The 115,343-nt window shown below is 47.0% G+C and carries 102 protein-coding genes, 1 tRNA gene and 1 riboswitch (2 of these 104 running past the window's edge); of the genes, 58 read left to right on the top strand and 45 right to left on the bottom strand.

What is annotated here, in order from left to right:
• Window positions 1–838, top strand: partial view of a TRAP transporter large permease gene (locus tag EOPP23_RS11510; RefSeq protein ID WP_153766135.1) — the 3' portion only. The gene continues 467 nt to the left of window position 1, outside the view; only the last 838 of its 1,305 coding nucleotides appear in the window; its start codon lies off the left edge, out of view; the stop codon is at window positions 836–838.
• Window positions 839–1,006: 168 nt separating this feature from the next.
• Here EOPP23_RS11510 and paaK read toward each other — a convergent pair whose 3' ends face one another.
• On the bottom strand, window positions 1,007–2,311 hold the full coding sequence (gene paaK / locus EOPP23_RS11505) for a phenylacetate--CoA ligase PaaK (protein ID WP_153766134.1): 1,305 nt from the start codon (window positions 2,309–2,311) through the stop codon (window positions 1,007–1,009).
• 188 nt (window positions 2,312–2,499) lie between these two features.
• On the opposite strand from paaK, the gene paaZ reads away from it, so the two are divergent.
• Window positions 2,500–4,548 (top strand): phenylacetic acid degradation bifunctional protein PaaZ, encoded by a 2,049-nt coding sequence (gene paaZ, locus EOPP23_RS11500; protein WP_153766133.1) that lies wholly within the window; start codon window positions 2,500–2,502, stop codon window positions 4,546–4,548.
• A gap of 61 nt (window positions 4,549–4,609) precedes the next feature.
• Here the strand turns inward: paaZ and EOPP23_RS11495 are convergent, their stop codons facing one another.
• Entirely contained in the window at window positions 4,610–5,200 is a 591-nt protein-coding gene (locus EOPP23_RS11495) for a phenylacetic acid degradation protein PaaY (protein ID WP_153766132.1), read from the bottom strand.
• A gap of 104 nt (window positions 5,201–5,304) precedes the next feature.
• Here EOPP23_RS11495 and paaG point away from each other — a divergent pair, with 104 nt between their 5' ends.
• The 10 genes from paaG to EOPP23_RS11445 all read left to right on the top strand — a co-directional run bounded on the left by paaG (window position 5,305) and on the right by EOPP23_RS11445 (window position 14,724).
• The gene (gene paaG / locus EOPP23_RS11490) at window positions 5,305–6,096 is read left to right on the top strand and encodes a 2-(1,2-epoxy-1,2-dihydrophenyl)acetyl-CoA isomerase PaaG (protein WP_153766131.1); all 792 of its coding nucleotides are present in this window, start codon (window positions 5,305–5,307) and stop codon (window positions 6,094–6,096) included.
• Complete coding sequence (gene paaI / locus EOPP23_RS11485) at window positions 6,096–6,542, top strand: hydroxyphenylacetyl-CoA thioesterase PaaI (protein ID WP_153766130.1); 447 nt, start codon at window positions 6,096–6,098, stop codon at window positions 6,540–6,542. Before paaG ends, paaI begins: the two co-directional genes overlap by 1 nt.
• Window positions 6,543–6,569: 27 nt before the next feature.
• Window positions 6,570–7,772, top strand: a complete 1,203-nt coding sequence (gene pcaF, locus EOPP23_RS11480) for a 3-oxoadipyl-CoA thiolase (protein WP_153766129.1) — start codon at window positions 6,570–6,572, stop codon at window positions 7,770–7,772.
• A 124-nt stretch (window positions 7,773–7,896) separates the two neighbouring features.
• Window positions 7,897–8,844: a 1,2-phenylacetyl-CoA epoxidase subunit PaaA gene (gene paaA, locus EOPP23_RS11475; RefSeq protein ID WP_153766128.1), complete on the top strand. Its 948-nt coding sequence runs from the start codon at window positions 7,897–7,899 to the stop codon at window positions 8,842–8,844.
• A gap of 10 nt (window positions 8,845–8,854) precedes the next feature.
• Window positions 8,855–9,142, top strand: a complete 288-nt coding sequence (gene paaB, locus EOPP23_RS11470) for a 1,2-phenylacetyl-CoA epoxidase subunit PaaB (protein WP_153766127.1) — start codon at window positions 8,855–8,857, stop codon at window positions 9,140–9,142.
• 12 nt (window positions 9,143–9,154) lie between these two features.
• A complete protein-coding gene (paaC, locus tag EOPP23_RS11465; RefSeq protein WP_153766126.1) occupies window positions 9,155–9,922 on the top strand; it encodes a 1,2-phenylacetyl-CoA epoxidase subunit PaaC in 768 nt (255 codons plus the stop codon).
• A 5-nt stretch (window positions 9,923–9,927) separates the two neighbouring features.
• Window positions 9,928–10,488: a 1,2-phenylacetyl-CoA epoxidase subunit PaaD gene (gene paaD, locus EOPP23_RS11460; protein ID WP_153766125.1), complete on the top strand. Its 561-nt coding sequence runs from the start codon at window positions 9,928–9,930 to the stop codon at window positions 10,486–10,488.
• A 15-nt stretch (window positions 10,489–10,503) separates the two neighbouring features.
• Window positions 10,504–11,595, top strand: a complete 1,092-nt coding sequence (locus EOPP23_RS11455) for a 2Fe-2S iron-sulfur cluster-binding protein (protein WP_153766124.1) — start codon at window positions 10,504–10,506, stop codon at window positions 11,593–11,595.
• A 48-nt stretch (window positions 11,596–11,643) separates the two neighbouring features.
• Window positions 11,644–12,612 (top strand): phenylacetic acid degradation operon negative regulatory protein PaaX, encoded by a 969-nt coding sequence (gene paaX, locus EOPP23_RS11450; protein ID WP_153766123.1) that lies wholly within the window; start codon window positions 11,644–11,646, stop codon window positions 12,610–12,612.
• Between the two features lie 30 nt (window positions 12,613–12,642).
• A complete protein-coding gene (locus EOPP23_RS11445; protein ID WP_153766122.1) occupies window positions 12,643–14,724 on the top strand; it encodes a 3-hydroxyacyl-CoA dehydrogenase NAD-binding domain-containing protein in 2,082 nt (693 codons plus the stop codon).
• A gap of 218 nt (window positions 14,725–14,942) precedes the next feature.
• On the opposite strand, the gene EOPP23_RS11440 is transcribed toward EOPP23_RS11445, so the two are convergent.
• From EOPP23_RS11440 to ilvA, 4 genes are all read right to left on the bottom strand, one after another.
• Window positions 14,943–17,339 carry a DEAD/DEAH box helicase family protein gene (locus EOPP23_RS11440; RefSeq protein WP_153766121.1) on the bottom strand — a complete coding sequence of 799 codons (2,397 nt, stop codon included), beginning with the start codon at window positions 17,337–17,339 and terminating at the stop codon, window positions 14,943–14,945.
• Window positions 17,340–17,341: 2 nt separating this feature from the next.
• Window positions 17,342–17,926 carry a bifunctional 2-polyprenyl-6-hydroxyphenol methylase/3-demethylubiquinol 3-O-methyltransferase UbiG gene (locus EOPP23_RS11435; protein ID WP_153766120.1) on the bottom strand — a complete coding sequence of 195 codons (585 nt, stop codon included), beginning with the start codon at window positions 17,924–17,926 and terminating at the stop codon, window positions 17,342–17,344.
• A gap of 160 nt (window positions 17,927–18,086) precedes the next feature.
• Window positions 18,087–18,163: transfer RNA gene (locus tag EOPP23_RS11430), tRNA-Pro, on the bottom strand.
• 99 nt (window positions 18,164–18,262) lie between these two features.
• Complete coding sequence (ilvA, locus tag EOPP23_RS11425; protein WP_153766119.1) at window positions 18,263–19,777, bottom strand: threonine ammonia-lyase, biosynthetic; 1,515 nt, start codon at window positions 19,775–19,777, stop codon at window positions 18,263–18,265.
• A 191-nt stretch (window positions 19,778–19,968) separates the two neighbouring features.
• Between ilvA and rpiA the strand changes: the two genes are divergently transcribed.
• Complete coding sequence (gene rpiA / locus EOPP23_RS11420; RefSeq protein WP_153766118.1) at window positions 19,969–20,649, top strand: ribose-5-phosphate isomerase RpiA; 681 nt, start codon at window positions 19,969–19,971, stop codon at window positions 20,647–20,649.
• Window positions 20,650–20,723: 74 nt separating this feature from the next.
• Here rpiA and EOPP23_RS21625 read toward each other — a convergent pair whose 3' ends face one another.
• Window positions 20,724–20,846 (bottom strand): hypothetical protein, encoded by a 123-nt coding sequence (locus EOPP23_RS21625; RefSeq protein WP_255471663.1) that lies wholly within the window; start codon window positions 20,844–20,846, stop codon window positions 20,724–20,726.
• 227 nt (window positions 20,847–21,073) lie between these two features.
• Between EOPP23_RS21625 and EOPP23_RS11415 the strand changes: the two genes are divergently transcribed.
• The 4 genes from EOPP23_RS11415 (at window position 21,074) to livG (ending at window position 25,437) form a co-directional block, all read left to right on the top strand.
• On the top strand, window positions 21,074–22,201 hold the full coding sequence (locus EOPP23_RS11415; RefSeq protein WP_153766117.1) for a branched-chain amino acid ABC transporter substrate-binding protein: 1,128 nt from the start codon (window positions 21,074–21,076) through the stop codon (window positions 22,199–22,201).
• Between the two features lie 207 nt (window positions 22,202–22,408).
• Window positions 22,409–23,335, top strand: a complete 927-nt coding sequence (gene livH, locus EOPP23_RS11410) for a high-affinity branched-chain amino acid ABC transporter permease LivH (RefSeq protein WP_153766116.1) — start codon at window positions 22,409–22,411, stop codon at window positions 23,333–23,335.
• A complete protein-coding gene (locus tag EOPP23_RS11405) occupies window positions 23,332–24,654 on the top strand; it encodes a high-affinity branched-chain amino acid ABC transporter permease LivM (protein ID WP_153766115.1) in 1,323 nt (440 codons plus the stop codon). The genes livH and EOPP23_RS11405 overlap by 4 nt, the downstream gene beginning before the upstream one ends.
• Before the next feature lie 15 nt (window positions 24,655–24,669).
• Window positions 24,670–25,437, top strand: coding sequence for a high-affinity branched-chain amino acid ABC transporter ATP-binding protein LivG (gene livG, locus EOPP23_RS11400; protein ID WP_153766114.1), 768 nt, complete (start codon window positions 24,670–24,672; stop codon window positions 25,435–25,437).
• Here livG and EOPP23_RS11395 read toward each other — a convergent pair.
• On the bottom strand, window positions 25,419–26,528 hold the full coding sequence (locus EOPP23_RS11395) for a hypothetical protein (protein ID WP_153766113.1): 1,110 nt from the start codon (window positions 26,526–26,528) through the stop codon (window positions 25,419–25,421). The genes livG and EOPP23_RS11395 overlap by 19 nt on opposite strands.
• Window positions 26,529–26,860: 332 nt before the next feature.
• Between EOPP23_RS11395 and EOPP23_RS11390 the strand changes: the two genes are divergently transcribed.
• From EOPP23_RS11390 to EOPP23_RS11375, 4 genes are all read left to right on the top strand, one after another.
• On the top strand, window positions 26,861–27,562 hold the full coding sequence (locus EOPP23_RS11390) for an ABC transporter ATP-binding protein (RefSeq protein WP_153766179.1): 702 nt from the start codon (window positions 26,861–26,863) through the stop codon (window positions 27,560–27,562).
• Between the two features lie 306 nt (window positions 27,563–27,868).
• Window positions 27,869–31,561 (top strand): diguanylate cyclase domain-containing protein, encoded by a 3,693-nt coding sequence (locus tag EOPP23_RS11385; RefSeq protein ID WP_153766112.1) that lies wholly within the window; start codon window positions 27,869–27,871, stop codon window positions 31,559–31,561.
• A 126-nt stretch (window positions 31,562–31,687) separates the two neighbouring features.
• Window positions 31,688–32,230 carry a hypothetical protein gene (locus EOPP23_RS11380; RefSeq protein WP_153766111.1) on the top strand — a complete coding sequence of 181 codons (543 nt, stop codon included), beginning with the start codon at window positions 31,688–31,690 and terminating at the stop codon, window positions 32,228–32,230.
• Between the two features lie 49 nt (window positions 32,231–32,279).
• A complete protein-coding gene (locus EOPP23_RS11375) occupies window positions 32,280–32,540 on the top strand; it encodes a DUF6482 family protein (RefSeq protein ID WP_153766110.1) in 261 nt (86 codons plus the stop codon).
• A 76-nt stretch (window positions 32,541–32,616) separates the two neighbouring features.
• On the opposite strand, the gene EOPP23_RS11370 is transcribed toward EOPP23_RS11375, so the two are convergent.
• Window positions 32,617–33,882 carry a 6-phosphofructokinase gene (locus EOPP23_RS11370; RefSeq protein WP_153766109.1) on the bottom strand — a complete coding sequence of 422 codons (1,266 nt, stop codon included), beginning with the start codon at window positions 33,880–33,882 and terminating at the stop codon, window positions 32,617–32,619.
• 223 nt (window positions 33,883–34,105) lie between these two features.
• On the opposite strand from EOPP23_RS11370, the gene mpl reads away from it, so the two are divergent.
• Complete coding sequence (gene mpl, locus EOPP23_RS11365) at window positions 34,106–35,479, top strand: UDP-N-acetylmuramate:L-alanyl-gamma-D-glutamyl-meso-diaminopimelate ligase (protein WP_153766108.1); 1,374 nt, start codon at window positions 34,106–34,108, stop codon at window positions 35,477–35,479.
• Complete coding sequence (locus tag EOPP23_RS11360; protein ID WP_153766107.1) at window positions 35,472–36,089, top strand: flavin prenyltransferase UbiX; 618 nt, start codon at window positions 35,472–35,474, stop codon at window positions 36,087–36,089. The genes mpl and EOPP23_RS11360 overlap by 8 nt, the downstream gene beginning before the upstream one ends.
• Before the next feature lie 2 nt (window positions 36,090–36,091).
• On the opposite strand, the gene EOPP23_RS11355 is transcribed toward EOPP23_RS11360, so the two are convergent.
• The 7 genes from EOPP23_RS11355 to trmH form a co-directional block, all read right to left on the bottom strand.
• The gene (locus EOPP23_RS11355) at window positions 36,092–36,892 is read right to left on the bottom strand and encodes a hypothetical protein (protein ID WP_153766106.1); all 801 of its coding nucleotides are present in this window, start codon (window positions 36,890–36,892) and stop codon (window positions 36,092–36,094) included.
• 40 nt (window positions 36,893–36,932) lie between these two features.
• Complete coding sequence (locus EOPP23_RS11350) at window positions 36,933–37,883, bottom strand: hypothetical protein (RefSeq protein ID WP_153766105.1); 951 nt, start codon at window positions 37,881–37,883, stop codon at window positions 36,933–36,935.
• Window positions 37,884–37,942: 59 nt separating this feature from the next.
• Window positions 37,943–38,251 (bottom strand): hypothetical protein, encoded by a 309-nt coding sequence (locus EOPP23_RS11345; protein WP_153766104.1) that lies wholly within the window; start codon window positions 38,249–38,251, stop codon window positions 37,943–37,945.
• Between the two features lie 120 nt (window positions 38,252–38,371).
• Window positions 38,372–39,169, bottom strand: a complete 798-nt coding sequence (locus EOPP23_RS11340; protein WP_153766103.1) for a hypothetical protein — start codon at window positions 39,167–39,169, stop codon at window positions 38,372–38,374.
• Window positions 39,170–39,270: 101 nt separating this feature from the next.
• Window positions 39,271–39,648, bottom strand: coding sequence for a c-type cytochrome (locus EOPP23_RS11335; RefSeq protein WP_153766102.1), 378 nt, complete (start codon window positions 39,646–39,648; stop codon window positions 39,271–39,273).
• 13 nt (window positions 39,649–39,661) lie between these two features.
• The gene (locus EOPP23_RS11330; protein WP_153766101.1) at window positions 39,662–40,726 is read right to left on the bottom strand and encodes a polysaccharide deacetylase family protein; all 1,065 of its coding nucleotides are present in this window, start codon (window positions 40,724–40,726) and stop codon (window positions 39,662–39,664) included.
• Between the two features lie 39 nt (window positions 40,727–40,765).
• The gene (gene trmH, locus EOPP23_RS11325; RefSeq protein ID WP_153766100.1) at window positions 40,766–41,455 is read right to left on the bottom strand and encodes a tRNA (guanosine(18)-2'-O)-methyltransferase TrmH; all 690 of its coding nucleotides are present in this window, start codon (window positions 41,453–41,455) and stop codon (window positions 40,766–40,768) included.
• Window positions 41,456–41,603: 148 nt separating this feature from the next.
• Between trmH and EOPP23_RS11320 the strand changes: the two genes are divergently transcribed.
• Window positions 41,604–42,827 (top strand): VTT domain-containing protein, encoded by a 1,224-nt coding sequence (locus EOPP23_RS11320; protein WP_153766099.1) that lies wholly within the window; start codon window positions 41,604–41,606, stop codon window positions 42,825–42,827.
• 9 nt (window positions 42,828–42,836) lie between these two features.
• Here the strand turns inward: EOPP23_RS11320 and EOPP23_RS11315 are convergent, their stop codons facing one another.
• The 3 genes from EOPP23_RS11315 to EOPP23_RS11305 are packed head-to-tail and all read right to left on the bottom strand — an operon-like array spanning window position 42,837 to window position 47,041.
• A complete protein-coding gene (locus tag EOPP23_RS11315) occupies window positions 42,837–43,571 on the bottom strand; it encodes an FAD-binding oxidoreductase (protein ID WP_153766098.1) in 735 nt (244 codons plus the stop codon).
• A gap of 53 nt (window positions 43,572–43,624) precedes the next feature.
• Window positions 43,625–46,144 (bottom strand): ATP-dependent helicase HrpB, encoded by a 2,520-nt coding sequence (hrpB, locus tag EOPP23_RS11310; RefSeq protein WP_153766097.1) that lies wholly within the window; start codon window positions 46,142–46,144, stop codon window positions 43,625–43,627.
• The gene (locus tag EOPP23_RS11305) at window positions 46,145–47,041 is read right to left on the bottom strand and encodes a sugar nucleotide-binding protein (RefSeq protein WP_194842584.1); all 897 of its coding nucleotides are present in this window, start codon (window positions 47,039–47,041) and stop codon (window positions 46,145–46,147) included. It lies immediately after the preceding gene.
• A gap of 243 nt (window positions 47,042–47,284) precedes the next feature.
• Between EOPP23_RS11305 and EOPP23_RS11300 the strand changes: the two genes are divergently transcribed.
• The 12 genes from EOPP23_RS11300 to lipA all read left to right on the top strand — a co-directional run bounded on the left by EOPP23_RS11300 (window position 47,285) and on the right by lipA (window position 60,242).
• Entirely contained in the window at window positions 47,285–48,859 is a 1,575-nt protein-coding gene (locus EOPP23_RS11300) for a response regulator (protein WP_153766095.1), read from the top strand.
• Between the two features lie 186 nt (window positions 48,860–49,045).
• On the top strand, window positions 49,046–50,284 hold the full coding sequence (locus EOPP23_RS11295) for a glutamate-5-semialdehyde dehydrogenase (RefSeq protein WP_153766178.1): 1,239 nt from the start codon (window positions 49,046–49,048) through the stop codon (window positions 50,282–50,284).
• Between the two features lie 280 nt (window positions 50,285–50,564).
• Window positions 50,565–50,918 carry a ribosome silencing factor gene (gene rsfS / locus EOPP23_RS11290; RefSeq protein WP_153766094.1) on the top strand — a complete coding sequence of 118 codons (354 nt, stop codon included), beginning with the start codon at window positions 50,565–50,567 and terminating at the stop codon, window positions 50,916–50,918.
• Window positions 50,918–51,385 (top strand): 23S rRNA (pseudouridine(1915)-N(3))-methyltransferase RlmH, encoded by a 468-nt coding sequence (rlmH, locus tag EOPP23_RS11285; RefSeq protein WP_153766093.1) that lies wholly within the window; start codon window positions 50,918–50,920, stop codon window positions 51,383–51,385. Before rsfS ends, rlmH begins: the two co-directional genes overlap by 1 nt.
• 70 nt (window positions 51,386–51,455) lie before the next feature.
• Window positions 51,456–53,297, top strand: a complete 1,842-nt coding sequence (gene mrdA, locus EOPP23_RS11280; protein ID WP_153766092.1) for a penicillin-binding protein 2 — start codon at window positions 51,456–51,458, stop codon at window positions 53,295–53,297.
• Entirely contained in the window at window positions 53,297–54,445 is a 1,149-nt protein-coding gene (gene rodA, locus EOPP23_RS11275; protein WP_153766091.1) for a rod shape-determining protein RodA, read from the top strand. Before mrdA ends, rodA begins: the two co-directional genes overlap by 1 nt.
• A gap of 286 nt (window positions 54,446–54,731) precedes the next feature.
• Window positions 54,732–55,781, top strand: a complete 1,050-nt coding sequence (gene mltB, locus EOPP23_RS11270; RefSeq protein ID WP_228550686.1) for a lytic murein transglycosylase B — start codon at window positions 54,732–54,734, stop codon at window positions 55,779–55,781.
• Between the two features lie 63 nt (window positions 55,782–55,844).
• A complete protein-coding gene (locus tag EOPP23_RS21620) occupies window positions 55,845–56,663 on the top strand; it encodes a septal ring lytic transglycosylase RlpA family protein (RefSeq protein WP_153766089.1) in 819 nt (272 codons plus the stop codon).
• 98 nt (window positions 56,664–56,761) lie between these two features.
• Complete coding sequence (locus EOPP23_RS11260) at window positions 56,762–57,961, top strand: D-alanyl-D-alanine carboxypeptidase family protein (protein WP_228550685.1); 1,200 nt, start codon at window positions 56,762–56,764, stop codon at window positions 57,959–57,961.
• A 176-nt stretch (window positions 57,962–58,137) separates the two neighbouring features.
• The gene (locus EOPP23_RS11255; RefSeq protein WP_153766088.1) at window positions 58,138–58,404 is read left to right on the top strand and encodes a YbeD family protein; all 267 of its coding nucleotides are present in this window, start codon (window positions 58,138–58,140) and stop codon (window positions 58,402–58,404) included.
• On the top strand, window positions 58,404–59,063 hold the full coding sequence (lipB, locus tag EOPP23_RS11250; protein ID WP_153766087.1) for a lipoyl(octanoyl) transferase LipB: 660 nt from the start codon (window positions 58,404–58,406) through the stop codon (window positions 59,061–59,063). Before EOPP23_RS11255 ends, lipB begins: the two co-directional genes overlap by 1 nt.
• Window positions 59,064–59,222: 159 nt before the next feature.
• Window positions 59,223–60,242: a lipoyl synthase gene (lipA, locus tag EOPP23_RS11245; protein WP_153766086.1), complete on the top strand. Its 1,020-nt coding sequence runs from the start codon at window positions 59,223–59,225 to the stop codon at window positions 60,240–60,242.
• A gap of 67 nt (window positions 60,243–60,309) precedes the next feature.
• Here lipA and EOPP23_RS11240 read toward each other — a convergent pair whose 3' ends face one another.
• The 3 genes from EOPP23_RS11240 to phrB are packed head-to-tail and all read right to left on the bottom strand — an operon-like array spanning window position 60,310 to window position 63,741.
• A complete protein-coding gene (locus EOPP23_RS11240) occupies window positions 60,310–61,266 on the bottom strand; it encodes a hypothetical protein (RefSeq protein ID WP_153766085.1) in 957 nt (318 codons plus the stop codon).
• A gap of 19 nt (window positions 61,267–61,285) precedes the next feature.
• Window positions 61,286–62,266: a DUF523 and DUF1722 domain-containing protein gene (locus tag EOPP23_RS11235; protein WP_153766084.1), complete on the bottom strand. Its 981-nt coding sequence runs from the start codon at window positions 62,264–62,266 to the stop codon at window positions 61,286–61,288.
• A 59-nt stretch (window positions 62,267–62,325) separates the two neighbouring features.
• The gene (phrB, locus tag EOPP23_RS11230; RefSeq protein ID WP_153766083.1) at window positions 62,326–63,741 is read right to left on the bottom strand and encodes a deoxyribodipyrimidine photo-lyase; all 1,416 of its coding nucleotides are present in this window, start codon (window positions 63,739–63,741) and stop codon (window positions 62,326–62,328) included.
• Between the two features lie 112 nt (window positions 63,742–63,853).
• Here phrB and EOPP23_RS11225 point away from each other — a divergent pair, with 112 nt between their 5' ends.
• The 6 genes from EOPP23_RS11225 to EOPP23_RS11200 all read left to right on the top strand — a co-directional run bounded on the left by EOPP23_RS11225 (window position 63,854) and on the right by EOPP23_RS11200 (window position 71,987).
• Complete coding sequence (locus EOPP23_RS11225; protein WP_153766082.1) at window positions 63,854–65,185, top strand: aminotransferase class III-fold pyridoxal phosphate-dependent enzyme; 1,332 nt, start codon at window positions 63,854–63,856, stop codon at window positions 65,183–65,185.
• 50 nt (window positions 65,186–65,235) lie between these two features.
• Entirely contained in the window at window positions 65,236–66,729 is a 1,494-nt protein-coding gene (locus EOPP23_RS11220; protein ID WP_194842583.1) for a CoA-acylating methylmalonate-semialdehyde dehydrogenase, read from the top strand.
• Between the two features lie 9 nt (window positions 66,730–66,738).
• Window positions 66,739–68,262: a sodium/proline symporter gene (locus EOPP23_RS11215; protein ID WP_153766081.1), complete on the top strand. Its 1,524-nt coding sequence runs from the start codon at window positions 66,739–66,741 to the stop codon at window positions 68,260–68,262.
• Window positions 68,263–68,468: 206 nt separating this feature from the next.
• On the top strand, window positions 68,469–69,182 hold the full coding sequence (locus EOPP23_RS11210) for a DUF3581 family protein (protein WP_153766080.1): 714 nt from the start codon (window positions 68,469–68,471) through the stop codon (window positions 69,180–69,182).
• A gap of 242 nt (window positions 69,183–69,424) precedes the next feature.
• Window positions 69,425–71,266 (top strand): dihydroxy-acid dehydratase, encoded by a 1,842-nt coding sequence (gene ilvD / locus EOPP23_RS11205; protein WP_153766079.1) that lies wholly within the window; start codon window positions 69,425–69,427, stop codon window positions 71,264–71,266.
• A 97-nt stretch (window positions 71,267–71,363) separates the two neighbouring features.
• Entirely contained in the window at window positions 71,364–71,987 is a 624-nt protein-coding gene (locus EOPP23_RS11200) for a LysE family translocator (protein WP_370514757.1), read from the top strand.
• A gap of 157 nt (window positions 71,988–72,144) precedes the next feature.
• Here the strand turns inward: EOPP23_RS11200 and EOPP23_RS11195 are convergent, their stop codons facing one another.
• From EOPP23_RS11195 to EOPP23_RS11185, 3 genes are all read right to left on the bottom strand, one after another.
• Entirely contained in the window at window positions 72,145–72,759 is a 615-nt protein-coding gene (locus tag EOPP23_RS11195) for a LysE family translocator (protein ID WP_153766078.1), read from the bottom strand.
• A gap of 120 nt (window positions 72,760–72,879) precedes the next feature.
• The gene (locus EOPP23_RS11190) at window positions 72,880–74,256 is read right to left on the bottom strand and encodes a sodium-dependent transporter (protein WP_153766077.1); all 1,377 of its coding nucleotides are present in this window, start codon (window positions 74,254–74,256) and stop codon (window positions 72,880–72,882) included.
• A gap of 132 nt (window positions 74,257–74,388) precedes the next feature.
• Window positions 74,389–75,285 carry a hypothetical protein gene (locus EOPP23_RS11185; protein WP_153766076.1) on the bottom strand — a complete coding sequence of 299 codons (897 nt, stop codon included), beginning with the start codon at window positions 75,283–75,285 and terminating at the stop codon, window positions 74,389–74,391.
• A 356-nt stretch (window positions 75,286–75,641) separates the two neighbouring features.
• Between EOPP23_RS11185 and EOPP23_RS11180 the strand changes: the two genes are divergently transcribed.
• The gene (locus EOPP23_RS11180; RefSeq protein ID WP_153766075.1) at window positions 75,642–76,181 is read left to right on the top strand and encodes a hypothetical protein; all 540 of its coding nucleotides are present in this window, start codon (window positions 75,642–75,644) and stop codon (window positions 76,179–76,181) included.
• A gap of 2 nt (window positions 76,182–76,183) precedes the next feature.
• On the opposite strand, the gene holA is transcribed toward EOPP23_RS11180, so the two are convergent.
• From holA to EOPP23_RS11165, 3 genes are all read right to left on the bottom strand, one after another.
• Window positions 76,184–77,236, bottom strand: a complete 1,053-nt coding sequence (gene holA / locus EOPP23_RS11175) for a DNA polymerase III subunit delta (RefSeq protein ID WP_153766074.1) — start codon at window positions 77,234–77,236, stop codon at window positions 76,184–76,186.
• Window positions 77,236–77,796 (bottom strand): hypothetical protein, encoded by a 561-nt coding sequence (locus tag EOPP23_RS11170; protein WP_153766073.1) that lies wholly within the window; start codon window positions 77,794–77,796, stop codon window positions 77,236–77,238. The genes holA and EOPP23_RS11170 overlap by 1 nt, the downstream gene beginning before the upstream one ends.
• A gap of 121 nt (window positions 77,797–77,917) precedes the next feature.
• Window positions 77,918–80,368 carry a pyridoxal-dependent decarboxylase gene (locus EOPP23_RS11165; RefSeq protein WP_153766072.1) on the bottom strand — a complete coding sequence of 817 codons (2,451 nt, stop codon included), beginning with the start codon at window positions 80,366–80,368 and terminating at the stop codon, window positions 77,918–77,920.
• Window positions 80,369–80,598: 230 nt separating this feature from the next.
• On the opposite strand from EOPP23_RS11165, the gene EOPP23_RS11160 reads away from it, so the two are divergent.
• Entirely contained in the window at window positions 80,599–81,834 is a 1,236-nt protein-coding gene (locus EOPP23_RS11160) for a Bcr/CflA family multidrug efflux MFS transporter (RefSeq protein ID WP_153766071.1), read from the top strand.
• 49 nt (window positions 81,835–81,883) lie between these two features.
• Entirely contained in the window at window positions 81,884–82,687 is an 804-nt protein-coding gene (locus tag EOPP23_RS11155) for a class I SAM-dependent methyltransferase (protein ID WP_153766070.1), read from the top strand.
• A gap of 24 nt (window positions 82,688–82,711) precedes the next feature.
• Here the strand turns inward: EOPP23_RS11155 and EOPP23_RS11150 are convergent, their stop codons facing one another.
• Window positions 82,712–83,992: a 3-phenylpropionate MFS transporter gene (locus EOPP23_RS11150; RefSeq protein WP_153766069.1), complete on the bottom strand. Its 1,281-nt coding sequence runs from the start codon at window positions 83,990–83,992 to the stop codon at window positions 82,712–82,714.
• A gap of 54 nt (window positions 83,993–84,046) precedes the next feature.
• The gene (locus tag EOPP23_RS11145) at window positions 84,047–85,216 is read right to left on the bottom strand and encodes an alanine--glyoxylate aminotransferase family protein (protein ID WP_153766068.1); all 1,170 of its coding nucleotides are present in this window, start codon (window positions 85,214–85,216) and stop codon (window positions 84,047–84,049) included.
• Window positions 85,217–85,456: 240 nt separating this feature from the next.
• Between EOPP23_RS11145 and EOPP23_RS11140 the strand changes: the two genes are divergently transcribed.
• Window positions 85,457–86,143 (top strand): DNA-3-methyladenine glycosylase I, encoded by a 687-nt coding sequence (locus EOPP23_RS11140; RefSeq protein WP_153766067.1) that lies wholly within the window; start codon window positions 85,457–85,459, stop codon window positions 86,141–86,143.
• Between the two features lie 25 nt (window positions 86,144–86,168).
• On the opposite strand, the gene EOPP23_RS11135 is transcribed toward EOPP23_RS11140, so the two are convergent.
• The 5 genes from EOPP23_RS11135 to trxC all read right to left on the bottom strand — a co-directional run bounded on the left by EOPP23_RS11135 (window position 86,169) and on the right by trxC (window position 91,396).
• A complete protein-coding gene (locus tag EOPP23_RS11135; protein WP_153766066.1) occupies window positions 86,169–87,158 on the bottom strand; it encodes a hypothetical protein in 990 nt (329 codons plus the stop codon).
• Window positions 87,159–87,329: 171 nt separating this feature from the next.
• On the bottom strand, window positions 87,330–87,983 hold the full coding sequence (gene ribB / locus EOPP23_RS11130) for a 3,4-dihydroxy-2-butanone-4-phosphate synthase (protein WP_153766065.1): 654 nt from the start codon (window positions 87,981–87,983) through the stop codon (window positions 87,330–87,332).
• A 140-nt stretch (window positions 87,984–88,123) separates the two neighbouring features.
• A riboswitch (FMN riboswitch) is annotated at window positions 88,124–88,292 on the bottom strand.
• Window positions 88,293–88,396: 104 nt separating this feature from the next.
• Entirely contained in the window at window positions 88,397–89,275 is an 879-nt protein-coding gene (locus EOPP23_RS11125) for a hypothetical protein (RefSeq protein WP_153766064.1), read from the bottom strand.
• A gap of 146 nt (window positions 89,276–89,421) precedes the next feature.
• The gene (locus tag EOPP23_RS11120; protein WP_194842582.1) at window positions 89,422–90,900 is read right to left on the bottom strand and encodes a hypothetical protein; all 1,479 of its coding nucleotides are present in this window, start codon (window positions 90,898–90,900) and stop codon (window positions 89,422–89,424) included.
• Between the two features lie 58 nt (window positions 90,901–90,958).
• Window positions 90,959–91,396, bottom strand: coding sequence for a thioredoxin TrxC (trxC, locus tag EOPP23_RS11115; protein ID WP_153766062.1), 438 nt, complete (start codon window positions 91,394–91,396; stop codon window positions 90,959–90,961).
• 144 nt (window positions 91,397–91,540) lie between these two features.
• Between trxC and EOPP23_RS11110 the strand changes: the two genes are divergently transcribed.
• On the top strand, window positions 91,541–91,717 hold the full coding sequence (locus EOPP23_RS11110) for a hypothetical protein (RefSeq protein WP_153766061.1): 177 nt from the start codon (window positions 91,541–91,543) through the stop codon (window positions 91,715–91,717).
• A 405-nt stretch (window positions 91,718–92,122) separates the two neighbouring features.
• Window positions 92,123–94,144 carry a hypothetical protein gene (locus EOPP23_RS11105; protein ID WP_153766060.1) on the top strand — a complete coding sequence of 674 codons (2,022 nt, stop codon included), beginning with the start codon at window positions 92,123–92,125 and terminating at the stop codon, window positions 94,142–94,144.
• 66 nt (window positions 94,145–94,210) lie between these two features.
• Here the strand turns inward: EOPP23_RS11105 and leuS are convergent, their stop codons facing one another.
• On the bottom strand, window positions 94,211–96,808 hold the full coding sequence (gene leuS / locus EOPP23_RS11100) for a leucine--tRNA ligase (protein WP_153766174.1): 2,598 nt from the start codon (window positions 96,806–96,808) through the stop codon (window positions 94,211–94,213).
• Between the two features lie 180 nt (window positions 96,809–96,988).
• Between leuS and EOPP23_RS11095 the strand changes: the two genes are divergently transcribed.
• A complete protein-coding gene (locus EOPP23_RS11095; RefSeq protein ID WP_153766059.1) occupies window positions 96,989–97,831 on the top strand; it encodes an SDR family NAD(P)-dependent oxidoreductase in 843 nt (280 codons plus the stop codon).
• A 35-nt stretch (window positions 97,832–97,866) separates the two neighbouring features.
• Here the strand turns inward: EOPP23_RS11095 and EOPP23_RS11090 are convergent, their stop codons facing one another.
• The 5 genes from EOPP23_RS11090 to EOPP23_RS11070 form a co-directional block, all read right to left on the bottom strand.
• On the bottom strand, window positions 97,867–98,367 hold the full coding sequence (locus EOPP23_RS11090) for a protein disulfide oxidoreductase (RefSeq protein WP_153766058.1): 501 nt from the start codon (window positions 98,365–98,367) through the stop codon (window positions 97,867–97,869).
• A 217-nt stretch (window positions 98,368–98,584) separates the two neighbouring features.
• Window positions 98,585–99,163 carry a hypothetical protein gene (locus tag EOPP23_RS11085; protein ID WP_153766057.1) on the bottom strand — a complete coding sequence of 193 codons (579 nt, stop codon included), beginning with the start codon at window positions 99,161–99,163 and terminating at the stop codon, window positions 98,585–98,587.
• An 84-nt stretch (window positions 99,164–99,247) separates the two neighbouring features.
• On the bottom strand, window positions 99,248–100,681 hold the full coding sequence (locus EOPP23_RS11080; RefSeq protein WP_153766056.1) for a hypothetical protein: 1,434 nt from the start codon (window positions 100,679–100,681) through the stop codon (window positions 99,248–99,250).
• A gap of 112 nt (window positions 100,682–100,793) precedes the next feature.
• On the bottom strand, window positions 100,794–101,360 hold the full coding sequence (locus EOPP23_RS11075) for a DUF4202 domain-containing protein (protein ID WP_153766055.1): 567 nt from the start codon (window positions 101,358–101,360) through the stop codon (window positions 100,794–100,796).
• Window positions 101,361–101,387: 27 nt separating this feature from the next.
• Complete coding sequence (locus EOPP23_RS11070; protein ID WP_153766054.1) at window positions 101,388–101,906, bottom strand: flavin reductase family protein; 519 nt, start codon at window positions 101,904–101,906, stop codon at window positions 101,388–101,390.
• A 173-nt stretch (window positions 101,907–102,079) separates the two neighbouring features.
• On the opposite strand from EOPP23_RS11070, the gene EOPP23_RS11065 reads away from it, so the two are divergent.
• Together EOPP23_RS11065 and EOPP23_RS11060 are read left to right on the top strand one after the other, a co-directional pair.
• Complete coding sequence (locus EOPP23_RS11065; RefSeq protein WP_153766053.1) at window positions 102,080–102,625, top strand: heme NO-binding domain-containing protein; 546 nt, start codon at window positions 102,080–102,082, stop codon at window positions 102,623–102,625.
• Window positions 102,626–102,631: 6 nt separating this feature from the next.
• Window positions 102,632–104,329 (top strand): response regulator, encoded by a 1,698-nt coding sequence (locus tag EOPP23_RS11060; RefSeq protein ID WP_153766052.1) that lies wholly within the window; start codon window positions 102,632–102,634, stop codon window positions 104,327–104,329.
• On the opposite strand, the gene EOPP23_RS11055 is transcribed toward EOPP23_RS11060, so the two are convergent.
• Together EOPP23_RS11055 and EOPP23_RS11050 are read right to left on the bottom strand one after the other, a co-directional pair.
• Complete coding sequence (locus tag EOPP23_RS11055) at window positions 104,316–104,738, bottom strand: MAPEG family protein (RefSeq protein WP_153766051.1); 423 nt, start codon at window positions 104,736–104,738, stop codon at window positions 104,316–104,318. The two genes, EOPP23_RS11060 and EOPP23_RS11055, sit on opposite strands and share 14 nt — an antisense overlap.
• Window positions 104,739–104,767: 29 nt before the next feature.
• Window positions 104,768–105,691 carry a LysR family transcriptional regulator gene (locus EOPP23_RS11050; RefSeq protein WP_153766050.1) on the bottom strand — a complete coding sequence of 308 codons (924 nt, stop codon included), beginning with the start codon at window positions 105,689–105,691 and terminating at the stop codon, window positions 104,768–104,770.
• 147 nt (window positions 105,692–105,838) lie between these two features.
• Between EOPP23_RS11050 and EOPP23_RS11045 the strand changes: the two genes are divergently transcribed.
• The 5 genes from EOPP23_RS11045 to EOPP23_RS11025 all read left to right on the top strand — a co-directional run bounded on the left by EOPP23_RS11045 (window position 105,839) and on the right by EOPP23_RS11025 (window position 110,504).
• On the top strand, window positions 105,839–106,216 hold the full coding sequence (locus EOPP23_RS11045) for a nuclear transport factor 2 family protein (protein WP_370514756.1): 378 nt from the start codon (window positions 105,839–105,841) through the stop codon (window positions 106,214–106,216).
• Between the two features lie 108 nt (window positions 106,217–106,324).
• On the top strand, window positions 106,325–107,221 hold the full coding sequence (locus tag EOPP23_RS11040; protein ID WP_153766049.1) for a 1,4-dihydroxy-2-naphthoyl-CoA synthase: 897 nt from the start codon (window positions 106,325–106,327) through the stop codon (window positions 107,219–107,221).
• Between the two features lie 76 nt (window positions 107,222–107,297).
• Window positions 107,298–108,284 (top strand): 2-dehydropantoate 2-reductase, encoded by a 987-nt coding sequence (locus EOPP23_RS11035; RefSeq protein WP_153766048.1) that lies wholly within the window; start codon window positions 107,298–107,300, stop codon window positions 108,282–108,284.
• 543 nt (window positions 108,285–108,827) lie between these two features.
• Window positions 108,828–109,574 carry an enoyl-CoA hydratase gene (locus tag EOPP23_RS11030; protein ID WP_370514755.1) on the top strand — a complete coding sequence of 249 codons (747 nt, stop codon included), beginning with the start codon at window positions 108,828–108,830 and terminating at the stop codon, window positions 109,572–109,574.
• A gap of 42 nt (window positions 109,575–109,616) precedes the next feature.
• Entirely contained in the window at window positions 109,617–110,504 is an 888-nt protein-coding gene (locus EOPP23_RS11025) for a DMT family transporter (protein WP_153766047.1), read from the top strand.
• A gap of 52 nt (window positions 110,505–110,556) precedes the next feature.
• Here the strand turns inward: EOPP23_RS11025 and EOPP23_RS11020 are convergent, their stop codons facing one another.
• Together EOPP23_RS11020 and EOPP23_RS11015 are read right to left on the bottom strand one after the other, a co-directional pair.
• The gene (locus tag EOPP23_RS11020; protein WP_153766046.1) at window positions 110,557–111,015 is read right to left on the bottom strand and encodes a YcgN family cysteine cluster protein; all 459 of its coding nucleotides are present in this window, start codon (window positions 111,013–111,015) and stop codon (window positions 110,557–110,559) included.
• Between the two features lie 96 nt (window positions 111,016–111,111).
• Window positions 111,112–114,345, bottom strand: a complete 3,234-nt coding sequence (locus tag EOPP23_RS11015; protein WP_153766045.1) for a hypothetical protein — start codon at window positions 114,343–114,345, stop codon at window positions 111,112–111,114.
• Window positions 114,346–114,609: 264 nt separating this feature from the next.
• Here EOPP23_RS11015 and EOPP23_RS11010 point away from each other — a divergent pair, with 264 nt between their 5' ends.
• On the top strand, window positions 114,610–115,293 hold the full coding sequence (locus EOPP23_RS11010; RefSeq protein ID WP_153766044.1) for a molybdenum cofactor guanylyltransferase: 684 nt from the start codon (window positions 114,610–114,612) through the stop codon (window positions 115,291–115,293).
• Between the two features lie 41 nt (window positions 115,294–115,334).
• On the top strand, window positions 115,335–115,343 hold the 5' end (the start) of the coding sequence (gene moaB, locus EOPP23_RS11005) for a molybdenum cofactor biosynthesis protein B (protein ID WP_153766043.1). Its footprint extends 516 nt past the window's final position; the window shows 9 of its 525 coding nt (coding positions 1–9); its start codon is at window positions 115,335–115,337; its stop codon lies beyond the right edge, outside the window.

The raw sequence follows: 115,343 nt of genomic DNA, 5'->3' as shown, positions 1-115,343 counted from the left end.
TCCCAGTGTCATTCTGATAATCTACGGTGTTCTGACCGAGCAGAGTATTCGTGATCTGTTTGCCGCAGGCTTCCTGCCAGGTTTACTGGGCATTGTTTTTTATATGCTGGCGACCCGTTATGTCGTATGGCGCAATCCGAAGGCGGGCCCTGCAGGAGAGAAGTTATCCAGTAAGGAAAAGTGGCATGCCTTACGGTCAGTGTCGTCAATACTGGGTCTGTTTGCGCTGGTAATGGGGGGGATCTATGGCGGTATATTTACACCTACAGAAGCCGCTGGTATTGGCGCAGCCGGAGCCTTCTTTATTGCTCTGTTTCGGGGAACCCTAACGCTTGCTGTTTTAAAGGAAATCCTTATCGAAACAGCACGAACTTCGACTATGCTGTTCGGGGTGATAATAGGTGCACTGATCTATTCCAACTTCGTTAACAGGGCTGGCTTGCCTCAGGAACTGGTGGGTCTGATTCAATCGGTGGGCGCTGAACCTTTTCTCGTGATGCTGGCCATTATTGCCATTTACATCATATTGGGAACGGTGTTCGAAAGCCTGTCTATGTTGTTGTTGACGGTGCCCGTGTTCTTTCCCTTGGTGCAGAGTATGGGGTTTGACCTGGTCTGGTTTGGAATAATCGTTGTGGTTGTAACCGAGATCAGTCTGATTACGCCACCGGTAGGATTGAATATCTTTGTGTTGAGCAGTGTTATCAAAGACATCAAGACCAGTACTATTTTTCGTGGTGTTACACCCTTCTGGTGTGCTGATATAGTGCGATTAGTGCTGCTACTTCTGGTACCGGCTATTTCTCTTTGGTTACCGGGGTTGCTTTACAGTCACTAGTGCAGGAAAGCCCTGATATACGTGCAGTCGTTATCCCCGCTTGCGCGGGGATAACCTGCGTATTATTAGTATGAGGTCAAGCGTTTGGCTGCACTAGAGCCAGGTTTCTATCGTCGACCATTAAAAAAGCCAGCGTGATGCTGGCTTTTCCATCTCTAATGAGCAGCTTTAACGATTATCTATAACTCTTTTCGCCTTACCCTCAGAGCGTGGCAGCTCTCCAGGTTCAACGATATCAATACTGGCGGATATGCCTATGTAGGATTTGATCTTGTGGCGCAGGGATGAGGCCAGCTGCTGATTCAGTTCAGTCGAGTTGCTAAGCCCGCTTTCAACACTGACTCTAACTGTGTCCATGTTGCCAGTCTTGTTTACTTCGATCATATAGTGCGGTGTCAGTTCTTCAATATTACAGATTTGTTCCTCAATCTGGGTCGGGAATACGTTTACACCACGAATAATCAGCATGTCATCACTGCGCCCGGTGATTTTATCCATACGGCGCATGCTTCTGGATGTGCCTGGCAAGAGGCGGGTAAGGTCACGGGTACGATAACGAATTACAGGCATGGCTTCCTTGGTCAGGCTGGTGAAAACCAGCTCTCCCTCTTCACCGTCGGGCAATACTTCACCGGTTTTCGGGTCAATGATTTCCGGGTAGAAATGATCTTCCCAGATAATTGGACCATCTTTAGCTTCGACACACTCTTGAGCAACGCCTGGCCCCATGACTTCGGATAGACCATAAATATCAACAGCATCAATATTCAGTCGCTGTTCAATATCCTGACGCATCGCATTGGTCCAGGGTTCTGCACCGAAAATACCAACTCTCAGTGAACACTTGTGTGGATCAATGTCTTCACGCTCCATTTCATCTGCAATATTCAGCATATAAGACGGCGTTACCATAATAATGTCAGGGTCGAAATCTTTGATCAGCTGCACCTGCTTTTCTGTCTGACCGCCACTCATAGGGATGACAGTGCAGCCCAAGCGTTCAGCACCATAGTGAGCGCCCAGTCCGCCAGTGAACAATCCATAGCCATAGGAAATATGCACTTTATCTTCCGGACGGCCACCTGCTGCATAAATTGAACGGGCAACAACGTCCGACCAAATGCTTATATCATTTTTTGAGTAACCCACTACAGTAGGTTTACCTGTTGTGCCACTGGAAGCATGGATGCGAACGATATCCTTCTGCGGCAGGGCAAACATACCAAATGGATAGTTGTCTCTGAGGTCAGCCTTACTGGTGAAAGGAAATTTTGCGAGATCACTCAAATCTTTCAGGTCGTCCGGGTGGACGCCAGCCTGATCAAACTTGTTTCGATATACCGGTGAGTTGTTATAGGCGTGTTCAAGAGTTTTGCGCAAACGACTCAGTTGAAGGCTGCGAATCTCATCGATACTGGCAGTCTCAATGGCTTCAAGTCCCGGTAGTAACTTTTTATTAGAGTTATTCGACATTCCGTGCCCGTGATTTCTGGTTATTTTTGTTTTTCTCTTTCTGTCGGTGAATATAATACATAAATTTGATCCATATCAATTAATGTGTATCATAACTTTCAAAATAAAAACGACAAAAGCCTGAAGTAAGTGCCCGGATTTACAGGTATGGGTGAGTACCAGGCAACAGGATAAGAAAGGAAGACTGTATGAAAACACAAAGTTATGTATATGGTGAGTGGTTCGCAGGCACTGGCCAGGGCATAGATGTTAAACATGCAGTTACAGGAGAAACAGTCAGTATCGTCGACAGTACCGGTATCGATTTTGGCCAAGTTGTTGAACATGGTCGGAATTTGGGCGGTAAAGCTCTGCGGGCAATGACCATTCATGAACGTGCCAATGCCTTGAAAGAACTTGGCAAGGTACTGATGTCCCGAAAGAAAGAACTTTATGAAGTGTCTTCTCGTACGGGTGCCACAAAGACAGACAGCTGGATTGATATAGAGGGTGGTATAGGAACCATGTTTTCCTATTCATCCATCGCCCGTCGTGAATTTGCTAATGAAACGTTCATTGTTGAAGGTGCTCCGGAGCGGCTGTCTGCTGAAGGCACCTTCGTTGGTCAGCACATTCTTACCGCCAAGCCGGGCGTGTCGTTACATATCAACGCCTTTAACTTTCCCTGCTGGGGCATGCTGGAAAAAATTGCACCAAGCCTGATTGCCGGTATGCCCGTGATTGTTAAGCCGGGAACTGCATCTGCTTATCTTACGGAAGCCATGGTCCAGATGATTATTGAATCAGGTCTGTTGCCTGAAGGTTCGTTGCAGCTGATTTGTGGCAGTACCGGAGATCTTCTGGATCAGCTTAATGAGCAGGATGTAGTGACATTTACCGGTTCAGCCTCAACCGGACAAATGCTTAAAAGCCACCCCAATATTGTTGCCAACAGCATTCCATTCAATATGGAAGCCGACTCACTGAACTGCTCTATTCTGGGCGAAAATGTTCAGAAAGATGATCCCGAGTTTTCATTGTTTATCAAAGAAATCTGTAAAGAGATGACTGTAAAGGCGGGGCAGAAGTGTACAGCTATTCGCCGAATCTTTGTGCCAAGAAATAAAGTGGATGACGTGGCAGAAGCGCTTAAGAAGCGCCTCAGTCAGACGACTGTAGGTGATCCGTCTGCCGAAGGTGTACGAATGGGGCCACTGGTTGGCATTTCTCAGCGGGAAGATGTTCAGAACAAGGTAGCGCAGTTACAGGAACATTGTGATCTGCTGCTGGGTGGAAACAGTTCTGACCTGAAAGTAACTGCCGCAGATGCGGAAGTTGGTGCTTTTTATCCGCCAACACTGCTCTACTGCGATAAACCTTTTGAAACTGATGCACCTCACAGCATAGAGGCCTTTGGCCCGGTCAGTACCCTGATGCCTTACAACAATATCGATGAAGCTATTGAGCTGGCTCAACTGGGTAAAGGCAGCCTGGCAGGGTCAATCGTGACTTATGATAATAATGAAGCCAGAAAGCTGGTGATGGGAGCAGCCGCCTATCATGGTCGTATGCTCATTCTGAACAGGGATTGTGCCAAAGAATCAACTGGTCACGGCTCACCTCTGGCTGCTTTGGTTCACGGTGGACCCGGACGTGCTGGTGGTGGTGAAGAGCTGGGTGGCAGTCGAGCCATCAAGCACTACATGCAGAGAACTGCGTTGCAGGGCTCTCCAACCACTCTGATGGCTATCTCCCGCGAATATATTGCCGGTGCTGATACCGTTTCTACCGACCTTCATCCGTTCAAAAAATACTTCGAAGACTTGCAGGTCGGCGAGAGCTTGCTAACCCATCGTCGTACAGTAACTGAGGCGGATATTGTTAACTTCGGCTGTCTCTCGGGCGATCACTTCTACGCTCATTTTGATGAGCAGGCTGCAAAGGATTCACTGTTTGGTAAGCGGGTTGCCCATGGTTATTTCGTGATTTCTGCCGCTGCGGGAATGTTTGTGGAGCCCGCTCCAGGCCCGGTTCTGGCTAACTATGGTCTAGAAAATCTGCGTTTTATTGAGCCGGTCGGTATTGGTGACACCATTCAGGTAAAAATTACCGTTAAAAAGAAGATCAAGAAAACTCGTAGGCCTGATGAAGACCGATCAACCGGTGTGGTGGTCTGGGATGTGGAAGTGATTAACCAGAATCAGGAAATGGTGGCCCTGTACGACATTATGACTCTTGTGGAGCGAAGGGGAGAGTAACGGCCTGAATTTGGCAGACAGTCTTCTCGGGAAGACTGTCTGAACTCAAAGCGGTTTTGAGTCATGACTGTTTAGGTTTATGACTGCTGTCAATGAATCTGGGTCTGTTCTGCTGCACTTCTATCAGAGCAGACACTTCCCGCAGTGATTCATGGCTTCTTCTGGTCAGGTGCTGGTATTCCTCTGTTCCCGATGACTTCCAGGCGACTTCTTTATCGCTGAGTTGTCGTTTAACAGTAGCAGGGCTGCCAGCCAGAAGACTTCTAGGTGGACAGCTGAAGCCTGATTTTACGAAGGCTGAAGCTGCTACAAGTGACTCTGCTCCTATCACGGCATCGTCCATGACAACAGCATTCATACCCACCAGAGCATTGCGGCCGACCCTGCAGCCATGGAGAACGGCACCATGACCGATATGACCATCCTGTTCAATGATGCAATCTTTATTGGGAAAACTATGGGCGACACAGGTGTCCTGAATATTACTGCCAGCTTCCATAACAATACGGCCGAAGTCGCCTCTGAGGACAGCGTTAGGACCGACGTAACAGTGGGCGCCAATAATAACATCACCAATCAGAACCGCTGTTGGATGGATATAGGCTGATGGATCGACAACGGGAATCAGGTCTTCAATAGCGTAAACAGGCATGGTTCTTGTTCTTTTTATAAATGATGGTGCTCGTACATTAACACAAGCCTGTCGTCTGAAAATAACTCTAATAACAGCTCTAGCAGGAGCGAGGAATCTTGAATATGGCATTTGAAACCATCGTATACGAAGTAACCAGAGGCGTAGCCCTGCTGACCCTGAACCGTCCCGAAACCCTGAACAGTTTTAATACCCTGATGCATGAGGAAGTGCGTCGGGCTCTGAGCGATGCCCGCGATAATACTGAGGTCAGGTGTCTGGTCATTACCGGGACTGGTCGTGGTTTCAGTGCCGGTCAGGATCTTAACGATCGATCAGTCAAGGCAGCGGATGAAGTGCCGGATCTAGGAGAGTCCGTAGAGAAAAACTATAACCCGCTGATTCGCAACATCATGACACTGGAAAAACCGGTGATTGCTGCTGTCAACGGTGTTGCAGCAGGTGCGGGAGCCAGTATTGCCCTGGCCTGCGATATTGTGATTGCGGCGGAGAGTGCCAGTTTTGTGCAGGCCTTCTGCAAAATAGGTCTGGTGCCTGACTCTGCTGGAACCTGGAATTTGCCGAGAATGCTTGGACTGCCAAGGGCCAAAGCATTGGCCATGCTGGGCAATAAGCTGAGTGCGGAGCAAGCAGAGCAGTGGGGCATGATCTGGCAGTGTGTGGGCGATGACGAGTTGATGCCAGAAACCATTCATATGGCCGAGCACCTGGCAAATCAGCCAACACTGGGCCTTGGAATGACCAAAAAGCTGCTCAATGAATCCTTCTCGAACTCACTGCATCACCAGCTGGAACTGGAAAAGGATGCTATGAGAAAGCTTGGGCAGAGCCATGATTACCGGGAAGGGGTTGCGGCCTTTATGGAAAAACGCAAGCCAGTTTTCAGAGGCGAATAATGGTGAACAGTAACTCGACAGAAGATGCCCGGAGACTGGCTGAGCAATGTGCTGAAACCATGTTTGCTGAGGATTTGGTTTCGCAGAATCTCGGAATGAAGATCGAGCAAGTTTCTCCAGGCTGTTCGGTAGTGGTCATGGAAGTACGACAGGACATGGTCAATGGTCACGATACCTGCCATGGCGGCATGATTTTTTCTTTAGCCGATTCGGCTTTTGCCTTTGCCTGTAACTCCTTCAATGAAGTGGCAGTAGCGGCTCACTGTTCCATCGATTTTATTCGCCCGGCTTTTCGTGGTGATCTACTGACGGCAAAAGCCAGCGTTGTCTATCAAGGCAAGCGCACCGGTATCTACGAGATAAGTGTCTTCAATCAGGACGACAAGTTGATAGCCAGGTTTCAGGGTAACTCAGCCCGCCTGAACAAGCCGGTAGTGTCTCAGTAACTGAGGTAGAACAAGGGAATAATAACAATGACCAATGCCTATATTTGTGATGCTGTCAGAACACCTTTTGGCCGGTATGGAGGCAGTCTGTCCTCGATCAGAGCCGATGACCTGGGAGCCATACCTCTTAAAGCACTGATGGAGAGAAATCCTGCACTGGACTGGCAGGCGATTGAAGACGTCTATTATGGCTGTGCCAACCAGGCCGGTGAAGACAACCGTAATGTTGCCAGAATGAGCGCGCTGCTGGCGGGACTGCCGGAGACTGTACCGGGTATGACCATCAATCGTTTATGCGCCTCCGGTATGGATGCTATCGGCACTGGTTCCAGAGCCATTCGCAGTGGTGAGCAGGACCTGGTGATTGCCGGTGGTGTCGAATCCATGTCCCGGGCCCCTTTTGTCATGGCCAAGGCAGAAACGGCTTTTAGTCGCAGTGCTGAGATATTTGATACCACCATTGGCTGGCGCTTTGTCAATAAGCTGCTGAAGCAGCAGTACGGCACTGACTCAATGCCGGAGACGGCGGAAAATGTTGCCGAACGCTTTAATATCAGTCGGGAAGATCAGGACCTGTTTGCCTTCAACAGTCAAAGAAAGGCAGCGGCTGCCAGAGAGGCAGGGGTCTTTGATGTGGAAACCGTAACGGTATCCATTCCGCGCAGAAAGCAGGAGCCTCTGGTCTTTTCCAGGGACGAGCACATACGGGAAACATCTCTCGACACTCTGGCCGGGCTACGAACTCCCTTTCGAGAGAATGGTTCAGTCACTGCTGGTAATGCCTCGGGTGTAAACGACGGTGCCTGTGCACTGCTGCTGGCCTCGGAGTCAGCACTGGAAACCCACAAGTTAACGGCAAAAGCTCGGATTGTCTGTATGGCAACGGTAGGACTGGAGCCATCGATCATGGGCTTTGGTCCTGCACCGGCTATTCGCAGGGTACTGGAGAAGTCGGGCCTTTCTCTGGAGCAGATGGATGTTATCGAAATAAACGAGGCCTTTGCCTCCCAGAGTCTGGCAGTGCTTCGTGATCTTGGTCTGAACGATGATGAAGTAAGAGTGAATCCTAACGGTGGGGCTATTGCTCTCGGGCATCCACTGGGAGCCAGTGGTGCACGACTAGTGACTACAGCGATGCACCAGCTGCACAGAACAGGGGGGCGTTATGGACTCTGTAGTATGTGTATTGGTGTTGGTCAGGGAACTGCCTTGATCATAGAGAAGGTTTAAAACGCTGTAATCAATAGGTCTCAAGTGATTGAGACTTATATTTTTAACCTTATATGATACAAGTATATAAATAATCAAATAAATATGTATCATAAGTAAAAAATAATAATGACGGGAAGGTACGATGACGGAATACCGATTTGCTGCCGAAGAGTTGGGTTTCAGATTTCAACAGCGTGTTGATGATGAACAGAAAGTAGAACCGAAAGACTGGATGCCCGAAGGTTATCGCAAGAACCTGATACGCCAGATTTCACAACATGCGCACTCTGAAGTTATTGGTGAACAGCCTGAAGGTAACTGGATTACCAGAGCTCCGTCACTAAGACGAAAAGCCGTGTTAATGGCCAAGGTTCAGGATGAAGCCGGACATGGTCTGTATCTATACAGTGCTGCTGAATCACTGGGTATTTCTCGTTCTGAAATGATTGAAGCTCTGCAAAGTGGCAAGGCTAAATATGCATCGATTTTTAACTATCCAACTCAGACCTGGGGCGATGTAGGCGCTATTGGCTGGCTAGTGGATGGTGCTGCAATCGTTAATCAGGTTTCCCTGCAGCGCACTTCTTACGGTCCTTATTCACGGGCAATGATCAAAATATGTAAGGAAGAGAGTTTCCATCAGCGTCAGGGCTACCAGGCCATATTGGCTCTGGCTAAGGGGTCAGCTGAGCAGAAGCAGATGGCACAAGACTCCCTGAACCGCTTTTATTGGCCAGCGTTAATGATGTTTGGTCCTCATGATACTGAATCGGCTCATTCAGCACAGTCCATGAAATGGAAAATCAAGCGGGAAACTAATGATGATCTTCGTCAGAAGTTTATCGATCAAACGGTTCCCCAGATTGAGTACCTGGGTCTGGAGCATCCCGATAAAGAAATTCGCTGGAATGAAGAGCGAGGTCATTACGACAGTGGTGAGATAAATTGGGATGAATTCTACAAAGTGATTAATGGTGATGGGTACTGCAACCGCCAAAGAATTCAACACCATATCAAGGCCCATGAAGAAGGAGCCTGGGTTCGAGACGCTCAACTGGCTTATAACGCAAAAAAGAATAAAAACAACTGAGGATAGGCAAATGACTCTCGAGAACCTTGAGCTTTTTGAAGTATTTATTCGCTCCAAACGTGGTCTGGATCACAAACATATTGGCAGTCTGCATGCCGAAGATCATGAGCAGGCTATGGACTACGCCCGAGATGTTTATACCCGTCGCAATGAAGGCGTCAGTATCTGGGTAGTGAAATCCAGAGACATCTGTGCTTCCCAGGAAGACGACAGCAGTAGTTTTTTCGATCCGTCTGATGACAAGCCATATCGTCATGCCACCTATTATCCGCTGCCCAAAGAAGTGGGCAACATGTAAGGAGTGCGTGACATGAGCGATAACAATGAACTGCAAAATATTATCACCTATGCATCGCGACTGGGTGATGACTCAATGGTGCTTGGCCACCGGGTATCCGAGTGGATTAGCTATGGACCGTTTCTTGAAGAAGACATTGCTCTGGGCAATGTAGCGCTGGACTATATTGGCCGGGCTCGCATGCTGTACAGCTATGCAGCGGAACTGATGGGTGACGGTAAAACTGAAGATGACCTAGCTTTTATGCGCAGTGAAAGAGAGTTTCAGAATTACCTGATTAATGAGCTGCCTAGAGGAGATTTTGCCAATACCACCATTCGACAACTATTGATTGATGCTTTCAACCTGCATTACTTGACCAGACTCTGTGATTCCAGGGATCAAACACTGGCTGCTATTGCAGAAAAAGGTTTGAAAGAAACCCGTTACCACCTGCGTCGCAGTCGTCACTGGACGCTGAGATTAGGTGATGGCACCGAAGAAAGCCATCTGAAAATGCAGCAGGCTCTGGACGACCTCTGGGGGTTCACCCATGAACTATTTGAACAGGATCAGCTTGAGCTGGAACTGGCTGAAAAAGGTATTGCTGTTAATACCAAGGAATTCAAACAACAGTGGTTGAACGATGTCAGTGAAGTGTTGACAGAAGCCACACTGAAGTTGCCTGAAGAAGAGTGGGCTGTGAGAGGTGGACGACAGGGTTATCACACTGAACATCTGGGGCAGATGCTGTCAGTGATGCAAAGTGTTCATCGTGCTCATCCTGATTGTCAGTGGTAACGGTGATGAACGCTACCGACGATTGCCAGAAAATCCCCCTGATGTCGGAAAGCCGATATCAGCGTGAAAGAGTGCGTATAGAGTCCTCCTGCCAGCAACTTTGGGACATTCTTGATGAAGTCAGTGATCCCGAAATTCCAGTTCTGTCTCTCTGGGATATGGGTGTATTGCAGGATATTGGTCTTGAGGGCAACAGGGTGCAGGTGACCATCACACCGACATACTCGGGCTGCCCCGCTATGGATCAGATGCGCGACGATATCACTGAAGCTCTGAACCAAAAGGGATTTGACCAGGTAAAGGTTAAAACCCGACTTGCGCCAGCCTGGACCTCGGAATGGATGACAGAAAAAGGTCGAACCGGGTTACGAGCTTACGGTATTGCTGCGCCTGATGATGCACCTGAAACTGGTGAAGATAGTGAGACGCCGGAAACAGGGGTCAGCTGTCCAAGATGTAGCTCTGCAGATACTCGCAGAGTCAGTGAGTTCGGATCAACGGCCTGCAAGGCTCTGTTTCAATGCCAGAGTTGTGACGAGCCTTTTGACTACTTCAAAAAAATATAATTATAAGGTGAGGCTATGGATACCCAATTTTATCCGCTGAGCATAGCCAGTGTTCAGCCGGAAACAGAAACCGCTGTATCGGTGATTTTCGAGGTGCCGGAGCATCTTAAGGAAAGATTTCGATTTACACCGGGGCAGTTTCTGACTTTGAGAACGGCCATTGATCACAAAGAAGTACGACGTTCTTACTCTATCTGCTCGGAAGCAGGTGGTTCATTGCGTGTCGCTATCAAGCGGATCAGGGGAGGGCTGTTTTCCAACCATGCCAACGACCATTTCAAACCGGGCATGGTTGTCGATGTTATGCCGCCACAGGGCAGCTTCTCTGTAGCTACCTGTCCTGAACACCGTAAAAGCTATATGTTTCTGGCGGTTGGCAGTGGTATTACACCGATACTATCCAATATAAGAACTGTGCTGACTGCTGAACCGAACAGTGATGTGACTCTTGTTTATGGCAACAAAAGTACTCATGGAAGCATGTTCAGGGAAGAACTCAGTTTTTTGAAAAATGCTTATCTGAATCGCTTTAAGTGGATCAACATCATGTCACAGGAGGATCAGGGAACTGACCTTCTTAATGGCCGAATTGATAACAAAAAAGGTTACCAGCTTCAGAAAATGAAACTGATTGACATCAGAAATACTGATGAAGCCTTTATTTGTGGCCCTGAATCCATGATGTCGGAAGTATCCAGAGGCTTTCGTCTGGAAGGTCTCGGGAAAGAACAGATTCACTATGAATTGTTTGCCATTTCTGCTGAAGATGCTCAGGAACGACTAAGGAAAGCCCAACAAAGGATTCATGAGTATGGCGAAGAGAAAACCAGCAAGGTGACTGTCCGAGCTGATGGCAGGGCAATTTCATTTGATCTGGCGACAGTGGGGGAGAATATTCTGGATGCTGGAATCAATAAAGGTATGGAGCTGCCTTATGCCTGCAAGGCTGGAGTCTGCTCTACCTGTAAGTGCAAACTGGTTAAGGGACAGGTGGATATGGATATCAGCCATGGCCTGGAACTTCATGAGGTGGAAGCTGGTTTTGTGCTGAGCTGTCAGGCCCACCCGGTATCCGATGAAGTCGAGCTGGATTTTGATCAGCGCTAAGAGGGCTTATGCTCGTACGTTTGCAGCCGGAAACATGAGGCGATTACAATGCTGTCATCACTAAATGATGGATTGACGTCAGTGCCAAAAAAACAAGCGGCTGCAATAAAAAGCAAAGAGCAGCAGGTTCAGCAGCGTATTGCTGCCAGCAGTATCAGTTGTACGTCTATGGTTGTTACTGTGTTTGGTGATGTGGTGTCCCAGCATGGTGGCTGGATCTGGCTGGGAAGTCTGATTAATGCCATGAAACCCTTTGGTTTCAGCGAACGACTGGTTAGAACCGCCGTTTACCGGCTGGTGCAGAGTGAATGGCTGATGACCAAAAAGGTCGGTCGCTGTAGTTATTACTGTTTTACTGAAACAGCGAAGAATCACTACGAAAAAGCGGCAAGGCGTATCTACCATTCCAGTCAGCAGGAGTGGAATGGCTGCTGGACTCTGGTTATTCCCGTGTCAGTTTCGGAAGAACAGCGAGATGAATTTCGCAAGAGTCTTGGTTGGCAGGGCTTCAATGTCTTGAGTAATGGCATTCTTGCCCATCCGTCACCGGATCGCCGTTCACTGGACGAAACACTGTTGGAATTGGGGCTGGTCAACAGTGTGATAGTGATGTCGGCCAGTACTGATGATGCCCATTCGACTCAAGCTATCAGGGAGCTGTCCAGAGAGCGCTGGAATATCGACGAGCTGCAACGTTCGTACAGTGAATTTCTAGAGTTCTACCGGCCCTGGCATCAGGATGCCAGCAGTAAACTGCCATCAGGCAAAGACTGTTTTTTAATGCGTTCCATGCTGATTCACGACTTCCGGCGTATTTTGCTGCGTGATCCCAACTTTCCAGATGCCATGTTGCCCCATGGCTGGATTGGCTATGAAGCCCATGATTTGCTGCACCGTTTGTATCGAAGGCTGACAGACCGTTCGGTCAGCTACATCACCAGTAACCTTGAAAGTGTTAATGGACACCTGCCAGACCCCAGAGCTGACTTTTATCATCGATTCGGTGGTTTGAAATAGCTTGGAAGACTGGTGGGCACAGGAAAGTGAATGAATAAAACAATAACCTTTACCATCAATCCTGAATCCATAGCCGTGATTACGGTTAATAACCCGCCAGTCAATGCTCTTTCCCATAGTGTCAGGGAAGGGTTGGTAAATGTACTGGCTGAGATTGCAAAAAATCAGCAGATTAAGGCTGTTGTTATAGCCTGTGCAGGCAGAACCTTTATTGCCGGAGCTGATATTTCCGAGTTCGGTAAACCTCAGCAAGAACCTTTGTTGCCAGAGGTAATAGCAAAGCTTCAAACGTTTCCTAAACCTATAGTGGCAGCTCTTCATGGCAGTGTTCTGGGCGGAGGTTTTGAACTGGCCTTGTCCTGTCATTTTCGAGTAGCTATTGCAGGAACAAAAGTTGGCCTGCCAGAAGTTAGTCTTGGCCTTATTCCGGGTTCAAATGGCACTCAGTTGCTCCCCAGAATTGTGCCTGTCGAACAGGCGTTGACTATGATGACCAGTGGCAAACCTGTAGCGCTCAAAAGTGACGACAAGAGTGGACTGGTTGATGAGGTGGTGAGCGATAATGTTTTGCAAGCAGCTATTAATTTTGCCCAACGTGTTATTGCTGAAAAGCGAACAGTCACTCCTATACCCGAGAGGACAGTTTTAGCTTCAAACCTTTCAACGGATTACTTTGACGGCTGGCGAAAGAAACTTCTGAAAAGGGCCAGAGGCCAACAAGCACAACAATGTATTGTTACTGCTGTTGAAAATGCGACACAGCTTTCATTCAATGAGGGCATCAGCAAAGAGCGGGAGATGTTTGTTAATTGTCGTGAATCTGCACAGTCCAGAGCCATGCGCCATGCCTTTTTTGCCGAGAAAAAAGCGTCTTTATTACCAGACATAGATAAGTCCATTGAGCCTGAAAAAATCATCAGAATTGGAGTGATTGGTGCTGGAACCATGGGGCAGGGCATTGCCATGTGCTTTGCTTCAGCCGACTTTTCTGTTCACATGCTGGAAATGACCGAAGCATCGCTGCAGACTGGTTTGCAGGCCATTGCAGATCGCTATCAACAGTCTGTGAGTCGTGGTCGTCTATCAACAGAACAGCGACAGACGAATATCAGTCTGATCACTGGCAGTTGTTCCTACCCTGATCTTTCAGACTGTGATCTGGTCATTGAAGCTGCTTTCGAGAGTATGGCGGTCAAGGAAGAGATCTTCAGTCAGCTGGATCAGATCTGTAAGCCTGACGCTATTCTGGCATCCAATACTTCTTACCTGGATATAAACCGGATAGCTGCAGCGACTCAACGGCCAGAGAAAGTACTGGGTATGCATTTTTTCAGCCCGGCCAATATCATGAAGCTTCTTGAAGTGGTTAAAGCCGATCAAACCAGTGATCAAACTCTGGTTACAGCCATGGCTGTTGGTAAGAATATTGGCAAGATCAGTGTTGCGGTAGGACATTGTTATGGCTTTGTCGGTAATCGTATGTATGCCTGCTATGGCCGTGAAGCCAATATGCTGTTACTCGAAGGAGCCACCCCGGAGCAGATAGATCATGCCATGGAATCCTGGGGAATGGCTATGGGGCCGCTGGCAGTTAACGATATGTCCGGTATTGATATTGCCTACAAGGCGCGCCGTGAGAACCCGAACCTGCCCGATGATCCCCGCTATTTCAGAGCAGCTGACCTGATGGTTGAAAATGGTCGTCTGGGGCGAAAAACCTCTGCCGGTTTTTATAAGTACGTCGATGGTAAATCACTGAATGATCCGGATGTTGAAGATATTTTGACTCGGGAATCTGTCAGACTGAATATCATACAGCGGGCTATAAGTAATACGGAGATTCAGAATCGACTGATTTTTGCTCTGATCAATGAAGGTGCCCGTATTCTTGAAGAGGGTGTTGTTAACAAGGCCAGTGATATAGATGTTATCTGGCTGAATGGGTATGGCTTTCCACGGTTTAGAGGGGGACCAATGCAATACGCTAAAGAGCTTGGCTTAGGTAAGGTTAAACAAACTTTGCAGGGTTTTGAAGAAACGATGGGAGCTAAGTATTGGAAACCTGCTGAGTATTTTTTAACTTGCGGCACTGAAAAAGACTTTTTTAACTGAATACTTTTGCTTTTTGTTAAGTGTTAAAGATGTTCAGATACCTAAAATCAGAAGTCCTTTGTCCTGTTGGGTGAAGGACTGGCGGGTTGCTTTAAAGAATGGTTCAAAGGTTTCTTCTACGGAAGTATTTTTTAGCTTGTACGAAACTCATTAGCAGCATGTGGGAATCAGTTTTACCTATCTCTGAATGCTGACTTTAAATGATACCAAACTGGCCATTATCGCTTTTTATACTGCTCTAATCTCATTTGTACCAACTCTCGCGTCATTTGCGTGAGATAAATAGCCTGATCAGGTTCAATAGTCTGAGTCAGTGAGAATGAACCGGATTCTACAGAAAACCATGGTTTTTCACCGCTGATAAAGGCTTTTATAGGATTACTGCGCCAGTATTTCAGCCATTCTTTGCTATCAGCTGTAACGCCCTCTAAACGCTCTGGCAGATCTTTTGCGAGCAGGTCAGGACGGCGACTCAGGATGTACCAGCTTCTTTCCGCCAGCTCCTGCTCGGTTGGCGGAGTAACAAAACCATCTAATTCTATAAATGCTTCCAGAAGAATCATTTTGAAGCATTTAGTCATTGGTGCTTTTTCTACGGCATCTAATAAGAAGGTTTTAAAAGCAGCGACTGCAGTATCTTCGTCGGTTTTTAGTTCTTGCTGTTCAGACAGCATTTCGAACCAACTACCATACCGCTGCCGTACTTTATTGAAGGGAATCCCTGCCTGATTCAGGTAGTGATAGAACTCGGTTGCGGTTGGGCGATAACCAAGTATGGATTTCAGGCTTTGATATTCATCGTCAATATTCGCTTTCTGCTTTCGTATCATTCTCCCCAGAAGATCTATAACGATGGGTTCGTAGTTGACGTGGCAGCTATCAGGCAGGGTTAACATTGGCTCTTTGATAGTCTGTGCCAGCTGAGCCGGGGTACTGCAATTATGGAGTGCCAGTGGTTTAAGAAGAAAGGATTGGTGGTTACCGATAAAGTCGATAACAACCAGATGGTCTTTTCTGTCATAAAGACGAAGGCCACGGCCAAGCTGTTGAAGAAAAACGATTTTTGATTCTGTTGGGCGCAACATTAGAAGCGTATCAATAGCAGGCAGGTCAGTACCTTCATTGAAAAGGTCTATGGAGAAGATAATATCAAGAGTGCCGCTGCTCAGCTCTGATAGAGCCTGGTTACGAGGCGTCTGAGAACCACTATAAACGGCTGCAGACTTGTAGCCAGCCTTTCTGAAAAAATGAGCCATAAACTCCGCATGACTTTTCGATATACAGAAAGCCAATGTACGACTCTGTTTTCTCTGTTCCCAGTGTCCAAGAATATGCTTAGCTCTTCTCCTGCTGGCGAAGGCAGTCGCTAAAGTCTCTGTATCAAATCGACCGCTGCGCCAGGGGATTTCTTCATAATCAACATGCTGATCTTGTATGCCGTAATAATGAAAAGGTGAGAGCAATTTGGCATTAATACCAAAAGACAGATTACGTTCAAAAACCAGATTATTGTCGCACAGGCTGAGGATGTCGGCCTGATCGGTTCGCTCTGGTGTGGCTGTTAAACCCAGCAAAAATTTGGGTTTAAAGTAGCTGAGCAATCGTTGGTAGGTTTGTGCACTGGCATGATGAAATTCATCAACCACGATGTAATCAAAGTGGTCGGGAGAGAACTTCTCAAGGTGGTTCGTTTTCCCCAGAGTCTGGATAGATGCAAACAGCAGATCAGCATCGGTTGTCTGTTCACTGCCGTTATAAAAACCGGTTTTATCCTCGGGGCGAAGACGAACAAAGGTTTCTTCTGCCTGAAGCAGAATTTCTTCCCTGTGGGCAACGAAGAGAACTGTTTCGGCCTTGCTTTGAATGCTGTCAAACGCAGACAACCAGGTTTTGCCTAATCCTGTTGCCAACACAACAAGCCCTCTCTGGTATCCCTCTTTTCTACTGCTATACAAAGCAGCCAGTGCATCCTGTTGCACAGATGAAGGCGATATTTCCAGCGATTCAACGTCTTCTGCTGTTAATGCCTCGACAGCTATCAGTTTTTTTTGCTGGTATCGTGTTATGTACTCAGCGATCCATTCATGACTCAACGTATAGGATTGTGAGTGCTGGAATATCTGCTCAAACTGATGACGAACATGCTGGAATTGCTGAACATAAGGGTCATGGCTACTGCCATTGCACTCCAGCCGAAGGTTCCATTCGTGCCCGGTTGTCAGTGCTGCTTTACTGATATTACTGGAACCGATATAGGCGCAGCCTTCAATATTTTCACCTTTCCGGGAACGCAGAAAAATGTACGACTTCATATGAAAGCTCTGACCATCTGCATATTGATGTGCGCGAATATCAGCGCCACGTTCTTTCAGTAGCATCAGGCTGCGTAGAGCAGCTGGTTCTGTAACACCAAGATAGTCAGACGTTAGGAAGCTGATTTTTGCTCCCCGCTCAAGAGCGTCTATTAATGCACCTGATAGCAGGGCATAGCCGCTCATTCGTACAAACGAAACTGCAACTTCTATTTCCTGAGCCTGATTAATGGCAGCAATCAGTTTTGGAAGAAGAGGGTCATCATAGCCACCAACCGTTAAGAGAGCCTGTGATTGAATCACGGTCACATTTCCTTACGTTGCAAAATGGCATTTAGCCATTGTTCCTTTTCCCTGCCTGGTCTCAGATCATTGGAGAGCCAGCTCTTTTTTATCGCCAGAGGAGTACCAATCAGAACAGAGGCTAAAGAGTCTTCGGTCAGGTTGGTAAAATGTCGTCCGTCTCTTTCCACTTCCTCATCACCGAATTTAAATGAACAGTAAAAAACACCATCAGCCTTTAAAAATTGAGCGAGATGAGTAATGTTGTTCGACAGGTTGAAAAGTGGAATGTGAAGAAGGGAAGCACAGGCCCAGATGCCATCGTATTGATTGCTGGATATGAACTCATCAAACCGGCAGGTTTGAATGGTTAACCCTGTGGCAACTTGTGCAAGAGCCGACATCGCATGGCTGGCATCAAATGCAGTAACCTGAAAGTTCTTCAGCTTAAAGGCAAGGGAGTCTCTGCCCGAACCACAACCCGCATCAAGAATTAGACCGTTTTTCGGTATATACGGAAGAAACTGGTCGTATAAATCAGAAGCATCGATCTGTGCTGTTGAACTAAAAAAGTCGCCAGCATTTTTATCGTAGAAAGAGTTTGTCATCAAGATTGCTGATCAGAGTATCAAAACATCCGGATGACAGAGAATGCCACTGATTTTAAGAAATGTCTTCAGAGGACTTATATGAAGAGTAATACGTAGAGTTAATATAAGACTGAGAGACATAAAAAAAGCAGCTATGAAAAGCTGCTTTTTTTATGTCTGGTCGGAACGAGAGGATTCGAACCTCCGACCCCTTCACCCCCAGTGAAGTGCGCTACCATGCTGCGCTACGCTCCGACATGCTTGGTAGTATGAGCCACCAAGTGCTGCAGTATATTACCGTGGAATAAGGAATTTGCAAGCCTTCTATAGCTGTGAGAAGGCTTGCGAGAAGCCTTAGCCAAGGAAAGCCTGATAAGCCAGATTAGTGGTCTCTTCGCAGTAGTGATAACCCAGCTCTTCAAGGAAACCGGCTATGTGCTGACGGTCTTCAGGTGGAACGTCCAGACCAACAGCAACACGGCCATAAGCAGCACCATGGTTGCGGTAATGGAACATGCTGATGTTCCAGCGCTTGCCGAGTTTCATCAGGAAGTTCAAGAGAGCGCCGGGTCTTTCCGGAAACTCAAAGCGATAAACCACTTCATTCTCGACCTCTTTGCTGTGCCCGCCCACCATGTGGCGAACATGCAGTTTGGCCATTTCGTTATCAGTGAAATTGGCAACAGGATAACCATGTTCTCTTAGCTCACCGACAAGGTTCTCAACAGGCATCTGGTCAGGATGAACTTGAACGCCAACAAAAATTCTGGCACTTCTCGCGTCATGATAGCGATAGTTGAATTCGGTGATATTGCGCTTGCCCAACGTTTCACAGAACTGTTTAAAGCTACCAGGTTCTTCTGGAATGGTGACAGCAATAATAGCTTCACGCTTTTCACCGAGTTCGGCACGCTCAGAAACATAGCGAAGACGGTCGAAGTTGATATTGGCGCCACTGGCAATAGCCATCAGGCTTTGACCAGAAAGCTGGTTCTCAGTTGAGTATTTTTTCAACCCCGCAAGGCCAACTGCCCCGGCAGGCTCACATACCGAACGGGTGTCGTCGAAAATATCTTTTATGGCAGCACAGATTTCGTCGGCTGAAACGGTGATAACCTCATCAAGGTATTCACGACAGAGTTTGAATGTTTCTTCGCCGATCTGGGCAACAGCGACACCATCAGCAAACAAACCTACATGTGGAAGCACGACTCTTTCATCAGCTTCCAGTGCTGCTTTCAAACAGGCTGATTCTTCATACTCAACACCGACGACTTTGATGTCCGGACGAAGGTATTTGATGTAGGTAGCAACACCAGCTGCCAGACCACCGCCACCAACAGGAATAAAGACAACGTCCAGCTGGCCAGTATGCTGGCGCAGGATTTCCATACCAATCGTGCCCTGACCGGCAATGGTGTATGGATCATCGTATGGGTGAATAAAAGTCAGACCTTTCTCTTCAACCAGTGACTGGGCGTAGGTCAAAGCCTGATCAAAGGTGTCTCCGTGGAGTACAACCTCTGCACCTCTGGCCTGACAGGCTTTGTACTTGATCTCTGGTGTTGTACCGGGCATGACAATAACGGCATGTATCCCCAGGTGTTGAGAAGCCAGAGCTACCCCCTGAGCATGGTTGCCCGCAGAGGCACAGACAACGCCTTTGGCTCTTTCTTCTTCAGTAAGCTGAATAATCTTGTTGTAAGCACCACGAATCTTGAATGAAAAGACAGGCTGAAGATCTTCCCGCTTGAGCAGCACGGTATTGTTCAGGCGTTTACTTAGAAAGGGAGCAGGGTGAATAGGCGTTTCAACCGCCACATCGTAAACCTTGGCTTCCAGTATCTTTCTTATGTATTGATGAGGCATGATCTTCGCTTTTTGTACTGTCTTAGTCGAGATTGACTGCCATTCTAATGGAAAAGCAGGGGCTTGGTGAAACTCATTCCAGCTATTCCTCTAATCAGTGACTGCCACAGCAGAAAAAAGTTTCAGCGTTTAGCGGGTTCTGGCGGTATAATTTTCGGCTTTACTCAACAACCTCCTTGCAAGGTAGTGTGATGACACAGGACGAGCTGAAGAAAGCGGTAGCCGATGCAGCTGTGCAGTATATTCTGCCCAGACTGGAAGAAGATATGATCGTTGGTGTTGGTACAGGTTCAACTGCCAATTTCTTTATTGATGCGCTGGCTGTGCATAAAACAAAGTTTGATGGCTGTGTAGCCAGTTCAGAAGAAACCGCTCGACGCCTGAAGGAACATGGTATTGAGGTTTACGACCTGAATACCATCAGCGAGATGGAGTTCTACATTGATGGTGCTGATGAGTCCAACGAACATCTGCATCTGATCAAGGGCGGTGGTGCGGCTCTGACCCGTGAAAAGATTGTTGCAGCAGTAGCCAAAGAGTTTGTCTGCATTGCTGACGAGAGCAAGAAGGTTGATGTCCTGGGTAACTTCCCGCTGCCAGTGGAAGTGATTCCAATGGCTCGCAGCCATGTAGCCCGTGAGCTGGTTAAGCTGGGCGGTGACCCTGCTTATCGTGAAGGTGTTGTAACGGATAACGGCAATATTATTCTGGATGTCTGGAATATGAGCATCGTTGACCCGATCACCACCGAAGCGAAGATCAATCAAATTGCCGGTGTTGTTACTAACGGTCTGTTTGCAGATCGTCCTGCCAATGTATTGATGCTGGGAACCAAAGACGGTGTGAAAACTGTTAAGGCTAAGAATCAGTAGGCTGAAACGACGACAGGCTGCGAATGCAGCCTGTGGTTTAGCTCGTAGCGATAGTAGCGGTTAAGTAAGGTTCTTCAGAAAACAGAACCAAGAAAGAAATGTACCGCTGCCAAAATACTGCCCATCGACAGGGCCAGCAGAACTATTTCCCCGAACTCCAGCTTTTGATTTCCATCTGGCTGCTCTCTCATATCCATACTGCGCCTCCCTACTACATAAAGGGTTTCCTTACTGGATTCCATAAATTTAGGTCGAAATCTGAGCAGACGCTCTACTACGTTAGTCTCGGTTGTCAATTGGTCTGGAAAAAAGTACCAAAAAAGACTGTTATGGAAGAAAAAAATCCTTAATATAGCCAATTGTGAGCAATATGGATTGAATTGATAATTAAACGGAATTAGCTCCTTCAAGAGAGATCAACAAAATGATAAGAAAAATAAACAAGACTCTGGCCGCGATGGCTATTTCTGCTGCAGTAGCAAGTGCTGCTGGAGTGGCTCAGGCTGCTGACACAATCAAGATTGCCCTGGCGGGCCCGGTTACAGGTCCTGTTGCCCAGTACGGTGACATGCAGTTTACCGGTGCCAAAATGGCGATTGATCAAATCAACAAAAAAGGCGGTGTTAACGGCAAGCAATTAGAAGCTGTCGTATACGATGACGCTTGCGATCCTAAACAGGCCGTTGCTGTTGCTAACAAAATTGTTAACGATGAAATCAGCTTTGTTGTCGGTCACCTTTGTTCTTCTTCCACACAGCCAGCTTCCGACATCTATGAAGATGAAGGCATCATGATGGTGACTGCAGCTTCTACCAGCCCGGACATCACCAGTCGTGGTTATGAAATGATTTTCCGTACCATTGGTCTAGACAGTCTGCAGGGCCCAACCGCTGGTAAGTTCATTGTTGAGCAGGTTAAGCCAAAGCGCATGGCGGTTATTCACGACAAACAGCAGTATGGCGAAGGTATTGCTACTGCAGTTAAGAATACTGTTGAGAAAGCCGGTATTGATGTTGCTCTGTTTGAAGGTGTAACACCGGGCGACAAGGATTTTTCTGCTCTGATTGCCAAGCTCAAGAAAGAAAAGGTTGAGTTCATTTATTACGGTGGTTATCACCCTGAGCTGGGTCTGATTTTGCGTCAGAGTGCAGAAAAAGGTCTGAAGGCTAAGTTCATGGGGCCGGAAGGTGTTGGTAACAAGGACATCTCTGCTATCGCAGGTAAGGCTTCTGAAGGTCTACTGGTGACTCTGCCAAAGAGCTTTGACAAGGACCCGGCCAATGCTGAGCTGGTTGCTGCATTCAAGGCTAAAGGTGAAGATGCAACAGGTCCATTCGTATTCCCATCATACTCTGCAGTACAGGTTATGGCTGAAGGTATGAAGGTAACCAAGAGCGAAAGCCCTGATAAGGTTGCTGACACTCTGCGTAGCCAAAGCTTCAAAACGCCAACGGGTAACCTGGCATTTGATGCCAAGGGCGACCTGAAGGATTTCAGTTTTGTTGTTTACAGCTGGCACGCTGACGGCACCAAGACTGCAGTATCCGAGTAAAAATCGCCGGGCACTTTGATTGAGTGCTTTTATGTGCTCAATCAAATCCTGTCGTTTATTTGCTCGTTTCTGGCGAGCAAATAATACCTGAATTCGAATGATTGGTTCTTCATTACCGGTGAAGTGATCAACTCAATAAAAAGAATAAGAACGATGTACGTAGCCTCATAGACGACACAGTCTATAGGGTGGCGGAGAATATATAACATGCCTGAGTCCGTCTTATATTTTATTCAGCAGCTGCTGAACGGCTTGACAGTGGGCAGCACCTACGCCCTCATCGCAATCGGCTACACCATGGTGTACGGCATTATTGGCATGATCAATTTTGCTCATGGTGAAATTTACATGATTGGTAGCTATATCGCCTTTGCCGTTATGGCAGGGCTAGCCATGATGGGAGTTGATAGTGTTTCCCTGATGCTGATAGCTGCCTTTGTTATCAGTGTGATTATTACCAGTTCCTATGGCTTCGCAATAGAGCGGGTAGCTTACCGGCCTCTGCGCAACAGCAACCGCCTGATTGCCCTTATTTCTGCCATAGGTATGTCTATCTTCCTGCAGAACTACGTACGACTGGCTCAGGGTTCTCGTGACATTGCCATGCCGAGCCTTATTACTGGCGGCTGGTCGTTTGGTCCTGAAGATGGCTTTCAGACCACTGTGTCATACATGCAGTTGATTATCTTTGTTGTCACCTTTATTTCGATGACAGCCCTGACTCTGTTTATTTCCAAATCAAAAATGGGGCGTGCCTGTCGTGCCTGTGCTGAAGATCTGGGAATGACCAACCTGCTGGGTATCAATACCAACCATATTATTTCTCTAACCTTTGTTATTGGTGCTGCTCTTGCTGCAGTAGCAGGTGTATTACTTGGCATGTATTACGGCGTTATTAATCCTTACATCGGCTTTATGGCAGGTCTTAAGGCATTTACGGCGGCAGTGCTAGGTGGCATCGGAAGTATTCCTGGTGCGGTATTGGGTGGCTTGATTCTTGGTGTGACCGAAGCATTTACCGCTGGTTATTTCAGTACCGAGTATAAAGACGTTGTTGCGTTTGGTTTGTTGATCCTGATTCTTCTGTTCAAACCAACCGGCATTCTGGGTAAACCGGAGGTAGAAAAAGTATGAAGTCGCTGCGTTTTGCCCCTGCCATTCTTTCAGCAGTAGTACTGCTGGTATTGACCAGCCTGATGCTGGGTATACGTCTTGAACCGGAAGGTACACGACTAATCGTCACTACAGCAGACAGTGAATCTTTAACACTGATTGCTATTGGTGCGCTGGTTGTCTTCTTCTTCCAGTTGTTCCGTTCAACGGTTGATAAAAGCCTGACCGGTGTTAAAAGTGCTTTGCCTTCTATCAGTGCAGACAGGATGCTGGCCGCTACTGAAAACAAAAGTATTAAAACAACCCTGATCTGTTTTGCGGTTGCTGGCCTGATGATTTGGCCATTTATGGTGTCTCGCGGTGCTGTCGATCTGGCAACACTGGCGCTGATTTACGTGATGTTGGGACTGGGACTTAACATCGTTGTAGGTCTGGCAGGTCTGCTGGACCTTGGTTATGTGGGTTTCTATGCCGTTGGTGCTTACAGCTATGCCTTGCTGAATCAGTATCTTGGGCTGGATTTCTGGAGCAGTCTGGTCATGGGTGGCCTGCTGGCTGCTTTCTTTGGCTTTGTGCTTGGTTTCCCGGTGCTCCGTTTACGCGGTGATTACCTTGCTATCGTGACGCTGGGTTTTGGTGAGATCATTCGGATCCTGCTGAATAACTGGACGGCTCTGACCGGTGGCCCAAACGGTATCAGTCAGATTCCGAAGCCAACCCTGTTTGGTCTGGAGTTTGGTCGTCGTGCAAAGGAAGAGGGTAATGTACCTTTTCATGAGTATTTTGGTATTGCCTACAGCAGTGAGTACAAGGTTATCTTCCTTTATATACTTGCCGTGTTGCTGGTTATTGCCACTCTGTTTGTGATTAACCGCTTGCTTAGAATGCCTATTGGTAGAGCCTGGGAAGCACTGCGTGAAGATGATATTGCCTGCCGTTCACTGGGTCTGAATCCAACCGCTATCAAGCTGTCTGCATTTACCATTGGTGCTGCGTTTGCAGGATTTGCGGGAACCTTTTTTGCGGCTCGTCAGGGTTTTATCAGTCCTGAGTCGTTCACTTTCATAGAGTCAGCGATCATTCTCGCGATTGTAGTGCTGGGCGGAATGGGTTCTCAGATGGGGGTGATTTTGGCTGCAGTAATCATGACTGTGTTGCCTGAGTTTGCCCGTGAGTTCCAGGAATACCGAATGCTGATGTTTGGTTTGATGATGGTCTGCATGATGATTTGGCGCCCTGAAGGTTTGCTGCCAATGAAGCGTCCCCATATCGAAACCAAAAAAGGCCGTTCTGAATCTGATGAAAAAACGATGGCAACCCCTGTTGCTGAAGGCGTGTAAGGAAGGAGTACAGAAATGAGCGAATGTTTGCTAGAAGCTTCTGACCTGAGTATGCGCTTTGGTGGTTTGCTGGCCGTAGATCAGATGGCTTTAAAAATTAATCAGGGCGAAATTGTTTCCATGATTGGGCCAAACGGTGCCGGGAAAACGACAGTATTTAACTGTCTGACCGGTTTCTATAAAGCCACTGGCGGCGACATCCGGTTTAAAGGCCAGGCTATTGAAGGTATGCCCGGATTCAAGATCGCTCGTCTTGGTGTGGTTCGTACTTTCCAGAATGTACGACTGTTTAAAGCTATGACGGTGTTGGAAAACCTGCTGGTGGCTCAGCACAGGCATCTGAATACAGGCTTGCTTGCTGGATTGTTTAAAACACCAGGGTTTAAAAAGAGTGAAACTGAAGCTATCGCAAAATCTGAGTTCTGGCTGGATAAAGTGGGCCTGACCGAATTTGCTAATCGTGAAGCAGGAAATCTAGCTTACGGTCAGCAGCGCAGGCTGGAGATTGCCCGCTGTATGGTGACCAATCCTGAGCTGTTAATGCTAGATGAACCTGCAGCAGGTTTGAATCCGAATGAAACGGCTGAGCTGGATGAGTTGATCTCGGATTTACGTCGTGATCACGGTGTCACGGTTCTCCTGATTGAGCACGATATGAAACTGGTGATGGAAATTTCTGACCGGATTTACGTGATCAATCAGGGCCGTCCACTGGCTTCTGGTACGCCTGACGAAATCAGGAATAATCCGGAGGTTATCAAGGCTTATTTGGGAGAATCCTGATACCAGCCTTCCGGTGCAACGTCCGAGTTTTTGAGGCACTGGAAGACCCCTGCTTCACTGTTACCATAAAGGTCAACCTTGGTACTGGCAGGCTTGGTTAAATGAATCGAGCTTGTCAGCCAGAGAAAACTCCCTGCATATCTCAGGCTGCTGGTTTTTGCCTTGATCATACGTAGGCAGGCAAGTGAGTAGTTATTATTTACGAACTTTGTTAGAACCTCTTCACTGGCTAGAGGTTCTTCGCCTATCTCGGACAGTAAAAGATTTATATCTGATAGTGCCCAGTCAGGGTATGGTTCGTGTTCGCGATAGAGAGAATTATTGTAACCCTTATATCCCCAGAGTAATTCAATCAAAGCTTCTCTTATACTCATCAACTTATTGAAGTGTGCTTTCATTTCATCCTGTGCTCTGCCGCTTAACCCCCAGATAACTGTGGAAGCTTGATCATGCCAGTCATAGGCTTGCTGACCATTAACTTCATAAAGAGGCTGGGCCAGATCATTAAGTCTGAGTATCAGCTCGCCGTTTTGATTGTCGACCTCCCAGTTACTCAGAGCAGTATCCAGTGCTATACGATCATCAGGGTGCAGTTGGTTGTGTGAATGAAGTTTTATAACGATTCCCAGTTGCTTTTCGAAGATCTCTTTTCTTGTTTCTTCGCTGGCTGTTTCAATAAGCTTGTGAGCCAGTTGAGGCTCATTGAGATAAGGTTGAATGACATAGACAATACCCTGCCATTCAGAAAAAACTCCCCACCCTGAAAATTGATTTGATTCTATAGCAGCCAGCTGAGTATCTGTTGTCTCTATACCCAGTTGATGTAATTTTTTTCTGTAAGTATGTATATGCTGAATATGTTGACTGGCTTTGTCCACGTTGCAGAAGCCGGCAAGTCTTCTGACGTGCTTGTTTTGAAGGCTTTCTATGCTGCTGATATGAAGACCCAGAGTCATTGAGCCAGAGCCTTTTATTTCGAAACCATAGGTGCTGGATGCAGGGTTGTATTTATTGAGTCCACGCTCAAACTTTAGCAGATCAATTATTTGTAATGGCGGTTCGACAAATATGCTCTTATCAACTCTATCCAAAGTAGTTTTCGTACAGTCGTTACAAAACAGATAACTGTACTTTGGTGGATGCAGTTTATGTGTTCCTGCTGGATTATCAGGAAGGGAAACAGAGCTGCAATTATTGTTGGAAAGTACTACGCACGAAAAAAAAATGCTCCAAAGAGTGCAAGTTTTTCTGCGGACAGCCCTGTTCATGATAAGAAACCTGTTGTTTTTTTTCATTCAATCCAATATAGATGGCTTTTAGCTGGATGCTGCGAAAACTCTTTTTTGGTACTCTAGCCTCTGAAGAAACGAACAATAACGATAAGAAAATAAAGGACAGTTGTACTATGTCAGCTCCTGACCAATTGCTTGCTGTTGAAAACGTATCAACGTTTTATGGAAAGATTCAGGCACTGGACTCTGTCAGTGTAAATATTTCCGAGGGTGAAATAGTCACTCTCATTGGCGCTAATGGCGCGGGTAAGTCTTCGCTTCTGATGACTATTTGTGGGGAGCCAAGGGCTCATTCAGGTCACATTTATTACGAAGGCCAGGAAATCACCCAGAATCATACCTCTGACATTATGCGTACAGGTATTGCTGTGGTGCCTGAAGGCCGAAGGGTATTCTCCCGTCTGACAGTAGAAGAGAATCTCACCATGGGTGGTTTCTTTGTTGAAGGTGAAGAATTTCAGAAGAATTATGACCATGTTCTTGAGCTTTTCCCGCGTTTGAAAGAGCGCCTGTATCAGCGCAGTGGCACAATGTCGGGCGGTGAGCAGCAGATGCTGGCCATTGGCCGTGCCCTGATGAGCAGTCCGAAGCTTTTGCTGCTGGACGAACCGTCACTGGGACTTGCCCCTATTGTTATTCAGCAGATTTTCGAAATAATCGAGCGTCTTAGAGAAGAGGGTATGACAATCTTCCTGGTCGAGCAGAATGCCAACCAGGCATTGAAGCTTGCTGATCGTGGATATGTTCTGGAAAATGGCCAAATTGTCCTGCAGGGATCCGGTGATGACCTGCTGGCCGATGAAGCTGTTCGAAAAGCTTATCTGGGGGCTTAATCCCCCTTATGAAGGATTCGTAGTCGTACTGCCTCGGGCTTAATGGAGTAAAGGGTGTTGGCCGGATGCCAAAGCCTGTTGTAGAGGAAATATTGTTTGTGAAGACGTCAAATGATCGTTTGTCGGGCAAGGAGATGGCCCTGTTAGCTTGCTCTTTTTACTCAATAGGAGCTGCGCTGGTCTGGTTGATGAAAGCTATTTCCTGATCAGATCTGTGATGGGCTGCAAGCTAAAAAAAGCAGCCTTATTGGCGATGCACTATTAGATACCCGCTTTGTTGGCGGGTTTTTAATAGGGTAAGCCATAATGCCTTCAGGCAAGTATCCAGAATTACAGTTCAGAAGCATTTTTGGTGGCCTTGCTACTACCCTGTCACTTTGGTTCTTTATTCTCTCTCTTGGGCCAGTCATTTTAATTGGTTTGAATGAATACCATGAAGGTCGGGAGGCAATAGAAGCGTCTCGTTATGAGCAACTAACAACAATTAATGAGTTATTGAGCCAGCAAATTAATGATCACTTTGATCAACTGGTTCGGAGCTTGTATGACACGGCTGATTCTGCCAGCGCTTTTATTAAAGCATTCAAAGACTCACCTTCTACTCAGGTAATGGATAGCGAAAAACCTTCTAAATCAGCCGAGTATCAACAGCTGGTTGATGATTACTCCAGCAGTTTTATTAGTTTTATTCGGCTTCATGATTTTTCCAACCTTCTTCTGCTAGATGTTAATGGCAATATACTTTATACCGCCAACTCCTATGGTGAGCTTGGTCTGAATTTGTTTGAGGATAAGCTTGCTGACACGGCTTTTTCGCAAGCCGCCAGACATGCTCTCGAACTGGGGTTACCAGCTTATGCTGATGTAAGTAACTATCCGCATACAGGTAGAGAGAAAGTGAGCTTCTTTATTCTTCCTCTGCAGGACGACAGGGGAAATAATGAAGGGCTACTGGCTGCTCAGCTACCCGCTTTAACGGTCCAAGGCTTTTTTGATGATCTCAGTACCGGTGTTAAAGGTATTAATTCATATCTTTTGGGCAGAGATCAGAAAATCAGATATGGGACCGACTTTGATCACCGCCAGATAATGAAAAGACGACTGGAAGGGAGTCTGGTTGAAGAGTGGTTGGGGCATCTTCATGAAGGATCAGACTTTAGCGACCATCATGATCATGAAGAACATCACTCTGATTACAGCTCAATGGCCAGTCATGAGCGAAAGCATATAAAAAGCTATCTGGGTATCAATGGTGAGAAAGTGCTGGGAACTTATCACCCTATTGAAATAGCAGGAACTGAATTGGTGTTAATCTCTGAGGTGCCAATAGCGGTTGCATTCAGCAGTATTCATCATTTTAGAAACCGGATTTTGCTTCTCTCAGGGATTATTGTTCTGGTGGTGCTTTTATTGAGCATCCTGGTATCGAGGTGGCTGGTAAAGCCGATCATCAAAGTAACTCGCTCAGTTAACAGGGTCGCTGCCGGAGATTATGAAGCCACGAGAATTATCAGGAATAAAAATGAAATTGGTTGGCTCAGCGTCTGTGTGCATGAAATGACAGAACAATTGCGAGAGCAGCAGTCAGCTTTAAAAAAAGCTAATAAGAAGCTGCAACTGTCCAATTCAGAACTGGCAGAGAAAAGTGAGCAGTTACTTTTCAGAAAAGAAGAGATTGAACATAAGAATAAAGAGATTGAAGAATCCAGTAGCAGGCTCATAGAGAAAGTAGCAGAGCTGGAAAAAGCCAGCCGTTATAAATCAGAGTTTCTCGCCAACATCTCCCATGAACTTCGCACTCCGCTTAACTCAATGATCATTCTTGCGCAGATGATGAGGGACAATTCTGAAGGGAATTTGACCAACGATCAGCTGGAATCTATCGAGGTTATTCATCATGGCAGTGAAGAATTGCTTGAACTGATTAATGACATTCTGGATTTATCTAAAGTTGAAGCAGGCAAGATGAATGTCGAGTTTAGTCGAGTTCATATAGAAGAGTTGTGCCAAAATCTGATGAGTCTGTTTAAGCCTCAGGCTGAGCAGAAAAAACTGTCATTGAGCCTTTCTATTGATTCCGGTGTTAATACAGCCCTGATTTCTGATGCGCAAAGATTACAACAAGTACTTAAAAACTTTCTATCCAATGCATTCAAGTTTACGCAATCAGGTTCAGTCGAGCTTTCAGTTGTACAAGAAGCAAGAAGTATTGGTGCAGAGTTTAAGAGCAGTATCGTTTTTACGGTAAAGGATACCGGGGTCGGTATCCCAGCAGACAAAAAAGAAATTATTTTTGAAGCGTTTCAGCAGGCAGATGGTTCAACCAGCAGGAAGTTTGGTGGTACTGGTTTGGGGTTGGCTATTTCCAGAGAACTGTCGGGATTGCTTGAAGGTTGGATAGAGCTTGAAAGCGAAGAAAATAAAGGCTCCAGTTTTAGCCTGATTCTTCCTGCTGATGGGCCGTCCAGATTGGCGGGTAAAGAAGAGGCCGGTCTTTCTATACAGAGTTCGATAACTACCCAAGGGCTTTTGGATACAGGCTTATGGCAACAGCCAGAGATAGTAGAAGTAAATAAAAAGCAGCAGGAAACAGAAATTCAATTAGTAGATAAAAATAAAAACGGGCTAGGTTCATCAATAAGTGTTCTGGTGGTTGATGATCGCTCTGAAAACCTACTGGTTTTGGATAAGTTGTTGTCAGGCTTTGATATTGAAGTTTGTAAAGCTATAAGTGGTGAAGAGGCGGTGGAGCAAGCTTCAGCCAAAAGCTTTGCGGTTATATTGATGGATGTCCAAATGCCTGAAATGGATGGCTTTGAGGCGGCATCGATTATTCACAGCAAACCTGAAACAGCGAATGTTCCCATTATTTTTGTAACTGCTCTGCATCGAGATAAATTTTATATCAAGAAAGGGTATCAGGCCGGAGCAGTTGACTATCTTTCCAAGCCTTTGGATCCGGTAATACTGAAAGGCAAGATCAAAGTGTTTATTGACCTGGAGCGACAACGACTTCAGCTGGAAAAAATGGCAGAAAAGCTTGAATTGTCGAGTCGTAAGAACAAACACTTGCTAGACAGTGCTGGTGAGGGGATTTTAGGGATTGATGAGTACGGAGTTATTAGTTTTGCTAATCCTTTGGCGGAAGAACTTCTGGAAGCTTCGGGTCAGAGTTTGATTGGCCAGAACATACAATCATTTATTTTTGGCGAAAACAGCCAAGGTAAGAGCAGTGAAGATAAAAGTGGTGAAACAAGCGGTGATATGAGCTGGACTGATTCAGCCATGAAAAAAATCTGTTTTGATCGAGGTGAAAAATATTCGACCGATGACCATCGGTTGTGGACCAGCAACAAAGGTTCTTTTCCCGCAGAGTACAGTCTGACGCCAGTGTTGGATGAGCAGGATAAAGTTGAAGGCGCCGTATTACTTTTCCAGAACATCACCAAACGTAAGGAAAGTGAACAGCAGTTAAATCGTATGGCTCGGTATGATGAGCTTACAGGTCTGGCAAACAGAGCACTGTTTCAGGAATATCTTGAAGCATCCCTTGGCCGCAGCAAAAGGCGCTCAAGGTGTACTGGTGTTTTATTCCTTGATCTCGATGGTTTCAAGGAAGTGAATGATTCTCTTGGGCATGATGCGGGGGACGAGCTGCTGAAAAGTGTTGCTGGTCGATTGAAATCAGTGGTTCGTCAGGGGGATTTGTTGGCTCGGCTGGGTGGCGATGAGTTTGCAGTGATTCTTGATGATGTTGCCAACGCAGCTGATGTGGGCCTGGTGGCCGGTAAATTTTTGGAGTCAATGAAACCCACTCATGAGTTGGCGGACGGGGAGAAAAATATCGGTGTCAGTATTGGTGTCGCTACCACTGAAGATGTCGGCCTGAATGGGGAAAAATTGCTGAAGGCTGCTGATATTGCTATGTATCAGGCAAAAAAAGAAGGCAAAAACAGTTATCGTCTATATTCAGTTATCAAGGGAAGCGAAAGGCATTGAGAACAATACTGTCTAGATATCATGCTCTTTATTCCTGAAAGTTCTGTGCTGTAACCTCGGCCACTGCACACGGAATTACTCGCTGATTGCAATATCAGCATCACTCGGATGAAAGGAGTCTTCCGGATGATACAACTGCTCTATAAATTCCCTGACCTAAAAGCTGCTCAGAAATTCAATGATGTGGCTGAGGCTGCGGGTATAACCCACGACCATCTTCACATAGCTCACAAGGATCATCTGGGAACACAGAAACGACATTTAAACGATCTCAGCTTCCTTGAGGAGTTTGATACTCTGCATTCCAGCGAGAGAGGTTTTCTCATAGGCATCATTCTGTCGGTCATGACAGGCTTTGCTATCTATGAGTTCCTTGAAGGGCACCCGGTTGCATCTATGATCACTCTATTTGCCTGCCTTATCGTTCTGGGCTATTCGACCTGGCTCGGAGGCCTGATTGGCAGTTCCAGCGATAACTACCGTTTACAGCCATTTCATGATCACCTGGAACAAGGTGGAGCTTTGGTCATTGTTGATCTTGATGTGGAAAGTGAACAGCTGCTAAAAAAGGCTCTGGTCAGAGAAATGCCATCGGTTGTTCCAGCAGGTCGATCCAGCACTATTGATAACCCGTTTGCAGGACAATTGATGTTGCGAAAGCACTTCTAGCCAATGTTTAGTCCAACGTTCTCTTTAAAAATTACTTCATGGAGGAAGTATGAACCTGAAAGAATTACACCGAGAATTTCGTGATCATCCAGCACCTATAGAACTGGTTTCAACGGAGGGCGATATTTACCTCTGCAGGATTAATGGCGATACCTGGCTGACCAGCCAGACAGATAAAAGGCCTATGCAATTTCACAGTATCTTTCAGGCAAGGGAGCATTTAGGGAAAGAGATATCAGCCAATATGGAGCTGGTGATGCCAACAGCTTATGATGAAATGATTGGTGAGCAGGATCGACTTCATCATTAAACATATGTGTCTTTATTAAAAAGAGAAAAGGGCTGATGATCAGCCCTTTTTATGCTTCAGCTATTACGCTTTAACATTAGATTTCGAACTTTGTTGTCAGTTTCTTCTCAACCATAACCTTCTTAAGTTTGGCAAATCTTGGCAGACCGTTCAGGTATGCAGGGTACTCTTCGCCCTCGATCAATGGTTCAAGGTATTCACGGCAAGTAGACGTGATACCAAAGCCCTCACTGTTGATAAAGTCCAGGGGCATTTTCTTTTCGAAGTTAGCCACTTCTACCAGCGGTATTTCACCAATGGACCAGCGATATGGAGCGTTGGATTCACGAATAATACCTGGCATTACGGCGTTCTTGCCGGTCACAGCCAGCTCAACAGCCGCTTTACCAACAGCATAAGCCTGCTCAACATCGACTCTTGAAGCAACGTGACGGGCAGAACGCTGAAGGTAGTCTGGCACTGCATAGTGATACTTGTAGCCATGTTCACGCTTGATCATGGTACAGAGTGCCGGAGCAACACCACCGAGCTGCTGGTGACCAAAGGAGTCAACAACCGTCGAAGAAGCTGACACGAATGTACCGTCAGAATATTTGGCACCTTCGGAAGCGATAATTACACAGTAACCTTCACTATCAACGGTCTTTTTCACCTTGGCCAGAAACTTCTCTTTGTTCAGAGGCAGTTCGGGGAAGATGATGATATGAGGTGGATCGCCGTCCTGACGAGCCGCTAGACCCGCTGCGGCAGCCAGCCATCCAGCATGACGCCCCATTACCTCAACAACGAATACCTTGGTTGACGTGTCGCACATGGACGCGATGTCGTGACTGGCTTCCTTGGTGGAAACCGCCAGATACTTAGCCGCAGAACCAAAGCCCGGGCAGTTATCGGTTACGGCAAGATCGTTATCAATCGTTTTGGGAACACCGATACAGGTGATCGGATAGCCCATTTTTTCGCTTAGTTGGGACACCTTTAGAGCGGTATCCATAGAGTCATTGCCGCCGTTATAGAAGAAGTAGCCAATGTTGTGAGCCTGAAAAACCTCGATCAGGCGTTCATATTCAGCTCTGCTTTCCTCAAAGGATTTAAGTTTGTAACGACAGGAACCAAATGCGCCACCAGGAGTTCTGTGAAGGGCGCCAATGGTTTCGTGGGATTCCTGACTGGTATCAATCAGCTCTTCTCGCAGTGCTCCCAGAATGCCGTTATGACCGGCGTAGACTTTCCCTATCTTGTCCGGGTAACGGCGGGCTGTTTCAATAACAGCGCAGGCGCTGGCGTTGATAACAGGTGTAACACCCCCGGACTGAGCATAAAACGCATGCTTGACTGACATTTCTGGGCAGCTCTTTTGTTTGTTAGCTTGTGTGACTTTATGGTAAGCAAAGTTCAGGCTCGGATCATACTCAAATATGAGTTGAAAGTCCTGCAAATATAAAGCTTTTTACAGTGTATTTTGTAACTCAACTGCGCTCAAGCGAAGACTCTGATATGGTCATTCAACAGAATCGTTATTCGCCTTATAAAAGCAGAGAGTCATCGCCAAGAGTTAAATTTAGATGCATATACATATATTGGGTATCTGCGGCACGTTCATGGGGAGCCTGGCTTTACTGGCCAGAGACCTTGGGTTGCAGATATCAGGCTCCGATCAGAACGTTTATCCACCTATGAGCACCCAGCTAGAAGCTCAGGGTATTGAGTTGATGCAGGGTTATAAAGTGGAGCATCTACAGCCAGCTCCTGACCTGGTGGTCATCGGTAATGCCATGAGCCGGGGTAATGAAGCCGTTGAATATGTTCTCGAAAAAGGATTGCCCTATACATCAGGGCCTCAATTTTTTGCAGACTACATATTGAAAGACAAGTGGGTACTTGCAGCCGCAGGGACTCATGGCAAAACCACAACCAGCAGTATGTTGGCATGGGTTCTTGAAGATGCAGGCATGTCTCCGGGTTTCCTGATAGGCGGTATTCCAGCGAACTTCGGTATTTCCGCCCGAATGGGCGAAACCCCGTTCTTTGTTGTCGAAGCAGATGAATATGACACTGCGTTTTTTGACAAGCGTTCCAAGTTTGTTCATTACAGACCTCGTACAGCTATCCTGAATAACCTTGAATACGATCATGCAGACATCTTTGAAGATCTGGCCGCTATTCAAAAACAGTTTCATCACCTTGTCAGAACCATTCCCGGTTCTGGGCGAGTCATTATCCCTGATGATTCGACGGCAATGAATGAAGTGATTGATAAAGGTTGCTGGTCAGAGCTGGAGACAATCGGTCTTGGTAAAGACTCGGACTGGCAATACAAGGTTCTGAAAGAGGATGGCAGCCTGTTTGATGTTCTTTATAAAGGTCAGAAGGCAGGGACGGTCGATTGGCAGCATACCGGTCAGCACAACATTGCCAACGCTATGGCGGCAATAGCAGCAGCTCGTCATGTTGGAGTAACGGCTGAACAGTCTTGTAAATCGTTGTGTCAGTTTAAAGGCGTTAAACGTCGTATGGAGCTGGTGGCAGAGATTGATGGTGTCAGTATCTATGATGACTTTGCCCATCACCCGACAGCGATTGCCACCACGTTGCAAGGGTTGAGAGCCAAGTATCCTGAGCAGAATATTGTGGCGGTTATAGAACCCAGATCAAATACCATGACTATGGGTATTCACAAAGATACGTTGATGGCGTCCACCAGTGATGCTTCCAGTGTTATCTGGTATCAGGCTGACAATATCGATTGGAAACTGGAATCGCTGCTTGTGAAAAGCCCTGTTCCTGCAAAAGTGATGAACTCAACGCAAAGTATTATTGATAAATTGGTCGAGAACGCTAAAGCAGGTGATCACCTTGTGATCATGAGTAACGGTGGTTTTGAAGGTATTCACCAGCGACTGATTGATGCATTAAAGAAGGAAAAACAGCTTGGCTGAAGAACGTATTACCTTAGCAATTACTGGTGCGTCCGGTGCTCAGTATGGTCTCAGGCTTCTCCAGTGTCTGGTGGGGTCAGGTGTTCAGGTATTTTGTCTGGTTTCCAGAGCTGCGAAGGTTGTTATTAATACTGAAACTTCCCTGACGCTTCCGGAAGCGGATCAGGAACTTCAGAGCTTTCTGCAGAACTTTGCTGCTGCAAAAGAGGGGCAGCTAACAGTACTGAGCCATGAAGACTGGATGTCGCCAGTAGCTTCAGGCAGTGGCGCACCTTCGAAGATGGTGATTTGTCCCTGCAGCTCGGGAACGCTTTCAGCGATAGCTTGTGGTGCCAGTAATAACCTGATTGAAAGAGCGGCAGATGTCGTTTTGAAAGAGCGTCGCCAACTTATCCTCGTGCATCGTGAGTCGCCTTTGTCAGAGATTCATCTGGAAAATATGCTGAAGCTGACACGAATGGGGGCAGTGATTCTTCCCGCTTCACCAGGCTTTTATCATCAGCCGAAAAGCGTGGAAGATATGGTGGACTTTATGGCGGCCAGAATCATGCAAACGCTGGATATAAAGCAGGAACTGATGCCGCGCTGGGGCGAAAGCTACATTAACTGATTTTATTTTTGAAGATTATGTAGCCACAGAGCGAGAGCATCAAGATATAAGACAGCAGGTACAGAGTCACTGGCTTTGCCTGCAGTCAGTTCAATCGTAAAATCATCAGGCAGTTCCTGTCTGACGACTTCAAATTGATAGAGGGAATTGGGCTGGTCGGAAATGACTAAGGCTTTACCACTATCAGGATTTTGCTTTAACCAAGCTTTTAAAGTGTCTCTGGTATTGGCTCTTCGCCAGTAGCTGCCATTCCATGTTTCGGGCGTGTCGATATATTCCGCAGGAACCTGTTTCATCGCTTCCGGAAGGTTTTGGTTTTTATACAGCCAGAGTGCACCTTCTGTTTCAGTCTCAGGCATAGATTCGTTCTGCTCAGGCTTCATTAGATCACCCCGACTGTTCAGTGTGCGATTACTGACCAGAAACACAAGGCGGTTATAGCGTAACCCTTGCTGCCATAGATTGATCAGATGGTTTAGACGATCTTTCATTCTGGGAACGGTTGCTCCCAATAGTAGAGCGTAATCAAAATGGTTAGTCCGGGGTTTTATTTCTTTAGCAAAGCCAAGATCCTGCACTTTACTCAATAGCTGATTTTTCTGTTGAGTATCAAGTGGTAGATCTTTCAGTTCCCATCGTTCCTGGTCCGGTTTCCTGCGCCATATTTGACTGGCTTTGATGATGCCTGCCGGAGTTTGTGTATGGGGTATATGCAGCAGATCCAGAATGTCTGCCACTGGCTGTAGCGATTCAGACAAAGCTGAATGGGAGTGAAACCAGGATTGAAAAGAGCTGTTTTTCATAGGTTACTAAACTGCCTGAGACACTTTGACTATGTCTCGGCTATTTATCAGTTGAATGAATATGGGATTTATTTGTCAGTCTCGGTTCAAGGTTATGAAGCCATAAAGCGAGAGCATCAAGATAATTAATCAGGTTCTGGTTATCCGGTGTAGCAACACCTCCGGTCATCTCGATGGAAAAACCGGGGGGGAACTCCTGGTAGGCAACTTCCCCCTGATAGAGAACATGGGGCTGGTTGGAAACAATCAAGGTGCTTCCTTTCGTTGGCTTTGTTGATAGCCATTCCTGCATACCCTGTCGAGTATTCTTACGTTGCCAGCGACTGCCGAGCCAGTCTCTGGGTGTGGATGTGTAGTGAACCTTCAGTTTTCTCATTTCATCCGGCATTGGGGTCGAAAAGTAAACCAATTGTGCTGCTTCAAACTCGGTGGCAGGAGTCGCTTTTGATCGTTCTTCGACGGTTTTATCAGCTCCAATTGAAGAAGCGACAAGTTCATCAATTTTGTCGATTGCAGGATTAAGGATTCGTTGGCTGGTTAGAAATATGACCTGATTAAACCTAACACCGGCTTCCCAGTTTTTAACCAGTTGTTGGAGTCTGGCTCGCATTCTGGGAGCGGTTCCGGAGAGCATAATGGCGTAATGAAATTTTTTGGATTTCGGCATGACCCCACCTGTCAGCCCAAGTTTGGAAAGCAGTTCCATTACTTGCCTCTGTTTCTCCGCAGGGAGCTGCAGGTCCGCGACTTCCCAGCGTTCCTGATCAGGTTTTCTTCGCCACCTTTGGCTCGCTTTAATCAAGGAATGCAGGTTGTTATGGTGTGGAATGTCCAGAGCAGACATGAGTTCTGACAGAGTAGAAATCAGTTCTGGCTCAGGTAGAGGAAGATTTTTAATGGTTGCGTCAGGCTTTGCTGTGGCCTGACAAGCAAAGGTAAAACCTAGAATGACTAAAAACAGTGCAAGCCGGTTAGCAGCAACTTGAATCATGATGTTTGAATCTGCCTGATTGTTATGATCATCAGGATAGCCGCTGTATCAGAGATTGCTCAGTGAGCTGTAGGTGGCTGTGCCGACGGTTGATTAATAACGTGCATAAAACTCTGGTCCAGATCAGGCATTCCCCAGTTCTCAGGGAAGTGCTTTGAAAGCTCACTCATCATCACGGAATATTCGTCTGCGGGCTTGTTCAGCAGGTAAGTCAGGAACGTATATAGGCGATCAGACATTTGCTTATTGAAAGCGTCAAGGTCTTTCTGGGCAAGAGATCCGTTCTTAAGGTTTTCTTCGAGAACAGATTCTCTGGTGCAGTTGGCAGCGATAATCAGGGCCAGTTTTTTGACAGTATCTTCATTCATGGCAGGCTTCACTCATTCCCGAATTTTGTTATTAATCCCTCTATAAATTAAAGCTAGTTCCATCCTAGAGCTTGGCAAGTCATGACAAAAAGAAAAGGGGCCGAAGCCCCATGATTTTGCTCAGCCTTGTCTCTGTCTAAGCAGTCGTTCTACTTCTGCCTGTAGACTTACAAGTTTCAGTTCTTGTTCCTTAAGCCGCTCTTGCAGTTTATGCTCAAGCTTTACTTTGTGTTTCTGAGAGGCTTTGTCCAGCTTCTGCTTGGTTTTCTGAACCATCTCACCTTGATCCTGTGCAGCCAGGCTTTTACGTTTCAGTAGATAGCCTTCAACAAACTTCTCGAAAGAAATCGGCTTTCCTATCTCGCCTAACGACTCTTTAACGGAAACGTTACGTTTGGCGTCCAGCGCTCCAACCCCTGCTCCTAAAAAGGTACCGGCAGTAGCGGCGCAGAACGTGATAGGTACATTACCCCCTGAGCCGATCAGACCTGCGATACCGGCAACACCGCAACCAGCGGTAGCGCCAATCATGATTGAGGCGGTGTAGATAGTTGCAATTTTACACCAGTCTTTTAAAGGCCTGCCTGCATAAGGACGCTCCTGGCAGTAGTAACTGACAGTCCTTCTTATGCTTTTTGCAGGTCTTGTGTTATAGAGCTCTCGCCCCATCCAGCCCACAACTTTGGCTCCGAATTTCGCAGCTTTGGCTGCTTTTCCGGCGCATTTTGAAAGAATACCGCCCCCGGATTCACCAAGCTGAACAGCATATGGCTGATCATAATAAAATGTGTCATAACCTGCAGAGCTCGCAGGAGCTCCTTCTGTACGTCCAGCTTCCTGGGCAGTAACAGAGCCTCCTGTGCATCTGCCTGCAAAGCTGTTAACAGCTGCAAACCCCAAATCCATTCCAATGCTCATAGTTCACCTCCTGTGTGTTGCTGATTGGTTTTTCAGCGAATGAGAGTATGTCACTTGTACAAGAGGATATGACTGACGGAGCTGTTAGGTATACTTAATACTTATATATCAATGACTTGGCAGTTTTGTAGGGAGTACCAGAGACTGATATCTTCCACTTCCTGTGGGCTCAGCATTCTGGATATAGCGGTCATGGGGGGGTGATTAGTGCGTTTTCCTTCACGGTAGTCGTTGAGCTGTTTGACCATATAAACCTGCTTCTGGCAGGCTAGATTGGGGTTAAAGCTGGCTGTACCTATCCCTTGAGGGCCATGGCAGCCAGCACAGAGCTGTAAGGCCCTGTTCTGAGCGGCGGTCAGCTGAGGTGTCATCTTTATGGCCGGGCGGTCAGGACTCTGTTCTGAGCAGGCTGTCATCAACAGCAGTGCAGCTATCAACAGTGTAACGATCTGTGCCGAGTTCCGTAATCGCCCAGTCATTTATCACCTCAATCTAGTCAATGGCTTTGCCATTAGCTGTGAATTGCAGCCACTGGTGTGAGTACCAGTAGTATTGCCTGCCGCTGTTGGAAGGAGCGGTGCAATTATAGCGACTTCTGCCCACTGGCAAGGGAGCCTTAGCCTGAGTGCTGAAACGGGTTTTCGCTTCATCCAGCCAATCGACTTCCAGTTCACCTTGCCCGGTTGCATAGCAACGTAACAGTTTCTTCTGATAATCACCGTTTTCCAGAACAACTTCCATGGTTGGCTTCAAGTTATCTCTGGTGATAATGGCCGTGCCAGGAAGGCGCTCCTTAACAGGCAGCGGCAACGTTTTGATTTTGGTTTTAAAGCCGCTGAGAGAGGTGTAATTGCCAGACATTGGGTATCTGGGCAGGCGTGTGAAGTCTGACAGAGGCCCAACCGCACCAGACTGCTGGCCAAAACCGATATAGCCCATCTCTGTTATCAGATTTCGAATCTCTGGTGAGGTTTCACCAAAAGGCCAGGCCAGCATTTTAACGCTCTGCCCGGTTTTGTCCTTGATTCGAGCTTCAGAGGCTTCAACGTCTTTTCTGACTCTGGTCAGCCATTGTTTGTCGGTTTCCTTATCGAGCTTCTCTGGCAGGTGATCGTGACTGACCGTATGGTTGGCAATAGTGGCACCAGATTTTGCCATTTCACGAAGCTGATCCCAGTTCAGAAATTTTCCGAAATTACGGTCAACCGGTTCAGTACTGACAAATACTGTAAAGGGCCAGCCTTTCTCTTTCAGTAGGGGGAAAGCATTCTGATAAATGTTCAGGTAAGCATCATCAAAGGTAATGACAATGGTTTTATCCGGTAAGCTTTTGCCACTTTGAATGGCGTTGGTGACTTCTACGATGTCCTTTACCTGATAGCCATTGGCATCAAGGTAATCAAGATGCTCCTTGAATCGATCCGGCCTGATACTGGTTACTGCCGGAGTTTTATCACTGACGTGGTGGTATTGTAGATAAACCGCACTGTCGGCGGCATAAGATGATGCTGCGGTTAGCAGCAAGGCGCTACAGAGGCCTTTGAGTGTTTTTTTCATAATAGCTTCTTCAAAATTGCTTGTTCATAGATTGTATTTCTAATATTTACTTTGATTTCTAATCACTGAATACCAGTGAGCAGGCTCAATCAGTTGGCCTTCATCGTCTATTTCCGGATAGTCCAGATTTCTTTCATCGCAATACCGAGCCAGCTCGGGATAGCCGAGCTTGAAAAGAGTGGGTTGGTATATCTGTGAATCAAGGCGTGGCTGGTCGTACATACCTTTAGCCAGTCGTTGTCGCTGAGCTTCAACCAATATCACTGCTGCAGCTACCGACACGTTAAACGATGCCACCATACCCTGCATGGGTATAATCACATGCTGATCAGCCAGAGCCTCTGCTTCAGGGCTGATGCCTCGTTTTTCTGCGCCCAGAATCAGTGCGGTAGGCCGGGTGTAATCAACGTCATAGAAAGGTACAGCTGTTTCGGAAAAATGAGCAGCAAGAATTTGAAAGCCTTTTTCCTTCAGACTGGCGATACCACCTCGAATATCCTGATGATGGTGTACATTCACATATCTGTGACTGCCCATGGCTCGCCCTCTGAGGTCTCGATAACCTTCCTTAGGCTGAGTGAGGTGAATATCGTGAATACCTACAGCATCGCAGGTGCGAATGACTGCAGAAAGGTTGTGGGGTTTGTGAACCTGATCGGTCAGGACAGTCAGATCCGGCTGGCGGCGATCCAGCAATGCTTTGAATTTTCGGTAACGTTCCGGTGTCATATGGGGGCGTTATCTGGAAAAATGTTGGGCTATTGTACGAAATTTTTTTGTTAAGTACTTATTTGTCTCAGATAGCAGGCTGGATGAAAACGGCTATAGACATACCTTTACAGGTTAATAGATGTACCTGACTGACAGGACTGAATGAGTGGTATTAGAAAGTTTTCAGGCAGCACACGCATGGCTGGCTACTCACAATGACTGGTTGGGACCTGCGATTGCCATTGTGGCAATGGTGGAATCTTTGCTGGCTATTGGTTTGCTGGTGCCAGGTGTTGCCATGCTGTTTGCACTGGCGGCATTGGCAGGCAGTGGTCTTATGGATATGGAAACCATGCTGGTCTGGGCCTTCGTCGGAGCCGTGCTGGGTGATGGTATTAGCTTTCAGGTAGGAGCAAAACTTCAGACTCAGGTAAGGGGCAGCTGGCCTTTTGATAAGCATCCGGACTGGCTTGAGAAGGGGGAGCGCTTTTTCTCTGATTATGGTGGCCTTTCTATAGCTCTTGGACGATTTGTGGGCCCGATACGCCCCATTATTCCCGCTGTCGCTGGTATGATGGAGATGAGTCCCTGGCGTTTTTACAGCATCAATATTGTGTCTGCCGTGCCCTGGGCTTTTCTCTATATGGTTCCAGGTTTTCTCACAGGCGCGGCGTTAAACAGTAATCTGCCTGACAGTTTTTACTGGCTACTGACATCACTAATCTTTGCTGCTTTTACTATTGCTGTTATCACCAAGCAAATTGACCTCGTTTGCCAGAAAAAAGACCTGCTGCTGGCTGCACCTCTGGGCATGATATTGTTGATCAATATTACCCTGGGTTTGTTTACGGTAATGGATTTCAGTGGCCAGATGGATGAGGTTAATCTCCATACGCAACAGTTTCTGTCCCGGTTCAATCAAACGCTCGTCGTGTATTCATTCAGTCTGGTAACCTGGTTAGGGAGTTTGGGGCTGCTATGGGCACCTTTGCTGACCTGTTACTTTGCACTGATCTGGCAGAAAGACATTTCCGGAATTAAAACAGTGTCCCTTGGGTTATTAGGAATGGAAGCCATGCTGTGGGCCATGAAATGGTTGATTGATAAACCAAGACCGGGCAATTTTGATGGCTTTGATCAGTTTTCCTACCCTTCAGGCCATACGACGCAAGCGACCTTTGTCTGGTTATTGGCGGTCTTTCTGTTTACCAGAGGGCGAAAGTGGCTGGTGAAAGTAAGCGGTTACTCTTTAGCGATGCTTTTGATTTTGCTGGTGGCTCTTTCCAGACTGATGCTGGAAGTTCACTGGTTGGGCGATGTTATTGCTGGTCTGCTGGTTGGTAGCCTGTGGTTTTATATTGTTGTCGTACTGGAACGGAGTCGAACCTAGGCAGAACGCCTAGCTCGAAAAAACATACTTCTCGCGTTTGATTTGTCTGACGCCAAGGCCCATCTCTTTTAGCAGTTCTGTAGCATCATCAATCATTTTTGGGTTACCGCAGAGGTAAACGATATCTGACTCAGGGTTGATATTCAGGCCATCAAACTGGTTCTGAATATAGCCCTTGTTTTCACAGTCAGAGATGTCAACATCTGGTTCCCGACTGAAGCAGGTTTTGTAGGAGATATTCGGATGACTATCAGCGACAGCTTTCAGGTCTTCGGCATAAATCAGCTCACCTCTGGAGCGTACACCCATCAGTAGAGTGATGTTCGTGCCTTTTTCTGCCAGAGCCAGAAGTTCTTCAGACATGGCCCGGTAAGGGGCAATACCGGTTCCTGTGCCTGCCAGAACCACCTGACCAGCAGGATTTTCTGGCGCAGTCAGGATTCCGAATGGGCCGCCCAGTGATAGCTCGGAGCCTGCTTCAAGAGTAGAGAAAAACCCTGAAGCCACACCACCTTCCACATAGCTCAGGGCGACTTCCAGAATTCCAGTCGTTTCAAAAGAGGCCGGACTGTTGGCAATGCTGTAACTGCGCTTGAAGTCCTCACCGTTATGGTGGAAGTGCAGCTGGATGAACTGCCCGGCTTCGTAAGAGAAACTGCCATCGACATTGAAGTCCAGTTGAATGGTATTACTGCTCAACTGATGTCTTTCGATAAGAGTGACCGGATAAGTAGGGCGTGGCATGGCTCTCTCCTGTTGTTCTTACCAATGGGCTTCAGTATCAATACTTTCTAAGTCTAGCTCTTTCTTGGCCTGACAAACCGTGTAGCCTCTGCCTCCATAGGGTCTTCTGGCCAATAGTGCTTGGGATAGCGACCTTTAAGGTCCTTCCTGACTTCAGAGTAAGTGTTGTTCCAGAAGCTTTTCAGATCTTTGGTAATCTGTACCGGGCGTTGGGCAGGGGAGAGTAACTCAATGGTAACAGGCTGTTTACCAAAGCCTATCAGCGGTGTCTCCAGCATGCCAAACAGCTCCTGCAATCGAGCTGAAACTTTGGGTTCTTCCAGATTTTCATAATTAATAAGAATGCGCGAACCACTTGGTACTTTCAGACGCTCAGGCGCTTGCTCATTCAACAATTGCTGTTGTGGCCAGCTGAGCATGCTTAACAGTATCTCTTTCAGGTTCAGCTTTTTCAGATGCTCATAACGGGTACAGCCATCCAGATAAGGGGCAAGCCAGTTTTCGATGCTGTTACATAAAGCGGTATCTGAAACATCGGGAAAGCCCTCATCGTCAGAACCATTGAAGCGAGCCAAAAAACCGATACGGGTTCTCAGTTGTTGTGACTCTTTAGTCCATGGCAGTACATTTAGGCCAGCCTCTATAATACCGGCTTGCATGGCAACAGAAACGGCTTCCGAAGGAGGCTGTTGTAAAGGTTTCTGCTCCAGAATCAGTGCTCCAAGTCTGTCTTCCCTGTTGGAGATAACCCGCTGCAGACGACTGTCCCAGCGAGTGCTGGTGCAATCAATGATCTGGTGTTCAAAACCGTCATAAATCTCACTGAGATCCGTTGCACAGGCCAGGAAGGCTTTGGCATTAGAGCGTTGGCTGGCACCTCCCATAGCAGGAACGACAAGGTATTCTGAACCGCAAAGTGGGTCATCCATATTCAACTCAATGCCCTGACCGGAATTCATCAGGTATTGATGGGTCTGACCACGTCGTTGAGCAACTCTGTCTGGATAAGCAGCCATTAACAATCTTGCGTAGGAAGTATGGCCACTTTGTTGCTTCTGTTGTCTGGTTAACTGTTTTTGCCAGCGATTAGCCAGCTGATGAACCCTTGCAAAGCCTCTGGACTTTCCTGTTGATTCTAGCAAATGAATACGGTCAAGAATATCTGCCGACTGTTTGTTACCGCCTTTAATAATATCTCGTTCCGTCAAAATAGCCGCAAGCAGGCTGCCTTGTTTCAAAGTGCCAAGCTTTGCAGATTCCAGCAACAGATGAGCGATACGAGGGTGTGCGCCAAGGCCAGTCATTTTCTGACCGTGCTCTGTGATTTTATAACTGTTGGTTGTCGTAGGTTCTATTGCTGACAGTTGTTTGAGCAATGAAAGGGCTTCCTGAAAACGCCGCTCTGGCGGTTTGTCCAGCCAGAACAACTCTTCGGGCGTCGCTCCCCAGTTACAGAGGTCGAGTGCCAGAGAGGAAAGGTCTGCTTCCATGATTTCAGGGGCATCAGCTTTTTCCAGACGCTGATGTTCTGACTCTGTCCACAGACGATAACAGGTACCTGGCTCCAGTCGTCCGGCACGACCTTTTCGTTGGTCAGCACTGCTTAAACTGGTTCGTCGGGTTTCCAACTTGGTCATACCCGAGCTGGTATCAAATACAGCTTTACGAGTGAGGCCGGAATCAATGACGACGGTAACTCCGTCTATGGTCAGCGAGGTTTCGGCGATATTAGTGGCGATAACCAGCTTTCTTCTGCCAGCTTTTGAAGGGGCAATGGCTTCTCTTTGTTGGGCGAGAGACATATCTCCATAGAGAGGGTAGACATCAGTATTTTCTGGCAGGTTTTTCTCGTTGAGTGATTTTGCCAGCTGGCGAATCTCACCGGCTCCCGGCAGAAAGATAAGGATTGAACCCTGCTGCTCTTTAAGGGCACGCAGAGCCAGCTGGCAGACGTGATCGCAGACAGTAAAAAAATGACGATCGGGTAAGGGCCTATCAAGATAGATTTCTTCAACCGGATGCAGAAAACCTTTACTGGTAATAACAGGTGCATTAATGGTTTGGCTGAGTTGTTCAGTCTGCAGTGTTGCCGACATGATCAATAATTTCAGGGGTTCTTCCCGAAGGTATTCCTGACACTGAAGGCTGAGTGCCAGACCAAGATCAGCCTGGACAGATCGTTCGTGAAACTCATCAAATATTAGAATGGAGACGCTGCTGAGTTCAGGGTCGTCCTGAAGCATTCGAGTTAGAATGCCTTCCGTTACCACTTCAATTTTTGTGTTTTTGCTGACCCTGTTCTCCAGCTGCATACGATAGCCAACGGTTTCCCCTACAGGTTCGCCAATGAGTGACGCCATTCTGGTGGCTGCAGCGGATGCTGCCAGACGACGAGGTTCCAGCATCAGAATTTTGTCGTCAGGCTTCATGCTTTGCAGAAGATGCAAAGGAACCAGTGTTGTTTTACCTGCACCGGTAGCCGCTTGAAGAATAACCCGGTCATATTGGGTCAGGGTGTCTGCCAACTCCGTAAGAATTTCACAGACTGGCAGGTTGGGAAGAGTAAACGACATCTAACTACTTAATGACGGTTCGGTAGGGTTAAAGTGCTCACGGACAATTCGAGCGACAACGCTGCGCCATGGTTTGGCGTGAATACCAAAGGTGTTCAGCAACTTACTGGAATCCAGCGTTGCATTGGCAGGAGGTTTGATGCCTTCACGGGAATCAATCTTGGCCATAATCAGCTTTTTAACCGCTAGCTCCTGATGATCCGAAGCCTCTGAAATCAAAAGCTCGGCAAAATTGCTTTCAGACACTGATTCGGTGGTTGAGTAGTGATAAGTGCCCCACGGAGCTGCGCCACAATCAAGCTGCTGAAGCACTGCGACAATAACTCGGGCAGCATCATCAGCCGAAGTTGGGCAACCGAGCTGATCCGGTGTTACGAATATCTCGTCTTCAACCATCATCGGGTCAATCAGTCTGCGTAGCATGTTGGGACGACGTTCACTGACAATCCAGGACAGGCGCAGAATAATATGTTTGTCACAGCGTTCACGGATTTGCTGCTCAGCCTGCAGACGACTGTTGCCGAGCACACCAATAGGGTTGGTTGGGTCTTTCTCGGTATAGGCGTCCTGCTTGGTGCCATCAAAGACACGATAGCTGGAAGTATGAATCAGAGTGATACCGGAGCGCTGGCAGCATTCAGCCAGAGTGGCGGTAGCATCCCTGTTAATAGCGAAGCACTTGGAAGGTTCATTTTCAGCGCGTACCGGATTGTTATAGGCTGCAGTATTTACTACAAAATCAGGCTTATACTGATCGATACAACGTTGGATCTGGTTGTCGTCAGAAAGGTCCAGTTCATTGCGATCCGGGGCGCAAAAGGTGATGTTTTTCTGTTCCAGCAGTTTGCAGACTTCATGTCCAACCTGTCCCGTGCGACCTATGACCAGCACTTTCATACGTGAAAATTCCATCCGGATAAAGGGTGATATTGAATCATGAATGCTGCCTGAAAAAACAGCTCAGTACTAATATCCATGGCTATTATATCCTTTGTCCCAAAGACTCCATGCCCTGCAGCGGAATTTCTGGCAGAATGCCGAACCCTGTTTCACTGACTATTCTGTTGTCACCCAATTGATTATCCAGGCCTGAACAGAAGGATTCAGGCTGAAACTCAGATCACCAGACTGGCGAGCAAGATGTACGTAGCTGAAAATACTGTTGAATCCAGCGAGGATGTAGAACGCATTCTGCTGGTAGATGACAACCCTACCAACCTGCAGGTCTTGCTGCAGACCCTCAGTGGTCGTGGCTATAAGCTGCTGATTGCCAAAAATGGTGAGAGTGCCCTGCGTATTGCCCATAAGGCCAAACCGGCACTGGTGCTGCTGGATATTATGATGCCGGGTATGGATGGCTATGAGGTCTGCCGTCAGCTGAAGGAAGACCCGCAGAGCAGCAATATAACCGTTATCTTTCTGTCTGCACTGGATGACACCAAGGATAAGGTTCGAGGTCTGGAAACCGGTGCTGTCGATTTTATCTCCAAGCCTTTTCAGTCTGAAGAAGTTATTGCCCGGGTAGAAACCCAACTGAAGATTCACCGTCTGGAACAGGCGTTATCTGCGCGTAACCGGCAGCTGGAAGCGGACAAGGCCCGTATTCTGGAAAGCATGAATGAAGGTATTTTTGGGCTCGACAGTCGTGGGCATATCACCTTTGCCAACGCCGCTGCGTCACAAATGACAGGCTGGACCTTAGACCATCTTACCAATCGAGGCTTGATCAGTCTTATGCTGGGCGAAGCGGGTGACGAAGCGCGCAGCCAGCACCTGGCTCCTATTCAGGATACGCTGAATCAGGGGGTGAGTAAGTCGGTCTCTGATGCCTTGTTCTGGACCAAAGATGGAACATCATTTCCTGTCAGCTACTCCTGTACGCCGATTATGGAAGACGAGAACCCGAATGGCGCCGTTGTTGTTTTTACTGATATTACCAGTAAGAGGCGCGGTCAGGCGGCGCTGAAGAAGGCACTGGATGAGCTGGATACTCAGAAAGAAAAGCTCACCCACGTATCACGGCTGAGTACCATGGGTGAAATGGCAGCCGGCTTTGCCCATGAGGTTAACCAGCCACTGACGGCTATTTCCAACTACGCTCAGGTCGCCAAACGAATGATTGGCCGTGTTGAAGATAAAGAGAATGATGTGTACGAATCTCTTTATGAAGCCATGGATAAGATTAATACTCAGGCTCGACGTGCCGGTGACATCATCGCCCGTATCCGCTCCTTCGTTAAAAAACCCGACCATGTACTGGGTCGTGTTGATCCGGTGAAACTGCTGAACGATACCGTGAAGCTGGCAGAAGTCGATGCCAGAAATAACAGCATGGAAATTCATATGGAACTGGCACCGGAACTGCCAGAGGTTAAGGTCGATCCGGTACAGATACAGCAGGTGGCACTGAACCTGATTCGCAACGGTATGGAAGCCATGCGGGACCAGGAAACCCGTAACATTGGTGTTTGGGTCAAAGCGGAAGTATTTGAGGACCGTTTTGTTAAGGTCTCGGTTATTGATCGTGGTTATGGTCTGGCGGAAGACGCAGAAGAAAAACTGTTCACCCCTTTCTATACGACAAAGTCCGATGGCATGGGCATTGGCCTGACGGTCTGCCATTCCATTATCCAGTCTCACGGTGGTCGTATGAGTTTTCAGCGCCACTCTGAAGGCGGTACTGTGTTTGAATTTACCATGCCAATAGCGGTCTGATTTAAAGGTAAGTTTAATGGTAAGGCGTGCCGCGTTATAATGAGCGGTTATTGGTGATGCGTATTGCTGGAATCCGGCTTTTAAAAGACCGTGTTTATCGGCAGAGCACATCGCCATAGCTCGCCACAAAAGTTGAAGGAGCATGCAGTGACAGAACAGGCGACGGTAGTACAGGTCCAAGAATACATGCACGAACTGGGGCAAAAAGCCCGCGAAGCCAGTGCATTAGTGGCAAAAGCAGATACTGGTATCAAAAACCAGGCGTTGATGGCGATTGCCCGTGAGCTGAAGTCTGCCCGACCGGCACTGCGTGAAGCTAATGCCCTTGATCTGGACAATGGCCGTAACAAAGGTCTGGACTCAGCGCTGCTGGATCGTCTGGAGCTGACCGATGCCGGTATTGATACCATGGTTGAAAACCTGACTCAGGTGGCGACACTGCCTGATCCGGTGGGCACTATTGATAATATGAAATACGTGCCCAGTGGTATCCAGATTGGTCAGATGCGGGTGCCATTAGGTGTGATTGGTATCATTTACGAGTCTCGCCCGAATGTAACTATTGAAGCGGCAAGCCTTTGTCTTAAGTCTGGCAATGCAGTCATTCTGCGTGGTGGCAGTGAGTCCATTCACTCCAATAAAGCCATTTCTGGCTGCATCCAGAAAGGTCTGGCTGCGGTTGGTCTGCCTGAGGCGGCTGTTCAGGTTGTTGAAACTACCGACCGTGAAGCGGTAGGTACTTTGATCAGCATGCCTGAATATGTCGATGTCATTGTTCCCCGTGGCGGCAAGGGGTTGATTGAGCGAATCAGCCGTGATGCTCGTGTGCCAGTGATTAAGCATCTGGATGGCATCTGCCATGTCTATATTGATGATCAGGCTGATCTCGACAAGGCTTTTAATATTGCCGTTAATGCCAAGACTCACCGTTATGGTGTCTGCAATGCCATGGAAACCCTGCTGGTGAACCGTACGGTGGCCGAGCTGGTGTTGCCTAGTCTGGCTGAACGTTATCAGGAAATTGGTGTGGAACTTCGTGGTTGTTCGGCAGTCTGTGAACTGTTGTCCTCTGCGATAGCCGCCACAGAAGAAGACTGGGAAACCGAGTACCTTGGTCCAGTTTTATCCATTAAGCTGGTGACTGATATGGATGAAGCTATTGCCCATATTAATAAATATGGCTCTCACCATACGGATTCTATCGTCACTGAAAGCTATACCAAAGGTCGCCGTTTCTTGAGGGAAGTGGATTCCAGCTCGGTGATGATTAACGCTTCAACTCGCTTTGCAGACGGCTTTGAATATGGGCTGGGTGCCGAGATCGGCATTTCCACCGACAAGATTCATGCCCGTGGCCCGGTAGGCCTCGAAGGCCTGACATCGGTCAAGTATGTGGTGTTGGGTGACGGACATATCCGGAAATAACGGATTGCAGTCATTCATCCACTGTAAGATGATTTAATAAGTGTGTAGACACACGTAATTGAATATTTTATCACTCGTTGCCCGCCGAAGGCGGGCAACGAGTGTATGAGTTCAACGGTCTGTGTACTTAGAAAGAGCTTCGATAGTATTTCGGAGCGGTACGAAAAGCCTGCTGGACCTTTTATGAAAAAGTCTTCCAATGCAGGCTTTTTCCGCTTTCAAGGCAGCTGGAATATCTGCCGATTGAAAGCGAATTGAAAACAGGTAACTAAGAGATTATATGCAATCTGAACAACTGAAAGATCTGGTAATTAACGCCATCGAAGAAATTAAAGGCAACGACATTAACTGCCTGGATGTTTCTGAACTGACCAGTGTCACTGACTACATGATCATTGCCAGCGGTACTTCCAACCGTCATGTAAAGTCTGTTGCTGACAGCGTGATGGATGCCTGCAAAAAGAATGGTATTCGCCCACTGGGTACGGAAGGTCAGGGTAATTCTGAATGGGTGCTGGTGGACCTGGGCGACGTTGTCGTTCACGTTATGCTGCCTGCTACCCGTGCTTTCTACGACCTGGAACGCCTGTGGGAATCTTCTCCTCAGGAAGAGCAGGTTACCGAGCAGGTCTGATGAGAGTAAAACTGATCTCGGTAGGCTCAAAAATGCCGGGTTGGGTCGATGAGGGCTATAAAGAATACAGCCGTCGTCTGGGTGCTGATATCAAGCTCGATCTGATTGAAATTCCTCTGAACCGAAGAGGAAAAGGCGCCGACGTTAACCGACTGCAGGAAAAGGAAGCCGGGCAGATGCTCGCTGCAGTCGGTCAGGGTGACCTGATTGTTACCATGGAGATTAAGGGTAAGGCCTGGTCCACGGAAAAACTGGCAGACAATATGGGCGAGTGGATGCACTCTGGCCGTAATGTCAGTCTGATGGTGGGTGGCCCTGAAGGGCTTCATCCCAGTGTTATGACGAAGTCGGATTTGAAATGGTCACTGTCACCGCTGACTCTGCCACATCCGTTGGTACGTGTTGTTGTTGCAGAGCAGGTATACAGAGCCTGGAGTATTCTTAAAAATCACCCTTATCACAAGTAGTTATGATTAATAAAAAGGTTGCCTGCAGGCATTTCATCGCTTGCAGGTGATTTTTACGGTAAATAAATACATGCCGGTGAATACCTTAAAAGACCATAAGTCAGAACAAAGGATTGTCAGTATTAGGGTCTGGCTGGCACTGGTTTTCATTCTTCTGCTGGCCATGGTGCTGGTGTCCCGACTCTTTTATCTTCAGGTCATCAAATACGATGAACTGTCGACCCGGTCGGAAGAAAACCGGATTCTGGTTCAGACTGTCCCGCCTGTACGCGGTCTTATCTACGATCGTAACGGCAATTTGCTGGCAACCAATCGCTCCAGTAAAACCCTTTCTATTGTCAGGGAACGTGTCGATGATATGGATCAGCTGCTGTCAGATATTGGCAATTTGGTTCCTCTTTCTGACAATGAACAGACTCGTTTTAAAAAACAGGTGCGCCGTCGTCGTCCTTTCGAAGCAGTTCCTCTTAAATTCAAACTGAATGATGAGCAAGTTGCTCTTATCTCTGTAAATCAGTTTCGCCTGCCAGGTGTTGAAGTCAATGCCGAACTGGTGCGTGAATACACGGAAGGCAGCTCCTTTGCTCACAGTGTCGGTTATGTTGGTCGTATCAATGACCGGGAATTGAAAAAGCTTGATCCCGCGCTCTACAGTGGCACTTACACCATCGGTAAGATCGGTCTGGAACGGTTTTATGAAAAACTGTTGCTGGGCAAGCCGGGCTACCAAGAAGTCGAAGTCAACGTTCGAGGTCGTGTGAGTCGGGTTCTTAAACGGGTTGACCCGGTTCCGGGGCAGGACCTTCATCTCTATATAGATACCGGTTTGCAGGATGCAGCCATCAAGGCAATGGACGGCAGACGTGGTTCAGTGGCTGTTCTTGATCCAAAGACGGGTGGCGTGATGGCAATGGTTAGCAACCCGGCTTTTGACCCCAACCTGTTTGTAACCGGTATTGCCTACTCCACCTTTGATGACCTGAATACTGATATCGAAAGACCGCTCTACAACCGTGCCACTTTGGGTGAATATCCACCTGCTTCAACGGTGAAGCCTGTTGTTGCATTGGGGCTGTTGTCCAGTGGCACCGTTAAGGCAGAAGATAAAATATTCGATAAAGGCTGGTTTCAGCTGCCGGGCAGTGAACATAAATTCAGAAACTGGAAGCGCGGTGGTGATGGCTGGATTAATCTGGATAAAGCCATTTATCGCTCCAACGACACCTACTTTTACAACTTCGCCGGGAAATACGGCATTGACCGTATGCATGATTTCCTAAGTGAATTTGGCTATGGCCGCAAGACGGGTATCGACATTTATGAAGAGCGATCCGGTTTACTGCCATCTACTGAATGGAAACGCGGCGCCTATGGCCAGCCCTGGTATCCGGGTGAAACGATTATCGCCATTATCGGTCAGGGCTATATGCTGGCGACGCCGATGCAGATGGCCGAGGCTGTGACTCTGGTTGCTAACCGGGGTAAGCATGTGCAACCAAGGCTGGTTCGGGAAGACCTTCCAGACGTTCAACGACCACAGTGGGGCGAAGACATTGAACTGAAGGAAGTCGACTGGGATGCAGTTATCAAGAGTATGGAAAATGTTGTCAGCCATAAAAGGGGAACCGCTCATTGGCGCATTGGTCGTAACCTTCCCTATCGAATGGCTGGTAAAACAGGCACGGCCCAGGTCGTGAGTATCGCCCAGGGCGAAGACTATGATGCTGAAAAGTTGAAAGAGTTTCAGCGTGACCACAGTCTGTTTGTTGCCTTTGCCCCGATTGAAGACCCTCAGATTGCACTGTCTGTTATCGTGGAGAATGATAAGGGGGCGGCTAACGTTGCCAGGGAAATCATGGATTACTACCTGATTCCCAAGCTGAAAGAGAATGCTGAAAAGGAGGGCAAGTGATGGCCAGTCAGGATTTTGTCCGTCAGCTTGATGAACCCTATGGTTTCTCCAAAGAGCCTCACTGGTCCGAGAAGTTTCATGTAGACATTGTGTTGCTGGGCTTTCTGCTGATCCTGTGCGGTGCAGGGCTGTTTATTCTGTACAGCGCCAGTGGCCAGAACACCAGCATGGTTATACGTCAGGCATTGTATATGGTGGTGGGGGTTGTCGGCATGATTGTGATTGCCCAGATACCACCCCGAATGCTGATGAGGCTATCGCCCTGGATATATGCCGGAGGCGTGGCTTTGTTGCTAGGCGTCCTTTTTGTGGGGATTCAGTCGAAGGGAGCCCAGCGCTGGATTCAGCTGCCGGGCTTTCGCTTTCAGCCGTCGGAAATCATCAAGCTGATTATGCCGATTGTGGCGGCGACCTACCTTTCCAAGCGACCTCTGCCACCCTCGCTCAAAGACATCATTGTTGTTCTGGCGATTATCGGTATTCCTGTGGTGCTGATTGCCAAGCAGCCTGACCTGGGAACCTCACTGCTTATTGGTGCTTCGGGACTGTTTGTATTGCTCTTGGCAGGTTTGAGGAAACGGATTATTTTCTCAGCCGTTGCTTTGGCTGTGCCTGCTGTCTGGGGTATGTGGCATTTCATTATGCGGGAATACCAGAAACAGCGGGTGCTGACCTTTCTGAATCCGGAGAGTGACCCCTGGGGTTCGGGCTGGAATATCATCCAGTCAAAGATCGCTATTGGCTCAGGCGGCCTTTATGGCAAAGGTTATTTGATGGGTACGCAATCCCAGCTGAACTTTTTGCCGGAAAGCCATACCGATTTTATTATTGCGGTTCTGGCGGAAGAGTTTGGCCTGATGGGCTGTCTGGTTCTGCTGGGGCTTTATGCCCTGATTATCGGTCGTGGACTGATGATTACTTTTCAGGCTTCCTCCCTCTTTGGTCGCCTGCTGGCGGGCAGTATTACCCTGACTTTCTTTGTTTATTTGTTTGTGAACATTGGCATGGTGAGCGGCATTCTTCCTGTAGTGGGTGTTCCTCTGCCACTGGTCAGTCGTGGTGGTACATCACTGGTTACCTTGATGGCAGGCTTTGGCATGTTGATGTCAATTCATACCCACAAAACATTTCTCGATATACGGCGATAAACCTTTCAGGTGACAACCGCAGAGTTGCAGTAGTTCTGGCTATTCCTGCTACTGTAACTCTGCGCAGTTACTCTGTGTTATGGTGGATATTAAGGCTGCCGGTATCCTGACAAACACATTACAGTTGCACTGTAGTTGTCCATGGACGACTGCTGTAGAGTAAGAAAATACTCAGGATACATCAGGGTGTAAAAGTGAATTGAGACACTTATGTTTACACGCACCCTTGTTGGAATAGATTGTGGAAAAGGATGTCCAAAGTAGTGACTGAGGGGAAATGAGAAAAATGGCCTTACGCGCATCAATTATCAGTGCTGTATTAAGCAGTTGCCTGTTGGCAGGGCCAGTTTTTGCCGAAGCCAGCAAGCAGGAACAACAACCGGACTATGCCAGCCAGGAAGTGGTTCAGGCGTTTATCGATGATCTGGTTGAAAACGAAGAGTTTAAACGCTCGGAGCTGGAATCCATTATTGGTCAGGCCAATAAGATTGATAGAGTTCTGGAGCTGATCAGCCGTCCGGCAGAGAAACGTCTGACCTGGAAGGGCTATCGCAAAATTTTCATGACCGAAGAGCGTATCCAGAAGGGTGTTAAGTTCTGGAAAGATCATGCTGAAACACTGAAAGAAGTAGAAAAGAAATACGGTGTGCCAGCTCATATCATTGTTGCCATTATTGGAGTTGAAACCTACTACGGTCGTCAAACCGGTGGTTTCAAGGTGCTGGATGCTCTTTCAACTCTGAGTTTTGATTACCCACCACGCAGTAAATTCTTTACCAAGGAATTGAAGAACTTCCTGATTCTGGCCAGAGAACAGAAACTGGAAGCCTCTGAGTTGACCGGCTCCTATGCTGGAGCCATGGGTATTCCACAGTTTATGCCGTCCAGCTACAGAGTCTTTGCTGTTGACCATACCGGTGATGGGCAGGCCAATATCTGGCAGCAGGAAGAAGATGCTATTGCCAGTGTTGCCAACTATCTGAAGGAAAATGGCTGGAAAGAAGGACGACCTATTGTCAGCCGAGCGAAAGTGCATGGTGCTAAATACCAGAAGGTAGTCAGCAAGTCGGTAAGACCGAAGAAAACTCTGAAGCAGGTTGAAGATGCAGGTTGGACTCCAGTTTCAGTTGTCCCTGATGCTGCAAAAGTTGCCGCGATGACGCTGGAAGGCGCCAAAGGCACTGAGTACTGGCTGGGGTTGCATAACTTCTACGTGATCACTACCTATAATCGCAGCAAGCTCTATGCGATGGCGGTGTATCAGCTGGCAAGAGATGTTAAGTCAGGCTATAAAACAGCTGTTCCTAAATTGAATAAAACCATTGCTGATAACTAACATTGAACTCTAGCACTGAGCATAAGCCCTGATAATCAGGGCAAGTATAAAGAACAAACTTAAATGACAGCACGAGAAACATACCAGCAGATGACCAGAGTTTTTCTGGCATCTGCTCTTTTGGCTCTGGGAGGTTGCGTCACTGTTCAGGACGGACCGCCCAAAGAAAAAAGGGATATCAGCCAGATACCTGATGCTGTGCCACGGGTGCATAATGGTGAGTTAAAAGACTCCCCTTATACGCTCAATGGTATTACTTACACGCCTATGCCTTCAGCCAATGGTTATGAAGAGGTGGGAGTTGCGTCTTGGTATGGCACCAAGTTCCATGGCAAGCGAACAGCCAATGGTGAAGTTTATGATCTGTACGGTATGACCGCAGCTCATAAAACCCTGCCACTGCCTTCTTATGTTCGTGTAATGAACCGGGATAATGGCCGGTCGGTTGTGCTGAGGGTTAATGACCGAGGTCCCTTCCATAGTAACCGGGTTATTGACCTCTCTTACGCTGCGGCGAAAAGACTGGGCTTTGCCAATGTCGGTGTTGCCAATGTTAAAGTTGAAGGCATTGATGTTGAAGCCTTTGCTGCCCGTCAGGAGCAAGAAGCACGAAGTAAGCAACAGTTGTTTGTGCAGATGGCAGCCTTGAAGAATTACCACAATGCCCAGATGTTACGACGAGCAATTTCAGAAACCATTGCCGGAGAAATTCAGGTGATGAAAGGGGATGAAAAGCCGGATCCATTGTACAGGATAAGAATTGGGCCTGTGCAGACACCGGAACATCTCGAGAGCCTGTTGGAAAAACTGGAAGAGGGAGCGTTTGATGCACCTTTTCTGGTTTACGAAGACCGCAAAGTACCGAAAAAAGCGGTACAGTAAGTAGTAACTTACTCAGTAATCGCACAGCAGCCTCTTAAACTCATCAAGCCGGAACATTATAATACCGGTCAATAACCGTTTTCAGAGCAACATTTTTAATGATGAAGCAGACAAACCCCCTTCGCCGGATGGCTGGATGGGCGGCCATGGCACTGATGGTGGCGGCAGGTTCCGTTCATGCTAAAAGCAGTGCCCTGATTCCGGCAGCACCGAAAATCGCAGCCAAAAGTTATGTCCTGATGGATGCCGACAGTGGTGAAATACTGGCATCGGTCAACCCTGACGAAACCATGCACCCGGCCAGTCTGACCAAGATGATGACGGCTTACATTGGTGAAATCGAACTGGACTCAGGCAATATCGGTCGTGATGATCAGGTACTGGTCAGTGAAAAAGCCTGGCGTATGGGCGGCTCCACCATGTTTATCGAGGTGGGCGACAAGGTTCCTGTATCTGAACTGTTGAAAGGCATCATCATTGTTTCCGGCAATGATGCCAGTGTGGCACTGGCCGAGCATGTTGCTGGCAGTGAAGACTCCTTTGCCCAGCTGATGAACAATACGGCTCGTAAACTGGGCATGATCAACACCCATTTTGCCAATGCTTCCGGTTGGCCGGCAGATGATCACTATTCCACAGCCAGAGATTTGGGAATCCTCTCCCTGCATATTGTTAAGGACTACCCTGAGTACTACAAAATCTACTCGCAGAAGTACTATCAATATGGCGTCAACAAAAGAACCGGCAAGGCACTGCGTCGTCAAGCCAATCGTAACCGACTGCTTTGGACCAACCCATACGTAGATGGTCTGAAAACCGGTCATATCAAGGCCAGCGGTTATGGACTTGCTGCTTCTGCGATAAAAGATGGTCGTCGTTTGATTACCGTAGTCCTTGGTACCAGAAGTGAGAAACAGCGTGCGGAAGAAGCTCAGAAACTGCTCACTTACGGTTTCCGATTCTTTGAAAATGTTGATATCAAGAAAGGTGGCGAGCCTCTTAAGTCTGTAGAAATATGGAAAGGTCAGAAGGATGAGATCAGTCTCGGTATCGAGAAAGATCTGATTGTTACCGTTCCCCGTGGAGCAGGCAAAGACCTGAAAGCGATCATGGATGTTAATCCTATGATTGAGGCACCTGTTGAAGCAGGCCAGCAACTGGGCACCCTGAAGGTGATGCTGGACGATGAGGTAGTGAAAGAAGTACCACTATTGGCTCAACAATCTGTTGAACGTGGCAGTATTTTCAAGCGCATCTGGGACAGTATTCGTCTGTTTGTAATGAGTTTCTTTAACTAAACATTATAATCCGGTTTTAGCTTTTACTGATGCCTTCAAGCTTCACGGCTTGAAGGCATTTTTATCAGTGCAAGCACCTAGACATACGAAATTTACAACCATTTCCCACCGGAGGTGAGGAATGGTTGGTTCACTATTTTATTGTGTGCGACTGCGCACCAGAATTACATAAAGCTATGAGCAATCCTGAAGCACCAAAGATTGAATTCCCCTGTGATTATGAAATCCGTATCGTTGGCAAGGCCGCGCCGGATTATCAGCAGGTGGTCTGTGACATTATTAAACAGCATGCACCGGATTATGATGGTAACTTCCGTGAGAAAGACAGCCGTACTGGCAAGTTTTCCTCAGTGATGGTGACAATCTTTGCTACCGGCGAGCCGCAACTGAAAGCAATTTATGATGACCTGATGGCAACAGGTCGAGTACAGATGGTAATTTGATGGATCTGAACGTCCGACATCTGGGCAGGCAGCCCTATGAGCCGGTATGGCGAGCCATGCAGGCCTTTACAGAACAGCGTGATGACAGCACGGTTGATGAACTCTGGTTTGTAGAACACGACCCGGTATTTACCCAGGGGCAGGCTGGTAAGGCAGAGCATGTGCTGGCACCGGGTGATATTCCGGTGATCAAGATCGATCGTGGTGGTCAGGTGACCTATCACGGGCCAGGTCAGCTGGTTGTTTATCTGATGCTGGATGTTCGACGTTCCGACAGTGGTCCGCGAAAGATTGTTTCCGCTATTGAACAGGCCATTATTAAAGTGCTGGCAGGTTATGGTATTGAGTCTCATGCCAAACCGGAAGCGCCTGGTGTCTATATCGACGATGCCAAGATTGCAGCTCTGGGACTTAGGTTCAGAAAGATGAAGAGCTATCATGGCCTCAGTTTTAACCTGGACATGGATACCGAGCCGTTCAATCGTATCAACCCTTGTGGTTATGAAGGGCTGCAGGTCGCTCAGCTCAGGGACCTGATTGATACGGTCAGCTGGGATGAAGTGAGCAGTCGCTTACTTGAGTGCCTTATGACTGAACTTGGGTATAATGATGCCCATACCAAGAATGACGGGATTCCTTTTCTTGAAAACTCTGTTTAAAAGAGCAAAGGAAAGAAATTCGAAAAACAGAGGCTGAGTCAGCAGGGAAGGCTGACCAGTACGGAGTGAATACGGCGAAAAACCAACTGCCGAATGCACTGAAGCTATAGATGAGGACTCGCAGTAACGACTGAGTCCTGAAAAAATGGCCCTGACTTTATGACCGAAAACAACCTGATTCCAACTGTTCAGATTCAATCTGCTCAGGTATCCAGTGGAGAGAAGTTCGTCAACGAAAAAGGCATTACTGCCATCAAGAATGGTATTAAGGCCTCAAACCGTGATGGGGAAGCGGTTCAACCTTTCATGCGTAAGCCGGAATGGCTGCGTATCAAGGCTTCGTCTGGCACCAAGTACAAAGCGGTTAAAAGCACCGTTCATGAACACAAACTGAGTACCGTTTGTGAAGAGGCCATGTGCCCGAACATTAATGAGTGCTGGAGTTCCGGTACAGCTACCATCATGTTGATGGGCGACACCTGTACCCGCGCCTGTAAGTTCTGTGCAGTCAACACCGGTAACCCGAAAGGCTGGCTGGATGCAAACGAACCAGATCATACTGCTGAAAGTGTTCGTCTGATGAACCTTAAGTATCTGGTTCTGACTTCTGTGAACCGTGATGACATCGAAGATGGCGGTGCAGGGCATTATGCTGCTGTCGTAAAGCGTGTAAAAGAAGTTAACCCTGAAACCGACGTTGAAACACTGACGCCTGATTTTCAGGGCATCATGAAAGATGTTGAAAAGGTAGTAGACAGTGGCATCTCTGTCTTTGCCCAGAACGTAGAAACAGTTCGTCGACTGACCCATCCGGTACGTGACCCACGCTCCGGTTATCAGCAGACGCTGGATGTGCTGGCTCACGCCAAGAAGCATAAGCCGGAAGTATTGACCAAAACCAGTTTGATGCTGGGACTGGGTGAGACTGAAGATGAGATCGTTGCGACTATGGATGATCTGCGTGCACACAATGTTGATATCCTGACTCTGGGTCAGTATCTGCAGCCAACCAAGAACCACCTGCCTATTGATCGCTACGTAACTCCGGAAGAGTTTGAAAAGTATCGTCAATGGGGGCTGGATCGTGGCTTTGTAGAAGTTGTATCTGGCGCGCTGGTTCGTTCCAGTTACCGTGCTGAACAGGTTCTGCAGAAGAACAATGTTGGTTTGAGCGAGTAAGTTCTAAGAAATGCGAGGCCGCATAGTTGCTGCTTCGTATTTTTTGTTAAAGCCCAGTTGTTGTCACTCAGGAACGTGTAAAAGCGTTTTTCACAGCTTCAAGTTGCTCTTCTTTAAGCCCAAGTCCTTTCGCATCGGATATGCTTAATTCCTTAAACCACCTGAAAAGACTCTGGTTGAGAGAGCTTACATCTTTCCAATGACTTTTACTCATTAGTTGAGCAATGGAAACTGCATCAGACTTTTTATAGGCGTGATCAGCAATAAGACGTGTGACTCTGATAACTGCTTCCATGCGAACTGTTGCTGTTCGAAGATTGAGTAAAGTTTTTGATGGGTTTTGAGGTATGGGTAATTCATTAAAAGCAATATCAGCCAGCTTCATACTTTCTGTTATTTCTTCTGGTAGTTGATCAAGTAAATCCAGAGCAGATAAATTTGGCACTTTTCTGGCACCTATTTCGTCTGGCTCAGGTGAGGAACTGTGGATATCTTGCCTTTCACGCTGGTTCATATCATGGTCTGCATCTCGTTTTTTTCGTGTCCTGGTCGAGCTGCAGTCGAGCCTGTCTCTGACAAACTCAATACCTAGGATATGATTATACTTTTCTTTTTTGATCAATCTTTTTAGCACTACTTCATCATCGGACTCGCCCTGCATGCTTTTCAAACTTTGCAGGCGCTCTAAAAGGTCCAGACTTACGCCATCAGCATGATTGAATCGACAAACCTGTTTGAACTGAGCGATATAGCCCGTAATAGATGCTTTTGGTTCTCTGTTTTCATCGTCAAAGAATACATGATGTACAAACTTCGCAACCAACTGATCATCCAGTGCATCATGAGTATGACTTATCTGAGCCTCGCTCAGTTTTCGAGATTTTGGCTTTGAATATAAGAGCTCGTCATCCGTGAATTGCTTACTTAAGTCAACAGAGCTGACAGAACTGGATGATGGACTCTCACTCTTTCTTTTCCGAGAGGGTTCTGGTGATGTAGAGGGCGAGGGTGTAATACCGTCCATGGTAAATACCTGCGTTAGTTTATAACTGGTTTCTCAAACCCAGCTGATTCGGATGAGGCTCCAGATAGGTCTGCTGTTTTATATAGTCACTGCCATGGTTTTCAATAAAGTGTCTGAGCATGGTGATAGGCGCTACCAGAGGAACAATGCCCTGGCGGTATTCTTCTACCAGCTTTAGAAACTGATTACGCTCGGCACTGTCGACACTCTTTTTCACATAGCCAAGAATGTGCATCATGGTGTTGGTATGTGACTTATGGTTTGCCCGTTGTTTCAGGGTTTCCATAAAGCCGGTGAAATATTCACTCATCAGCTCGTCCAGCGGTTTCTTACCGCCTTCGGCGACTATTCGCCCCAGTGATGTGTAGTCCTTAGGGTCATGAGCCATGATCGTGTATTTCTGAATGCTGTGGAAATCAACCACCGCCTTATAGCTCGGGTTGGCCAGTACATCGGTCTGCCAGCGGTGATAGGCGTACACACGGGTAAAGAAGTTATCCCTGAGAACCGGGTCGTGAAGTCGGCCTTCTTCTTCAATCGGTAGCAATGGTTTGGTTTCCATCAGCGCTTTGGCATAAGCACCCGGTGCGCTGGCACCCAGTGGCGAACCATTTTTATGGTAAACCTTTACCCGCTCCATACCGCAGCTGGGTGATTTCTGCATCAGGATATAACCACAGATATCCGTCAATTCCATGGCTTTTTCTTTGCCGTAATTTTCCAGCTGCTCTGTGACGTCAAGCTCTGGTGAGTCAGTACCGACGACTCGAACCTGCTCGTTGCCCATTTCTCCGACCAGTCGAATGGGTTCTCTGGGAATCCCAAGGCCTATGGCGACTTCAGGGCAGACAGGCTGAAAATGAAAGAAATTAGATAACTGGTTCATACAGAAGGAAGAACGTTTATGTCCGCCGTTATACCGGACTTTTTCACCCATCAGGCATGCGCTGATGCCGAGAGTGATGTCTTTGCTGGGCTCTGGAATGGAAACAATGGCCATGGTGTTACGTCCTTTTTAAACCTGTAGCTTTAAATCTATCAGCATTTTCGCAGACTGGTTTATTTCAATGCCTTGAAAGCAGCAAGAACCTCTTTTCTGGATTCGGCATGATCGACTACGGGCTCGGGATAGTTGATATCAAAATTATGCTGCCAGGGAGCATGAATCTGCTTGTCGTTCAAACTCACCAGCTCTGGTAACCATTTACGGATAAAGCTGCCTTTTGGATCAAACTTCTCTGACTGATTGACCGGATTAAACATTCGAAAATAAGGCGCTGCATCAGTCCCTGTACTTGCTGACCATTGCCAGCCGCCATTATTGGAGGCGAAATCACCATCAATCAGGTGCTGCATGAAAAAGGCTTCGCCTTTACGCCAGTCGATCATCAGGTTTTTGGTGAGGAACATAGCACTGACCATTCTCAGGCGGTTGTGCATCCACCCTGTTGCCAGCAGCTGTTTCATGGCGGCATCAACTAATGGATAGCCGGTTCGGCCTTCACACCATGCTTGGAAGTTAGATTCATTGTTACTCCATGGAAGTTTTTCAGTGTGTTCGACAAATGCCCTGTGTTTGGACAGTCTTGGGAAACCGTGAAGAATATGACGATAGAACTCACGCCAGATCAGTTCACTCATCCAGCATTGCAGGCCGTCGTTGCCTGTATCCAGTTCACCCTGGTTGGCCATACAGGCAGCATGAAAACACTGGCGAACAGAAAGTACACCTGTTGCCAGATAGGGAGAGATAGTACTGGTATAAGGACGGTCAGGAAAATCTCGGAAGTTTTTATAATCTTCTGATTTCTCTTCTATGAAATCTGTCAATCGCTCATGGGCAGCATCTTCGCCAACAGACCATAGCTCTTTGACCTGCTCGGATAGAGGTTGATATAGATCGATATAGTTTACGGATTTCGGCAGCTTTTCAGTTACAACCTCCTGTTTATCAGGAGCAGGACTGCAGTTTAACTGTTCTATCTGCAACTGGCGGTAGAGTGCTTTTTTGAAGGGAGTAAAAACCTTGAAGTATTCGCCTTTACCATTGCGTACGGTGCCAGGACGAAACAGGGTCTGGTCATTATGCCTGCGGCAATTCAGACCTGAATCAGCGAATGCCCTTTCAACTTCAGTGTCCCGTAACTCTTCATTCAGACCGTACTTATCATTCCAGCTGATGCCGGTGCAGCTGAGTTGCTTAGCCAGTTTCAGCAGCATGCCCGAAGCTTTGTCGAAGGAGTCAGCCTTTAAAACGATCAGGGGAATGTTCAGTGCTTTTAGGTTTTGCTCTAATTCCTGAAGATTTTGCATCGCAAACCAGAGCTTATTATTACTCTCATTATGAGTTTGCCACTGTTCACTGAAGGTCAGATAAACAGCGATCACCTGACTTTCCTGGCAAGCAGAATAAAGAGCCGGGTTATCGTGAACTCTGAGGTCGTTACGAAACCAGACCAGTGTTTGTTGTGTCATATATGCTCCCTGATTCATCTTCTTATCTAATACTATGAAATGTGAGTATTCACTCCAACAAATAAAATGAGGTCTATACTCTGCCTTTCTCAAATCGGGTTGGAGAGCAAGAATGCCAGAGGCTCAACCGTCTACAGAATCAAACCGGCTTGATTCTTTCTGGATGCCATTTTCAGCAAACCGTAATTTCAAACAATCACCAAAATTACTAACTGAAGGGCAAGGGCTTTTCTACACACTGGATGATGGCAGTAAAGTACTTGATGCCATCAGTGGCCTCTGGTGTTCCAGTCTCGGTCATGGCAATAAAGAAATTGCTCAGGCGGTATACGAACAGATTGGCAAACTGGATTACTCTCCCAGCTATCAAATTACCCATGAGCTGCCTTTTAAATTATCAGAAAGGCTGCTGAATTATCTGCCAGATTCTTTTGGGCAGACCTTCTTTGTGAATTCCGGTTCAGAAGCCGCAGAAACAGCCATGAAAATGGCTCTGGCCTATCAGCAGTTAAGAGGTAAGAAGAATAAGGTTCGCTTGATCGGTCGCGAAATGGGTTATCACGGTGCTGGTTTTGGTGCTATATCCGTGGGCGGAATTCCCAATAATACTCGCTACTGTCCTAACCTTTTGCAGCACACCGATAAGCTGCCAGCGGCACTAAGTGACCTGAAATTTAATAAAGGCGAACCACCGGAAGATCATCGTCAGGCAGATGCGCTTCTCGGTTTAATTGATAAATACTCGGCGGATAATATTGCTGCAGTGATTGTTGAACCTCTCTGCTGTTCCGGTGGTGTGCTCGTTCCTCCTGCCGGGTATCTGAAAAGGCTGAGAAGTATCTGTGATCAGCACGATATTCTGTTGATTGTCGATGAAGTCATCACCGCTATGGGTAGGCTGGGACATCCATTTTCCAGTCAGGAGCGGTTCGGTATTGTTCCGGACATTATCATCACCGCCAAATCGCTGGCCAACGGTGTGATTCCCATGGGTGCTGTTTTTTCCCAGCGCAAGATATACGACACGCTTACAGCTAATAGCGAAACGCTGGTCGACTTTTTCCACGGTTACACCTTTTCTGCAAATCCCGCTGCTTGTGCTGCCTTGGGCGCTGTTCTGGATATTTATGAACGGGATGGTCTGTTCTATCGGGTGCAGGAGCTGGAAGGCTATTGGCAGGAGGCTATTCACTCCCTGAAAGGGCTGCCTTTTGTTGATGATATTCGCAATCTCGGGCTGACAGGTGCCATTCAGATAACGCCTGACCCAGCTGCAGTGGCTGGAACCAGAACGCTGAGGCTGTTCAGAGCCTGCCTCGAAGCGGGCGTGATGACCAGAGCAAACGGTGAAGTGCTTGCTCTTTGTCCTCCTTTGATTATCGAAAAAGAAGGCATAGATCGCATCATCAGCGTGTTGGCAGAGCAGCTTCAGAAACTTTGTTAAAGCAACAGTAGTTTGAGTACACATTAATAACTCACCGAAGAGACGACTGTATGTCATTGGAGAGAATGAACTTTATTGGAGGTCAGTACAGGGAAAGTCATGCAAAAGGCCGAATTCAGGTATTTAATCCGGCCAGTGATCAATTGGTTTGCAGCGTGCCCGATTCAAATAAAAATGATGTCGATATTGCTGTTAGCTCTGCACTGAAGGCTTTACCTGAATGGAAAGCGACACCTGCTATTTCCAGAGCTCGCATACTGTTTAGATTCAGGGAGTTGCTGGAAAAACACAGTCTGGAAATCACCACGCGACTGTCGAATGAGCATGGGAAGACTCGTGAAGATTCAGCCGCAGAATTAGCCCGGGCGATAGATGTCGTTGAATTTGCCTGCGGGGTTCCCGAGTTATTGAAAGGAGAGCACTCACGCAATGCGGCTAAGGGCATTGATTGCTGGAGTATTATGCAACCTGTGGGCGTATGCGTTGGTATCACCCCTTTTAATTTTCCTGCCATGGTGCCTCTGTGGATGATTCCCATAGCGTTGGCCTGTGGCAACACCTTTGTCTTGAAACCGTCAGAGAAAGACCCTTCTGCGCCAGCGCTTTACCCTGAGCTGCTTAAAGAAGCGGGTTTGCCTGATGGTGTACTGAACCTTGTTCATGGTTCAGCGGATACGGTTAATCACCTGCTTGAGCATCCTGATGTACACGCAGTGAGTTTTGTCGGTTCATCGTCAGTTGCAGAATCTATTTATCAGAAAGCTTCGGCTCATGGAAAAAGGGTTCAGGCTTTGGGTGGTGCCAAAAACCATGCTCTGGTGCTGGAGGATGCAGATCTTGATCTGGCCGCAGAACAGTTGACCGGAGCGGCCTATGGCAGTGCCGGTGAACGCTGTATGGCTATATCTGTTGTCGTGGCGATTGGTAAAAAGACTGGTGATCAGCTGGTGGAAAAGCTGGCCAGAAAAATTGAAAACCTGACGGTAGGCAGCTGGCAGTCGTCCCCTGACTTTGGTCCGCTGATCACCCAGCAACATTACAGCAACGTTGTTTCCCTGATTGAAAAAGGTATTGAAGAAGGCGCTGATCTTTGTGTCGACGGTCGCAACAAAGAATTCCCCTGCGGATCATTTATAGGGCCATCGTTGTTTGATTCAGTGACAGAAACCATGTCTATCTATCAGCAGGAAATTTTTGGTCCTGTGCTTTGCGTTGTACGGGTAGAAAGTTACGAAGAAGCCCTGCGACTGGTTAATCAGCACTCCTATGGTAATGGTGCCGCTATTTACACGCGCTCAGGTGCCATAGCCAACCATTTCTGTGAACAGTGCGAAGCAGGTATGGTCGGCGTCAATGTACCTATTCCGGTTCCGGTAGCGTGGCACTGCTTCGGTGGTTGGAAGAACTCCATGTTCGGGCCTTTGAATATGCACGGTCCTGATGGTGTGCGCTTCTTTACTAAAATGAAAACAGTCACTTCCCGCTGGCCTGAGTCATTATCAGGGCAGCTTCAGGAAACACTTAATATCCCGGTAACACGATAGGTAAGTCTGATGTCTGGCTATCTGGCTATTAGTCTCTACTTTGTGTTGCTGGGGTGGCTGGGCTATCGGGCTTCCAGAAAAACCGAAGGTGTTGCTGACTTCTTTACCGGAGGTCGGCAGCTCGGTTATTTCGTGACGGCACTCTCCACTCAGGCGACAGGAGAGTCAGCCTGGTTGCTGTTAGGGCTTACTGGCCTTGGTGCTATTGCAGGGTTGAGTGCTTTCTGGGTGGTTGTAGGAGAGCTTATAGGTGTTTCCATTGCATGGTTTGTGATGGCAGAACCTTTTCGCAGAGAGATTGATCAGTCCAGAGCTTTAACCACTACCGATTACTTCCTGCATCGCTTTCCCTCGCTGCATAAAATGATCAGATATACCTCTGTCGTATGTTTGACGATTTTCTGTACGCTCTATGCCGCTGCAGAAATTGATGCGACAGGTGCCTTGCTTGAACACTCTCTGAACTGGAATTACGCAGTGGGTGCGATAGTGGGCTTTCTGGTGGTCACCCTTTACAGTTCTGCAGGTGGCTTTCTGGCCGTTGCCTGGACGGACTGTATTCAAGGCAGCATGATGCTGGTGGCTCTGCTTCTGGTTCCAGTTGCTGCTGCTTTTTTCTGGCCCTGGGAGCAAGGGTTGTTCACAGTTCTGGCAGACATTGATCCTGCCCTGTTGACGGTGATTGGTCCTGATGAAGGCTGGCTAAGATATTTCGAAATTCTGGGGTTGTTTACTATTGGTCTGGGGTTTCTGGGCACGCCTCATATATTCTCCCGTTTTATTGCTATTCGAGACTCGGGTGAAATTCGTTGCGGACGCTGGGTCGCTCTGATCTATACACTACTGACAGATTCAGCCGCCGTGTTTATTGGCATGATTGGCCGGTGCTTTTATACGTCTGCTGATGTGAATCCAGAGACGGTGTTGGGGAATGGCGGTCAGAATGTGCTGACGATGCTGACGCAGTCCTTCTTTCCTCAAGTTGTGGTTGGCTTTTATGTCGCGGCTATTCTTGCGGCCATTATGTCTACTTTCTCATCCCTGTTGATGCAGGCAACCAGTGCTGTAACCTGTGATGCGTTGCTGTATGGACAAGAAAGCCTGCTGACCAGTAATAAAAATACGACTTACTCTCGAAAAATCACCTGGGGGCTGGCGACTGTAGCTCTGCTGCTGGCCCTGGCTGTAGCGAAGCTTTTGCCGGGGCATACGGTCTTCTGGTTTGCGGTGTTTGGTATGTCGGGCATCACAGCCACTTTTTCACCTGCTATGATTCTTGGGCTGTTCTGGTCAGGCTATTCATCAGTTGGTGCTTTGGTTTCAATGATTACAGGGGCGACAATGATCCTTGTGGGAAAGCTCTGGTTGCAGCAGTTGGATGCAGTTGGTCCTTATTTTCAGGCAATGGAATCTCTGCCTCTGGCATTTCTGTTATCTATGATGGCAGGATGGGGAGCATCACTGCTCTGGCCGGACATAAAAAGAAACAGCAGTCCTGAACGAAAAAAGACGTTATTTGTTACTCACCGTTGATAAGGACATTCGCGGGTAAGGCTTCAATAAACAAAAAGCTACGATTTCGTAACAGTTGTAATGGTGGCCTGTCGGTATGATGGAACAGTCATACTATTTTATTGGATCACCCTGTTGGTGATCTGTATTCCCCGGATTGAGGAAAGAATAAATCCAGCGGTTTTGTTTACTTTTTATGTAGGCGGGCTGCTGAATAAATTACCGTTATGCTTTTAAATCAATATTGTACAGAACTGGAAGATAACCTTTTCTCTTTCACCCGAGAGCAATCCAGTGCCTTCGCCAAAGATGTTGCCAACGATTTTAATCCTCTCCACGATGTTGATACCAAGAAATTCTGTGTACCAGGAGACCTGCTGTTCGCACGTATTCTGATGTCAGAAGGCCTCTACAGCGACATGCGGGTTAACTTCAGTGGTATGGTCAGTGAAGGTGTTGGCCTACATATCGTTACCGGTGATAACGATGACAAGATTATCTGTGACGCAAAAGAAAAAGAGTACCTGCGCATAGAGCATAGCGGTGACAAGAACCACGATGGTCAGTTGATTGAACAGTTGATTAAGGCTTACGTTGCCTTTTCCGGTGAAAATTTCCCCCATGTTCTCGTGCCATTGATGAAGGAAAAGAACGTCATGATCAATGTCGCCAGACCGCTGGTGATTTATGAAAGCATGTCCGTTCATCTTAATTCTGTTGACCTGAAAAAGCCTGAAATTGAAGCCAGTCATGCCTATCTGGATGTGAACGGCAAGCGCGGTAATGTAACCCTTGGCTTTGTTTTCAAAGATAACGGTGTTGTCGTTGGCGAAGGTAAAAAGACCATGATTCTGGCTAACCTGAGAGAGTTTGATCAGGAAGTGATGGATGATCTGGTGGCGCAGTATATTGAGCGCAAAGCGCAATACCATAATCGTTGATCTGCTTTACTCATTGCCTGGTCACTCGTGATTGGGCAGTGTCATACCTGTTGATATATCCCTTCTTAAGTACCCGAAAAGTCTAATAATCGATGACGTGTGTCTACACACTTAATACCAAACTATGTGTTTACACCGGATTTGGTATACTCCCCCAGTCGCCAAGGACAGGGTCGGCTGAATAGAGGCCTTCTGCCCATCGTACGGACAAGAGTCAGAGAACAGTAATAAAGGACATTGTCATGCCCGCATATCGCTCCAGAACTTCAACCCATGGCCGTAATATGGCCGGCGCACGCTCTTTGTGGCGCGCTACAGGCATGACGGATGATGATTTCAAAAAACCGATTATCGCCATTGCCAACTCCTTCACCCAGTTTGTGCCGGGTCATGTTCACCTGAAGGACATGGGCCAGCTGGTCGCCAGAGAAATTGAAAAACACGGTGGTGTAGCCAAGGAATTCAATACCATTGCTGTGGACGATGGCATCGCCATGGGCCATGACGGCATGCTTTATTCCCTGCCAAGCCGCGACATTATTGCCGACTCCGTTGAATACATGGTGAATGCCCATTGCGCGGATGCTCTGGTCTGCATTTCCAACTGTGACAAAATCACCCCGGGAATGCTGAACGCAGCGATGCGCCTGAACATTCCGGTTATCTTCGTTTCCGGTGGACCAATGGAAGCCGGTAAAACCAAATTGGCTTCGCACGGACTGGATCTGGTTGATGCCATGGTTATTGCTGCCTCTGATGCAGACGATGAGACTGTTGCCGAGTACGAGCGTTCTGCCTGCCCAACCTGTGGCTCCTGCTCCGGTATGTTTACTGCCAACTCCATGAACTGTCTGACTGAAGCTTTGGGTCTTTCCCTGCCGGGCAATGGTTCCATGCTGGCGACTCACGCTGATCGTAAGCAGTTGTTCCTGGAAGCCGGTCGCAAGATTGTTGATATCACCAAGCGTTATTATGAGCAGGACGATGAATCTGTATTGCCTCGTAATGTCGCCAGCTTCAAGGCGTTTGAAAATGCCATGATGCTGGATATCGCCATGGGCGGTTCTACCAACACCATTCTCCACCTGCTGGCAGCCGCTCAGGAAGCCGGTGTTGATTTTAATATGTCGCACATCGATGCGCTTTCCAGAAAAATACCTCAGTTCTGTAAGGTTGCGCCAAACATTCAGAAATACCATATGGAAGACGTTCACCGTGCTGGTGGTGTGTTCGGTATTCTGGGTGAGATTGACCGTGCCGGTTTATTGCACAGTGACATTCCGGTGGTTCATGCCGAATCCATGAAAGCGGCTCTGGCCAAGTGGGATATCAAGCAGACTGACAGTGAAGAAGTTCATACCTTCTTTAAAGCAGGGCCTGCTGGCATTCGTACGACAGAAGCATTCAGTCAGGACACTCGCTGGCCAACTCTGGATGATGACCGTGAAGAAGGCTGTATCCGTTCCCTTGAAAATGCCTACAGTTCTGAAGGTGGCCTGGCGGTTCTGACCGGTAATATCGCACTGGATGGCTGTGTGGTTAAAACCTCCGGTGTTGACGAAAGTATTCTGGTGTTTGAAGGCCCTGCTCATATCTGTGAAAGCCAGGAAGGTGCCGTAAGCGATATTCTGGAAGACAAAGTGAAATCTGGCGATGTGGTGATTATTCGCTACGAAGGGCCGAAAGGTGGCCCAGGTATGCAGGAAATGCTTTACCCAACCAGCTACCTGAAATCCAAAGGCCTGGGCAAAGAGTGTGCGTTGCTGACTGATGGTCGTTTCTCGGGTGGTACTTCAGGCTTGTCTATTGGTCACGCTTCGCCAGAAGCAGCTGCGGGTGGCAACATTGGTCTGGTTGAGCAAGGCGATATCATTCGTATCGATATCCCTAACCGCACCATCAATGTTCAGCTGACCGATGAAGAGCTGTCTGAACGTCGTCGTGTGATGGATGCCAAAGGTAAGGATGGCTGGAAACCGTTGAAAGAACGTCCGCGAAAAGTATCAGCAGCGCTGAAAGCGTATGCGGCTATGGTGACCAGTGCGGATAAAGGTGCGATCAGGGATGTATCTTTGCTCGACTGATTAAGAAATAGCACATCTATGTCTGAACAAGGGGAGCTTTTGCTCCCCTTGTTCGTTTATTCTATTGTTAACTTTCAATCGACAAGGAGAGTAGATTGTGAATGTTGAGACATGGATAGCGTTTATAACCACCGTATCAATCTTTTGCATTATCCCTGGGCCAACGGTCATATTAGCTATGAGCCAGGCAATGGTGCATGGTAAAAAGTCGGTATTACCATTAGTAGCCGGTGTGCTTGCTGGTGACTTAACGGCCATGTCATTATCTTTGCTAGGTCTCGGTGCTATATTAGCGGCTTCATCGACATTGTTTTTGGTATTGAAATGGTTTGGTGTTGGTTATCTCATTTACCTCGGAATAAAAACTTTTTTTGCAGAAGTTGAACTCACTTCTTCTAACAAAAGCACGAGCAACTCTTCGGCTTTCTCCCTGTTTCGAGGAGCCTTTTTAGTGACTGCACTAAACCCAAAAGACATTGTGTTTTTTGTTGCATTCTTACCCCAGTTTATCGAGCCTGCTGAAGCCTTTTTGCCACAGATTTTAATATTGGTTGTTAGCTTTCTTTCGATCGTTGCGTTAAATATTACGTTTTATACGTTATTTGCGGGCAAACTGAGGGAGCAAGTTCAATCCTATAATGCTAGAAAATGGTTCAATCGCTTCAGTGGGACAGCTTTGTTCGGCGCTGGTGCCATAACGGCATCGATAAAAAATGGCTGATAAATGTTTTTGTCGGGACAGTACTGGCTGGAATCTATCAATAACACTATTAATTCTGTTCGCAGGATATACCGCTTACACCCTGTCGATTACAGAGTAATTATTACTGGCTTTGAAATCAGATTCAAAGCCAGATATTTAGCTAAAACTAATTCTGCTAAAGCGCCAGAATTCTCAGTGCCACAAAAATCAGTAAAGCACCGCAGATTCTATTAACCATCGTCGCATTCCTTCTCAACATTGGCAGTACTTTTGCGTGCCCTGCTACGCCGGCAATCATGCAGTACCAGATACCATCACAGAGTGTTGCCATCAGCGCCATAAGCAGCTGAGTGATCAATGTCGTTTCTGGTGTTACAAACTGGCTGAACAGAGCCAGAAAGAAGACAGCGATCTTTGGGTTAAGAAAGGAAATCAGAAAACCATCGAGAGCAGACTGTTTGAAAGAAATGGATGGCCCAGTGTTTTGTTCTTCATTAACCAGAGACGATTTTGAAGCAAGAGACTTGTAACCCATCCAGGCAAGGTAAGCGGCACCTGCATAAGTGATTACCTGAAAAAGCCATAGGGTTTCGGTAATAACGACGGCAATACCTGCTGCAACCAGAAACGCATAAAGACCAATGCCAAAGGCATGGCTGATGGCTGTTACCATGCCATGGGTTCTCGATCCCTGAAGGGTACTTTTCATAACAGCAGCCAGACTGGGGCCAGGAGAAACAGCACCAAGAACGCAAATGGCCAGCAGGGATAACCAGGAAGCAAGAGTCATATTATTTAATACTTTTTAACAACGAAGCAGATAAAGGGCAGAAGTATAAACGGGGTTAGATTAATTAGCTGCCCTTTGGGCAGCTAATTTTGATCGACAAAAGCCTTATAAATTGAACAGTCAGAGATTGCTGAGAAATAACAGCAGGATCAACCCGGGGCATACAGTTCTGATATACCAGGGCCAGATTTTCCAGAACCATCCTTCCTTGATATCCGGGTAACCCTGGCTTAACTCTTTCAGCAAGCGATCCTGCCTCATGATCCAGCTGCCATAAACAGCAAACATTAAGCAGAGTATGGGTTGGAAGTATTGAGTGGCCAGAGTGATGGCCAGCCCGAACAGTGTGTCAAAATTCAGAATAATGCCAATCGACAGGAGTGATGCCAGAGCAGTGATCAGCCAGCTGGCACGGCGACGTCTGAACTGTCTGTTCTCCACCATCCAGGCAACCGTAGGCTCAATCAGTGATATGGAAGAAGTCAGTGCTGCTATCACGAGCAGTACAAAGAAGGCGACAGCAACGAGATGACCAATAGCGCCCAGTTGATTGAACAAAGAAGGTAATACGGTGAAGACCAGTGTATCTGCACTGTGCAGCAGACCATCGGCATTGTAGATCTCAACGCCCTGCTGCATGGCAACATACATGCAGGGGATAATCAGCAGGCCAGCAAAGAAGGCAACACTGCTGTCTACCGCTGCAACCTGAAAAGCAGTCAGGGGCAGGTTAGCCTGTTTCTTCAGGTAAGAGCCGTAGACCAGCATACAACCTACTCCCAGCGACATTGAGAAGAAGGATTGCCCCAACGCTGAAATCAGCAGTTTCTGGTCAAATATTCGTGAAAAATCTGGAAGCAGGTAAGCTTTCAGGCCTTCCATACCGCCGGGCTTTTGCAATACAAAAACAATCAGTACTGCCAGCAGAATAAATAGAGAAGGCATCAAACGATTGCACCACTTCTCGATACCCTGTCTGACTCCGGCAGTCACAATTAATGTGGTGACTGCCATAAAAACAAGGGTCAGTGTAATCGTTGATGGTGTATTAAAACTGGTCAGCCAGTTCGCTGCTGCATCAATGCCAGCAAGTTTCAGGACGGGCGATACAGTAAAGCCAATAAACCAGCCGGCAACGATACTGTAGAAGCTGTAGATCAGAGTCAGTGTGGCAAGCCCCAGTAAGCTGGTGATCAGCCCAATTCTTTGCACCCAGCGGCGTTGATCCAAGCCGGTAAGTGCTGAAACAGAGTTGGACTGGCTATATCGTCCAATGGTCAACTCCGCGACGAGGGCGGGGTAGGCTAATACAAAAGAGAAAAACAAATAAACCAGCACAAAGGCTGCGCCACCGTTCTGGGCTGTCTGGGTGGGGAAGCTCCAGATATTACCAACACCGACTGCACAGCCCGCGGCTGCAATGATAAAGCCAAGCCGGGAACTAAACTGGCTGCGTTGAGTGGGTTGATCTTCGAGAGGTTTGGTGGCAGAGGGCAAAACGGAGTCTCCTGCTCAGTCGTTGGAGTTATTGTCTGGTTTTGCTGGGGAAACTATAGCAGGGGTGCAGGCGTTGAGAGGAAAATTGAGTAGATTCAGCCCCCAGTAAAGTTACTGGAGGCTGAATAAGGATTACTTGTTAGTGGGACGAATAAACAGCAGTGGTTTACCTTTCTCCAGAATGTAGGGGTAGGCGATAGTCTTGTTGTTATCACCCGTGCCTACTTCGTTTGGTGCTTCGTAGAAGTAAAGCCAGCCTGGCAGGCGGGCGCTGAGCTTCTGGTAGAAGACATTCTCGCTGATACTCTTCAGGCCTTCACCCTGAGTGATTGCCAGCCTTGGAAAGGTTTCACTGGTGTTGGCCTGGAAGAACCATGCGGGCTGTCCGGCCATGCTGTAGTAGCTGAAGAACGGTGCCTGACTGATCGCCATGGGAGTCGGTACAAATAAACTCAGTACGCAGTTCATTCGGGCGAAAGAGCAGTTGCCGCCAGTCTGTTCCAGGTACCACTGTTTGAACTTCTGTCCCTGTACTTCATAGGGTGTTTTTACTGGTTTGTACTTGTAGTTCATGTCGTTGAGTATGCTCAACGAGGCTCTGCTTAGCATCCGTTCCAGAGTTTCTCTGGCAAGGTTCTCATCCTTGCCCATCTCCATGGGCATCCAGCCAAAGAAACGGTTTTCCTGATAGTGGCTGGCGCCAGGCACTGTCCATCCCCAGTAGAAGTGCTCAAAAGCACCATAAGGTTGAACGGTGACTCCAGTCACGCCACTGGAACTGCCATAGGCAGGGTGCGAGATATTGCCGAGCTTATAGTCCTGAAGCTTGCCTTTATTGTCATAGGCTCCGGCAGGCAGCTGCTGGTCATGAACCCTGGAGCGCATGCCGCCAGCGTAGGTCAGGTTTTTGGCCTTGGACCATTGGTGGTTATAAGTAGACTTGATATCTTTGCCGGGCATGAAGTCAAAGGAGGCACAGCCTGCTACCAGCAATGCCATGGCTGCTCCCAGCAGGTTTCTAAACATCATAATCAGCATCTCCTTTGCTCGATTAAATAGCTCGATTGAATAGCTCGAATGAATTGCAGGCGGTGAATGAACACAACCTCAGGTCTTTCGAACCATCGGCGTCGCTGAAAAGGCCTTTATAGCCGTTTATTGCTTGTTTCAAATGCGTCTAGTAAGTAATATCTGTTATCGCAATAGGTAATCATCGTAAGTGCTTTTTGAAGAGTGATATGCATGAGCGATGAATTTTGTTTCAATCTGCCTGATTTTTGACCTGCCAGACCCAGGTGAGAATTTACTCATCCAGATTAGTTCTTCATACCCTCAGTCGTTCAGCTTCTATTGCGTGAGTCACTTTTATTAACTGGTATTTTTCTATGTATCGAGCGTTTGTTACCGTTGTGCTCGCAATAATGCTGCTTGGTTGTAGCCCATCCGATAATCAGAAACAGGTATCGAAACTGGATGAGATGGTAGTCTCGGAGTTTCTGGACACCCATAAAAAAGCCTTTCGAGATGGTGAAGCTGATTTATTGCAAAGTCTCTACTCTGAAAGGGCTCAGCTGCGTTTCACCAATGCCTCAGGGGTTTCCGCAGACAGTGGTCGAGAGTTGTTGTCTCGAGCGGAAGATCTTATTGAACGTTATGGGCTGAACCATAAGGAAGAGCTGCTGGAGCGTGTGATTGTAGTGACAGGCCCCGACAGCGCCGTTATAGAACAGAGGGCTCGTGAGACCTGGGTGTTTGATGAGCGATTTAATGACTTTGCTATTGAAGTGGTTTCCAGAGTGACTATTGCTCTGGAAAACGAGACACCTAGAATCGTTAACCTGAATCGCAGAGTCGTGAGCTTCACTGGTCTGGGCGGTGACAGGGAAGATAATCTGGATGATATCTTCCTGCAGCCACAAACCTGACTTTATCTCTTTAAGCCTGCCAGTTGAGGAGCGCCTGCAAGCTCCATACTGAGGGTCAGCAGTTCATCCCAGGTATTCAGACGTTCCAGACCTTTGATGCTTTTATCGATAACTCCGGCATGAATCAGCAAGCGTCTGAAGGTCTGCTCACTGTTTCTGCCCATGCATTTTTCCATCAACCCTCGGCGCTTTTTCAAAATAAAAGGTGCAATACCGTGAGCTTTGGCTGCAGCTTCAATGGCCGCATCTGTGCTGGAGCCTTTAGATCTGAGCCGGCTGATATGGCTGAGCAGGCGAATCTCCCGAACCAGTGCCCAAAGAATAATGGGAGGTTCAATACCTTCACTGCGCAGACCGGCCAGTATTCGAACGACGCCTTTAATATCACCGTTGAGAGCAACATCAGAGAGCTGGAAGACATCGTAGCGGGCACTGTCTGAAACCACTTCGCGAATGGTGTCTGCACTGATGCGATTGTCTGTTGCCAGCAGTTTCAGCTTCTCTATCTCCTGAGAAGCCGCCAACAGGTTTCCTTCGATACGCTCTGCCAGCAGAGCCAGAGCTTCAGGTGTTGCTTCAAAGCCTTGAACTCTCAAACGTCTGGCAATCCAGCCGGGCAACTTATCGTGTTCAATGGGCCAGACAGGAATGAAGACTCCAGCCTGATCAACCGCTTTGAACCATTTGGACTTCTGTGTGGCAGCATCCAGTCGATCCGTCACCATGATGACAAGGTTGTCTGGTGATGGCTGCTTAACGTATTCCATCAGCGCCTTACGACCACTGTCACCAGGCTTGCCGTTGGGCATCCTCAGTTCAAGGATCTGCTTTTCAGCAAAGAGTGACAGGCTGTGGGCGGCTTCCAGAAAATCACTCCAGTCGAAACTGTTATCAACATGATAAACATGACGTTCTGTGAAGCCGGAATCACGGGCTTTCTGACGAATCTGGTCGCAGCATTCGGAGACCTGAAGAGGCTCGTCACCACTGATGATATAGATGGGGGACAGTTGCGATTGCAACTGTCCTGTTAGCTGGTCAGGTCTGAGTTTCATTACTGGGCTTCAGCGGCCTTTTGTTCGGCTTCAACAGCTGTTCGGGCTCTGGCTTCTTCTTTGGTCAGAGCATCACCGGAGATACCGGCAATTCGTCGAACCGTAGAGCTGATCACTTCCCGTTGCAATTGTTTAAACAGGTAAGTCTCTTCACTCTGGGCAGCGTTCACCTGATTCTTGTCTTCAGTCATGAAGCGTTCGTTAGCAATGACCATGGGGGCAAACAGCTGAAGGCCATCACGAGTCTGCAACTGGTAGGTCGCTTTGATAGAAAGTGTTCGTTCATAGCGGCCAGCACTGGCAGCGGTCTGGGTTCCGGAATCTTTTTCGAGGCTCTTCAGTATCAGACGATATTCTGCGTCATCGGTAACGGTAATACCGGTACTGGTAAGAGCCGATTTCAGGGCTCGCATATAGGGAATGTCGTTACCTGAAACACTCAGGTTGGCGATTTCACTGGCAATATCCATTTTTCCACGTAGATGAAAGCCACAGGCTGACAACAGGCTGGTGAGAAAAATCAGAGTAAATAAGGCTCTGAAGCTTGGGCGGTTTGTCATGTTCTCTCCATGTGAACGCAGAGGGTTGCCAGTTGGGCTTGTTCATATCTACCAACGGGCAACCATAGCATGTCGGTGTTTAAAGAGTAACATTGGTCAGCCTGACGATGAAGCTCCACCGTTATTCATTCGGGCACTCCAATAAATCAAAGGAGGGTCTTATGCCAAGATTTTTATTCAGGATACTGAGCATATCAAACTGAAAATCTTCCAGCTGTTTTTCCATGTCATCAACTGTTCGGGTCAGGTATCCGGCCGCTTTAATAAAGGCGACCTTGCACTCAGGATGTTTAAAACTGATGTTGACCGAACTTGCACCGTAAACATTACCCCCTTTTGGAGGAACTCCAGTGATAGTCAGCCATTCAGCTTGTTCTGCAGCTTTTTTCAGGTCTGTGCCAAAGCGTTCAACAATATCTGGATTGTTTTCTGGAAGCTGAGGACCTGTGACACAGAAGTGCAGCCCATCCGGGTATTGAAGACCGTTGAAGCGCCATCTTGGCTTTTCTACAGCTGAACCCAGATAGTCTTTGATATGCCCCATATTCAGAACAGGTTCACCACTGTCATGGTGAATTCTTGATTTGAACGCTAGGCACATTGAGTGCTTTCCCATAACCTCAAGGCCACGAGTTTTCCAGACCTTGTCAGCAAACTCCTTTGCTCTTTGGTATAAAGCTTCGGCTCTTTGTCTGTAACCTGATTTCCCCATCAGGGCCATTGAAGCCCAGGCTGCGGCGTAATCTCCTGCTGATTTACTTCCCTCTTCATTAGCTGAAGCTAACATTCCTCCTAGCCATTCCGTCGCAACAAATGAAGCATGGTCGGCGACGTCTCTGGTTCTGAAAGCAACGACTGAACTGCCTTTGAGGGCGCCACCGTATTTGTGAGTATCTATGGTGATACTGTGAACATTGGGAACCCGGAAATCAAACTCACCGAAGCCATGCTTTTTACGATCGAGGAACGCCAGAAAGAAACCGCCAAGACAGGCATCAACGTGAACTCTGATCTTGTTATGAACCCGGTTCTCAAGTTTGTTGTATTTTTCTGCCAATTCAGAGAGTTTTTCGATGGAGTCCATTGTCCCATAGGGATAATTAACTGCAGAACCAACCAGAAGAACTGTGTTTTTGTTAATCAGTTTTTCGACGGCTTCAAGATCAACAGTATAAGAGGGGCTGTTTCCAGAGTCGTTCACAGGAGCAAATCTGACGACAAAACTATCATCTGACCTCAGGTGAGCAGGGTGCGCTGTGACAGGAAGAATCATTTCAGGGTTTTCAATATGATTGGCTTTGGCAAGATTGTAGTGCGCAGAGAGAGCTGACTTTATGCTCATTGTTCCACCGCTAGTGACAACGGCGTCTGGCTCGCGCTCTTCATTATTGATTTGGTCTGCAGCCAGAATATCCAGAACACTGCTGACAATATTGCCTTCGTAATACATACCGGAGGGGAAAAGGTCTCGTTGTATAGCGTTGCCATGAGCATGATTGGCGTGCATTTCATTTTGAACTTTATAGCTTTGCCTGTTACCACTGTACACAGAACCGGATGCCGTTCCAGACACCCACTTTCTGTCTTCTAATGATTTTATGGCTCGAGAGGCGACCAGAAGTTCTTCGGCAGGTATAGGTTCTTCAGGTAGTTTATTGAATACAGGAGTTGGGTTATAAGATTCACCGAAGAAACCGTTCTCCTTGATAAGAGATATGTAATAACGAACGATAAAATAAAATAGCGATGGCAAGTTCGGCCTTTCTTGCGCTATTACGTTATCAATTTGAGCAAACCGAAAAGCCAGAAAATCCTTGGCTGTTTTTTTCATTTTTGTGATATCTCGCAAAAAGAGTTCGGTTTCACTCTTGATCAGATATATCTGTTCCAGTCTGTCATGGTTGACTGTATGAATAATAGTTGTAGGGGGGATTTCTGAGTTGTAAGGGGTAAAGACCATAACGACTGAAGATACGAATTCACAAAAGGCGTTTTTCGTAAGGTTATTTATCTGACAAGATGAGTGTCCTCGACTTATAAGAGGAGAAAAGAAGTTGATGTCATAGAGAGTTTGGTCAGACAATTCCTGGTCGAACGCTATATCGTTTGAGGCAACTGCTATCGAACTTTTATTACACTGTTTGTCACAATCAGAATGGGTATTGCGAAGCAGGTTACTGATAGTCCATGGGGTATTATCAGGGTGATTGTACTCCTTGGATGAGAAGACTTTAATCTGCAATAAACCTTTACTGTTAGTGATTGTTTGAGCGTTATGATCAACTGCCAGATATGAAGTAAAGACATTCTGAGATTTACTCTGAGCTGTTTCGACAACAGATGCATTCGTTGTTTCATCCAGAGAGAACAGAAAGCCGCGTCGAGAAAAATCAGTTTCCTTATCGAGTTTTAGCAGTTGAAAGTTTTCCTGAAGGTTGAACACCTGATCCTGAGGTAGGTTAATAGCATTAGCAATGGAAGAATGGCTTGCTAATAGATAAACAAGAATCAGAGTCACTTTTGTAATGAATCTATGCCTCAATAAGAAGCCTCTGGCAGTGTTCTCTGACATCGAGAAATTCCTGTGTATTATGGTGAATTAATTATCTGCAGGCGGTGATTTAGCTTAGAAAACAAATCAGTGTTCTTTGGTTTTATTAATAAATGATTTTGAAATAAATATTTGCAGCAACCAGAGCAAAAGGAAACTGGTACGTCTATTCAAACGATGATGATAAAGTTCTCATCAGTTAGTTTTTTTGTTTGAAAAGTAATATCCAGTTATAGGAATTTGAAACCATTATGGAGCAGGGAAAAAGCACAGCCTTATCCACCCGTCTTGCCGCTATGCTTGCTGCTCTGGTAGCTATTGGGCCCTTTGGCATTGATACCTATCTGCCAGCTCTACCGCAAATGGCCAGTTTTTATGGCACAACAACGGCCAGTGTTCAGATATCCATCAGTTTGTTTTTTATGGGCTTTGCGCTGGGGCAGATTCTCGGTGGCCCAATGTCCGACAGAGTTGGACGTAAGCCGGTAGCTATTGTTGGCTTAACAGTTTTTACACTGGCAAGTCTGGCTATTGTCTTCACTGAATCCGTAGAACAGCTCTATATGTTCCGCTTTATTCAGGCGCTGGGTGGTGGTGCGACGACGGTTATATCTTCAGCAACTATCAGGGATCGCTATAAAGGCAATGATGTAGCGAAAATGCTTTCGCTGGTGTCCATGATCATGTTGATGGCTCCCATGCTGGCACCGGGTATCGGAGCTTTGTCGCTGAACTTTTTTGAATGGCAGAGTATCTTTTACATACTTGCCATTTACGGCGGTTTGCTGTTGATTATGGTGATTTTTCTGTTGCCAGAAACCAATGATAACCCTGTACGGGAAGGCAAGCTGGTCAGTGGTATCGCTAAGAACTACTGGGAAGTATTGAGTAATGGCAAGGCCATGGGATTTGTACTCTGTACCGGATTTTCACTGGCTAGTTTATTCACTTTTCTGACAGCCTCATCCTTTCTTTATATTGAGTATTTTGACCTGTCACCAAATATCTATCCCTTTACCTTCGGTTCTAATGTGGTCGTTTATATGTTGTTTAACCGCTTTAATGTCAGGCTGCTGAATAAACATAAACCTGAGAAGTTGATTCCTATTGGTATTGCTATTCAGTTGTCGGCCATGGTCATTCTGAATGTCCACCTGCACTTTTTTGAACCCAGCTTATATGTGGTGTATCCAATGATTCTGGCGAGTATCAGTGCTATTGGATTTATTGCTGCCAATGCTACCAGCTGTACCTTAAGATATTTCCCGAACAGCAGCGGTACAGCTAATGCTGTTGTTGGAACGCTGAACTTCGGTATGGGCGGTGTCATGGGCTTTCTGATGTCACTGGTTCAGACGGGAAACCTGATTCCTATGGCGACGACGATGATTACAGCAAGTGTATTATCTCTGGTCTTTTTTGGAATGGGAATGAAGCTACGGGCCCTGGAATCGCAGCCAGATGGAGCTACCGCCGCTAATCTCTGAACGCTGCTAGACTCATCAGTTTCCATTTGTCGACAGGAGAGGAGTACTGGTGGCTAACAGTCTTGGTTCATTTACAGGCTCAATTCCGGAAGCTTATGACCAGTTTAATTTTCCGGTCAATATCAAACCATTTGCTGTTGAAATGGGGGCAAGGCTTGACCTGTCAGTTTCCCACCGTGTGCTGGAAACGGCAGCAGGAACCGGGGTAGCAACCCGTTGTATGATGTCTGGCCTGCCCGAAGTTTACTGGCTGGTGACAGATATCAGCGAAGGCATGCTGAAGATTGCTGAAGCCAATGCTGGCGGCAGGGAAAAAACAGATTTTCAGGTTATGGATGCCTGTGAACTGACCGTCGAGAATGAGAGTTTCGATGCTCTTGTTTCACTGTTCGGGTATATGTTTTATTTGGATCAGCCTGCTGCCCTGAAAGAAGCTTACAGAGCTCTAAAAAAGGGTGGGAAGCTTCATATGGCTGTCTGGGATGAGCTTGAAACCAGCCCTTTTACTGCAGAAGTTACTGAAATCTTATCGCCTGTTCTCGGCGAGCAGGTGCCGTCATTTTTAGTTCAGGCACATCACTCCCATGATAAAGATAAAATAAAGACACAACTCGCTCTGGCAGGTTTCAGGGATATTAAAATCGATACAGTTGCTATTGAGATGGAGCCGGTCAGTCCAGAGAATCTGGCAAATGCGTTCGCTCAGGGCACTCCAATAGCTATGGAACTATTGAAAAAAGACCGGCAGCCCAATGAAGTAGCCGTTTGGCTGGGGGATCAGTTGGGCCAGAAGTTTGGCCCACTGATTAAGGGTATTAAGCGACAGGCTATTTATATTGAGGCATATAAATAGGTCGTCTCTGGACGCCAATAAAGTTTATTCTTTTACTGGTTCAGAGTTTGAAACCCTGAACTCTGATGACTCACTACTGCTGGCTTTATACAACACGCTTAACATCAGGGCCAGCAGACCAAGCCCAGCCATAATCCAGAAAATATTGCCCTGAAGGGATTCAAACATATAACCAGTGGCAAATGTCGTCAGTGCAATGGCGGCACTGGTAGGAATCGCATTGTAGAGACCCTGCAGCGGAATGGACATTTGCTGGGGTTTGGATTGAATAAATCGGGTCATACCCAGGTGGCAGATACCAAAGGTAATGGCATGCAGAATCTGCGCCGAGACAAGCAGCACAGGTTCGGTAGTGACAGCAACCAGCGACCAGCGAAGAACGACTCCGACGGCGGCAATCTGGAACAGAGCCTTGATAGAGAATCGAGGAACAAACCGTGAAGCCAGAGTGAAAACAATAATCTCTGCAACCACACCCACTGACCAGAGAATACCTATAAAGGATTCTGAAACCTGCTGGCTTTTCCAATACAGAGAGCCAAAGCTGTAGAGTGCGCCATGGCTGCCCTGAATCAGGGATGCGAGCAACAGGTAAAAAAGAATATCTCTGTGTTTAAGCAACTGCCACAGAGAAGGCGTGCCCTGCTTTTCTAGTTCCTTCGAAATCACCACCCCCGGAACAGGTCTCTTGCAGGCGTAAAAGAACATGGCGGCAAGACCCAGGATGATGACCCAAAGCACAGCTTCTTCCGAGTAACCTTCGATAATAAACCCGGATACGGCTGTGCCTATCATAAAACCAATAGAGCCCCAGCGACGGCTTTTGCCATAATCAACCTGACCATCACTGGCATAGCGAATGGCCATCACATCTGACAAGGAAATTGATGGCGCCATCAGAGCTGAAAACAGTAGTGTTAAACCGCCAAGTAACCATAAATTACTGCCACTGAATACCAGTAGAACACAGCTGAGCAGCATGCCAAGAATCAGCGTTCGTAACATAAACAACAGGTGTTCAAGATTCTTCAGCTTACTGGCAACCAGCAGGTTGGCCAGACAGCGAATACCCATCCCGAGACCAAGAATCAGACCAATATCTTCACTGCCGACGCCACGGCTTTGTAGCCATAAGCTCCAGAAAGGCAGGAAGTAACTGTAGATAAAAAAGAAACCAAAGAAGTAGAAAGACACCCAGCGAAACGGAGTTGTGTCCTTGAATAGAAGACGTTGCAAAGCCAATCCCTTGAAGGTAGAGCAGGACGAATGAAGAATATTGTGTGTGAGAGGGAAGGATTCTATCATCAAAGACTGCTGTTACCAGCAGCCTTTGATTGAGTCAGGACAAGGAATCAGAAATCAGCTTTTAGTGTGATAAAAAGTCAGTGCAGCAGCGGCACCGTCTTTCTCAAGCTTGAGAACGGACTTTAAAGCAGACAGGCAATTCAAGACGTTTGTCTGGTTGGCACTGCAACCCATCAGCCCAATACGCCACACCTTGCCTGCCAGATTACCGAGGCCAGCACCGATTTCCAGATTGTATTTCTGCAATAATTCGGATCGTACTGCTGCATCATCGATACCTTCCGGGATCTGAACCACATTAAGCTGACTCAGTCGTTCGCCTTCAGGCACAACCAGTTCCAAGCCCATTGCCTCGAGACCTTTGGCGAGAGCTTTATGGTGCAACTGGTGGCGTTCCCAGGCTTGTTCAATACCTTCTTCCTGAAGAATAACCAGAGCTTCGTGCAGTGCGTAAAGGGTATTTACAGGCGCTGTATGATGGTAAGCCCTTTTAGTGCCCTGTCCCCAGTAACCCATGATCAGGTTCATATCGAGGAACCAGCTTTGTACCTTGCTTTCACGGTTGGCTATCTTTGCTATCGCCTTTTCACTGAAGCTGACCGGTGAAATACCGGGTACACAGGAGAGACATTTCTGGGTTCCGGAATAAACCGCATCAATACCCCAGTCGTCTACTCTCAGTTCACTGCCTGCCAGCGATGTTACGGTGTCAACAATGGTCAGACAACCATGCTCCTGAGCCAGACGACAGAGTTTCTCTGCATCACTTTTAGCGCCTGTGGATGTCTCGGCATGAACAAAGGCCAGTATTACTGCGTCAGAATGAGTTTTTAATGCTTGTTCAACCTTGGCTGAGTCAACGGCACGCCCCCAGCTATCTTCAACAACAATGGCTTCACCTCCGGCACGTTCAATGTTTTCCTTCATGCGCATACCGAAAACACCGTTGATGCAGACAATGACCTTGTCGCCCGGTTCAACCAGGTTGGCAAAGCAGGCTTCCATGCCGGCTGAGCCGGGTGCAGAAATCGGCAGGGTCAGAGCGTTACTGGTTTTAAAGGAATATTGAAGAAGCTCCTTGACCTCATCCATCATCTGAATAAAGGCAGGGTCAAGATGTCCAATGGTTGGACGGGAGAGCGCTTCTGAAATTCTGGGATAAACATCAGAAGGGCCTGGCCCCATCAGGGTTCTTCTTGGAGGATGAAATGATTGAATAGCCATAATCCGTTCTTCTGAAGTTAACCAAGTGAAAGGTGTTATGACACATAGAATTGAGTATTAAGTTGCTATGCACCCGGCAGAGGCGGGTGCATAGCTTATGAATTCATGTGTCCTGATATTCAGGACTTTATCATAGGCTCCAAGTGTTGAAGTATTCGTTGAATGAATATTGGCTATACGGCTCTGGTTCTATTCAGTAAGGTAGCTGTAATTTGATATTGGTGAAGGCTGTTTGCTGAAATGAAACACGAGTCATTTTCCGTAATTTACGAAAGAGCCTGTGACAGAAAAGGTGGTGAGAGTGCTGTAGAGGCTCTGTTGCCTAAATCATTAAGTGCTGAAGAGCTGGCTCAGATCTCCGACGATCGTTATCTGGCAGAGCTGACCCGTAAGGTCTTTCAAAGTGGCTTTGTCTGGCGCGTAGTCGACCAGAAATGGGATGACTTTGAAGAAAGTTTTTGGAACTTTGATATCGAAAAGTTGCTGATGATGCCCGATGATATGTTGGAACGAAAAGCGGCTGACCCGAAAATAATACGACATCTGAAGAAAGTCTGGAGCATTCGTGACAATGCCATGATGATTCAGGATGTTAGGCGTGACTATGGTTCATTTGCACAGTTTGTAGCGGACTGGCCTGTGGATAACATTATGGGATTGTGGAATCACCTGAAGAAACATGGCAGCCGTTTGGGCGGTAATACCGGACCCTATGCATTGAGAGCTATTGGTAAGGACACGTTCCTGTTGACCAGAGATATTGAAGCTTATCTGCGAGCTATGAAAATTATTGATGGCGGGTTGGCGACCAAGAAAAGCCAGCAAGCTATTCAGGCATTTTTTAATGATTTGCAGGGAGAGAGTGGCCGCTCCATGGCCGAGATAAGTCGATTGGTTTCTTATGGTGTTGGAAGCAATCTACAGTAACGCTTGAAACAACAGCTTCTTTGCATCAGAGCAGTTTTTTACCAAAAGATTTGAAATATGGGTCAGAACCATACATTGTTTTAAATTGAGTTTTTACTGAATCACTTGCAGAGTTGAAAGCATCAATAAAAATCTGCTTATGAGCGTTAGATTTTGGCTGTTTAGCGGAATTCTGGAATATCCCTATTAGAGTGTCGAGCTTAGAGTTACCTTTAGCTTTGCCTTTTCTGTGAGGATCCTCCTCACCATCGGCGGCAGTTAAAGGACCTTTTCCAGGTGTTGCACCTGGTGGAACTGTGGGAGGTGAGTTTTTCCTGGGGGGTGTTGTACCACTAGCTCCTCCTTTTTTTCCTTTGCTTCCACCTTTCCCGCCACCACCTCTTTGCATAAGAGCAACATCTTCTCCAAGTAGTATGTTATTAGTCTGATGGCCTGGAAGTGCAATATCTATGAGTTCCATTGCAGAAACTTGATATTGGAGAGGATGATTCTTATCAATGAAGCCAATATTATCGAAACTGCCATCTGACCCAACTATCAGCTCTGACTTGCCCTGATTGAGAATAACAGCGCTTGGACATTTATCACTTAATAACTCAGTAGTTGTGAGTTCAGTGGTATCTGTTTCTTGATCATGGACAGACAGCTTTTTAAACTGGTCCAGTCCAAACGCCTGAGTGAGTTTGCACTCTGGATCTGATTCTGAAAATACCAACTTGGTAACAATTAAGTCTGACGATAGGTTTAGTGGATATGTTCCAATGAGTTTTATTGGATAATGTTCAGGGTGTTTGAGAGCATCTAAAAGTGACTGTCCGTTAGAGTCATCAACAACAAGAATAGTCCTGCCAGTGCTATGGTCGTAGTGAAAAGGGCTCACGTTATAAGTCGCACTATCATCTAATAACGCAGTTTGAGGGGGCTGCGCTATGGACACTGATGAGTGATGTGACAGAAAAAGTAAAAGAACAGTTCCTATAATATTTATGTTTATGTGTTTTTTAGACTGGTACATCCGATTTTACTTCCTTCTTTTATTTTAAAATTGGAAGTATTTATAGATGATGTTTTCTTGTTTTTCCTAAAAAATCTCTTGGTTGAGAAACTCTGTGTTGTCCGAAGTTAATTTTTAGTTATGCAATAGTGAGCGCTGTTTATACAGCACCCACTATTAAAGCTTGTGTTATCAGGCAATCTTTTCCTGAAGCGCAACACGATACTGAACCAGGTCTTCAATAGTCAGTACCGGCATATGATGTTGGCGTGCAAACTTGATCAGTGCTGGAAGGCGCATCATGGTACCATCTTCATGGGTCAGTTCGCAGAGTACGCCAGCAGGTTTGAAACCGGCCAGTACAGCCAAGTCAATTGTGCCTTCAGTATGGCCTCGGCGAGTCAGTACGCCGCCAGCTTGTGCTCTGAGTGGGAACACATGGCCAGGGCGAGATAAATCTTCCGGACGAGCGTTATCTGCAATAGCTGCCTTGATGGTGGTGACACGATCAGCAGCAGACACACCGGTGGTTACTCCTACTTTAGCTTCAATAGTGACAGTAAAGGCTGTGCCATTCTTACTGGTGTTGTCTGTCACCATCGGAGGCAGGTCCAGCTCATTCATTTTTTCATCGGTCATACAGAGACAGACAATACCACTGCACTCACGGATCAGCATGGCCATCTGTGGTGGTGTAATGGTTTCTGCAGCAAAGATTAAGTCGCCTTCATTTTCTCGGTCTTCATCGTCGACCAGAACAACACCCTGACCATTGCGAAGGGCATTCAATGCCATTTCAACGCGCTGGTGTGGAGTACCAAAGGCAGTAAGTAAGGACTGATTCATGGCAATAACTCTATGTAATACGTTACCTGAACCAGGGCACTGAGGAACAGAGACACCCATAGGTTTCATAAGCCTGTGGATATCCTAATAGACAGGCACTGCTAACAGCTCTGCGAAGAATGCAGTGAGGTGCAGCGAAGCCATTTTCTCTCCCATCCGGACTTTAACCGTCGGCTCTGGATTCACACCAGATCTGCTGACCCTGAGTTCATATGAAGTCAGGCGCTCGCGGGCTGCTTTCGTTTGACAGTTTCGTCTAACTGGAAAGTTACCGCCGGTGGGGAATTTCACCCCGCCCTGAGAATAGCTGTCTGAGTTGTCAGACAGCGTCATCCTAATAGCGGGGAAATGAATTAGCAATAGTGGTGTGACAGTTTGGTAGTAAATGTTTCTGCCGATCGTTGTGGTATTAACTAGATCGAACCCGTCATACCTTTCAGATGAAAACGACTGATGTCCAGTTCCGGACTCCAGAAATCAACATCGGTCAGAAACTCCATCTTTGCTTCCAGTTTTTCAAGGTCTTTATCTTTGGCTCTGGCGCGGAAAAGCGGATCGTTAATTTGTCTGGCTATACAGCTGGCGTAAGCCTGATAGGTCATAGACTTATCTTCTTCAGGAAGCTGCAGTGCCTGCTCAAGATCACGATAAGCGCCGGTATAATTGCCGGTAGCAAGTTTCTCGATCGACTGGTCACGGAAGTAGGCCGTTGTGACAGGAATGGCAAACTGGGCAAGCTCTTTCGACCAGATATGTTTCTGTCGTAAGGCTTCAAGCTGCTTGAGAATGGTTTCGTTAGGAACGTTACTGTCCTGCTCCTGTTGAAGAAGACCAAGCCATGATGATATGGCCAGCAGGTCAACAGCTTCAGTAAATTCGTGCGGAGCATCAGCAAATTTCTTGTACTTTTCAATGGTTCTTAACGTCTGTGCGAATCGGTTTTCAGCGTGCTGAATCACTATGGCCAGATAGGTAGCCTTGCCTGCTGTTTTCTGTTTTTTATGTTGCTGAACCTGTTCTGTCCACTGAACCAAAGTTTTCAGCATGGGTTCATTCTGGGCTCTGGTGTAATCAATTTCCTGCACCAGCTGTTCAGGCGTGTATTCATTGACCAGCATAAAATTGAAGAAACAGTGCAGGTGTTCCGAGTTGCCAACAGCTACAGAGTCTTTAATACGCTGGCTCAGCTCGGCACGGGTAATCCGGTCAGTCACCTTGGGAAGGGCTTTTCCTGAATAAGGTGTTACTGATTCAGTCTCAGCCTGGGCAAACAATTCAGTTTCTCTGTCCATGCGCTCTTCCATGGTAATTCTGATGATTTAGGGCCGGAGTAATCGGTTTGGCCTGCGAATGAGGCTTATATCGGCGGGGTGTTGTGTATCTGAGTGAGGACTGACAAGTGGATAGACGGTCTTTCCATATGAAACGCTCAGCTGAATTACTTAGGCTTTACTGCATTCATGAAAATCTCTCTGGATTGAGTTACCCGTTCTGCCAGACGTTTTTCCATTCCAGCCTGAATTTTTTTGGCTTTTTCTTTTGTAGATGCACCATTAAGAGCTGGGTTGATAGATCTCTGCATATCATTTCGCAGACTGGCTCTGAGTGTTTTTTCAAGTTTCTTCCAGACTTTTTCAGGATTCTTAATCCCCTTCAGAAGGGTGACTTCTGTTCTTAGAGCGTCACTTATAACCACTTCCTGCCTTGACTGAATATCTCTGACGAAAGAATCGATCTCTCTGGTATCTACCATGCTGAATTTTGCCATTTGTGCGCCTTCACCTGTGGGGTTGGCTTTTCCCGTCAGCTGGGCAGTTCCGACCTGCCTGTTAATGGTAACGCCAGTAACAGCTTTAAAGGTGTCGAAGGCGTGTTCAGATTCCATGGTCTTCATGCCCAGAGCATTGGTAGCGGTATCGACATCACCACTGATATCCCTTTGAATGAGCCCTCTTAAAGGTGCAAGGTCCTCATCGGATGTCTGGCTTGCTTGTTGTTGTATGGTTTTGACCAGATTAAGTACATAGTCGTCCTGAGACTCTTTAGGACGACGGGCTGTCTGTGCACTGGAATAGTAGTCAGCATAGCCCTGTACCACTTGTTTTCTTGTATCTTCAGGAGAGTTGTTGCCATTCAGGGCGTCGAGCAGTGCATTATGACAAGTCGGACGAAGAGTTGGAGTAGTTCTTGCCTTAGCAAGCAGCTCAGGCGAAACAGTTTTTCTCACAGGCTGAGTTTGCCGTTGAGATTCTGGTAATGAGCTGCTTCTTACCGGTGGTTTAGGCGGTGTTGGCTTTGAAGCCATTACTTTGGAGCCACCAGAGCGGAGGCGGTCATAAATAGCAGCTTTTAACTCTTTAATAGCAGCAGATTTATCCTGAGGAAGCTTTTCTCCTCTGTTATTAGCCGCATTAACAAGAAGGTATTCAAGCTCGGAATACTCCTCATCGTCTAAATCCTGATTAGGGTGATAAGTATTTAACAAGTCTCTATAGGCTTCATTGCGATTCTGGTTAGGTGGCACGGTTGAGGATCTATGATCTATCAGGGCTTTGGTTGCGTCTGCCAGTACTGAAGGCAAAGCAGGCTGTTGCCTGCTCTGTAGATTGGCATTGACACTCTGACTGGGCGGTCTGGGGTTACTCAGAGGTTTTTGATCCGGGCGTGGCGGTGCTTTTCTTTTTGGGTACCAGCAGGCACCACCCCCTTCGTGGGGAGCAATTACCCGGATACCTCGCATGTGCAAATCGAGGTTTCTATTGAGCTGTGGCTGAAGGCTATGGCGCGCTATTTTCGGTTTCACATCTTCAACGACAGAGACTCTTCCATTTCTGGACTGACTAGGAGCTTTTGCAGCTCGCTCATTCATATTGACTGGATTCTGACCTGATACTGGCCCTAGCGAGTCTCCTGACATTTCCTTGTCCAAGCTGCTTTCACGATATAAATAAGCATAGACAAGGGGATATTTCAGTCTAGCGAGCTGCTTTCTTCAGCCACTGCTTAAGTTGTCCGGCAGGCAGGGCTCCGGAAATACGGTCCACCTCTTTACCCTTCTTAAAGACAATCATGGTTGGGATACTACGAATATTCAGCTGAGCAGCAACCTGTTGATGTGCCTGGGTGTCCAGCTTGGCGAGTCTGATATTGGGCTCCAGCTCTGCTGCAGCCTGGTTGAAAGCTGGTGCCATAGCTTTGCAGGGGCCGCACCAGGGAGCCCAGAAATCGACAACAACAGGAAGGTCGGTTTGAGAAATGAAGCGTTTGAAGTTTCCTGAATTAAGATCAACCGGCTTGCCGTTGAAAAGTGGACTTCTGCATTTACCACAGATGGCACCATCAGCCAGACGGTCTGAGGGAACTCTATTGGCAGTGGTGCACTTAGGGCAGGCTATCTGGACAGGTTGGGACATAGTGATTCTCTTTGATGTATCGATATTGAGAAGATTATGGGGGCAATCTCAGAATTTTAAACGTCAGTTGTAATTCAGCCGTTGAGAAATGGTTCTGCAAAGAATACCTTATCTATGTTGAAATGGATTATAGAGAGATAAGGAATGCTCTTTTTAGAGAAAAAGTGGTGGCTGGTAGTATCAATAACGGCTGTTATTGCTCTGGATGTTTTTACCGATATAAGACAATCGGCATCTACAGGTTTTTTTACCCCCGTTAATGTTGCAGAGCAGTCTGCGAATAGAAAAGATATTAATAATGGTTTCACTGTCCGTGAATAGACATTAAAGGTGGTTAATTTTTTTTGGTTGTTTTTAATATTATCTGTCTGAGTCTGGATTTAAGAGTAGGGTTGCCTTTGTCTGATGACTTTTTAAACTGTCTTTGATTTCAGTTTTGTTTTAATCTCTAAATAATATTTTATTTGACTGTCAGGGTTTTATTGTTAGTTTTGTAAATGTTTTTACGAGTTGTTTTTATAAATAATTTATAAATATTTTTTAATATAAGTTCAAGCTATTTTTTAAAGGTTCTGTTTTACAAAGGTTTTGTCTTTTGTTCTATAAAGTTTCTCTTATTTGATTTTAAATGATTTTGATTTGATTGTTTTATTTTGGAACTAATACCCTGTTTTCCTCTTCTATTGTAGGTCCTCTAATTATTTAATGAAAAAGGAGAGTTTAATTATGAGAATGATACCTAAATTACTGGCAGCTTTTATTGCTATCAGTTCACTAAACAACAGTTGCTGGTCTGAAGAAAAAATAATACCCGCTACAGTTGCCCAGAATGATAAAACTCAACAGACGGATGCCGACGATATGACGGTGTCAGAAGATGACGGTTCTGAACAAAGTTTTGAATATACAGGACCTAGACTCGATAAAGAACTTGATGACTTCTTCAAAGCGAGCAGTTTTCCTGTTGTGCAGCACGTTGTGCTTGGAACTGCAAAAGCAATGACGATTCATCAGAACTATGTTGCAGATCCGAATGAACCTAATAATAAGGCGAAAACCAAGACGGTGTGGCGTTTTACTGTGTTTAACCCACTGGGTGCAGTATTAGCGGATAAGTTTTCATCAGATAAGATGGGATATACCGCTCCTCAAGTTTCTTTTGAAAGTCAAAAAGCTGAGGGTAGCGGCACCACAAAACCATCAGACAACGCTCTGGCTACGGCCAAAAAAAATGAGGTTCCCTTTGAAGCTAACGCGTTGGCCAATTTATTGCCTGATGATTTTAAAATGGAACCACATTTGTTTCAATATATTCCAACTACCAAATCTCAACCAGCCTTTGGTCAGGAGCATGTAACAAAATCCAAAGAAGGTTGTGACGAGCCTGGTTCAATACCAGGTCGAATTCCTCTAGGTGGTGGAGAATACCTTCAGGCTGGAAACCCTCTGGCCGGTTTGGGGTTATCAGAGTTGGCAATATCACTTAACAGTATTCAGGATAATAACCCAGGCTCAGGTACTTTGGTTGTATACGCAAGTTTCGACCCTAATTACAAGCCGAACAGTGCTGCGTTGTTTGTTCAGCTCTGCCAGGCCAATAGCTTGAGCGAAGAAATAGAGCGTTGCAGTGGAAAAATTCCGGAGATGATACCTAAAGGTCGTAACGGGCTATTTACTTCTCAATATAATCACCTTGTGGATGATCTTCTTGATTTAAGACTGGATGGTAAGGGACGTTTTGCTGCGGATAAGATTGATGATAGTTTTGCATGTTCTTGGGTTGGTTGGTGTGATACTGAAGAAGATTTTAAGAAAAAGGCAAAAAACCAAGATGCCGAAAAACCAAAGTCAATAAATCTGTTTGACCCGTTTGCCAAGATTGCCAATACAGTTGTAAAGCAGGCATCCGATGAAGGTTTAGTTGCATCTTTTACTAATCAGGAAGTGATCCAGGATAATACTTATCAACTAAGTCTCGCTAGAGAAGGCGCTTTGGAAGATAAGCTTTCCTATGGGAATACAAGGTCTCTGGTCAGTGTAACTCTCGACCTTCAACAAGTGGCAGGGCCATGGGAGTCAACTGTACCCTCTGTAATAAAAATACATTCAGGTCGAAAGTCTGACAATTACACTCAGACCATTTTCAGGAGTCCGGAATATTTCTATGATATATCTCTCACTCCAGCCGAGTTTCAGGATGGGATTTGCACGAGTCTTGGGTTTACCAAGGTTAAGGCCTATGCAGATCGTACCATTGACCTGCTTAATAAGATGGCTTTCATGACACACTCACATGAACAGGAAGTGACTGCTCTGAAAGATCAGTATGATCAGGCAAAACTGGTATTGGAGCAGGAACACGAAAAAGAACTGGCTTCATACCAGAAAAAGAACAGTGAATTGCATTATAAAAAATTTGAAGTAGAGGTCGAACGAGATATGGCTCAGCAGAAGGAAGCCGAACTTAAGAAAACTAACAAGAATATTGCAGCAGAACTGGCTAGCCTTCTTCCTTTTAAAGCTATTGCCTCTGTTAAAGGGGCTCAGTGTTGGGGCATTGAAATGAATGCGAATGGAAGGGAGTACACTGCGACGTGTGATTTAATTGGTGTACATGATGAAAAACGTGCATCATCTGTCACATATAAGGCTGGCCAATGTGATCTGAAAACACAAAACTTAAAGCTGGTTGATGAAGGGTACTTCACTTATTCGTATGATTTTAAAATTGAATGTGTAAGTAAGTAATCTTCAAAACCTTAACAAAAAAAGGCCGGAAAAAATCCGGCCTTTTTTATGATTGAATAAAAACAATCAGTTCGCCACAATATTCACCAGCTTACCTGGCACCACAATCACCTTGCGAATGGTTTTACCTTCGGTAAATTTCACAACGTTCTCATGCTCTTTAGCCAGCACTTCAATGTCGTCCTTTGACATGCCGGCAGGCACTTCCAGCTTGGCGCGAACCTTGCCGTTCACCTGCACCACCATGGTAATGGCGTCTTTCTTCATGGCCGCTTCGTCAACTTCTGGCCACTCAGCTGTGACAACCGCCTCACTGTGACCCAGAGAATTCCAGATGCTGTGCATGGTGTGTGGAGCAATCGGAGCCAGCATCAATGTGGTGGCTTCAATGGCTTCAGCCAGTACGGCACGCCCCTGGTCGCTGGTGTCCTTGAACTTCGCCATAGCGTTGTTCAATTCCATAATCGCAGCAATTGCAGTGTTGAAGGTCAGGCGACGGTCGCAATCATCAGACACCTTTTTAATGGTTTCGTGAGTCTTGCGACGCAGGTCTTTCTGTTCCTTACTCAGGCTGTTGGCATCCAGAGCAACTGTCTCACCAGCGGCAGTAAACTCGGCCACCTGCTTCCAGAAACGACGCAGGAAGCGATGAGCACCTTCTACGGCACTCTCGGACCATTCCAGAGTCTGTTCGGGAGGCGCAGCAAACATGGTGTAGAGACGAATAGTGTCGGCACCGTACTTGTCGATCAGGTCCTGTGGGTCAACACCGTTGTTCTTAGACTTGGACATCTTGCTCATGCCCGCATGTTCAACGGCTTCGCCGGTGGCTTTCAGAGTCGCCTTGATCAGACGACCTTTATCGTCCAGTTCAAAGTCAACGTCCTTTGGAGCCAGCCAGTGCTTCAGACCTTTCTCATCGGTCTTGTAGAAAGTATCAGCCAGAACCATGCCCTGACAGAGCAGCTTCTTGAACGGCTCATCACTGTCTACCAGACCAGCGTCGCGCAGTAGCTTGTGGAAGAAACGGGAGTAGAGCAGGTGCATAACAGCGTGCTCGATACCACCGATATACTGATCCACCGGCAGCCAGTAGTTGGCCGCTTTCGGGTCCAGCATCTGGTCGTCGGACTGTGGTGAGCAGTAACGGGCGTAATACCAGCTGGACTCCATAAAGGTATCGAAGGTATCGGTTTCACGAGTCGCAACCTGACCATTATGAGTGGTTTTGGCCCACTCAGGATCAGCCTTGATAGGCGACTGAACACCGTCCATCTCAACATCTTCCGGCAGCAGAACCGGCAGGTCTTCCAGAGGTACGGTCACTTCAGTGCCGTCTTCCAGGTAACGCATCGGAATTGGCGCGCCCCAGTAACGCTGACGGCTGACACCCCAGTCACGCAGACGGTAGTTAACCTGCTTCTCGCCTTTACCTTCCGCAATCAGCTTGTCGGAAATAGCCTTGAAAGCCGCTTCAAATTCCAGACCATCAAACTCACCGGAATTAATCAGCGTGCCCTTCTCGGTGAAGGCTTCTTTAGACAGATCGCAGTCTTCAGGATTCGCTGGTGCAATAACCTGCTGAATAGGCAGCTCAAAGCGGGTTGCAAATTCGTAGTCGCGCTGGTCGTGACCTGGCACAGCCATAACTGCGCCAGTACCGTAATCCATCAGTACAAAGTTAGCCGCCCAGACAGGGACTTCTTTACCAGTGAGCGGGTGAATGGCACGGATACCGGTATCAACACCGACTTTCTCCATGGTGGCCATTTCCGCTTCGGTGACACCGTTGGACTTGCACTCTTCAATAAAGGCAGCCAACTTCGGGTTGTTTACCGCAGCGGCTTTGGCCAGAGGGTGCTCGGCAGCTACACCAACATAGGTCACACCCATAAGCGTGTCAGGACGTGTCGTGTAGATATTGAACTCTTCCGGACAGGCTTCAACAGGATTAGCGACCTTGAAGGTCATCTGAACGCCTTCGGAGCGACCAATCCAGTTACGCTGCATGGCCTTAACCTGGTCAGGCCATTCGTCCAGCTGATCCAGATCCGCCAGCAATTCATCGGCGTAGTCGGTGATCTTGATAAACCACTGTGGCAACTCTTTACGCTCGACAAGCGTGTCACAGCGCCAGCAGCGGCCGTCTTCAACCTGTTCGTTAGCCAGAACAGTCACGTCGTTCGGACACCAGTTTACGGAAGACATCTTTTTGTAAACCAGACCTTTCTCGTACAATTTGGTGAAGAACCACTGTTCCCACTTGTAGTAATCCGGCTTGCAGGTCGCCAGCTCACGGTTCCAGTCATAACCGAAGCCCAGGCGCTTCAGCTGACCTTTCATGTAATCAATATTTTCGTAGGTCCATGGCGCCGGTGCGGTCTTGTTCTTGATCGCAGCATTCTCAGCCGGCAGACCAAACGCATCCCAGCCCATAGGCTGCATTACATTCTTGCCCTGCATGCGCTGGTAGCGGGAAACTACGTCACCAATGGTGTAGTTTCGAACATGGCCCATATGCAGTCGGCCACTTGGGTAAGGGAACATGGACAGGCAGTAGTATTTCTCTTTGCCTTCATCTTCGGTGACAGCAAAACTGTCGTTCTCTTCCCAGTACTTCTGGGCATCAGTTTCGATCTGATGTGGGTGATATTGCTCTTCCATCATGGCTCTTTGCGAGAATCCGGATTGGGTACGTTAGTCTCTCTTGAATGACAGGAGTCTGAAGATTTAAGAGAGGTACAGGTATGAGTATAAACCGGCAAGGATACAATAGTGCAGCCAGTGGGCATAGCACTTTCAGAGTAGCTGGCAGACGAGGTTTGTAGAGTTGTTCTAATCCAAATGTACGTTGTTGATGAGCTGGAAATTACGTCTGATGGTGCCATCGAAAATAATAAGAGTGATTCCACCATGATGTTGAAAGATAAAGTGGCTCTTATCACCGGTGCCGGTGGTGATGGTGTAGGCCGTACAGCGGCTCTGATGTTTGCTGAAGAAGGCGCTAAAGTTGTAGCGGCTGATCTTAATCTGGCCGGTGCAGAAGAAACCGTGCGCCTGATTAAGGAAGCAGGTGGTGAGGCGGTTGCAGTAGAAGCGAACGTTTCAGTAGCTGCTGACGCTCAGGAGGTGGTAACCGTTGCTGTGGAAACCTTTGGTGCTCTTCACATAGCCGTGAATAATGCCGCCAAGGCTACACCTTCTGTTGGTATCACCGAGATTCAAGAAGGTGATTGGGATCTGTGTCTCGATATCACTCTGAAAGGTGTCTGGCTGGGAATGAAGTACCAGCTTCCTGCTATCGAAGCGGCGGGTGGTGGTTCCATTGTGAATATATCTTCCGAGTCAGGCCATAAAGGGCAGGCTTTCCAGACAGCCTATGCTGCAGCAAAAGGTGGAGTGATTGTGTTGACCAAAGGCGCGGCCGCTGAATACGCTAAGCGTGGGGTGCGGGTAAACTCGGTGTCACCGGGCGGTATCAATACCGCAGGAATGAAGTTCTACCTGAACAGTATCGATGAAGATATTCGTCAGAGAACGCTTAATACCAACGCCTTTGGCCGTTTTGCTGAACCGTCAGAGATTGCCAATGTGATTATGTTTCTGGGCTCTGACCGATCCAGCTATGTGACCGGTGACGACTATAAAGTGGATGGTGGTGTTTCAGTTAAGTCCTATCTGCTCTAGGTTTTACTTAAAGAACTCAGTCTTTATTTAAAGAGCTACTGATAAAACCAGAGCCTTGTCAACAAACCGGCTTTCGTCGTAAAGCCGGTTGTTATCGATTTAATCTCACCGTCTTTAATAATAAATATCGAGGGTGTCACGCTGACCTGCCACTGACTGCTCAACTGCCCTGAATCATCGTTAATTATTGGAAACTTCAACTTATTGCTTTTGGCGTAGGCTGCGACCTTCTGATCTCTGCCTGAAGCGAGAGCGACAGTAACGACTTCATAATCTTCAGAAAGGTCGCTGATTGCCGGGCTTGTCCAGCTGCAGACATGACACCATGTCGCCCAGAAATAGAGTAGAACAGGTTTTTCTGAAGAAGACTGACGCAGATCTACTAGCTGACCATTGATGTCGGTTGTCATCAATGCCGGAGCTTCGCTCGATGGCATGTCTTTTTGCAGATAGAGGTTGTATCCGGTCATAAAAACAGCGGCAAAAGTCAGTGTGACTACTATCTCTTTTAAAATTCGTTTTGCTTTTCCAGCCAAGGTTATTTCCTTTCTCTTTTACTGGCAGAGGGTGTATGTAAACGATACGTAGAGAGAACAACCATGGTTTCATGCAAAGACTGAAGGTGCAATGAGGAGTAAGGGTGAAATGGGGAAGTAGCAGGAGGGGAGGCAGACCCTGTAAATCTATGGGGGTTGCTTTACAGGGCTGCCCTTGAAGAGAACCTGAAATCCAGGCTCTTATCAACTCTTATAATCAGTGATTACGAGCGGCAAATTCAGCCATCAGAGCAACAGGCTTTTTCTTTTTGTTGCCTTTGTTCAGGACGAATACAACGGTTTGACCGTCCGGGCCGACGCCAATCTGGGTAAAACGATAAGCTGCTTCACCAACGGCACGTACTGCTTCCATATCAGCCAGTTCACTGAATACGTAAATACGGCCATCTTCGCCACGCATCTCACCGTAGAAATTGTCAGCAGGGGTAATCTTGCCCTGATAAAGATCTACGCTACCGATGCCTGAGAACTTCTTTTTATCTTTACCCGTCAGGCCAAATACCAGGGTCTGGCTTTGAGGGCCTTCACCAATGAAAACCTTTCGGTAAGGTGTTTCACCGTGGGCGACAAAGTCCTTGTACACAGCCATATCATCAAAAACGTAGTAGCGACCTTCATGAGAGACTTCGTAAAGGTCATCGTTGTTCAGCTCAACCACAGGCTTGGCTGCAGGCACGGACTTGCTGGCCATCTTGTCTTGATTCACAGACTGGCAGCCAGCCAGAACAGATAGGGCAAGGGCAGAGATAAGCAGTTTGGATAGAGAAGGGCGCATTAAGGTTCCTGAATTATTATCGTTGAAATGTATCAGTAGCCATAAGTTAGAAGGGTGTTGTTACAGGCGTATGAATGAAGTGTTTCAGTTTTGTGTACTCTCCGGTTCTGCGGTGCTTTCACTGGAACTGATGGTTTTTGAATAACCACCGCGGACGACGGCGAACTTACTGAAGTGAGAGTTAAGCTCATCGAAGGCAACAAACTGCAGTGCCTGACCACCACTTTTTAACTGAACTGCGGCACGTTTCTGTTCTGAATCTGGAAGTATTTCGGAAAAACGAGTGACATCTGCTTTGGTATCCAGAGAATCCCCAAAAGGGTCATACACTAGAATACCGTCTTTCATTCCTTTAGCTGTTTTTCTCTTGGCTGTACAGAGAACGGCTAGCGCATGTCCGGCAGGAGTACCCTTGATCAGGGATTTACTGGCATTTTTAATATTCTCCCCCACGCCCACAATTACAGGAACACCCTGTTCAACATTGAAACGAAGTATGTCCAGATCTTTTGCAGGATCAAAAGATATTATCGGTGCTGTCAAAGCCTGCTTGTAAGCAGAGTCAGGAGATGCTCTTTCAGGCAGGCAGGGAAGCGCGTAAATAGCTCCCAGCAATTCTGTCTTATCCAGCAAATTACCAGCGCCACTATGACTTTCCAGTTCATTGAGTTCTGTCTGAATAAGAGCTTTCAGCTCCTCAGAAGTGGCGCTTTTTTTCATGTCTTTAAGCGCATGAACCCGATGTATTTTCAGAGCGTGGAATGCTTTCTCCATAATTCCGGGCCACAAGGCTGCAGACCGGTTGCCAAAGGAGTAAAGGTCATGTTTGTCCTTATTCAGAAGTCTGGCTGTTGAAACCCGGACTATGATGTTTTTTCCCAACACTCTGTCGTATAAGCGTACAGCAGCGTGCTCCTGATCCAGTTGGACAATGTTGGCTCTGAGAAACTGTTTGCCATTTTTGGTGGCTGCGAGGGAAGCAAGTGTACTGAGCAGGTAACAACTCTTCCTGCTGTCGTTCAGCCTGATGTCTTCCGGACAGGGCTCTCGTCGGTTGAAAATAGAAGAATCCTGACGATCCTGATAAAGCTTTCCTTTAACCCCGAGATCTGCTGCAAGCTCCTCATCGGTCATATTGACATCTATCTGCAAAGATCTGGATGAGGTTGAAAGATCGTTGAATTCTGTTTCAAGTTCAGGCCAGTTATTACTCTGACTCTTAACTGAAATGTTATCCGGGGGAAGATTTTCGGATACAAACCTGCCTATTACCCGGACAGCTGAATAGAGGTTTATTGGTTTATGCCGAGGATTTGCAGTGGCTAGAGGCAGTTGTTTGCCATTGCCCTGCCCTTGAATAACCTTAAGTGCTCTGCTGCCAAACTTTGCCTCGAGGGATGATTGGTACGATTCTAGTGCGGACTTTCTGTCTTCAGTGATTTCCAGATGGTCAAAATCATAGCCATAGTCATTTGGGGTGTAAGGTTTTGGTGCTTGAGGGCTCGGGCCGGTAGTCATGTCCCATTCCCTTGGTTGACAGACAATAGCCTCAGTATAGATAGAAGGGGCGATCTGAAACCATGAAGTGATGAGGCTTTATGGTTTCAGAGTATTGTTGCAGAGGATGGAATCAAGCCAGCGCTTTCTGGATAACAGTCAAAGCTTCCTCGGGCAGGTTCAGTTTCAAAGCTTCCTGCTGAGCCTGCTTAGACATCTTCGCCCAGGTTTTCTGAACGATACTGATAATTTTCTCTTCTGAATGCTTGACAGCAAAAGGGAGAAATCCTGTTTCGATAAAGACCAGACAAGCACAGTCTTCCAACGTCTGGGCGTCAGCATTACGCTTGATACCCAACTTGCGAACGGTACTTTCTACCTGTTTATAGCTTTCTTCGCTGAACCCTTCAGTTGCCATAACTTCAGTAGCTTTTCTGGCGTGAAGCTTGCCCAGTTCGGTTCGCCACTTCAGGTATCCAGGGCGATCCATCGGGAATTCCGAGCGGGCAATTTCCCAGCGGCAGAGATGTTGGCTGCGAACGGCAATCTGCAACTCATCAGAGGCGTTCGGGTTCAACTTCTGAAGCCAGCCGGACATATTCTCGGCATAGATCAGCTCTTTAGCTTTACCGTTTTCCTGTTCCGGATCCTGAGCATGCAGCGCATCAATGGCTGCAAGGGTTTTTTCCAGTCTGGTCATAAACATCAAGCCTTCATTATTAAACAGTCAGGCTGCTGAAGCATCCGGCAGATTGGCAACAGTAGCGTAGGACTGCTGAGCATAAATAAGAGGTGTTGATTCTGCACCCAGTCGCACTTCTTTAACATAACCAATACAGATGAAATGACTGCCTGCTTCTTTCAGTTCTGACACTTCGCAGACCACATTAGCCAGAGCGCCATCCAGCATTGGGCTGCCAGCTTCGGATGTTGTCCACTCGCCTGCTTCTGTAAAGCGCTGGTCCGCAGTAGCGCCGGAACGCCCCGCAAAGACATCGGAAACCTGTTGCTGGTCAGCCGCCAGAATATTGATGCAGAAGCTGCCACTGGCCTTGATCTGTTCCAGAGCCTGAACGTTCTTGTTGATGCAGACCAGCATGGAAGCCGGTTCCATGGACAGGGAGCAAACAGCTGTTGCGGTCAGGCCATTTCGAACACCGTCGTGTGCGGTAGAAATAACATTAACCGAGGCAGCCAGTTCCTGCATCGCGCTTTTAAAATCATTGGTCAAAGGGCAATTACTCATTACTGCTTTCTTATTCCTGTTGTCAGGTTTTTAGCCAGCATCTTCGCCAGGCTGTTTATGACGAAGGATTCTAACATTGATGAGAACTGATCTCATCCAACGATGATGGGCAGCATGAACTTTTTATGGCGCAGCCGATATAAGTAGGCAGTCACAAAACCTGCGGAAATAAAATGAAAGGAATTGTATTTACCGAGTTTCTCGAGATGGTTGAAGATAAATTCTCGGAAGAAATTGCGGACAAGATCATTGAATCCTCTGATCTGTCCTCAAACGGCGTCTACACATCGCTTGGTACCTACAGCCATGGAGAAATGCTGCAGTTGGTTACGCATTTATCCAAAGAAACCGGGATAGAGGTTTCTGTATTGGTTAAAGTGTTTGGAGAGCACCTGTTGGGACGTTTCAGTGAGCTTTACCCTGACTTTTTTAAAGGTCATAACTGCCAGAGTTTTCTTGCCAGTGTCGATGAAATCATTCATGGAGAAGTCAGGAAACTGTATCCAGATGCCAAGCTGCCTACGTTCGATTGTCAGGAAACAGACAATGGTTTCGAGATGCAATATCAGTCCAAAAGGCCGTTTGCCGATCTGGCCGAAGGGCTGATTCATGGCGCGATAAAACATTTTGGTGAGCCATTGAGTCTCAATCGTCATGATCTTGAATCGGAACACGGGCCAGGAACAGCGGCTGTGTTCTCTCTTACTCGGGAAAAATAATAGAGTATGGCCAGTAAGGATCAGGCGAGGTTTGAACGGATGGAGCGAAAGCTTCATCGTGAGAAGGCAGCAAGAAAAGAAGCGGAACGACTGGCAGAGGAAAGAACCGCCGACTTGTATCTTGCTAATCGTGCCCTTTCGGAAGAAAGTCAAAAAGCACTTGCGGCGGCTGAAGCCAAAAGTCAGTTTCTGGCCACCATGAGCCATGAAATTCGCACACCCCTGAACGCTATTATTGGTATGTCCGAACTTCTGCAGGAAGCAGAACTCAATACTGAACAGAAAGAGTGGATCAGTATCGTCAATATCAGCAGCCAATCCCTGCTGTCCCTGATTAACGATATTCTTGACTTTTCTAAAATAGAATCGGGCAGGCTGGAACTGGAAGATACTTCTTTTGATCTTCGCCTCTGTATGGAAGAAACCCTTGAGATGCTCTCGATTAGGGCATCAGAAAATGATCTTGAGTTAATCTGTAACTACCCGGATGAGTTTCCCCGATTTTTTATAGGCGATCCGACTCGTATAAGGCAGGTGCTGCTCAATCTGGTAGGCAATGCCGTGAAGTTCACTGGTGAGGGTGAAATCAAACTTGAATGCACTGAGGTGGTTAAGACTGAAGATGAGCAGGTCAGAATCCGTCTTAACGTTGCGGATACCGGCATTGGTATTCCAAAAGATAAGCAGGCCGCTATCTTTGACTCTTTCTCTCAGGCAGACAGTTCAACAACGAGACAGTTTGGTGGTACTGGTCTCGGTTTGACGATAAGTCGTTGTCTCTGCGAACTCATGGGAGGAACCATGGGCGTGACAAGCAGCGGCATTAAAGGTGAAGGCAGTGAATTTTACTTTGATATGTTGCTGCAGGAAGCCGATGTTGAAGAGCAATTACCTGACCTTTCACGTTTAAAAGGTTTGCAGGCTCTGGTGGTGGATGACAATAAGAACAACCTGATGATTCTTAAACACCATCTGGAACATTGGGGGGTTAAGGTGCTTGAATTTGATCATCCCGAGAATGCAGTGGCTGCATTGGCCAGTAAACCTGCTATCGATCTGGCGATTCTTGATATGCAGATGCCGGATATTGACGGTGTGCAGTTGGCCGAAAAACTGAGTAAAACACATTCCAGCTGTCCGATATTGCTTCTGACATCAATGGGTAAGGTTGAGACACCAGAAAATAGTAAACTGTTTCATGCGCAGCACACTAAACCAGTGAGAACCGATATTCTTCTTGCCGAATTGCTATCCATGACCAGAAGTTACAGTGGCCATTTAAGAAACAAGCCTGTGAGTGAAATAGATGCAGCCCTTTCAGCATCCATACCACTGAATATTCTGTTGGTGGATGACAACGTAATGAATCGAAAGGTGGGCACTAAACTGTTGGAGAGACTCGGTTATGCACCGGATTTGGCTGAGGATGGCGAGAAGGCTTTGACTGCCTTGAAAGCCAAACAGTACGATCTGGTGCTTATGGACGTTCAGATGCCGGTGATGGACGGCATTACTGCCTCAAAAATTATTTATGAACAGTGGCCGGAAGAACAGCGACCCCATGTCTTTGCACTTACCGCAGATATTCAGGCGTCTACCAGAAAAGCCCTGATAGACGCAGGAGTAGAGCAGGTGCTGAGCAAACCGATACAATTGCATGATCTTGCAGAGAGCCTACAAAAACTGTCGTCTAAAGCACGCTGATGGTTGCTCGAACAATCATATAAGCCGCAGCAATAGAAGAAACCAGATACGCCAGAAATCTCAGATTAACGATGTTCACGGTGCATTGAATCAGGCTGTGGATAACTCTGAAGGCAAGAAAAGTGTAAGCAGCATAGATGTAGTTTGTATCGACCTGCCCGGTCACAAACAAGTAAAGACAAATACCGTAGAACAGTACAGGGACTTCTAGCAGGTTTCTGAAATTGTGTCCTGATGCGGCTATTCTGGCAGGTGCCAGTGCATAAAACTGGTCAGGCGATTGCACCTGCTGACCATCAATTTTCTCAGCACTCATAAAGATGATTCGGCTGACCATCATTACAAGCCAGACGACGACGGTTAATAACATCATACCGAGAAAGGGAGTAAAGATAGCTTCCTGAGACATTTCAGATTCCTTCTTATTATTTTCGCTGATTATTCTAAAGCCGCTGCCAGTTCGTCCATTTTGCTCTTAAGAGTTTCGAGGGAAAGCTTAAGCAACAGGCTGGGGCTTTGACCATAAGCATGCACAGCGTATACCGGAACCTCGGGCAGGTCATAGTCTGGAAAGAGGTCAATTAATAGACCCTGTTGCTGCAGTGGCTTGAAGATAAAATCAGGCAGAAGAGCAATTCCGGCTCCGGCTCTGACCATTCCAACGACAGTTGTCAATGAGTTGCAGAAGCGGTTGGCTTTAAACTTCAGCTGGATCGAATCTGACGATTTCCTATTTAATAAGGCATGTGTTGGTTGAGAGCCTTGCCAGCTATTGGCTATATAATCCAGTTGACAGTTTTTGTGACCAGAGACTGGAAGTTGATCAATCTCTATTTGGTGTTCTCTAACGTATGAAGAGGCAGCACAGAGCACTTCCCGAAAACTGCCGAGCTTTTTCTGTATATAGTCACTATCAGGCATTTCTCCAACACGAACCGCCAGGTCGATGTCTTGCTGCAGAAGATCAGTTCGATGATCCTCACTGAGAATGGTTGGAATAATGCTCGGGTTTTTCCGGATTAGTTGCCCTATTGCGGGTGTAACCAAAGGTTCTATTAAGGCTTGAGGTGCAGAGATTCTTATAGGCCCTCTCGGATTCTCAAGATTATTCTGCGCCTGTTGCCAGGCTTGCTGACCGAGCGCGGTAATCTGTCGGCATTGTTGATAAAAGTCTTTGCCAGCTGGCGTGAGATTATGGGCTCGTGTCGTGCGATTAAGCAGAACGACACCTAGCGCCTGTTCAAGGTCTTTTAACTGCTGGCTGATAACGGACTTCGATAAACCTTCAGCTTCTGCTGCTGCGGTAATAGAACCGGATTCAACGATACTGGCAAACACGGCCATATGACGAAGATACTTCATGGTTGCTCGATTTGAATGCTTGATTTGATTGTTCGGTTATTACGAAAACTGAGTTCTGGATTGTCCGGTTTATCCTTTTGTACAGCAAGGACTATGCTTGCTTCATTCAGAATTAACTTCTTCAAGAATTAATCAGGAGTACGAACCGTGGATCAAGCACAGAAAGATAAAGTCATTAAAGCCGTTAACCTGGCCAGCTCCAACTGGAAGAATGCATTTAATTCTGGTGACGGCAGAGGCTGTGCTGCTCAGTACGAGGCTGACGCAGTTATGCATGCTCGCCCATTCGGTACTTTTACCGGTACTGAAGAAATTGCTGCTTTCTGGGAAAAACTGATTGCTGATGGTTTCTCAGATGTTGAATACGTTGAACCAGAACTGGAAGTAGTTGATGAGCAATCTGCGATTCTGAAGTCAGGCTGGAAAATGAATAATGCTGGTGGTGTGATTCATAAAGAACTGTGGGTTCTGCAGGAAGACGGCCGTGCTCTGCTTCGTGAAGACGATTTTGAAGCATTGAGCTGATTTTCCTGTAACTCATCACCAAGCTGCCTATCCCTTAGGCAGTACTGGCGCAATCAGATAAATGTGCGACAATTTCATCATTTATCTGATTGCGAGAACCCCTCTCCCATGGTTTCCGAGATTTTCGACCCAGAACAGTGGCATGAAATTGAAGGCTTTGACTTCGAAGACATCACCTATCACCGTGCTATCCATCAGGGCACTGTTCGTATCGCTTTTAACCGCCCTGAGTGCCGTAATGCATTTCGTCCGAAAACCGTTGATGAACTCTACCGTGCTTTAGAGCATGCACGAATTTCCAGCGATATAGGTTGTGTCATTCTGACGGGTAACGGCCCTTCAGTAAAAGACGGTGGCTGGGCATTTTGTTCTGGCGGTGACCAGCGTATTCGTGGCAAAGATGGCTATAAATACGAAGGCATGCCTCAGGATGAAATTGATCCCGCCAAGCTGGGACGTCTGCATATTCTGGAAGTGCAACGCTTGATTCGTTTTATGCCAAAGGTCGTTATGGCGGTTGTGCCAGGCTGGGCAGCTGGTGGTGGTCACAGTTTGCACGTGGTGTGTGATCTGACCATCGCTTCTGAAGAACATGCAGTGTTCAAACAGACAGACCTTGATGTTGCCAGCTTTGATTCCGGTTATGGTTCTGCCTATCTGGCCAAGATGGTTGGTCAGAAGAAGGCCCGTGAAATCTTCTTCCTGGGTCTTGATTACTCGGCTCAGGATGCCGCTGATATGGGGATGGTCAACAAGGTGGTTCCTCATGCAGAACTAGAGACAGTAGCTCTGGAGTGGGCAAAGATTATTGGTGAAAAATCACCGACCGCTCTGCGTATGATGAAATTTGGTTTGAACCTCACAGATGATGGCATGGTTGGCCAGCAGATCTTTGCCGGTGAAGCGACACGCCTTGCCTATGGCACCGACGAAGCTCAGGAAGGCAGAGACTCTTTCCTTGAGAAACGCCCAAAAGACTTCACAAAATTCCCTTATCACTATTGATTGCTTGCGTAATTAGCAGTTGACGCTGGAAAGGTGGTTTCTTAGAGTTTGGTAAAACGATAAGAAATCACCTTTGATGAAAAATAATAACAATAACGAAGGTATTACTATTCTTGGGGCTGGTGCAATCGGCTGTTATCTCGCCGGCTGTTTCTACGCTGAGGGTATACCAGTAAGGATGCTGGGGCGGCACTGGTTTCAGAATGAAATCGCTCGCTACGGCATGACTATTGTGCATCATGATGGCCAGCGGCAAAGCTTTGCCATGAATCGACTGGATTATCAAACTGACACCTCCTGTCTTTCCGGCTCAAAACTCATTATTGTCTGTGTAAAAAATACTGACCTGTATACGGCTATTCAGCAGATTCAAACCTATGCACCGGATGCAACCGTCATCAGCCTGCTGAACGGACTTTCCAGTGTCGAAATCCTGAGAAAAGAACTATCGCAGGCGCAGGTAATCGGTGGTTCTGTTGCCTATGGTGTCAATTACCTTGGCGAAGGTGAGTTTAAAAAAACCACGGAAGGCTGTTTGCATCTTGAAGCCTCAACAACCTTGAAACTCTGGCTGCCAAGCCTTGATAGAGCTTTTGGGAAAAGTCGGCTACATGATGATATTCAGGCGGTGCTCTGGACCAAGCTGCTACTGAACCTCAATAACTCTATTAATGCACTGAGCGGTTTACCGCTGAAAGATCAGATGCGTCATAGAAAGTATCGTAAGCAGTGGGCTGACTGCATTCGTGAAGGCTTGAACGTTATGGAAGGCTATGGCATTCAACCGGTTGATATAGGTACTCGTATCCCATTGGAAAAAATGCCTTATGTTCTTGAGTTGCCAAATTTGCTGTTCAGGCTTATTGCTGCCAGATCATTAAGAATCGATGCAAGGGCGAGAATGAGTATGTGGTCGGATATCAAGCGTGGCAAGGTTACAGAGGTTGATGAATTGAATGGCAAAGTGGTTATGCTGGCCGAACAGTTGGGCATGGAAGCTGTGACCAACCAGAAGATATACGACCAGATTAAAGGCTTGGAATCTCAGAAAAAAGCAGAGTAAATACGACATTTTTATCATATAAAATATGCATGAATATGCTGTATTTTCTCCTTTAGATGCGAAAGTTACATTTATACACCCGAATAGACTAAGGCTTCTGTCTTATTTCTTGTTAGCATAGCTTCAACACTTAGATCTGAAGAATAAGAACTAATTCTCAAAGCGGCTATTTTTTTACAAAAAAATTCAGTGCCTTCCTGACAGGCCAAAGAATTCATCCTCTGCATGTCTACCCATTTGTGTGTGAGCTGCAAGGTGAAAAAGAGCACAGTTGTTGAGGTTAACCCTCGATGATGTGCATGTCAGGTGCCTTTGCCCCGGCCATCTTTGATGGTTCGGGGTTTTTTTTGTGGTGATATTTGAGTGTGTCGGGTGATTTATTGGTATTCTGCCGGACGGAGTAATAAAGTATCGGCACAATGTGTGTAGACACACTATCGAATATCCAGGTTCATTTATCTGCCAGCGGCGGCTAAGAGGCTGAGAATTCATAGATATGGATACTTGAGAAGATTCGACACAAGAATAAAAAAGGTGGTTAACGTGTCTGATAATAATATTCTGCTGGAGCAGTCTGGCGCGGTGCTTACCATTACCATGGATCGTGCTGATAAGAAAAACGCCCTTACCAGTGCCATGTACACCGGCATGACAGAAGCACTTGTTGCTGCTGATCAGGACGGTTCCATTCGGGCGGTAGTCATTCGCGGACATACCGATGCTTTTACTGCCGGTAATGATCTTGGTGATTTCCTGAAAGAAGGTCTGGGGCTGGATTCCCCGGTAATGCAGTTTTTACGTCAACTGGTGGCTTTTGAAAAACCTCTGGTTGCCGCAGTCAGTGGTGTATCAATAGGTATTGGTGTCACCATGCTGCTGCATTGTGACCTCGCCTATGTTGCTAATAACGCCAAGCTTCGCCTGCCATTTGTTAACCTGGCATTGGTGCCAGAAGCTGCATCCAGTCTGCTGCTGCCAGAAACTATGGGGCATCGACGAGCTGCCGAATTACTGATGCTGGGTGACTTCTTCGATGCAGAGACTGCAAGAGATTATGGCATTGCTAACGAAGCCGTTGATACTGATGAAGTGTTTGAACTGGCACACAGAAAGGCACAGCAACTGGCTGATAAGCCGGTAGATGCAATGAAGCATACCAAACAGTTGTTAAAGCAGTCTTACCGCCAGAGTGTTGAGCAGCGTATTGCCGATGAAGGTATTCTGTTTGCTGAGCGGCTGATGTCCAATGAAGCCAAGGAAATTATGCAGGCGTTCATGGGTAAAGGTTAAGATTTTCTATTTAACAGTAACCGTTTTGTCAGGGCAGGATGTATGACAGAGAACATACCCAGAGGTGTTCTGTTTGCCTTGGCGACAACGCTGGTGGCCAGTACTGCAGGAGCTGCCAGTAAGTTGATTTCCAGTGATGTGCCAGTAGCAATGATCGTGCTGGCACAATACGCCATTTGCCTTTTGATTGCTCTACCATGGCTTATAAAAGAGTTGAGTAGCACATTCCGGGGGAAATCCTTAAACGAAAGTGTTCTTAAAACCAGTCGGCCATGGACTCATATTGCTCGAGGTATTACCGGCTGGCTGTGTTTCTATGCTTACTATCAGGCGCTGGCCTATATTCCTCTGGTTGATGCAGCTTTACTGAGAAATACCGGACCTTTGTTTGTTCCGCTTGTGGTCTGGCTCTGGCTGAAAAAGAAAGTCAGAAAACGAGTCGTTATGCCAATGGTGCTGGGGTTTGCGGGGGTAATGCTGATTCTTAAGCCGGATATGGAAGGTTTCAAAGTCTGGCATTTGGTCGGTCTTGCATCTGGTTTGTTGCTGGCTTGTTCGATGGTAGGAACTCGAACACTGGCGACGACCGAGCCTTCTTCAAGAATAAATTTTTATTATTTCAGTATCTCTTTCCTGTGCAGCGTTCCGGTTGCTTTGGCGAACTGGCAGCCGGTTCCTCTGTCCGCACTCCCTTATCTCTTATATATCGGTGCTTCTATCTGGCTGACCATGTGGTTCTATACCAGAGCTTATGGCTATGCCAGAGCCAGTGTTATTGCACCAGTAAACTACTCTGGAGTGGTATTTGCCGGCTTGATCGGCTGGTTATTATGGTCGCATATACCTGATGCAACAGCTCTGGCTGGCATGAGTATGATTATTCTTGCAGGGATACTGACGGTTGTTATCAATAATCATACACATCGGTAAGCCTAAAAAATCTGCGCGGATAAATTCAAATCTTCAGCATATGATTCGCATATTATCCAACCCGAATAATGTAATCAAACCAGTCAGCAGGATCCGTCACATCCTCTTCTGACACCATACCTTTGTCTTTTATCGAGAAACCTGACTCATGAACAGAGTTCGGGTCTCCTGTAATCAGAGGATGCCAGTCTGGCAGATCAAAACCATCATACAGCAAGCGATAAGCGCAGCTGTCAGGCAACCAGCGCAGATGTTCATGCAGTGTTTTCGGCGTGAACATAATGCAGTCCGGCACAAACTTTCTGCGATGCTTGTAGTTACAGCAGCGACCTGTGTCCAGGTCCAGCAGCTTACAGGCAATGGCAACTGTATGAATCTCGTTGGTATTGTCATCAATGAGTTTGTTGAGACAGCATCGACCGCAACCATCACAGAGTGACTCCCACTCGGAGCGGGTCATCTCTTCAAGGTTTTTACGTTGCCAGAAAGGACGGGAAGCTTGGTCTGTCATTAGGAGATCGAATTGTTTACAGGAGGGCGCCTAAGCTACCTGATCCTGATCATAGGTGAAATAGGGGGATTTGTCCTGCAGATAGATGAATTTCACCTAAGAACCCTGAGGCAAAGGTTCCTGCAGAACATAGTCGATAGACCTCTCGTGACTGTATTCATAGTCATCAAAAGCCACGTGATCCCGCTGTTCCTCAAGCTCCTCCAGCTTCATACCGGCAACAGGCGTCGTTATGGGGCTGGCCATTTCTTCAGTGAGTTGTTGTTGTGCGAAAATCTGTTCTCTGACGGCAGTAAGTTGTTCGCCATCCGGCCTGCAGGTTTGTGCGGTTGTATTGCCTACGGCTGAGACAATCAGTTTGTCTTCTCTGTCTTCCAGCCGTTTGGCCGGTGTTTCGAGCGAATTACTTATACCTGAGCGAACAACGATTGAATCTGTTTGAATGCTCTCACGTTCAACATCTAATTGTGCAGCGACAGTAGAGAACCAGGCCTGCATGATTCTTGATCCAATCAGGTCATGATCATTTTGGCTTTTCAGTGCCGAAGGAACGTCAAGATATTCACTGGTTTTGCTTGCCCAGGCGGGGCCAAGGTATTGGGTGATTTCCTTTTGAACTTCTCGCAAATAGTTCTCGAAAGCTGGAGGCATTTCCATGCTAAGAGTCAGTTGCCCCGATGTTTCAGCACAATGGGTATCGAGCCTTTTACCGTTAAGTTCATCTCTAAGTTGAGATAGTTGTGGAGAACCTGGCTTAGCTACCGAAAGGCCGCTATTTAGCAGTTGGGGCGATTTGGTTCCGCTATCCTTTAGGGCTGCAGGGCTGGTGAGTGATGTCAGGCGAGAGATAAACCCAGTGAAAAAACTTCCGTCAATAACAGTGGTTCTTTCAGAATCGCTCTCTTTGGACTGTAGGCCTTCGCCGTTCATACGGCCACCAGACCATGAGCATTTTCCATAAAAGATTGGCGGACCAGCTGGTTGTTCAGAAGTGGTATCGAATTCGTGCTCAGAGCCGGTTTCTGTTGGGGTGTTATCCTTCGTTATCACCGGCTTTTCACGCTCAAATGTTATTGGTCTTCTAACGGTTTTACTGACAGGTTTCAGCAGTGTTTTACAGGCTGCGCTGACCTGGTTCTGGCTGAAGATGAGTTGTTCAGCTTTAATATCCTCTCTAATATTAACTAACGGCTTTGTATGAAACGCTATAGCTGGAGCATCGGGCTGCTCTTTGATTGCTGTTGCTTCAATCGTTTCAGTACGTCTAGTGAGTGGTAAGTGATGTGATTCAGTAAGGGCTGAAAGCTCCGTTTCCAGAGCCGCTTTCAGTGCTGCTGCCGGAATGTCTGCGCTGCCATCTTGTCGAAGAATACCTGCAGCCGTGTGTGAATGCCCTGAGCTGTCTTCAGGGCTGTCTTCAGGACTGAACAGCTCCTGGAACTGGTCACCGAGATAGTACTGAGCGGTATGAACCCAAAGGGGGTCGAGTTTCAGAACCTGATGATCCGGCTTTTCGTCTGTTTCTACCAGAGTGACAGTAGCTCCTGCTTCAAGCTGTGTAATAGCAAGTAGAAGTCCATTGATACCACTGCCTTCAATAACAACCCGTGAATGTTTCTTGGCTTGTTGGTGAGTGTCGTTCAGCTGTTGTCTCTGAAAGGCCATAATCTGAGGATTGCACAGTTTTGACAATTCCAGCATCGCCATATAAGAGCTGTAACCGTTTTCATCATCCTGACCCCAGGAATCCTCCCGAGTAAGTACGGACTGATCCCAGGTACGACCAATGCCTTTCTCTACATCAAATCGCAGCTTTCTGGCCTCTGTCACTGCTTTCAGTTCTGCAGGTGAAAGGTCCTTTTTTTCAGCAACTTTGGTTTGAATTCCTTGGATATCAAGGTTTGTGGAAGATTGCATAAACTGCCTGAATGCTCTGTTCTCTATGCTGAATCTATCTATGTCTTCACGGAACTTGTGGAAAAAAGCATTTGCATCAGCAGCTGTTGGTGTTGTCTCACCATCTTTGATCAGGTCGTATTGACAGTCACTCATTACCAGAGAGTTATCCCTGAGTTCTCTCATAAGTTGAAGCTGTTCGCCTGTTACTTTCTCAGTCCGGTGACCCCGAAGGTGAGGTTGTTTGCTGAATACGGTAGACATAGTGCTGCTGACAAATTGTTGCAGAGTTTTTTTGCACAAACCCTGACCCGGTTCAGCTAGCAGGTCTTGAAATTCCTGATCAGAAAGGTGTGAGCGAACATTGGTAATGGCCTGCCAGAGCAGCTCTTTATCCAGCTGTTTAAAATTTTCTGCCTGATGTCTTTCGGTATAAAACGCCTGAAGCTGTGTTACCAGCTCAGTATATTCTTCCGGAACCGGGGTAACATCCGAGTCCAGCAGACACAGTTGGTAATAAGCATGCAGGAAGTCTTTACAGTCAGGCAGTGAAATATCCGGTATCTGTTCTGTTAAAAAGTTGAACTTGTCACGGGCTACTTCTGCAGCATCGAACTCGTCGGTATTCGGGAAATCAATCAGTCCGAGACTGTCTGTCTCGCTTACAGACGTTGATACGGAGGAGGAAGAAGTCTCCTCAATAGAGACCGGTTCATAGGGGATTGAGTTGCCGTCGCTATCTGTTGTGGTCGTACTGGTTTCGTGATCACTTTCCTCCGTTAGGGTGTCTGACGAGAAGGGAATAGATTCTCTTTCATAGCTCTCATCACAATAAGCAGAAGATGCTTCTTCAGGTGGCAGCAAAGGTTTTCTGTAGTCTATGGTTGGCTGAGCTAGGAAAGGCTGCTCGCTGGCTGTAGCCGGAGCTCGATAAGTGTCTGGCTCAAAATGTATCTCATTGGCATAACAGCCCGCCTCTGGAGTGGGTGTATACACGTCAGGTTCAAAATGAGAGTACTGGGTGTAAATAACTTCAGCAGCTCGCTTTTTAATGGGGGTTTCAGGTGTTGCAGGAGGCTCAAGGCTTAATAACTTCCTCTGCTTTGTGATTGCCCTGATCGTATTCTTGTTAAGCAGTCCTTCCAGTGAACCGTTCTCTGCGCACTGTACAATCTGTTCTTTCAAGGCGCTACTCACCGGAGTGGCTGACCTGTCTCCAAGTGCCTTAAATACCAGTGATGTGAAATCACTTGCTCCGGAGGTTCTACTCTTGTGGTGGTCACGTCTGATCCGGTTTTGCGGGTTCACGACATTAACAACAGGGGATCCCTTATAGGACGCTATAGTGGCGACCATTTGCTTCTGATTTGCCATTTCCAGCAGTTTCAGGTTTTGCCGGAGCTGAGTCTGCTGCTCTGTGGTCAAGTTTGGCATAAGAAAGTCCGGAAATTTGCGCTCTCGTGAGTAGCGCCTATCGGAAAAATATCTTTCTTGATATCGGCTTAAACAGTGAAGGAGTTGAGTCGGCAGGGAGAAAGGAAAGGGTAGGATTCGATAAAAGTGTACGAATAATGACAATTTTTGATCTGTGTTAATACTAAACAGTTGTCAGCATTGGTAAAATCCGCTTTTTCCGGCTGTAATCAGCTGGTTTTGAACAATAAGAGCAGATCACCGTAATCGTAACGGGCAGTCACCTTGATAAAAACATCTGATACAGTCGGGTTGGTTCTTGCCGGTGGCAAGTCGTCCCGAATGGGAAGAGATAAGGCTCTGTTGTCCTGGCAGGGCAAACCACTCTACCGACATATGGCTGATATTCTGACGAATTCAGGTGTTGATCATGTGCTGTACAGCAGTGGCGAAAGATCTAGTAGTGAAAGGTCTAGTAGTGAAAAGCCTGGTAGAGAGTGGGCTGATGAGCAGACCATAAGCGATATTATCTCTGATCGTGGCCCGCTGGGTGGTATTCATGCGGTTATTGCGGAGCTGCCAGATCAGGTCAACCTGGTTGTTGTCCCTGTGGATATGCCGCTGCTGCCTGAAGCCTGCTGCAGGCTATTAATGAACGATCAAAAGCTGGCAACTGAGCAGCCTGTTCCTGTCTGTTTTGAGAACTACACTTTACCGATGGTTTTTCCGGTAAATAAGGCACTGAGAGAGCAGGTTTCAAAGGCAATCAATAGCTCAAGCCATAGAGATTACTCGCTCAGAAACCTTCACAGAGCTCTGAATGGTGAATACCAGGCTCTGCCAGCTGATTACGAAGATTTTTTTCAGAACACTAATACTCCTGAAGACTGGCGCAGTGCATTGTCCAGAAAAGCACACTGTCCAGAAAGTGAACTATCCAGAAAAGTGCACTGCCCAGATTCTTTATAAAAAAACGCTCACCCATTTAAACTGCAGAGCAGGAGGCCTGAATGGCTCAT

Origin of the sequence: Endozoicomonas sp. OPT23, assembly GCF_009653635.1 — a bacterium.
Lineage (GTDB): Bacteria > Pseudomonadota > Gammaproteobacteria > Pseudomonadales > Endozoicomonadaceae > Endozoicomonas_A.
Note: the sequence above shows the minus strand (reverse complement) of the source record. Positions and strands in the feature narration are given on the sequence as shown.

What these genes read in the sequence shown, in the direction of transcription:
- EOPP23_RS11385 (WP_153766112.1), top strand. Translation starts at nt 27,869, where the DNA reads ATGCCTTCAGGCAAGTATCCAGAATTACAGTTCAGAAGCATTTTTGGT.
- ilvA (WP_153766119.1), bottom strand. Translation starts at nt 19,777, where the DNA reads ATGCCTCATCAATACATAAGAAAGATACTGGAAGCCAAGGTTTACGAT.
- EOPP23_RS11050 (WP_153766050.1), bottom strand. Translation starts at nt 105,691, where the DNA reads ATGAAGTATCTTCGTCATATGGCCGTGTTTGCCAGTATCGTTGAATCC.
- EOPP23_RS11315 (WP_153766098.1), bottom strand. Translation starts at nt 43,571, where the DNA reads ATGCCACGCCCTACTTATCCGGTCACTCTTATCGAAAGACATCAGTTG.
- EOPP23_RS11040 (WP_153766049.1), top strand. Translation starts at nt 106,325, where the DNA reads ATGGTTTCCGAGATTTTCGACCCAGAACAGTGGCATGAAATTGAAGGC.
- EOPP23_RS11120 (WP_194842582.1), bottom strand. Translation starts at nt 90,900, where the DNA reads ATGTCAGGAGACTCGCTAGGGCCAGTATCAGGTCAGAATCCAGTCAAT.
- EOPP23_RS11225 (WP_153766082.1), top strand. Translation starts at nt 63,854, where the DNA reads ATGCCAGAGGCTCAACCGTCTACAGAATCAAACCGGCTTGATTCTTTC.
- EOPP23_RS21625 (WP_255471663.1), bottom strand. Translation starts at nt 20,846, where the DNA reads ATGGATATGAGAGAGCAGCCAGATGGAAATCAAAAGCTGGAGTTCGGG.
- EOPP23_RS11380 (WP_153766111.1), top strand. Translation starts at nt 31,688, where the DNA reads ATGATACAACTGCTCTATAAATTCCCTGACCTAAAAGCTGCTCAGAAA.
- mpl (WP_153766108.1), top strand. Translation starts at nt 34,106, where the DNA reads ATGCATATACATATATTGGGTATCTGCGGCACGTTCATGGGGAGCCTG.
- pcaF (WP_153766129.1), top strand. Translation starts at nt 6,570, where the DNA reads ATGACCAATGCCTATATTTGTGATGCTGTCAGAACACCTTTTGGCCGG.
- ribB (WP_153766065.1), bottom strand. Translation starts at nt 87,983, where the DNA reads ATGAATCAGTCCTTACTTACTGCCTTTGGTACTCCACACCAGCGCGTT.
- EOPP23_RS11085 (WP_153766057.1), bottom strand. Translation starts at nt 99,163, where the DNA reads ATGCGCCCTTCTCTATCCAAACTGCTTATCTCTGCCCTTGCCCTATCT.
- paaA (WP_153766128.1), top strand. Translation starts at nt 7,897, where the DNA reads ATGACGGAATACCGATTTGCTGCCGAAGAGTTGGGTTTCAGATTTCAA.
- mltB (WP_228550686.1), top strand. Translation starts at nt 54,732, where the DNA reads ATGGCCTTACGCGCATCAATTATCAGTGCTGTATTAAGCAGTTGCCTG.
- EOPP23_RS11210 (WP_153766080.1), top strand. Translation starts at nt 68,469, where the DNA reads ATGCTTTTAAATCAATATTGTACAGAACTGGAAGATAACCTTTTCTCT.
- EOPP23_RS11015 (WP_153766045.1), bottom strand. Translation starts at nt 114,345, where the DNA reads ATGCCAAACTTGACCACAGAGCAGCAGACTCAGCTCCGGCAAAACCTG.
- EOPP23_RS11065 (WP_153766053.1), top strand. Translation starts at nt 102,080, where the DNA reads ATGAAAGGAATTGTATTTACCGAGTTTCTCGAGATGGTTGAAGATAAA.
- rpiA (WP_153766118.1), top strand. Translation starts at nt 19,969, where the DNA reads ATGACACAGGACGAGCTGAAGAAAGCGGTAGCCGATGCAGCTGTGCAG.
- EOPP23_RS11255 (WP_153766088.1), top strand. Translation starts at nt 58,138, where the DNA reads ATGAGCAATCCTGAAGCACCAAAGATTGAATTCCCCTGTGATTATGAA.
- trxC (WP_153766062.1), bottom strand. Translation starts at nt 91,396, where the DNA reads ATGTCCCAACCTGTCCAGATAGCCTGCCCTAAGTGCACCACTGCCAAT.
- EOPP23_RS11295 (WP_153766178.1), top strand. Translation starts at nt 49,046, where the DNA reads ATGCACGAACTGGGGCAAAAAGCCCGCGAAGCCAGTGCATTAGTGGCA.
- hrpB (WP_153766097.1), bottom strand. Translation starts at nt 46,144, where the DNA reads ATGTCGTTTACTCTTCCCAACCTGCCAGTCTGTGAAATTCTTACGGAG.
- EOPP23_RS11055 (WP_153766051.1), bottom strand. Translation starts at nt 104,738, where the DNA reads ATGTCTCAGGAAGCTATCTTTACTCCCTTTCTCGGTATGATGTTATTA.
- EOPP23_RS11135 (WP_153766066.1), bottom strand. Translation starts at nt 87,158, where the DNA reads ATGTACCAGTCTAAAAAACACATAAACATAAATATTATAGGAACTGTT.
- EOPP23_RS11165 (WP_153766072.1), bottom strand. Translation starts at nt 80,368, where the DNA reads ATGTCAGAGAACACTGCCAGAGGCTTCTTATTGAGGCATAGATTCATT.
- EOPP23_RS11375 (WP_153766110.1), top strand. Translation starts at nt 32,280, where the DNA reads ATGAACCTGAAAGAATTACACCGAGAATTTCGTGATCATCCAGCACCT.
- trmH (WP_153766100.1), bottom strand. Translation starts at nt 41,455, where the DNA reads ATGACACCGGAACGTTACCGAAAATTCAAAGCATTGCTGGATCGCCGC.
- EOPP23_RS11060 (WP_153766052.1), top strand. Translation starts at nt 102,632, where the DNA reads ATGGCCAGTAAGGATCAGGCGAGGTTTGAACGGATGGAGCGAAAGCTT.
- paaZ (WP_153766133.1), top strand. Translation starts at nt 2,500, where the DNA reads ATGAAAACACAAAGTTATGTATATGGTGAGTGGTTCGCAGGCACTGGC.
- EOPP23_RS11340 (WP_153766103.1), bottom strand. Translation starts at nt 39,169, where the DNA reads ATGAGCATTGGAATGGATTTGGGGTTTGCAGCTGTTAACAGCTTTGCA.
- EOPP23_RS11435 (WP_153766120.1), bottom strand. Translation starts at nt 17,926, where the DNA reads ATGACAAACTCTTTCTACGATAAAAATGCTGGCGACTTTTTTAGTTCA.
- EOPP23_RS11180 (WP_153766075.1), top strand. Translation starts at nt 75,642, where the DNA reads ATGTATCGAGCGTTTGTTACCGTTGTGCTCGCAATAATGCTGCTTGGT.
- rsfS (WP_153766094.1), top strand. Translation starts at nt 50,565, where the DNA reads ATGCAATCTGAACAACTGAAAGATCTGGTAATTAACGCCATCGAAGAA.
- EOPP23_RS11195 (WP_153766078.1), bottom strand. Translation starts at nt 72,759, where the DNA reads ATGACTCTTGCTTCCTGGTTATCCCTGCTGGCCATTTGCGTTCTTGGT.
- EOPP23_RS11330 (WP_153766101.1), bottom strand. Translation starts at nt 40,726, where the DNA reads ATGAAAAAAACACTCAAAGGCCTCTGTAGCGCCTTGCTGCTAACCGCA.
- leuS (WP_153766174.1), bottom strand. Translation starts at nt 96,808, where the DNA reads ATGGAAGAGCAATATCACCCACATCAGATCGAAACTGATGCCCAGAAG.
- EOPP23_RS11170 (WP_153766073.1), bottom strand. Translation starts at nt 77,796, where the DNA reads ATGACAAACCGCCCAAGCTTCAGAGCCTTATTTACTCTGATTTTTCTC.
- ilvD (WP_153766079.1), top strand. Translation starts at nt 69,425, where the DNA reads ATGCCCGCATATCGCTCCAGAACTTCAACCCATGGCCGTAATATGGCC.
- livH (WP_153766116.1), top strand. Translation starts at nt 22,409, where the DNA reads ATGCCTGAGTCCGTCTTATATTTTATTCAGCAGCTGCTGAACGGCTTG.
- paaC (WP_153766126.1), top strand. Translation starts at nt 9,155, where the DNA reads ATGAGCGATAACAATGAACTGCAAAATATTATCACCTATGCATCGCGA.
- lipB (WP_153766087.1), top strand. Translation starts at nt 58,404, where the DNA reads ATGGATCTGAACGTCCGACATCTGGGCAGGCAGCCCTATGAGCCGGTA.
- paaX (WP_153766123.1), top strand. Translation starts at nt 11,644, where the DNA reads ATGCTGTCATCACTAAATGATGGATTGACGTCAGTGCCAAAAAAACAA.
- EOPP23_RS11300 (WP_153766095.1), top strand. Translation starts at nt 47,285, where the DNA reads ATGTACGTAGCTGAAAATACTGTTGAATCCAGCGAGGATGTAGAACGC.
- EOPP23_RS11125 (WP_153766064.1), bottom strand. Translation starts at nt 89,275, where the DNA reads ATGGACAGAGAAACTGAATTGTTTGCCCAGGCTGAGACTGAATCAGTA.
- lipA (WP_153766086.1), top strand. Translation starts at nt 59,223, where the DNA reads ATGACCGAAAACAACCTGATTCCAACTGTTCAGATTCAATCTGCTCAG.
- EOPP23_RS11105 (WP_153766060.1), top strand. Translation starts at nt 92,123, where the DNA reads ATGAGAATGATACCTAAATTACTGGCAGCTTTTATTGCTATCAGTTCA.
- phrB (WP_153766083.1), bottom strand. Translation starts at nt 63,741, where the DNA reads ATGACACAACAAACACTGGTCTGGTTTCGTAACGACCTCAGAGTTCAC.
- livG (WP_153766114.1), top strand. Translation starts at nt 24,670, where the DNA reads ATGAGCGAATGTTTGCTAGAAGCTTCTGACCTGAGTATGCGCTTTGGT.
- EOPP23_RS11025 (WP_153766047.1), top strand. Translation starts at nt 109,617, where the DNA reads ATGACAGAGAACATACCCAGAGGTGTTCTGTTTGCCTTGGCGACAACG.
- EOPP23_RS11035 (WP_153766048.1), top strand. Translation starts at nt 107,298, where the DNA reads ATGAAAAATAATAACAATAACGAAGGTATTACTATTCTTGGGGCTGGT.
- EOPP23_RS11445 (WP_153766122.1), top strand. Translation starts at nt 12,643, where the DNA reads ATGAATAAAACAATAACCTTTACCATCAATCCTGAATCCATAGCCGTG.
- EOPP23_RS11220 (WP_194842583.1), top strand. Translation starts at nt 65,236, where the DNA reads ATGTCATTGGAGAGAATGAACTTTATTGGAGGTCAGTACAGGGAAAGT.
- EOPP23_RS21620 (WP_153766089.1), top strand. Translation starts at nt 55,845, where the DNA reads ATGACAGCACGAGAAACATACCAGCAGATGACCAGAGTTTTTCTGGCA.
- EOPP23_RS11335 (WP_153766102.1), bottom strand. Translation starts at nt 39,648, where the DNA reads ATGACTGGGCGATTACGGAACTCGGCACAGATCGTTACACTGTTGATA.
- EOPP23_RS11075 (WP_153766055.1), bottom strand. Translation starts at nt 101,360, where the DNA reads ATGACCAGACTGGAAAAAACCCTTGCAGCCATTGATGCGCTGCATGCT.
- paaK (WP_153766134.1), bottom strand. Translation starts at nt 2,311, where the DNA reads ATGTCGAATAACTCTAATAAAAAGTTACTACCGGGACTTGAAGCCATT.
- EOPP23_RS11235 (WP_153766084.1), bottom strand. Translation starts at nt 62,266, where the DNA reads ATGGCCATTGTTTCCATTCCAGAGCCCAGCAAAGACATCACTCTCGGC.
- EOPP23_RS11350 (WP_153766105.1), bottom strand. Translation starts at nt 37,883, where the DNA reads ATGATTCAAGTTGCTGCTAACCGGCTTGCACTGTTTTTAGTCATTCTA.
- paaI (WP_153766130.1), top strand. Translation starts at nt 6,096, where the DNA reads ATGGTGAACAGTAACTCGACAGAAGATGCCCGGAGACTGGCTGAGCAA.
- EOPP23_RS11080 (WP_153766056.1), bottom strand. Translation starts at nt 100,681, where the DNA reads ATGACTACCGGCCCGAGCCCTCAAGCACCAAAACCTTACACCCCAAAT.
- EOPP23_RS11405 (WP_153766115.1), top strand. Translation starts at nt 23,332, where the DNA reads ATGAAGTCGCTGCGTTTTGCCCCTGCCATTCTTTCAGCAGTAGTACTG.
- EOPP23_RS11095 (WP_153766059.1), top strand. Translation starts at nt 96,989, where the DNA reads ATGTACGTTGTTGATGAGCTGGAAATTACGTCTGATGGTGCCATCGAA.
- EOPP23_RS11415 (WP_153766117.1), top strand. Translation starts at nt 21,074, where the DNA reads ATGATAAGAAAAATAAACAAGACTCTGGCCGCGATGGCTATTTCTGCT.
- paaG (WP_153766131.1), top strand. Translation starts at nt 5,305, where the DNA reads ATGGCATTTGAAACCATCGTATACGAAGTAACCAGAGGCGTAGCCCTG.
- EOPP23_RS11370 (WP_153766109.1), bottom strand. Translation starts at nt 33,882, where the DNA reads ATGTCAGTCAAGCATGCGTTTTATGCTCAGTCCGGGGGTGTTACACCT.
- EOPP23_RS11355 (WP_153766106.1), bottom strand. Translation starts at nt 36,892, where the DNA reads ATGAAAAACAGCTCTTTTCAATCCTGGTTTCACTCCCATTCAGCTTTG.
- EOPP23_RS11215 (WP_153766081.1), top strand. Translation starts at nt 66,739, where the DNA reads ATGTCTGGCTATCTGGCTATTAGTCTCTACTTTGTGTTGCTGGGGTGG.
- EOPP23_RS11140 (WP_153766067.1), top strand. Translation starts at nt 85,457, where the DNA reads ATGAAACACGAGTCATTTTCCGTAATTTACGAAAGAGCCTGTGACAGA.
- EOPP23_RS11110 (WP_153766061.1), top strand. Translation starts at nt 91,541, where the DNA reads ATGCTCTTTTTAGAGAAAAAGTGGTGGCTGGTAGTATCAATAACGGCT.
- paaB (WP_153766127.1), top strand. Translation starts at nt 8,855, where the DNA reads ATGACTCTCGAGAACCTTGAGCTTTTTGAAGTATTTATTCGCTCCAAA.
- EOPP23_RS11260 (WP_228550685.1), top strand. Translation starts at nt 56,762, where the DNA reads ATGATGAAGCAGACAAACCCCCTTCGCCGGATGGCTGGATGGGCGGCC.
- EOPP23_RS11020 (WP_153766046.1), bottom strand. Translation starts at nt 111,015, where the DNA reads ATGACAGACCAAGCTTCCCGTCCTTTCTGGCAACGTAAAAACCTTGAA.
- mrdA (WP_153766092.1), top strand. Translation starts at nt 51,456, where the DNA reads ATGCCGGTGAATACCTTAAAAGACCATAAGTCAGAACAAAGGATTGTC.
- EOPP23_RS11345 (WP_153766104.1), bottom strand. Translation starts at nt 38,251, where the DNA reads ATGAATGAAGATACTGTCAAAAAACTGGCCCTGATTATCGCTGCCAAC.
- EOPP23_RS11240 (WP_153766085.1), bottom strand. Translation starts at nt 61,266, where the DNA reads ATGGACGGTATTACACCCTCGCCCTCTACATCACCAGAACCCTCTCGG.
- EOPP23_RS11070 (WP_153766054.1), bottom strand. Translation starts at nt 101,906, where the DNA reads ATGAGTAATTGCCCTTTGACCAATGATTTTAAAAGCGCGATGCAGGAA.
- EOPP23_RS11495 (WP_153766132.1), bottom strand. Translation starts at nt 5,200, where the DNA reads ATGCCTGTTTACGCTATTGAAGACCTGATTCCCGTTGTCGATCCATCA.
- holA (WP_153766074.1), bottom strand. Translation starts at nt 77,236, where the DNA reads ATGAAACTCAGACCTGACCAGCTAACAGGACAGTTGCAATCGCAACTG.
- EOPP23_RS11160 (WP_153766071.1), top strand. Translation starts at nt 80,599, where the DNA reads ATGGAGCAGGGAAAAAGCACAGCCTTATCCACCCGTCTTGCCGCTATG.
- EOPP23_RS11305 (WP_194842584.1), bottom strand. Translation starts at nt 47,041, where the DNA reads ATGAAAGTGCTGGTCATAGGTCGCACGGGACAGGTTGGACATGAAGTC.
- EOPP23_RS11455 (WP_153766124.1), top strand. Translation starts at nt 10,504, where the DNA reads ATGGATACCCAATTTTATCCGCTGAGCATAGCCAGTGTTCAGCCGGAA.
- EOPP23_RS11150 (WP_153766069.1), bottom strand. Translation starts at nt 83,992, where the DNA reads ATGATAGAATCCTTCCCTCTCACACACAATATTCTTCATTCGTCCTGC.
- rodA (WP_153766091.1), top strand. Translation starts at nt 53,297, where the DNA reads ATGGCCAGTCAGGATTTTGTCCGTCAGCTTGATGAACCCTATGGTTTC.
- paaD (WP_153766125.1), top strand. Translation starts at nt 9,928, where the DNA reads ATGAACGCTACCGACGATTGCCAGAAAATCCCCCTGATGTCGGAAAGC.
- rlmH (WP_153766093.1), top strand. Translation starts at nt 50,918, where the DNA reads ATGAGAGTAAAACTGATCTCGGTAGGCTCAAAAATGCCGGGTTGGGTC.
- EOPP23_RS11145 (WP_153766068.1), bottom strand. Translation starts at nt 85,216, where the DNA reads ATGGCTATTCAATCATTTCATCCTCCAAGAAGAACCCTGATGGGGCCA.
- EOPP23_RS11185 (WP_153766076.1), bottom strand. Translation starts at nt 75,285, where the DNA reads ATGATGTTTAGAAACCTGCTGGGAGCAGCCATGGCATTGCTGGTAGCA.